94 protein-coding genes, 4 tRNA genes and 3 rRNA genes (2 of these 101 running past the window's edge) are annotated in these 115,343 nt (G+C 43.9%); 72 read left to right on the plus strand and 29 right to left on the minus strand.

Annotated features, from left to right (window positions below; translation table 11 throughout):
• From secY to rplQ, 7 genes are all read left to right on the plus strand, one after another.
• On the plus strand, positions 1-937 hold the 3' portion of the coding sequence (gene secY / locus ACMFL8_RS03240; protein ID WP_173240232.1) for a preprotein translocase subunit SecY. The gene continues 395 nt to the left of window position 1, outside the view; 937 of the gene's 1,332 nt are visible here — the last part of the coding sequence; its start codon lies off the left edge, out of view; the stop codon is at positions 935-937.
• Between the two features lie 31 nt (positions 938-968).
• Complete coding sequence (gene rpmJ, locus ACMFL8_RS03245) at positions 969-1,085, plus strand: 50S ribosomal protein L36 (protein ID WP_010196721.1); 117 nt, start codon at positions 969-971, stop codon at positions 1,083-1,085.
• A gap of 252 nt (positions 1,086-1,337) precedes the next feature.
• Positions 1,338-1,694 carry a 30S ribosomal protein S13 gene (gene rpsM, locus ACMFL8_RS03250; protein WP_010196723.1) on the plus strand — a complete coding sequence of 119 codons (357 nt, stop codon included), beginning with the start codon at positions 1,338-1,340 and terminating at the stop codon, positions 1,692-1,694.
• Between the two features lie 20 nt (positions 1,695-1,714).
• Positions 1,715-2,104: a 30S ribosomal protein S11 gene (gene rpsK, locus ACMFL8_RS03255; RefSeq protein ID WP_010196728.1), complete on the plus strand. Its 390-nt coding sequence runs from the start codon at positions 1,715-1,717 to the stop codon at positions 2,102-2,104.
• Positions 2,105-2,152: 48 nt separating this feature from the next.
• Positions 2,153-2,794: a 30S ribosomal protein S4 gene (gene rpsD / locus ACMFL8_RS03260; protein ID WP_010196731.1), complete on the plus strand. Its 642-nt coding sequence runs from the start codon at positions 2,153-2,155 to the stop codon at positions 2,792-2,794.
• Positions 2,795-2,875: 81 nt separating this feature from the next.
• Positions 2,876-3,883, plus strand: coding sequence for a DNA-directed RNA polymerase subunit alpha (locus tag ACMFL8_RS03265; RefSeq protein WP_021813386.1), 1,008 nt, complete (start codon positions 2,876-2,878; stop codon positions 3,881-3,883).
• A 19-nt stretch (positions 3,884-3,902) separates the two neighbouring features.
• Entirely contained in the window at positions 3,903-4,262 is a 360-nt protein-coding gene (rplQ, locus tag ACMFL8_RS03270) for a 50S ribosomal protein L17 (protein WP_010196736.1), read from the plus strand.
• A 74-nt stretch (positions 4,263-4,336) separates the two neighbouring features.
• On the opposite strand, the gene ACMFL8_RS03275 is transcribed toward rplQ, so the two are convergent.
• Both ACMFL8_RS03275 and ACMFL8_RS03280 read right to left on the minus strand, forming a co-directional pair.
• Positions 4,337-4,957: an L-threonylcarbamoyladenylate synthase gene (locus tag ACMFL8_RS03275; RefSeq protein ID WP_010196739.1), complete on the minus strand. Its 621-nt coding sequence runs from the start codon at positions 4,955-4,957 to the stop codon at positions 4,337-4,339.
• 292 nt (positions 4,958-5,249) lie between these two features.
• On the minus strand, positions 5,250-5,882 hold the full coding sequence (locus tag ACMFL8_RS03280) for an elongation factor P hydroxylase (RefSeq protein WP_413190064.1): 633 nt from the start codon (positions 5,880-5,882) through the stop codon (positions 5,250-5,252).
• Between the two features lie 296 nt (positions 5,883-6,178).
• Here ACMFL8_RS03280 and ACMFL8_RS03285 point away from each other — a divergent pair, with 296 nt between their 5' ends.
• The 6 genes from ACMFL8_RS03285 to lysM all read left to right on the plus strand — a co-directional run bounded on the left by ACMFL8_RS03285 (position 6,179) and on the right by lysM (position 10,716).
• Positions 6,179-6,772, plus strand: a complete 594-nt coding sequence (locus ACMFL8_RS03285) for a YceD family protein (protein ID WP_413190065.1) — start codon at positions 6,179-6,181, stop codon at positions 6,770-6,772.
• 319 nt (positions 6,773-7,091) lie between these two features.
• The gene (gene rpmF / locus ACMFL8_RS03290; protein ID WP_010196743.1) at positions 7,092-7,274 is read left to right on the plus strand and encodes a 50S ribosomal protein L32; all 183 of its coding nucleotides are present in this window, start codon (positions 7,092-7,094) and stop codon (positions 7,272-7,274) included.
• Between the two features lie 428 nt (positions 7,275-7,702).
• Positions 7,703-8,671 (plus strand): ACP S-malonyltransferase, encoded by a 969-nt coding sequence (fabD, locus tag ACMFL8_RS03295; RefSeq protein ID WP_413190066.1) that lies wholly within the window; start codon positions 7,703-7,705, stop codon positions 8,669-8,671.
• Positions 8,668-9,396 carry a 3-oxoacyl-ACP reductase FabG gene (fabG, locus tag ACMFL8_RS03300; RefSeq protein ID WP_010196745.1) on the plus strand — a complete coding sequence of 243 codons (729 nt, stop codon included), beginning with the start codon at positions 8,668-8,670 and terminating at the stop codon, positions 9,394-9,396. Before fabD ends, fabG begins: the two co-directional genes overlap by 4 nt.
• A 272-nt stretch (positions 9,397-9,668) precedes the next feature.
• Entirely contained in the window at positions 9,669-9,905 is a 237-nt protein-coding gene (gene acpP / locus ACMFL8_RS03305; RefSeq protein ID WP_025652201.1) for an acyl carrier protein, read from the plus strand.
• A gap of 301 nt (positions 9,906-10,206) precedes the next feature.
• On the plus strand, positions 10,207-10,716 hold the full coding sequence (gene lysM / locus ACMFL8_RS03310) for a peptidoglycan-binding protein LysM (protein ID WP_010196747.1): 510 nt from the start codon (positions 10,207-10,209) through the stop codon (positions 10,714-10,716).
• Between the two features lie 102 nt (positions 10,717-10,818).
• On the opposite strand, the gene queG is transcribed toward lysM, so the two are convergent.
• The gene (queG, locus tag ACMFL8_RS03315) at positions 10,819-12,057 is read right to left on the minus strand and encodes a tRNA epoxyqueuosine(34) reductase QueG (protein WP_413190067.1); all 1,239 of its coding nucleotides are present in this window, start codon (positions 12,055-12,057) and stop codon (positions 10,819-10,821) included.
• A 191-nt stretch (positions 12,058-12,248) separates the two neighbouring features.
• Between queG and ACMFL8_RS03320 the strand changes: the two genes are divergently transcribed.
• Positions 12,249-14,051, plus strand: a complete 1,803-nt coding sequence (locus ACMFL8_RS03320; RefSeq protein WP_413190068.1) for an NAD(P)H-hydrate dehydratase — start codon at positions 12,249-12,251, stop codon at positions 14,049-14,051.
• A gap of 29 nt (positions 14,052-14,080) precedes the next feature.
• On the opposite strand, the gene ACMFL8_RS03325 is transcribed toward ACMFL8_RS03320, so the two are convergent.
• Positions 14,081-14,584, minus strand: coding sequence for a DUF4124 domain-containing protein (locus tag ACMFL8_RS03325; protein WP_210541396.1), 504 nt, complete (start codon positions 14,582-14,584; stop codon positions 14,081-14,083).
• 858 nt (positions 14,585-15,442) lie between these two features.
• On the opposite strand from ACMFL8_RS03325, the gene ACMFL8_RS03330 reads away from it, so the two are divergent.
• The 9 genes from ACMFL8_RS03330 to ACMFL8_RS03370 all read left to right on the plus strand — a co-directional run bounded on the left by ACMFL8_RS03330 (position 15,443) and on the right by ACMFL8_RS03370 (position 24,840).
• A complete protein-coding gene (locus ACMFL8_RS03330; protein WP_189586296.1) occupies positions 15,443-17,275 on the plus strand; it encodes an acetolactate synthase 3 large subunit in 1,833 nt (610 codons plus the stop codon).
• Positions 17,275-17,772, plus strand: a complete 498-nt coding sequence (ilvN, locus tag ACMFL8_RS03335) for an acetolactate synthase small subunit (RefSeq protein ID WP_010196775.1) — start codon at positions 17,275-17,277, stop codon at positions 17,770-17,772. Before ACMFL8_RS03330 ends, ilvN begins: the two co-directional genes overlap by 1 nt.
• A gap of 168 nt (positions 17,773-17,940) precedes the next feature.
• The gene (gene ilvC / locus ACMFL8_RS03340; RefSeq protein WP_010196778.1) at positions 17,941-18,957 is read left to right on the plus strand and encodes a ketol-acid reductoisomerase; all 1,017 of its coding nucleotides are present in this window, start codon (positions 17,941-17,943) and stop codon (positions 18,955-18,957) included.
• A gap of 235 nt (positions 18,958-19,192) precedes the next feature.
• Positions 19,193-19,618 (plus strand): hypothetical protein, encoded by a 426-nt coding sequence (locus ACMFL8_RS03345; RefSeq protein WP_189586300.1) that lies wholly within the window; start codon positions 19,193-19,195, stop codon positions 19,616-19,618.
• Between the two features lie 355 nt (positions 19,619-19,973).
• Entirely contained in the window at positions 19,974-20,186 is a 213-nt protein-coding gene (locus ACMFL8_RS03350; protein ID WP_010196799.1) for a cold-shock protein, read from the plus strand.
• A 263-nt stretch (positions 20,187-20,449) separates the two neighbouring features.
• Entirely contained in the window at positions 20,450-21,010 is a 561-nt protein-coding gene (locus tag ACMFL8_RS03355; RefSeq protein ID WP_413190069.1) for a DUF421 domain-containing protein, read from the plus strand.
• A 451-nt stretch (positions 21,011-21,461) separates the two neighbouring features.
• Entirely contained in the window at positions 21,462-22,211 is a 750-nt protein-coding gene (locus ACMFL8_RS03360; protein WP_010196801.1) for an electron transfer flavoprotein subunit beta/FixA family protein, read from the plus strand.
• Positions 22,212-22,343: 132 nt separating this feature from the next.
• Positions 22,344-23,276 (plus strand): electron transfer flavoprotein subunit alpha/FixB family protein, encoded by a 933-nt coding sequence (locus tag ACMFL8_RS03365; protein ID WP_413190070.1) that lies wholly within the window; start codon positions 22,344-22,346, stop codon positions 23,274-23,276.
• Between the two features lie 373 nt (positions 23,277-23,649).
• Positions 23,650-24,840 carry a cupin-like domain-containing protein gene (locus ACMFL8_RS03370; protein ID WP_413190071.1) on the plus strand — a complete coding sequence of 397 codons (1,191 nt, stop codon included), beginning with the start codon at positions 23,650-23,652 and terminating at the stop codon, positions 24,838-24,840.
• Positions 24,841-24,955: 115 nt separating this feature from the next.
• On the opposite strand, the gene ACMFL8_RS03375 is transcribed toward ACMFL8_RS03370, so the two are convergent.
• Both ACMFL8_RS03375 and ACMFL8_RS03380 read right to left on the minus strand, forming a co-directional pair.
• On the minus strand, positions 24,956-25,750 hold the full coding sequence (locus tag ACMFL8_RS03375) for a TrmH family RNA methyltransferase (protein ID WP_240216611.1): 795 nt from the start codon (positions 25,748-25,750) through the stop codon (positions 24,956-24,958).
• Positions 25,751-25,852: 102 nt separating this feature from the next.
• Positions 25,853-26,836, minus strand: a complete 984-nt coding sequence (locus ACMFL8_RS03380; protein WP_413190072.1) for a class 1 fructose-bisphosphatase — start codon at positions 26,834-26,836, stop codon at positions 25,853-25,855.
• Positions 26,837-27,225: 389 nt separating this feature from the next.
• Between ACMFL8_RS03380 and ACMFL8_RS03385 the strand changes: the two genes are divergently transcribed.
• From ACMFL8_RS03385 to ACMFL8_RS03395, 3 genes are read left to right on the plus strand one after another with little or no spacing between them, the layout of a single operon-like run.
• Positions 27,226-28,299 carry an aspartate carbamoyltransferase catalytic subunit gene (locus ACMFL8_RS03385; protein WP_413190073.1) on the plus strand — a complete coding sequence of 358 codons (1,074 nt, stop codon included), beginning with the start codon at positions 27,226-27,228 and terminating at the stop codon, positions 28,297-28,299.
• 54 nt (positions 28,300-28,353) lie between these two features.
• A complete protein-coding gene (locus tag ACMFL8_RS03390; RefSeq protein ID WP_413190074.1) occupies positions 28,354-29,565 on the plus strand; it encodes a dihydroorotase in 1,212 nt (403 codons plus the stop codon).
• Positions 29,558-30,106, plus strand: a complete 549-nt coding sequence (locus ACMFL8_RS03395; RefSeq protein ID WP_413190075.1) for a DUF2127 domain-containing protein — start codon at positions 29,558-29,560, stop codon at positions 30,104-30,106. Before ACMFL8_RS03390 ends, ACMFL8_RS03395 begins: the two co-directional genes overlap by 8 nt.
• Positions 30,107-30,554: 448 nt before the next feature.
• On the opposite strand, the gene ACMFL8_RS03400 is transcribed toward ACMFL8_RS03395, so the two are convergent.
• The 3 genes from ACMFL8_RS03400 to ACMFL8_RS03410 form a co-directional block, all read right to left on the minus strand.
• Positions 30,555-31,823 carry a cation:proton antiporter gene (locus ACMFL8_RS03400; protein ID WP_413190076.1) on the minus strand — a complete coding sequence of 423 codons (1,269 nt, stop codon included), beginning with the start codon at positions 31,821-31,823 and terminating at the stop codon, positions 30,555-30,557.
• A gap of 116 nt (positions 31,824-31,939) precedes the next feature.
• The gene (locus ACMFL8_RS03405; protein WP_413190077.1) at positions 31,940-33,556 is read right to left on the minus strand and encodes a DUF2254 domain-containing protein; all 1,617 of its coding nucleotides are present in this window, start codon (positions 33,554-33,556) and stop codon (positions 31,940-31,942) included.
• 161 nt (positions 33,557-33,717) lie between these two features.
• On the minus strand, positions 33,718-35,271 hold the full coding sequence (locus tag ACMFL8_RS03410) for a YihY/virulence factor BrkB family protein (RefSeq protein ID WP_413190078.1): 1,554 nt from the start codon (positions 35,269-35,271) through the stop codon (positions 33,718-33,720).
• Between the two features lie 321 nt (positions 35,272-35,592).
• Here ACMFL8_RS03410 and wrbA point away from each other — a divergent pair, with 321 nt between their 5' ends.
• Together wrbA and ACMFL8_RS03420 are read left to right on the plus strand one after the other, a co-directional pair.
• On the plus strand, positions 35,593-36,210 hold the full coding sequence (gene wrbA / locus ACMFL8_RS03415; RefSeq protein ID WP_201593442.1) for an NAD(P)H:quinone oxidoreductase: 618 nt from the start codon (positions 35,593-35,595) through the stop codon (positions 36,208-36,210).
• A gap of 40 nt (positions 36,211-36,250) precedes the next feature.
• Positions 36,251-36,724, plus strand: a complete 474-nt coding sequence (locus ACMFL8_RS03420) for a hypothetical protein (RefSeq protein WP_413190079.1) — start codon at positions 36,251-36,253, stop codon at positions 36,722-36,724.
• A gap of 90 nt (positions 36,725-36,814) precedes the next feature.
• On the opposite strand, the gene ACMFL8_RS03425 is transcribed toward ACMFL8_RS03420, so the two are convergent.
• Entirely contained in the window at positions 36,815-37,585 is a 771-nt protein-coding gene (locus ACMFL8_RS03425; RefSeq protein ID WP_201593444.1) for a DUF3108 domain-containing protein, read from the minus strand.
• A gap of 827 nt (positions 37,586-38,412) precedes the next feature.
• Between ACMFL8_RS03425 and ACMFL8_RS03430 the strand changes: the two genes are divergently transcribed.
• The 3 genes from ACMFL8_RS03430 to ACMFL8_RS03440 all read left to right on the plus strand — a co-directional run bounded on the left by ACMFL8_RS03430 (position 38,413) and on the right by ACMFL8_RS03440 (position 41,208).
• Positions 38,413-38,706: a co-chaperone GroES gene (locus tag ACMFL8_RS03430; protein ID WP_025652227.1), complete on the plus strand. Its 294-nt coding sequence runs from the start codon at positions 38,413-38,415 to the stop codon at positions 38,704-38,706.
• A 96-nt stretch (positions 38,707-38,802) separates the two neighbouring features.
• A complete protein-coding gene (groL, locus tag ACMFL8_RS03435) occupies positions 38,803-40,452 on the plus strand; it encodes a chaperonin GroEL (RefSeq protein WP_189586337.1) in 1,650 nt (549 codons plus the stop codon).
• Positions 40,453-40,830: 378 nt separating this feature from the next.
• The gene (locus tag ACMFL8_RS03440; RefSeq protein ID WP_413190080.1) at positions 40,831-41,208 is read left to right on the plus strand and encodes a hypothetical protein; all 378 of its coding nucleotides are present in this window, start codon (positions 40,831-40,833) and stop codon (positions 41,206-41,208) included.
• A gap of 152 nt (positions 41,209-41,360) precedes the next feature.
• On the opposite strand, the gene yaaA is transcribed toward ACMFL8_RS03440, so the two are convergent.
• The gene (gene yaaA / locus ACMFL8_RS03445; protein WP_413190081.1) at positions 41,361-42,161 is read right to left on the minus strand and encodes a peroxide stress protein YaaA; all 801 of its coding nucleotides are present in this window, start codon (positions 42,159-42,161) and stop codon (positions 41,361-41,363) included.
• A gap of 480 nt (positions 42,162-42,641) precedes the next feature.
• On the opposite strand from yaaA, the gene ACMFL8_RS03450 reads away from it, so the two are divergent.
• The 6 genes from ACMFL8_RS03450 to ACMFL8_RS03475 all read left to right on the plus strand — a co-directional run bounded on the left by ACMFL8_RS03450 (position 42,642) and on the right by ACMFL8_RS03475 (position 47,324).
• Positions 42,642-43,808 carry an NAD(P) transhydrogenase subunit alpha gene (locus ACMFL8_RS03450; protein WP_413190082.1) on the plus strand — a complete coding sequence of 389 codons (1,167 nt, stop codon included), beginning with the start codon at positions 42,642-42,644 and terminating at the stop codon, positions 43,806-43,808.
• A 143-nt stretch (positions 43,809-43,951) separates the two neighbouring features.
• Complete coding sequence (locus ACMFL8_RS03455) at positions 43,952-44,299, plus strand: proton-translocating transhydrogenase family protein (RefSeq protein ID WP_201574529.1); 348 nt, start codon at positions 43,952-43,954, stop codon at positions 44,297-44,299.
• Positions 44,296-45,693, plus strand: a complete 1,398-nt coding sequence (locus ACMFL8_RS03460; RefSeq protein ID WP_010196858.1) for an NAD(P)(+) transhydrogenase (Re/Si-specific) subunit beta — start codon at positions 44,296-44,298, stop codon at positions 45,691-45,693. The genes ACMFL8_RS03455 and ACMFL8_RS03460 overlap by 4 nt, the downstream gene beginning before the upstream one ends.
• Positions 45,694-45,852: 159 nt before the next feature.
• Entirely contained in the window at positions 45,853-46,416 is a 564-nt protein-coding gene (locus ACMFL8_RS03465; RefSeq protein ID WP_413190083.1) for an acyl-CoA thioesterase, read from the plus strand.
• A 94-nt stretch (positions 46,417-46,510) separates the two neighbouring features.
• Positions 46,511-46,720: a Fe-S cluster assembly protein IscX gene (gene iscX, locus ACMFL8_RS03470; RefSeq protein ID WP_010196865.1), complete on the plus strand. Its 210-nt coding sequence runs from the start codon at positions 46,511-46,513 to the stop codon at positions 46,718-46,720.
• 121 nt (positions 46,721-46,841) lie between these two features.
• A complete protein-coding gene (locus ACMFL8_RS03475) occupies positions 46,842-47,324 on the plus strand; it encodes a GyrI-like domain-containing protein (RefSeq protein ID WP_413190084.1) in 483 nt (160 codons plus the stop codon).
• A 190-nt stretch (positions 47,325-47,514) separates the two neighbouring features.
• On the opposite strand, the gene dapE is transcribed toward ACMFL8_RS03475, so the two are convergent.
• Complete coding sequence (dapE, locus tag ACMFL8_RS03480; protein ID WP_413190085.1) at positions 47,515-48,732, minus strand: succinyl-diaminopimelate desuccinylase; 1,218 nt, start codon at positions 48,730-48,732, stop codon at positions 47,515-47,517.
• Between the two features lie 109 nt (positions 48,733-48,841).
• Positions 48,842-49,597, minus strand: coding sequence for a 2OG-Fe(II) oxygenase (locus ACMFL8_RS03485; RefSeq protein ID WP_413190086.1), 756 nt, complete (start codon positions 49,595-49,597; stop codon positions 48,842-48,844).
• A 140-nt stretch (positions 49,598-49,737) separates the two neighbouring features.
• On the opposite strand from ACMFL8_RS03485, the gene ACMFL8_RS03490 reads away from it, so the two are divergent.
• From ACMFL8_RS03490 to ACMFL8_RS03545, 12 genes are all read left to right on the plus strand, one after another.
• On the plus strand, positions 49,738-50,613 hold the full coding sequence (locus tag ACMFL8_RS03490; protein ID WP_010196880.1) for a 23S rRNA (adenine(2030)-N(6))-methyltransferase RlmJ: 876 nt from the start codon (positions 49,738-49,740) through the stop codon (positions 50,611-50,613).
• 74 nt (positions 50,614-50,687) lie between these two features.
• On the plus strand, positions 50,688-51,590 hold the full coding sequence (gene pssA, locus ACMFL8_RS03495) for a CDP-diacylglycerol--serine O-phosphatidyltransferase (RefSeq protein ID WP_227676214.1): 903 nt from the start codon (positions 50,688-50,690) through the stop codon (positions 51,588-51,590).
• Between the two features lie 625 nt (positions 51,591-52,215).
• Complete coding sequence (locus ACMFL8_RS03500) at positions 52,216-56,571, plus strand: ESPR-type extended signal peptide-containing protein (RefSeq protein ID WP_413190087.1); 4,356 nt, start codon at positions 52,216-52,218, stop codon at positions 56,569-56,571.
• A 797-nt stretch (positions 56,572-57,368) separates the two neighbouring features.
• Positions 57,369-58,907 (plus strand): 16S ribosomal RNA (locus ACMFL8_RS03505).
• Between the two features lie 92 nt (positions 58,908-58,999).
• Positions 59,000-59,076 (plus strand) — tRNA-Ile (locus ACMFL8_RS03510).
• Positions 59,077-59,086: 10 nt separating this feature from the next.
• Positions 59,087-59,162: transfer RNA gene (locus tag ACMFL8_RS03515), tRNA-Ala, on the plus strand.
• Positions 59,163-59,519: 357 nt separating this feature from the next.
• A 23S ribosomal RNA gene (locus ACMFL8_RS03520) occupies positions 59,520-62,381 on the plus strand.
• Positions 62,382-62,569: 188 nt separating this feature from the next.
• Positions 62,570-62,684 (plus strand): 5S ribosomal RNA (rrf, locus tag ACMFL8_RS03525).
• Together the 16S, 23S and 5S rRNA genes with 2 tRNA genes alongside form the textbook arrangement of a ribosomal RNA operon.
• Before the next feature lie 171 nt (positions 62,685-62,855).
• Positions 62,856-64,031, plus strand: a complete 1,176-nt coding sequence (locus ACMFL8_RS03530) for a Shedu immune nuclease family protein (protein WP_413190088.1) — start codon at positions 62,856-62,858, stop codon at positions 64,029-64,031.
• 77 nt (positions 64,032-64,108) lie between these two features.
• The gene (locus ACMFL8_RS03535) at positions 64,109-64,522 is read left to right on the plus strand and encodes an OsmC family protein (RefSeq protein WP_413190089.1); all 414 of its coding nucleotides are present in this window, start codon (positions 64,109-64,111) and stop codon (positions 64,520-64,522) included.
• A 13-nt stretch (positions 64,523-64,535) separates the two neighbouring features.
• Positions 64,536-65,000 carry a flavodoxin family protein gene (locus ACMFL8_RS03540; protein ID WP_210541359.1) on the plus strand — a complete coding sequence of 155 codons (465 nt, stop codon included), beginning with the start codon at positions 64,536-64,538 and terminating at the stop codon, positions 64,998-65,000.
• Between the two features lie 101 nt (positions 65,001-65,101).
• A complete protein-coding gene (locus ACMFL8_RS03545; RefSeq protein WP_413190090.1) occupies positions 65,102-65,776 on the plus strand; it encodes a DUF938 domain-containing protein in 675 nt (224 codons plus the stop codon).
• 124 nt (positions 65,777-65,900) lie between these two features.
• On the opposite strand, the gene ACMFL8_RS03550 is transcribed toward ACMFL8_RS03545, so the two are convergent.
• Complete coding sequence (locus ACMFL8_RS03550) at positions 65,901-66,692, minus strand: dienelactone hydrolase family protein (protein WP_413190091.1); 792 nt, start codon at positions 66,690-66,692, stop codon at positions 65,901-65,903.
• Positions 66,693-67,250: 558 nt separating this feature from the next.
• Here ACMFL8_RS03550 and ACMFL8_RS03555 point away from each other — a divergent pair.
• Both ACMFL8_RS03555 and ACMFL8_RS03560 read left to right on the plus strand, forming a co-directional pair.
• On the plus strand, positions 67,251-69,338 hold the full coding sequence (locus ACMFL8_RS03555; RefSeq protein WP_413190092.1) for a catalase: 2,088 nt from the start codon (positions 67,251-67,253) through the stop codon (positions 69,336-69,338).
• 303 nt (positions 69,339-69,641) lie between these two features.
• Positions 69,642-70,427 (plus strand): MBL fold metallo-hydrolase, encoded by a 786-nt coding sequence (locus ACMFL8_RS03560; RefSeq protein WP_413190093.1) that lies wholly within the window; start codon positions 69,642-69,644, stop codon positions 70,425-70,427.
• Positions 70,428-70,511: 84 nt separating this feature from the next.
• Here ACMFL8_RS03560 and ACMFL8_RS03565 read toward each other — a convergent pair.
• From ACMFL8_RS03565 to leuS, 7 genes are all read right to left on the minus strand, one after another.
• A tRNA-Lys gene (locus ACMFL8_RS03565) sits at positions 70,512-70,587 on the minus strand.
• Positions 70,588-70,747: 160 nt separating this feature from the next.
• A tRNA-Lys gene (locus ACMFL8_RS03570) sits at positions 70,748-70,823 on the minus strand.
• A 184-nt stretch (positions 70,824-71,007) separates the two neighbouring features.
• Positions 71,008-72,957, minus strand: coding sequence for a MacB family efflux pump subunit (locus tag ACMFL8_RS03575; protein WP_413191363.1), 1,950 nt, complete (start codon positions 72,955-72,957; stop codon positions 71,008-71,010).
• A gap of 224 nt (positions 72,958-73,181) precedes the next feature.
• On the minus strand, positions 73,182-74,510 hold the full coding sequence (locus ACMFL8_RS03580; RefSeq protein ID WP_413190094.1) for an efflux RND transporter periplasmic adaptor subunit: 1,329 nt from the start codon (positions 74,508-74,510) through the stop codon (positions 73,182-73,184).
• 259 nt (positions 74,511-74,769) lie between these two features.
• Positions 74,770-75,849 (minus strand): DNA polymerase III subunit delta, encoded by a 1,080-nt coding sequence (gene holA, locus ACMFL8_RS03585; RefSeq protein ID WP_413190095.1) that lies wholly within the window; start codon positions 75,847-75,849, stop codon positions 74,770-74,772.
• A gap of 58 nt (positions 75,850-75,907) precedes the next feature.
• Positions 75,908-76,570, minus strand: coding sequence for a hypothetical protein (locus ACMFL8_RS03590; RefSeq protein ID WP_413190096.1), 663 nt, complete (start codon positions 76,568-76,570; stop codon positions 75,908-75,910).
• A 122-nt stretch (positions 76,571-76,692) separates the two neighbouring features.
• Positions 76,693-79,398, minus strand: coding sequence for a leucine--tRNA ligase (gene leuS, locus ACMFL8_RS03595; protein ID WP_413190097.1), 2,706 nt, complete (start codon positions 79,396-79,398; stop codon positions 76,693-76,695).
• Between the two features lie 211 nt (positions 79,399-79,609).
• Here leuS and ACMFL8_RS03600 point away from each other — a divergent pair, with 211 nt between their 5' ends.
• On the plus strand, positions 79,610-79,987 hold the full coding sequence (locus tag ACMFL8_RS03600; protein WP_413190098.1) for an arsenate reductase: 378 nt from the start codon (positions 79,610-79,612) through the stop codon (positions 79,985-79,987).
• 85 nt (positions 79,988-80,072) lie between these two features.
• A complete protein-coding gene (locus ACMFL8_RS03605) occupies positions 80,073-80,432 on the plus strand; it encodes a hypothetical protein (protein ID WP_413190099.1) in 360 nt (119 codons plus the stop codon).
• A gap of 167 nt (positions 80,433-80,599) precedes the next feature.
• Here the strand turns inward: ACMFL8_RS03605 and argB are convergent, their stop codons facing one another.
• The 5 genes from argB to ACMFL8_RS03630 all read right to left on the minus strand — a co-directional run bounded on the left by argB (position 80,600) and on the right by ACMFL8_RS03630 (position 88,044).
• Positions 80,600-81,511 carry an acetylglutamate kinase gene (argB, locus tag ACMFL8_RS03610; RefSeq protein ID WP_010198880.1) on the minus strand — a complete coding sequence of 304 codons (912 nt, stop codon included), beginning with the start codon at positions 81,509-81,511 and terminating at the stop codon, positions 80,600-80,602.
• 382 nt (positions 81,512-81,893) lie between these two features.
• On the minus strand, positions 81,894-83,768 hold the full coding sequence (locus ACMFL8_RS03615) for a phosphomannomutase (protein WP_413190100.1): 1,875 nt from the start codon (positions 83,766-83,768) through the stop codon (positions 81,894-81,896).
• Positions 83,769-83,855: 87 nt separating this feature from the next.
• Positions 83,856-84,320, minus strand: a complete 465-nt coding sequence (gene dut, locus ACMFL8_RS03620; RefSeq protein WP_413190101.1) for a dUTP diphosphatase — start codon at positions 84,318-84,320, stop codon at positions 83,856-83,858.
• Between the two features lie 145 nt (positions 84,321-84,465).
• A complete protein-coding gene (gene mgtE, locus ACMFL8_RS03625) occupies positions 84,466-85,869 on the minus strand; it encodes a magnesium transporter (protein ID WP_228293244.1) in 1,404 nt (467 codons plus the stop codon).
• Between the two features lie 141 nt (positions 85,870-86,010).
• Positions 86,011-88,044 carry a UvrD-helicase domain-containing protein gene (locus ACMFL8_RS03630; protein WP_194620361.1) on the minus strand — a complete coding sequence of 678 codons (2,034 nt, stop codon included), beginning with the start codon at positions 88,042-88,044 and terminating at the stop codon, positions 86,011-86,013.
• 800 nt (positions 88,045-88,844) lie between these two features.
• On the opposite strand from ACMFL8_RS03630, the gene ndhC reads away from it, so the two are divergent.
• The 14 genes from ndhC (at position 88,845) to ACMFL8_RS03700 (ending at position 106,205) form a co-directional block, all read left to right on the plus strand.
• Complete coding sequence (gene ndhC, locus ACMFL8_RS03635) at positions 88,845-89,468, plus strand: NADH-quinone oxidoreductase subunit A (protein WP_010198891.1); 624 nt, start codon at positions 88,845-88,847, stop codon at positions 89,466-89,468.
• Between the two features lie 175 nt (positions 89,469-89,643).
• Positions 89,644-90,312, plus strand: a complete 669-nt coding sequence (locus ACMFL8_RS03640) for a NuoB/complex I 20 kDa subunit family protein (protein WP_010198893.1) — start codon at positions 89,644-89,646, stop codon at positions 90,310-90,312.
• An 88-nt stretch (positions 90,313-90,400) separates the two neighbouring features.
• Positions 90,401-92,176 carry an NADH-quinone oxidoreductase subunit C/D gene (gene nuoC, locus ACMFL8_RS03645; protein ID WP_189586443.1) on the plus strand — a complete coding sequence of 592 codons (1,776 nt, stop codon included), beginning with the start codon at positions 90,401-90,403 and terminating at the stop codon, positions 92,174-92,176.
• Between the two features lie 200 nt (positions 92,177-92,376).
• Positions 92,377-92,886 (plus strand): NADH-quinone oxidoreductase subunit NuoE, encoded by a 510-nt coding sequence (gene nuoE / locus ACMFL8_RS03650; RefSeq protein WP_240216825.1) that lies wholly within the window; start codon positions 92,377-92,379, stop codon positions 92,884-92,886.
• Positions 92,883-94,307 carry an NADH-quinone oxidoreductase subunit NuoF gene (gene nuoF / locus ACMFL8_RS03655; protein WP_201593098.1) on the plus strand — a complete coding sequence of 475 codons (1,425 nt, stop codon included), beginning with the start codon at positions 92,883-92,885 and terminating at the stop codon, positions 94,305-94,307. Before nuoE ends, nuoF begins: the two co-directional genes overlap by 4 nt.
• Positions 94,308-94,317: 10 nt before the next feature.
• Entirely contained in the window at positions 94,318-97,431 is a 3,114-nt protein-coding gene (gene nuoG / locus ACMFL8_RS03660) for an NADH-quinone oxidoreductase subunit NuoG (protein ID WP_413190102.1), read from the plus strand.
• Positions 97,432-97,483: 52 nt separating this feature from the next.
• A complete protein-coding gene (gene nuoH, locus ACMFL8_RS03665; RefSeq protein ID WP_352310327.1) occupies positions 97,484-98,476 on the plus strand; it encodes an NADH-quinone oxidoreductase subunit NuoH in 993 nt (330 codons plus the stop codon).
• 55 nt (positions 98,477-98,531) lie between these two features.
• Entirely contained in the window at positions 98,532-99,080 is a 549-nt protein-coding gene (gene nuoI, locus ACMFL8_RS03670) for an NADH-quinone oxidoreductase subunit NuoI (protein WP_189586455.1), read from the plus strand.
• Positions 99,077-99,808, plus strand: a complete 732-nt coding sequence (gene nuoJ / locus ACMFL8_RS03675) for an NADH-quinone oxidoreductase subunit J (RefSeq protein WP_413190103.1) — start codon at positions 99,077-99,079, stop codon at positions 99,806-99,808. The genes nuoI and nuoJ overlap by 4 nt, the downstream gene beginning before the upstream one ends.
• Positions 99,809-99,906: 98 nt before the next feature.
• Complete coding sequence (gene nuoK / locus ACMFL8_RS03680) at positions 99,907-100,215, plus strand: NADH-quinone oxidoreductase subunit NuoK (RefSeq protein ID WP_025653102.1); 309 nt, start codon at positions 99,907-99,909, stop codon at positions 100,213-100,215.
• Between the two features lie 4 nt (positions 100,216-100,219).
• The gene (nuoL, locus tag ACMFL8_RS03685; RefSeq protein WP_413190104.1) at positions 100,220-102,094 is read left to right on the plus strand and encodes an NADH-quinone oxidoreductase subunit L; all 1,875 of its coding nucleotides are present in this window, start codon (positions 100,220-100,222) and stop codon (positions 102,092-102,094) included.
• Position 102,095: 1 nt separating this feature from the next.
• Positions 102,096-103,724, plus strand: a complete 1,629-nt coding sequence (gene nuoM, locus ACMFL8_RS03690; RefSeq protein ID WP_201593095.1) for an NADH-quinone oxidoreductase subunit M — start codon at positions 102,096-102,098, stop codon at positions 103,722-103,724.
• A 3-nt stretch (positions 103,725-103,727) separates the two neighbouring features.
• A complete protein-coding gene (locus ACMFL8_RS03695) occupies positions 103,728-105,206 on the plus strand; it encodes an NADH-quinone oxidoreductase subunit N (RefSeq protein WP_010198916.1) in 1,479 nt (492 codons plus the stop codon).
• A gap of 168 nt (positions 105,207-105,374) precedes the next feature.
• Positions 105,375-106,205, plus strand: coding sequence for a ferredoxin--NADP reductase (locus ACMFL8_RS03700; RefSeq protein WP_413190105.1), 831 nt, complete (start codon positions 105,375-105,377; stop codon positions 106,203-106,205).
• Positions 106,206-106,461: 256 nt separating this feature from the next.
• Here ACMFL8_RS03700 and ACMFL8_RS03705 read toward each other — a convergent pair whose 3' ends face one another.
• Positions 106,462-107,241: a hypothetical protein gene (locus tag ACMFL8_RS03705; protein ID WP_413190106.1), complete on the minus strand. Its 780-nt coding sequence runs from the start codon at positions 107,239-107,241 to the stop codon at positions 106,462-106,464.
• Between the two features lie 587 nt (positions 107,242-107,828).
• Here ACMFL8_RS03705 and ACMFL8_RS03710 point away from each other — a divergent pair.
• Together ACMFL8_RS03710 and ACMFL8_RS03715 are read left to right on the plus strand one after the other, a co-directional pair.
• Positions 107,829-108,716, plus strand: coding sequence for an energy transducer TonB (locus ACMFL8_RS03710; protein WP_010198926.1), 888 nt, complete (start codon positions 107,829-107,831; stop codon positions 108,714-108,716).
• A 77-nt stretch (positions 108,717-108,793) separates the two neighbouring features.
• On the plus strand, positions 108,794-109,669 hold the full coding sequence (locus ACMFL8_RS03715) for a mechanosensitive ion channel family protein (RefSeq protein WP_010198929.1): 876 nt from the start codon (positions 108,794-108,796) through the stop codon (positions 109,667-109,669).
• Positions 109,670-109,703: 34 nt separating this feature from the next.
• Here ACMFL8_RS03715 and ybeY read toward each other — a convergent pair whose 3' ends face one another.
• Complete coding sequence (gene ybeY / locus ACMFL8_RS03720; protein ID WP_413190107.1) at positions 109,704-110,300, minus strand: rRNA maturation RNase YbeY; 597 nt, start codon at positions 110,298-110,300, stop codon at positions 109,704-109,706.
• 166 nt (positions 110,301-110,466) lie between these two features.
• Positions 110,467-111,555, minus strand: a complete 1,089-nt coding sequence (locus ACMFL8_RS03725; protein ID WP_352310328.1) for a PhoH family protein — start codon at positions 111,553-111,555, stop codon at positions 110,467-110,469.
• A 604-nt stretch (positions 111,556-112,159) separates the two neighbouring features.
• Here ACMFL8_RS03725 and ACMFL8_RS03730 point away from each other — a divergent pair.
• The 3 genes from ACMFL8_RS03730 to ACMFL8_RS03740 all read left to right on the plus strand — a co-directional run.
• Positions 112,160-113,470, plus strand: a complete 1,311-nt coding sequence (locus ACMFL8_RS03730; protein ID WP_413190108.1) for an FAD-dependent monooxygenase — start codon at positions 112,160-112,162, stop codon at positions 113,468-113,470.
• Between the two features lie 73 nt (positions 113,471-113,543).
• Positions 113,544-114,812, plus strand: a complete 1,269-nt coding sequence (locus tag ACMFL8_RS03735) for an FAD-dependent monooxygenase (protein WP_413190109.1) — start codon at positions 113,544-113,546, stop codon at positions 114,810-114,812.
• A 70-nt stretch (positions 114,813-114,882) separates the two neighbouring features.
• Positions 114,883-115,343, plus strand: the start of a protein-coding gene (locus ACMFL8_RS03740) for a hypothetical protein (RefSeq protein ID WP_413190110.1). The gene runs 730 nt beyond the window's last position; 461 of the gene's 1,191 nt are visible here — the first part of the coding sequence; the start codon lies at positions 114,883-114,885; its stop codon lies beyond the right edge, outside the window.

Genomic DNA, 115,343 nt, shown 5'->3' on the forward strand with positions numbered 1-115,343 from the left:
GTCATTAGGAATGTGTGCTGGCTTAATCAGCCAAAATCTTACTTTATCCTCTGGTTTGACTTTTTATATTCCAGCCGTTACTTCATTAGTAGCGGGCGCGATGTTCTTAATGTGGCTTGGTGAGCAGATTACAGAACGCGGCGTTGGTAATGGTATCTCAATGCTTATTTTTGCGAGCATTGTGGCTGGTACGCCAGGTATGATTTCGCAGTCTATCGAACAGGTCAATCAAGGTCAGATGAACTTGATTGTACTGTTCATTTTTGTACTATTAGGCATCGCGGTTACTGCAGGTATTGTTTATATTGAACGTGCTCAGCGCCGTGTCCCTGTCAACTATGCACAAAAACAGCAACAAGGTCGCAAGATATACGCTCAACAGCAATCACATTTGCCGTTGAAGCTGAACATGGCAGGAGTTATCCCAGCTATTTTTGCCAGTTCTTTGTTACTGTTCCCTGCAAGTTTAGGGCAGTGGGTTGGTCAATCAACTGATCCTACTTTTGTACAAAAAATATTGCAAAATATGGCATTGGTGTTGTCCCCAGGGCAACCGCTATATTTAGTACTATTTGGCGCGATGATTATTTTCTTCTGTTATTTTTATACGGCATTGGTATTTAGCCCGCGTGAAGTAGCAGAAAACCTTAAGCGTAGTGGTGCGTATATCCCTGGTATTCGCCCTGGACAACAAACTCAGCGTTACCTCGATCATGTATTAAACCGACTGACCTTTATTGGCGCGATGTATATGACGGTTATTTGTTTAATGCCGATGGTCGTCCAGTCATCGTTTGGTGTGCCGTTTCAACTTGGTGGTACATCTTTACTGATTATGGTGGTTGTGGTAATGGACTTCATCTCGCAGATTCAAGCGCATTTGATGACCCATCAATATCATGATCAGACGTTAATTCAATCGCCCACTCAACCTTAAATGAGCGGTACGATATTTCAAGGAGTATGCTATGAAAGTTCAAGCATCAGTTAAGAAGATTTGTGGTAGCTGTAAAGTTGTGCGTCGTAAAGGCCGTGTACATATCATCTGTACAGCAGAACCGCGCCACAAGCAACGTCAAGGTTAATATTTAGTATCATAAAGTTTTAAACTTTTGTTACTATCTAAATTAATACTTGAAAAATAACGGCGGATGGGATATCATCCGCCACTTGCCGTGTTTATGCAGAATATTTTGTAATGCTGTCAGTGTTTAGGCTTTTAACTAAACCAAAACAGCGACAGTGACTATAATATATTTAGTATTAACAGCAACAATTCTGAAGAATAATGCCTTATTGATAAATAACGCTTATTTTTCTTTAATGGAGAGAAATCAATGGCTCGTATTGCCGGCGTAAACATTCCGGATAATAAGCATGCTGTTATTTCACTAACTTACATCTTTGGTGTAGGTCGTACCACTGCTCAGAAAATATTAGAAGCAGTTGGCATTGCCCCTACTACTAAAGTTAGTCAGTTAGATGATACACAGTTAGATGCTATCCGTGCACAAATTGCAAATTACATGACTGAAGGTGATCTTCGTCGTGAAGTTTCAATGAATATCAAGCGTTTAGTTGATCTTGGTTGTTACCGTGGCATACGCCATCGTCGTAACCTACCAGTTAGAGGTCAGAACACCAAGAACAACGCTCGTACTCGTAAGGGTCCGACACGCCCTCTCAAAAGATAATTAACTTAGGAAGCTAAAAGATGGCAAAAGACACTCGCAGTCGCAAAAAGGTGGCTCGTCGTTCAGTATCGGAGGGCATAGCCCATATCCATGCGTCTTTTAATAACACCATTGTTACGATTACCGATCGTCAGGGTAATGCATTGGCTTGGGCCACTTCAGGTGGACAAGGCTTCCGTGGTTCACGTAAATCTACACCATTTGCAGCTCAGGTTGCAGCTGAAGTCGCTGGTAAAGCGGCTCAAGAATATGGTGTTAAGAATATCGACGTTTTGGTCAAAGGACCAGGACCGGGTCGTGAGTCTGCGGTAAGAGCACTAGGTGCATTGGGTTATAAAGTTAACAGCATCTCTGATGTAACCCCAATCCCACACAATGGTTGCCGTGCGCCGAAAAAGCGCCGCGTCTAATATTAAAGACGAAGCTTTTTATCCCAAAAGCTTATAGGAGACATAACAATGGCCCGCTATATTGGACCAAAACTCAAATTATCACGTCGTGAAGGTACAGACTTAGGCCTTAAGTCTGGTGTTAAACCATACGATGTTAAAACGAAAAAAGCTGGTCGTCCACCAGGTCAACACGGTGTAAGCCGTAACAAGACCTCAGAATATGCTCTACAGCTGCGTGAAAAGCAGAAAGTTAAGCGTATTTATGGTGTACTAGAGCGTCAATTCGCTAACTACTATAAAGAAGCTGCTCGTAAGCGCGGTGCTACTGGTGAAAACCTACTAGCCATGCTTGAGAGCCGTCTAGACAACGTTGTATATCGCATGGGCTTTGGCTCAACTCGCGCAGAAGCACGTCAGCTAGTCAGTCATCGTACTGTTATGGTAAAAAAAGCTGGCCGTGATGAGTTTGTTCGTGTGAACATTCCATCAATTCAGCTTCAAGATGGTGATGTCATCGCTATCCAAGAGAAGTCTCGCGAACAACTACGTATTAAAAACGCTATCGAATTAGCGACACAACGTGGTATTCCAGAATGGCTAGATGTTGATCACAGCAAACTACAAGGCACGTTTAAACAAGCGCCTGATCGTATTGATCTACCTGCTGAAATCAACGAAAGCTTGATCGTTGAGCTATACTCTAAGTAAATGACGTACTGCTCGATGTCATGAAAATGGCATTGAGCAATTAACGTTAATTAAACCAGTTTAATAAATCGAGGTGACATCATGATGCTAAATGCAACTGAGTTTCTAACGCCGAATGCCATTAACGTGGATACGGTTAACGAAACGATTGCGAAAGTCACGCTCGAACCGTTAGAACGCGGCTTTGGGCATACCCTAGGTAATGCCTTACGTCGTATCTTGTTATCTTCATTACCTGGTGCTGCAGTCATTGAAGCTGAGATTGATGGCGTTGACCATGAATACTCTACGCTTGAAGGGCTACAAGAAGATGTACTTGACTTGCTTTTGAACTTAAAAGGCTTGGCAATTACGCTTCATGACCAAAATGAAGTATTTTTGACCTTGGATAAACAAGGTCCAGGCACTATTACTGCTGCAGATATCGCGTTACCACACAATGTTGACATCATCAATCCAGAATTGGTATTGGGTACATTGAGTGATCGTGGTCATCTTAAGATGCGTTTGCGCGTAGTAATGGGTCGTGGATATGAGCCAGCAAACCAGCGCCGTGAAGATGGTGATACTAAGGCAATTGGACGCTTAAAGCTTGATGCAAGTTTTAGTCCTGTGCTTCGTGTTGCCTATCAGGTTGAGAACGCTCGTGTAGAGCAGCGTACTGATCTTGATCGTCTTATCATTGAGCTTGAAACTAATGGCACTATAGATCCAGAAGAAGCAATTCGTAAAGCAGCCACTATTTTACAACAACAGATTTCTATCTTTGTTGACCTAGAAGCTGAAGAAGCGCCTGAGCCTGTGAAAGAGAAAGAAGAGGTTGATCCGGTGCTATTACGCCCTGTGGACGATCTTGAACTAACGGTTCGCTCAGCCAACTGCTTGAAAGCTGAAAACATTTACTATATCGGTGATTTGGTACAACGTTCAGAGACTGAACTTCTAAAAACCCCAAATCTTGGTAAGAAATCATTAACGGAAATCAAAGACGTTTTAGCGTCTAAAGATTTAGAGCTCGGTATGCGCCTAGATAACTGGCCACCAGCTGATTTACGTGTTGATGATCGCTTTTCTTATCGTAGCCGTTAAACTTTAAGGATTTTTGACTATGCGCCATCGTAAGAGTGGAGTCAAGCTGGGTCGTACCGGCAGTCATCGTAAGGCAATGTTTCAGAACATGACTAACTCATTATTTGAGCATGAACTGATCAAAACAACTTTACCAAAAGCTAAAGAACTACGTCGCGTTGCCGAGCCATTGATCACTATGGCTAAAGAAGACAGCGTTGCTAACCGTCGTTTAGCATTCAGCCGTATGCGTAGCAAAGCTATGGTAGGCAAATTATTTGGCACGTTAGGTCCTCGTTATCAAACGCGTCCAGGTGGTTATTTGCGTATCGTAAAATGCGGTCATCGTGATGGTGACAATGCGCCAATGGCATATGTAGAATTAGTTGATCGTGACTAATTTTGTACTGAATATATGATTCATAAAAAAGCTCCAATCGATTGGAGCTTTTTTTTATGCGTTTAAATAAGTAGTTATAATAACAAAGAACTAACGTCAGCAGCACCTTGTCTGATGATTTCAGGCTGGCTACTGGTCATATCAACGATAGTGGTTAGCTTAGTGGTTTTTATACCTGCGTTGATGAGACCGTCTATTTGGTTGCTTAACAGATCTTCTATTTCAAATGGATCATCAAGTATATCATCGCGATTTGGTAATATTAATGAGCTGGTTAAGATAGGCTCGTCCATGGCTGCCAAGAGTGCTTGGGCGATAGGATTACTTGGCACACGAATACCAATGGTTTTTTTCTTCGCATGTGCCAGTTTCTTTGGTACGTCTTTTGTGGCATTAAGAATAAAGGTAATAGGAGCTGGCGTATGAGCCTTAAGCTGCTTAAATTGCACATTATCTACTGCTGCATAATTAGCAATTTCACTTAAATCTCGGCACAATAGCGTAAATTGATGCTTATCATCAAGCTCACGGATTTGTTTTAATTTTTCGAGGGCGTCTTTTGCGCCTAAACGACAACCAAAAGCATAGCTAGTATCAGTAGGATAAATGATTAACTGATCCTTACGTAATAGATCAGCGGCTTGCTCAATAAGACGTGGCTGCGGATTTTCGGGATGTATATAGAGCACTTGCATAATAGTTCCTTGTCTTATAATTATAGGTTATATACTTTTGAGATGGTGGATGAGTTGTTATCAAATAAATAACGCTAGAAAGAAATAACGCTAGAAAGAAATAACGCTAGAAAGAAATAAGAGTAATAATGAGTTAATCTTTTGCTAGCTTCGCTTTATCTTAGCTGCACCACAAAATCTACTTATCTATCAGTATAGCTTAAAGCAAATATAAGTTTATTGGCAAGGCGTTACGGTTGGTAGGAAATCGTTAACAGTTTACAAGCATCGCTATCATTAACCTTATAGAGATTTATCGTGGCTCGCTGTTAGTTAATTTATCGTTACAAACACTTAATAATACCCGTAGCAAAGTCTTGGCATCACGTGGCAGCGTTACTGGCTTGGTAATATAGGTTTCAACTTGTAAATAAACGTCATGAGCAAAAGTGCTACCACTGGTATCGAAGTCGGCAAACAGATTGTCCTGTGAGACTCGAAAGTGATATCCACAGGCAAGAGTAAATAAACACTCAAGCGCCTGCGGTTTAATCTCTACGCGCTCAAATGCTTGCTGCTGAGAGGCTGAACGCCCATCTGGTGCATACCAGTAGCCAAAGTCGGGTAAGCCTCTACGTTCTTTACCAGCGACACACCAATGGCTTAATTCATGCAGCGCACTGGCAAAAAATCCGTTGGCAAACTCGATTCGTGCTGGCTGATTGTTCTGAGCAGGGAAATATTCTGGTTCACCATCACCAGATGCTAATATCACTTGATGCTTGGCAAACACGGTATTAAATAAACAAATAAGCCAATCGGTTGCTGCTTTTTCAGTATCTGCTATAGAAGCACTTTCCTTAGACAGTTTTTGCCATTGATCTGCTAAATCTTTTAGGTTTGTATTTATTTTAGAATTGAGTGCGCAAGTCTCTAGAGTGCTCATAGGGCATTCTATAGCTGTATCTTCTAAGTCAGTGAGATGTTGAAGCAAAAGAGCCTTATCAATAGAAGACCACAATGCAGAAAAATCAGGGTTGGCGGTAGGCGATATCATAGATAGAAGATTGACCGAATAAAAAATAAGAGACTGTTGGTACTCTATACATGAAATGAGTAAATAAAAATGTGAGGCAACCCAAAGGTCAAAAAATCTTAACATACTAGCGCTAGCGCTACTCAGCGCTTTCCGCTAGTATGGCAGGCAATATTATACACCGTTTTTGATGAATGAGGCCGCGTATGTCAAGCACTCCAGTAAGCAAGCCTTCAGCGGCTCAAGCTGATAATATGCAGAATCCTATATCGAGTAATATGCCCGAACACCTTTCCTTAAATAAATGGGAAGATACTGGCTTTGAGTGGGCAGGAGAGATAGAACCTACCTCTTTTGAGCGTCTTTCCGCTATACTGACGACCGAGCATGAACAAGAAAAAATCCAGCTCACTGCCAATCTTTATCGTCGTAATAATGTCTTACATCTGTCATTTGAATTGGCGGGTGATGTATGGCTAACTTGCCAGCGATGCTTGCAACCCGTAGCCACTGACTTAACTGATGATTATGATATTGCACTACTCGATGACGAGAGCCAAGTGCGCCTAGTCAATGAAGAGCAGGACTATTTATTGCTTGATGAAGTCATTACTGAGCAGTCGCCAGAGCGCTTATTGCCTTTGAAAAAATTGGTTGAAGATGAAATATTGCTTAAAACACCGATGGCACCGAAGCATGATGACTGTGAAATGACGGTTGAGCAATTTGGTGAGATACCTGAAGAAGAAGAAAATGAAAATCCTTTTGCCGCTTTAGCATCGTTGAAAGGCAAGTTATAAAAGAAAACATGCTGTATTCAATTGATTTAGAATGCCTTTTATCGGCTTTGTGCAGAAGAGTCGTACGCAGGGCTTTATTAATCGATGAAACATGCGTATAATGTCCCGTTTATTGCATTCTAGCAACAGGTTACTTGCAGATAAAAACTGACTAGGCAAATTGACTATAGATTTTAGACGTAGTTAGCATTTTAATGCACGTGGCAATCTATTTAACTAATGATGCGTAAGACTTAGGTTGTTGTGATTATATAGCCTCTGTCAGTATCGACTAAAGCTGAATTTTAAGCTTATCCCTTTTAAGTATAGGAGCTATATCATGGCTGTTCAAAAAAGTCGTAAAAGCCGTTCTCGTCGTGACATGCGCCGTTCACACCATCGTATGGAAGTGGCTGAGCTAAGCGTAGATGCTACCACTGGTGAAAAACATCGTCGTCATCACATGACTAAAGATGGTTTTTATCGTGGTCGTCAGTTGTTCAAGGTCAGTCAAGACGCTTAATTGACTATTTAATCAGTGATGCAACAATACGATGGTGCTGATGGCACTTTACGGCTTTTTGTACCGCTATTATTAGGCAATAAGTTTTGAGCTAAAGAAAGCCAAGTTATTTCGCTACCATATATTATGTGGTGGGATAACTTGGCTTTTTGCTATGAATTTTTTATGACGTAGCTCCCTATCATTGGTTTTTATCACGTAATTTTTTATCAAATGCTGTGCCTAAAAAACTGTCAAAAGCTAAATATTATCTTACCTTAACGCCTCATTTTTTCATCAGCTATGATAATAGTATCTGTCAGTGTATAGTTTACTTATAATCAGCTGTCTGAGTGATCAGTTAAAAATATAACTCTAGACCGCCCCTAATTTTACAATACTCCCGATTATCTTTAGGGATGTTTTCAATTACATAAGGAATATTGGTTATGGCCTCTGTACCCGATATGATAAAAAAACAGCCAACCCGCACTGCGGTGCTTTTCCCTGGTCAAGGCTCACAAATTGTCGGTATGACCAGCGAGCTCGCTGAAGCTTATCCAGAGATTCGTGATACTTTTGCTGAAGCAAGCGAAGCACTAAGTGAAGACTTATGGGCAATTTGTCAGGATGAAGAAAAGCTCAATCAAACGCAATATACTCAGCCAGCCTTATTGACGGCTAGTATCGCCATTTGGCGTATTCTACAACCAAAATTCAAAAAAGCGCCGTGCTATCTAGCGGGTCATTCTCTAGGTGAGTACAGCGCCCTTTGTGCCGCTGGAGTGATATCGCTTGCTGATGCGGTGAGATTGGTACATACGCGCGGTCAGTTGATGCAGGAAGCGGTAGTAGGTATCGATACAGCGATGGCAGCAGTGCTAGGGCTCGAAGATCATCGTGTGGAAAACTTGTGCGAGCAGGCAACCGAGCATGTTGATGGCGCGATTGTCGGAGCGGCAAATTTCAATAGTCCAGGACAAGTTGTGGTCTCAGGAAATGCGGCAGGCGTCACAGCTGTCATCGATAAAGTAAAAAATACTGGCAAAAAAGCCATCCCACTAAAGGTGAGCGTGCCATCACATTGTGCGCTTATGGCGCCAGCAAGTAGTGCTTTAGCGGAAGCCTTAGCAGCTATTAAGTTTGATCAAGCAACCATTCCGGTTATTCAAAACCGTCATGCGCGTGTTGAGAGTAGTGCGGCAGGTATTAAGCAAGCATTAACCGAGCAGCTAAGTGAGCCAGTACTATGGTCAAAGACCATGCAAGAGCTGGCTGATAAGCAAATTAATATTTTAATCGAGTGTGGCAGTGGCAATGTATTGAGCAATTTGGCCAAGCGTCAAGCGCAACCAATTGCCAGCTATCCTACTGACAAGCCCACCCGTCTTGATAAATTAATGGAGGTATTATCATGAGCCGTACGATTACCCTAGTGACTGGTGCCAGTCGCGGTATTGGCAAGGCAGTCGCCAAACGTTTTGCAAAGGAAGGACATTTCGTGATTGGGACAGCCACCACAGAAAAGGGTGCTGAACTTGTTGATGGTTATCTACATGATAGTGGTGGTATTGGCCGTGTATTAGACGTACGCGATACGGCACAAATCGATAAGCTATTTGAAGAGATTGAAAGCGTCTATGGCGCGGTGCAAGTGCTGGTCAATAATGCTGGTATTACCCAAGACGGTCTATTGATGCGCATGAAAGATGAAGATTGGGAGAACGTGGTTGATACCAATTTGACATCGGTTTATCGCATGAGCAAACGTGCGGTACGCGGTATGATGAAGGCGCGTCGTGGTCGTATCATTAATATTACCTCTGTCGTTGCTCAAATGGGCAATGCTGGTCAGTCTAATTACGCGGCGACTAAAGCGGGCGTAGAAGGTTTTAGCCGTACACTTGCACGTGAAATCGGCTCACGCCAAGTCACGATCAACTGTGTGGCACCCGGTTTAATTGAGACGGATATGACGGATGAGCTTGACGAGCGCCTACTAAATTCGATGCTAGATGCCGTGCCTATTAGTCGTCTTGGGCAGCCAGAAGACATCGCAGCTGCCGTACATTTCTTAGCCAGTGACGAAGCCAGCTACATCACAGGTGCTGTTATTCCTGTCAACGGCGGCATGTATATGTAGGTGACGCACAAGTGTTACATACTTATAATAAAAAACTGTGTGAACGAGTGTAAACTATAATAAAGGGTGCTATAATGACGAATACTTTTACGTCAAAGCCCTGTATGATAGCAGGGCTTTACTAGACATTAGACAGAACGTATAACGTGTCATAGAGTACTCAGACGGCAATGCTGATCTGGCAAATTCCATTTTATATACTAGGCGATAACGTTTAACTATCGCGCTATCGCAGTTTATTAAAAATAATAGATGATAAAGGAGTAATCTACATGAGTAATGATACCGAGCTAAGAGTAAAGGCGGCAGTAGCTGAGCAATTAGGTATGAACGTTGAAGACATCAACAATGATGCTTCATTTATGGAAGATTTAGGCGCTGATTCATTGGATCTAGTCGAATTGGTTATGTCATTCGAAAGCGATTTTGGCATCACTATTCCTGATGAAGATTCAGCTGAATTGACAACGGTTCAAAAAGCAATCGACTACGTACAAGCCCAGCTATAACTCGCTATTTGCTTAGCAAGTCTTACAATGCCGCTTATCTATACAGCATAGATAAGCGGTTTTTTTATGTTCGTTATTTATTCTAAGAGTCTATCCCAGTCATTTATGCTCATCTAGTGATTCATTTCATTAACATAAGCTACGCCAAATCAACATTACTCAACATACTATTACTATTCATCATATATGTCTTTGCCTATACTAATAATGGTAAACAAGAAATAATAGTAATTACTAGATATAATTACCATTAAAAGAATAACGATTAATAATAAATAATAGTATTTCAAGGAGCAGTTATATGGGTATGTTTAGTTTCGCAAAAGACATTGGTGATAAGATTTTTAATCGTGACGACGAAAAGCATGATGCTAAATCAGAAACCAAAGCAGATGCTAGTACGCCTGTCGCCAGCGGTGAGCCTTCAGCACAATCGGTTGCCAACATTTTGCTACGTCGCATCCAGCAGCAGAACCTCAATATCAGTAACCTAAAAATCAAATATAACGGTTCGACGGATACCGCTGAAATCAGTGGTAACGCCAAAACACAGGCTGACCGTGAAAAAGCCATTATCGCTATTGGTAATGTCCAAAACGTCGCTAAAGTCATTGATAACATTGACATCGAAGAAGACGCGCCTGAATCTACGATGTATACCGTAAAATCTGGTGACAGCCTATCTAAGATTGCTAAAGATGTTTATGGTTCATCTGGTGATTATACAAAAATCTTTGAAGCCAACAAGCCTATGCTGTCTGATCCAGACAAAATTTATCCTGGTCAAGTATTGCGCATTCCAAAGCCGTAATTTCTAATCCATAACTTCTAAGCTTAATTAGCATTAGAATGTCTAATAGAATAAAAAATGCCTCTTTAGTAAGAGGCATTTTTGTGTCTAAAAGGCATAGGTTTACCGATTATTGATATTTAATTTCTCAGTTTGTTCCGTAAGCGCCCAATTAATATGTTCGTCCAGCATGTCGTTATGCAAGCCTAACTTAGATCGTAGATGAGTGACGATTTCTATACTGGGATTAGCGTTGCCAAGTCCAATGGCGATATTGCGTAAAAAGTTAACATAGCCTGTGCGCCTGAGCGGACTGCCTTCAGTTTTTTTCATAAACTCTGCTTCTTGCCATTGCCACAGCTCAAGCAAACTGCTGTTGTCAAGCTGATGCCGTGGCGTGAAATCTTCTACGATTGTAAGGTTGGCGTAGCGATTCCACGGACAAATAAGTTGACAGTCATCACAACCGAAGACGCGATTGCCAATTGCGCGACGATATTTGGTATCAATGATGCCATCATGCTCAATCGTTAAATAAGAAATACAGGCAGAAGCATTGAGCTCGTAGGGCGCGACAATCGCTTGGGTTGGGCAGATATCAATACAGGCGCTGCAACTGCCGCAGTGCTCTTTTACTGGTTCATCATCCGGTAACTCAAGACTCATAAACAACTCACCCAGCACAAAGAATGAGCCCGCTTGTTTGTTTAGCAATAGCGTATGCTTGCCCGTCCAGCCAAGTCCTGCTGCATCTGCAATAGGACGCTCAAAGATAGGGGCAGAGTCACTAAAAGGTCTAAAAATAAATTCTGCCTCAGCTCCAATATCTAGATGCTGCCATTCAGCAAGCATCGCTTCTATCTTTAAGGCTAATTGTTTTAAGCGGCTGCGCATCGTCTTATGATAATCGCGGCCTCTGGCATAACGCGCAATGATACCCTGATTGGGATGATTATCATCAGTGACCGCACGCGGGGTAGGTGTCTGAGTGAGGTAGTCCATACGCACGCTGATGATGGTTTTTGCTCCTTCTACCAGTTGGGCAGGATGCGCACGTAGGTGGTGATTGTTATGCATAAACTGCAATTGGCCTTCATAGCCTTTATCCAGCCACCGTTGCAATTGTTCAATTTGTTGGGTAAATAAAGGATGATGCACGGATAAGAAACCACAGTCGGCAAACCCTAAATACTGTGCTTGGGCTTTAATCCATTGCTTTACCTCTGTGGTGGTAGCAAACGTTGGGCTATTACTCACAGTAATCTTTTTTTCGGGCGCAGGGTTAGGCTCAGGAGACGTTTTCTGAGCTGATATCTGCTGAGTTGAAAAGTTAGATAAGTTTACTTTAGAAGGATTATTCATGTGTGATAGCAGGTAATAGAGTGAATACCGATATGATAAGCCAGTGAGCTAAGAGCGCAAGTACAAAAGCAAATAATCTCACATTTCATATTGATACATAAGTCAAAGTGAGCTTTTGCTAAGCTTAGACAAGCGAGTAACCAGCAAGTTTCAATGTGATAAAAAACCAATAAAAATAATCGAGGAACGGTATGCAAACTCAATCCAATGTATTTTCATCAGACACAACGAAACCGATAGCCCTATATAGCAGCGAGCAAGTCTACGCTATGGAGCAAGCATGGTTTGCAGAAGGTCATGGTAGCTTTGGATTAATGAAGCAAGCTGCTTGGCAAATGGCGCAGCATATAGAACAGCTCTATGAACAAAAGTATCTGAAAGCTCGTGCCTCAGCTGATCATAAAGTCTATCGACGTAATACTTGTCAGCAACGAGCGAGTATCTGGGTAGGAAAAGGGAACAACGGCGGTGATGGTTGGCTTATAGCTTACTATTTGCAGCAGGCTGGCTGGGAGGTAAAAGTAATCACAGTTGGCTATGCTGCCGAGGATCTAGAGACAGACAATCAAGTGAAAATTGCTAACAAAGTAGACAAACACGACGTTCTATCTGATGCTAGGCAAGCGCAACAAATAGCGCTCTCTGCTAAGGTGAATTATCAACGCTTTGAGGATAGTAGTGCCAATCAAAGTGAGATAAAAGAAGCGGACTGGCAAGCTGATATTTATATCGATGCATTATTTGGTATCGGACTGGACCGTGCACCTGAAGGGGTTTATGAGCAGGCTATCAATGCCTTTAACAAGGTAGTGCAATCAAATAATGCTTTGGCAATTGCCGTTGATATCCCGAGTGGCTTAGTGGCTTCTACTGGTCAAGTATTTGAGCGCATCGCCATACAAGCTGACGTGACGTTGTGCTTGATTGCCCGTAAATTCGGCTTACATACCAAAGATGGCATGGACTATAGAGGGAGCGTGATCGATATACCGTTAATACCGACTCAGTCAAATAACTCAGCCGCCACTCTAGTGACTGTAGCGCACGCTTTAAATGCTCGTCGACAGAACAGTTATAAAGGCAGCTATGGTCACGTCTTGGTCATTGGTGGTAATCGAATTGATGGCTCGCAAGGTATGGGCGGGGCAGCCATACTATCTGCCAGTAGTGTCATGGCGACAGGTGCGGGCAAAATTACCGTGGCTTGTCACGATGCCTTTCATGGCGCTTTACTAACGTCATTACCCGATGCGATGACGATTGATTTGCATGATAAAGAAGGGGTGAAAGCATTAATTAAAGAAGCTAACGTTGTTACCATTGGCATGGGATTGGGGCGTGACAAAAAGGCGCAAGCATTATTCATCAGTTATGTTCAGGCTGCTATAACAGAGAAGAAGCCACTGGTCATTGATGCAGATGGTCTTTATCATCTGGCATCATTGCAGATGGAGAGTCGTGAGCATCCCCATAAACACGAACTCATCGCTCAGCTGCGACAACACAGTATGGAGCATCAGGTTTGTTTGACGCCGCACAGTGGTGAAGCGGCTAGATTGCTCGATAAGAAAATTAGTATTGTAGAGGATGATCGATTAGCAGCTATAAAACAATGTGCTAAAACTTATGGCGGTGATTGGGTGCTAAAAGGCGCTGGTTCATTGGTACTGGAGCAAAGGATATTAGAACAGAAGGGTTCGCAAGCGCATATTTATGTTTGCGGCGTAGGTAATGCTGGCATGGCCACCGCTGGCATGGGCGATGTATTGTCTGGGGTGATTGCTGGGCTGTTGGCACAAAAAGATCTAGAAGACGAAGCGCGCTGCTTACACCAAGCGGTTCTGCTGCATGCGTTAGCAGGAGACGCCTTGGTGAATGATACTGACCATTACCAACATAATAGCTCGCTACTGATTGGACAGCGCGGGCTACAAGCGCAAGACATGCCAGCAGCCGTTCGTCATGTCATGCAATTGATTACCAATAAAAATTAAGTAGGGTAGTGTGCCGTATTAAATAAAAACTAGGTCGTAGAGCCATTACAATACTGAGTGATGGCTTGTTGCACGCGCTCACGCTTAAGCTCGATTTCGCGACCATCTAAGTATTCACGTTTGCCATCACTATCCATCTCATAGATGCGCCCGCCAACGTTTAGATTGGTTAGGTTATTACGCAGTGATTGACAGCGCTGCGCATTAGCCTGCGCTTCTTGGTCCTTGATACGTGCTTCTAGCTGGGCAACGCGCTGTTCTTCTGCACTTTGAGTAGGTATGTTTTGGTTTGCCTCTGTTTTACCCGCTAGCTGACCTGCGTTATTCTGCCTACCATCGCTACGAAATTCGATCACTTCAATATTTCTGCCTTCTTGCGGCGCATGCTGGCTGTACTTCACTTCACCGTGCGTACCAATCGATTTATACACTTGGATAGCATGACTGGCATTCATTGACAGCATTATCATACATGCAGTACTGATGCTGATGAGCAGCTTGGCAGGGGTATGTATGGTAGACATGTATGCCATAGTAGCGGTCCTCTTAAGGGGGTAAAAAATGAAGGTAGATATTTATTTGAAGGCAGTATTTACATTGATAAATAACAATATGAATACAGTAGCGTTTGATTTTAGCAAATAATGCTTATGAATGTACATTATTTAATAACTAATAGTTAGGGGTGGGTTTTAGAAGTTTTTCTTGACAATAGGACTCAAACCATTGAATATAATAGCAGTTGATTGGTCAGTGAGCGGCTTTTATGATATTGCCGTGGCACTTGAGAATGAGAACTACGGGTTACTTATCGGTAGCTTACGTCGTTTTATTTTCTTTGTGATAATGATATGGCAAAAATGATGATCATAGCGATTATTGTTAATGACTGTATATGTTGTCTCCGGACTTATCTGTCTACAATGACTAAGATAAACTTATTATTTGAAATACGCTAAGTGTGGATTTTTGCGGTTGTATTGCTTGCATTAAATGCAAAACAATATTTGGTTATGATGTTTTTTATTAGCCTATTATAAGATCAGATGATCTTAGGACGTAGTATTGGCTATTAGAATTATTTTATGACTTTAGCTATAGCAGCGCCTCTTTTATAAACACTATCGCTCATAAGTAATAAGCCTCTTTTATAGATGCATTCGTATCTTGTCATGGTATATCGATAAACTCCTGTCACAAAACTGACCCCAAATACATTGCTGTGTTTGAGTATTATCTTGCGTTGTACGACGCGATTGCTTAAATATAGTGGGCAGACATTCTTGATATGGACAAGGATTGGCAATCATTTTTATAAGATTTAAAATAACGCCCAAACGTGGTTGTTTTCTTTTATAAAATAATGCAAATTCTCGCCGCAAAAAAAGGTGATGACAGTGACGCAAACCACGCAAAGTCCGAATATGACGGGACATACCCAAACAGGTAATGCCGCCAAAAATTTTGAAGAAAAGCAACAACGTCTTGCTGAAGGTAGCAAGCAGCCTGTGATGCTATCTGGTGCTGAGATGCTGGTGCAATCGTTGACGGATGAGGGTGTCAAATATATTTTTGGCTATCCAGGCGGCGCAGTGCTGCACATTTATGACGCGTTGTTTCAGCAAGAAAACATCGAACATATTTTAGTGCGTCATGAGCAAGCAGCTGGCCATATGGCAGATGCTTATTCGCGAGTAACTGGTAACACAGGTGTCGTGCTGGCCACGTCAGGTCCTGGTGCTACCAATACAGTAACTGCGATTGCCACCGCCTTCATGGACTCAGTTCCGATGGTCGTGATTTCAGGTCAGGTACCGAGCAGCCTAATCGGTGAAGATGCGTTCCAAGAAACCGATATGATCGGGGTCTCTCGTCCTATCGTGAAGCATAGCTTTCAAGTACGCCATGCTAGCGAAATTCCAATGATTGTCAAAAAAGCCTTTTTTATTGCGCAGTCTGGTCGTCCAGGTCCTGTGGTTATTGACGTACCAAAAGATATGACCGCGCCTAGCGAAAAATATGCCTACGAATACCCAGAAGAGGTGTTTATACGCTCGTATCAGCCTTCAGTGAAAGGGCATGGCGGCCAAATTAAAAAAGCGGTTGAGACCTTATTATCAGCGCAGCGTCCTGTTATCTATGCCGGTGGTGGCGTGATTTGGAGTAAAGCCCATAAAGAGCTGACCGAACTGGCACATCGTCTAAACTTGCCAGTGACCAATACGCTAATGGGTTTGGGAACATTCCCTGGTTCTGATCGTCAGTTCTTGGGTATGCTCGGTATGCACGGTACTTATGAAGCCAACATGAGCATGCATCATGCAGATGTTATTTTGGCGGTTGGTGCGCGTTTTGATGACCGTGTCACTAATAATGTCAAAAAATTCTGCCCGAATGCGACTATTATTCATATCGATATCGATCCAGCTTCTATCTCCAAGACTATTCTTGCCCACATTCCTATCGTTGGTGACGTAAAATCGGTTCTTACGGATATGTTGGAGATTATCGGTGAAGATAAAGAATTGGAGCAGCATGCCCTACTAGATTGGTGGTCACAGATTAATGAATGGCGTAAGCGTCATGGTCTGCGTTATGACACCAGTACCGAAAACGGCATCAAGCCACAAAGTGTCGTACAAGCACTAGACAGAGTGACCAACAGCAACGCCATTATTACCAGTGACGTCGGTCAGCATCAGATGTTTGCCGCGCTTTACTATACTTATCTAGAGCCGGGTCAGTGGCTCAATTCGGGTGGTTTAGGTACGATGGGCGTTGGCTTACCGTATGCAATGGCAGCCAAGCTTGCTAATCCAGATCGTGATGTGGTCTGTATTACTGGCGAAGGCTCTATTCAGATGAATATTCAAGAGCTATCGACATGCCTGCAATATAATCTACCGGTCAAAATTTTGAACCTAAATAACGCTCAGTTAGGTATGGTAAAACAGTGGCAAGACATGCTGTATGAAGGTCGTCATGCGTCATCCTATATGAATTCATTACCAGACTTTGTCAAGCTAGCTGAAAGTTATGGTCATGTCGGTATTAAGATTACTGATCCTGCCACCATGGAAGCACAAATTGCAGAAGCCATGGCAATGAAAGACAAGCTGGTATTTATTGACGTTTATGTCGATCGTAATGAGCATGTGTATCCAATGCAAATCGCTGGACAGACGATGCGTGATATGTGGTTAACCAAAGGGGAGCGTACCTAATGCAACAACAACATCTGATTTCGGTATTGATGGAAAACGAAGCGGGTTCGTTGTCGCGGTTAGTCGGCTTGTTCTCACAACGTGGTTATAATATCGAAACCTTAAACGTCGCCCCAACGGAAGATCCGAGTATTTCGCGTCTGACAGTGACGACGATTACTTCCCCTGAAAGAATTGAGCAGATCACCAAGCAATTGCATAAATTGATTGAAGTGGTTAAAGTGCTTAATCTATCAGACACCGTTCACGTTGAGCGCGAGTTAATGCTAGTCAAAGTTCGCGCAACGGGTAGCGTGCGTGAAGAGATCAAACGCAGCGCAGATATTTTCCGTGCACAAATTGTTGACGTCAATGCCAACCTCTATACGATTCAGATCGTTGGTGATACGGCTAAGCTCGATGGTTTTATCGATACTATCGGTCGAGAACGTGTCTTAGAAGTGGTACGTTCGGGTGTGATTGGTATTGCACGTGGAGAAAAAACACTGAGTATTTAATACGCTTAGTGGCTGAGCAACTGAATAGTTAATCAAAATAATTTTAGTTAGAATCTATCTATTTACCATTAACATAACGCTTATGTTAGTGACCATTTTACGATAATGGCTACTGCATAAGCGTTTATTATCCATGGCACGCCATGATTGAGGAAAAGGACTCTATTTATGAACGTTTATTATGATAAAGATTGCGATCTATCGATTATCCAAGGCAAAAAAGTTGCGATTATTGGTTACGGTTCACAAGGCCATGCACACGCACTTAACCTACAAGATTCAGATGTCGATGTGACTGTTGGTCTACGCGCAAACTCAAGCTCATGGAAAAAAGCGGAAAACGCTGGTCTAAAGGTTGCTGAAGTTGCTGATGCAGTTAAAGCTGCTGACGTGGTTATGATTTTGACCCCTGATGAGTTCCAAAAAGAGCTTTATAACAACGAGATTGAGCCTAACATCAAAGAAGGGGCTACGTTAGCTTTCGCTCATGGTTTCGCGATTCATTATAACCAAGTTGTTCCTCGCAGCGATCTTAATGTCATCATGGTTGCTCCAAAAGCACCTGGTCACACAGTTCGTAACGAATTCACCAAAGGTGGCGGTATTCCAGATTTGATCGCTATCTATCAAGACGCCTCAGGTCAAGCCAAGCAATTAGCTTTGTCTTACGCAGCTGGTGTTGGTGGTGGTCGTTCAGGCATCATCGAAACCACGTTCAAAGACGAAACTGAAACCGATTTATTTGGCGAGCAGGCCGTGCTTTGTGGCGGTGCTGTTGAGCTAGTAAAAATGGGTTTTGAAACGCTAACAGAAGCAGGCTATGCCCCAGAAATGGCTTACTTTGAGTGTTTGCATGAGCTTAAGCTTATCGTTGACCTCATGTATGAAGGCGGTATCGCTGATATGAACTACTCAATCAGTAATAACGCTGAATATGGCGAATATGTGACTGGTCCTGAAGTCATCAATGAGCAATCACGTGAAGCCATGCGTAATGCGCTAAAACGCATCCAATCTGGCGAATACGCAAAAATGTTCATCAGTGAAGGCGCTACTAACTATCCATCAATGACGGCTCGTCGTCGTAACAACGCTGAGCATCAAATCGAAGTGACTGGTGCTAAACTGCGCGGCATGATGCCTTGGATTGGCGGCAACAAAATCATCGATAAAGACAAAAACTAAGTCAATATTTTATGATAATAAGGCTTAAGAAGTCTTAAAGAAACCCGTGTTATCGAGTGATAGCACGGGTTTTTTATTGCTATCAATACAAAGATATTTTTGAAAATGTCTCAATAGTAACGGTTGAAAACTAGCAATAGCACCCAATATAAGCAAGCGTCGTCGGTTCAGTTAGATGACTATGTCGGTGGTTGTTTCTCTTTTTATTTTTTCCATAGATTACAGGTTGTATGTTGTGCAAATATCTTTTCCAGACTGGCTAACGCCGCAATTCGTGTATATTACTCTTAGTGCTGTTGTGGCTGTTTTGATTTGGATCGAAGGTGAGATGCTCAAAGGCACCGATGGCAAGCTGCCACAATCTAAGTTTTTTCAAATCAGCTCGCTGCTAGACACTTCATGGTTTTTTATCTCTGTGGTGATGTTATACGTGATCGATCTAACGCCGTTAGCGGTTGCAGTACCTGCGGCATACGGGATTTATACGGTGTTTGGTTGGGTTTACGGCACCAAATTGTTAAAGCGTAAAGGTATCCCAGATTCACCTAAAGATTTGGTCATACCAGCTAAGTATATTGCTTATAGCCAATCGTTTTCTTTAATATTTTTTGCCCTTTGCTTACTGGTGTTGACCTCACCATGGCTACCTATAGCACAGTAAATGTATGCAAAAAGTGATAGGATCTAATTTTTATTATTGAATATATATAACAAGAATATTAAAATTGACAGTAATAAACAGGGTCTAGAAGAGATAACGAGCCATCAAAATATGATGCCAAAGGGTTATCAAAGGCTTCTTATATTGTTTACAAAACTCTGTAATTTAATATGTTGCAGTCAAAAAAAACTGTTATAATCAAGCTGTACTCAATGGATTTGAGGCAAAAACCATAAGTTATCTCTTTGATATATTATGAGTTTGAGCCGTCGCATTCAGCAAAGAATCTAGGGTATATATCAATTAATCGGTGATGACACACGTCTCGCCAACAGTTAAAGAGTCAGGAAAATTTATGTCAGATAAAGTTGAAGGCACTGTAAAGTGGTTTAATGAAGCTAAAGGTTTTGGTTTTATCGCTCAAGACAATGGCGGACAAGACGTATTCGCTCACTACAGCGCTATCCAAGGTGGCGGTTTCAAAACCCTAGCTGAAGGCCAAAAAGTATCTTTCATCTTAGGTGATGGCAAAAAAGGCCCACAAGCTGAGCAAATCGAAGCCATCTAATTTTAATGGCTGTTGAGTATCACTGTTGACAGTATTCTCAGCAATGTTAATTTTAACAAGATGTATAGATTTCTTTGTTTGTTAAAACAATAAAAATACTGTTTAGACTTTAAAGAAAGGCAACCTCTCATCAGGTTGCTTTTTTTGTGCCATTTATTTCACATTGAAAATCACTGTCGTTAAATACTAGCGGTTTGAACGGTCGATGATTCCAGATAATGTAACGTATTTACGTAATAAAAATGTAGGAAAGAGGGTGTTTTATGAAGTGGCAGACATGGTTTTCAATTGAATGGCAGCAAGTATTAGGTATTTCATTATCAGCGCTTGGGTTTTATTTAGGACTCATGTTATTTACGCGATTGATGGGGCTACGAAGTTTTTCTAAGCTCTCGAGCCACGATTTTGCCATGACAGTTGGTATTGGTAGCATACTGGCCTCAACAGTGTTGTCCGATAGCCCGTCTTTGTTACAAGGCTTATTCGCCGTTGCTGTGCTATTTATGATTCAAGGGGTTATCTCAGTTATCAGACGTAAAGTCAAACCCTTGAAATCCTTGATTGATAATCAGGCCATCATATTAATGGCGCATGGTGAATATTTTTTGGATAACCTAAAAGAAGCGAATTTGAGTACCAGTGATGTGCAAGAAGTACTACGCAAAAATGGGCTCAAATCCAAGAGCGAAGTTTTTGCAGTTATTATGGAAACCACAGGGGACATGAGTGTCATTAAAAATGATAACACCACTCCCGATTGGTCATTGTTTGATGATATTCGTGATAGTGATTTGTTGATTAAGCCTGAGAAAAGCACTTTATAAAGTGTTTTAAGCGCATAAAAAGCATTGAGGTGATAAATAATAACAAAACGTTAAGTAAGTAAGGCGATGATAATGCTATAAAGGGCAAAAGGTTAAGCCGCTTATTAGAATGAAACCGTAAATAATAGGTCTATAAACTATTTTTTTAAGAATAGTGACAAATTTATGACGCATTATTCACGGCACTGCCTTGACCTTAAGGCGCTGCTCGCGCAAGATAGATAGGTCTGATAATAACGGTTGGCTTAGCTTTAACAGATTTGATGAGTAGGGAATAGTAGACCGATACCCTTTGGTATTGTTTTGGCATTTCTGACTATTAATTTGCTGTTGAGGCAGTAACGACCTTAAGTAGCACTTTGAACGACGATTTGAACGACAGTTTAAAAGATGAACCTTTGGTTCTTAACTGACAATTTTTTAATTCATAACATTAATAAACGAGGAACGTATGAAAGCATTAGTAGCGGTCAAGCGTGTCATTGATTATAACGTAAAAGTTCGTGTAAAAGCTGATAACTCTGGCGTGGATCTATCTAACACTAAGATGTCAATCAACCCTTTTGATGAAATTGCAGTAGAAGAAGCCGTTCGTCTAAAAGAAGCGGGTGTGATTGATGAAATCATTGTGGCGTCTATTGGTCCAAAAGAGTCACAAGAGCAAATCCGTGCAGCGCTAGCATTGGGTGCTGATCGTGGTGTTTTAGTATTGACTGACGCCAAGCCTTATCCACTGCAAATCGCTAAGATTCTTAAAAGCATTGCTGAGTCTGAATCTACAGATATTATCCTATTGGGTAAGCAAGCGATTGATGACGACAACAACCAAACTGGTCAGATGCTAGCCGCATTGATGGGCATTGGTCAGGGTACGTTTGCCTCAGAAGTGAAAGTTGAAGGCGATAAAGTTAATGTCACGCGTGAAATCGATGGTGGTTTACAAACGCTTGCACTTGACTTGCCAGCGGTGATTACGACTGATTTGCGCTTGAATGAGCCACGTTATGCCAAGCTGCCTAATATCATGAAAGCGAAGAAAAAGCCGCTTGATGAAAAAACGCCAGCTGATTTTGGTGTTGATATGGCTTCTAAGCAAGAGATTATTAAAGTTGTGCCACCTGCTGAACGTAAAGCTGGTATTACAGTGAAGTCAGTTGATGAATTGGTCGATAAGCTAAGAAACGAAGCAAAAGTAATCTAGTACTTTGTTATAGCGTATTCTGCGTAAAATTATCATGACGTTGCTCGTGTATTTTAAAGCTAAGCGTACGAATAATTTTATGAACAGATGACCACATGAATAGATGATACGAACAAATAAAGGATAAAAACAATGGCAATTTTGGTATATGCAGAACATGACAATGCCAGTCTAAAAAAGGCAACTTTAAACACTATCGCTGCTGCTAAACAAATGGGTAGTGATATCCATGTATTGGTCGCCGGTAGTGGAGCGCAAGCAGTGGCTGATGAAGCAGCAAAAGCTGAAGGCGTGGCTAAAGTACTATTGGCTGACAATGCAGCTTATGAGCATCAATTGGCTGGTAACATAGCGCTATTGGTTGCTGATATTGCTGGCGATTACAGCCATATCATTGCACCTGCTACAACGACTGGCAAAAATTTCATGCCACGTGTTGCGGCATTACTTGATGTGAGCATGTTGTCAGAAATCTCTGCTGTCGTAGATGCGCAAACTTTTGAGCGTCCTATCTATGCAGGTAACGCAACAGCGACTGTTAAAACATCAGAAGATAAAGTGGTATTGACTGTACGTACGACCGCATTTGATCCAGTCGCGAGCGAAGGTGGTTCAGGCACAGTTGAAGCAATCGATAACGTACAAGAAACAGGTAAATCAAGCTTTGTTAACGAAGAGATGGCGAAATCTGACCGTCCTGAATTGACTTCAGCTGGTATTGTTGTTTCTGGTGGCCGTGCATTGGCCAATGGTGAAAACTTCACTAAGTACATCGAGCCATTAGCCGACAAATTAGGCGCAGCGGTTGGTGCATCACGTGCTGCTGTTGATGCAGGCTATGTACCAAACGATATGCAGGTCGGTCAAACGGGTAAAATCGTTGCACCAGACTTATATATCGCTGCTGGTATCTCAGGCGCGATTCAGCATCTAGCTGGTATGAAAGATTCTAAAGTCATCGTTGCTATCAACAATGACCCAGAAGCGCCTATCGCTAGCGTTGCGGATTACTTCTTAGAAGCTGATTTGTTTGAAGCATTGCCTGAGCTAACCAGCAAGGTGTAAGCTTGAACGATTAAGCGTCTGATATCGCTTAATCTATGATAAATCGTAAAGCCTCCGATTCAATGAATCGGAGGCTTTTTTATGGGATATTTTAGATGCTGATATTTTCTATGCCACTTTTTATATCGCTGTAATTTAGCTTATTTTTATTACTATTTTCAAAATGGTAATACGCCTTAGAATTTATCTAGATTTTATAAGACCTATCAAAATGAGTGCACACGCTAGTCAAATCGATAAATGTCAGCTACTATACTGATAATATCATTTGATTTGTATTTTTTTAGATTGATCTGACTATAGATGACTAATGATAGACCAATTAATTAGTACGTTAAGGGATTAGGAGATACTAATGGAGGCAGGATTAAACATGTCAAAACGCTTACCTCAGGAATGGAATGATTGGGTAGCAACGAATATGATGCGCGGCGTTCGAACAGAGACAATCGTTCAAACGCTAAAGGATAATCGCTTTTCAGATGCTCAAATAAAAGTCGCACTGAGTGATGATTTTAAGGTAGCAGCAAACGACAGTAAACAACCGATTCGTAGGCTACCAAATAACTGGAAAGAATGGGTCGCTACCAATTTGCTTGAAGGCACGAGTAAAAACAGTATTGCGAACGTATTGACGCAGCAAGGGTTTAGTCATGCGGAGATATTACTAGAAATAGAGACGGCTTCTAAAAGTCCTTACCTACAAGCAGGCGTTAAAGCCGCTAAGCTCCTAAAAAAACGAGAATGGCTGCTTAGCACCTGCGATGACTTGGCCAAGTTAGATCCTGGTTATAACAAGCAAATTGATGTGATCGATACGCCACCGTTTGAGGTGTTTATTAAAGATTACTATAGTAAACATAAGCCTGTGGTACTGAAAAAAGGCATTGATCATTGGCCAGCATTAAAAAAATGGAGCCCACAGTATTTTGCAGATACGTTGGGAGATGCAGAAATTCAGGTGCAGTTCAACCGCGAGAATGATGCGCTTTTTGAACGTCATTCTGATAAGTATCGTAAATCAATGCCGATGTCTGAATTTGTCAGTATGATAGAAAATGACGGTGAAAGTAACAACTATTATATGACTGCTAATAACACGCAACAAAACGTTGAAACCATTAAACCGGCACTTGATGACATCGGTGATTTTGGTAAAGGTTATCGACAGCTTTTAGACAATGATGCGGCCTTTAGTACGTATTTTTGGATGGGACCCAAAGGAACATTTACACCGCTACACCACGATTTGACCAATAATATGCTGGTTCAAGTATATGGTGCTAAGAAAGTAACATTGATTCCAGCATGGCAAGTACCTTGGTTATACAATGATTTGCACGTATACAGTGAAGTAAATTTTCCTACTTTCGATCTGAAGAACCATCCTTTGATGCGGCATGTGACCCCAGTTGAAATCACTATTGAAGCTGGCGATGCGTTATTCATTCCTATCGGGTGGTGGCATTGTGTGAATGGACTGGAAAAATCTATTAGTATTAGTTTTACTAACTTTAATGCACCGAACAACTATTCTGCAAGCTTTATGGAAGCACAAAACTGATGTGTATGTAGAGTTGAGTGAATCAGATCTAAATAAAAAAAAGACTGAATAAATATATTTATTCAGTCTTTTTTTTATCAATCTTTTATCTGTACTACATAAATGACACTGCGCTTTAGGAATAGCTTCTTTGACGTAGCGTTTCATATAAGCATAATGAGCCTGCAATAGCGACATTGAGGCTTTCTTGACCATTGGGCTGTGGTAGAGCGATAGGGGTGGCGCACTGCATCAGTTCATCGCAAACGCCTTGACCTTCATGTCCCATAATCCAAGCGATTGGTTCTTTTAAGTCATGTTGATAAATAATTGTATCGGTATGTGAACTGGTCGCTAAAAGTGGTACTTGGACATAATCTAAGATGTCTTGCACACTTAGACCTTCATAGATAGTTAGGGCAAACTGCGCACCCATACCTGCTCTTAGCGTCTTAGGAGACCATGCTTGCGCTGTGGCATCGGTACAGAGTATGTTTTTGATACCAACTGCTGCTGCGGTGCGTAGTAGGGTACCAACATTACCACTGTCTTGGACATCATTCAGAATCAGGCAGTCATCATTAATTATCGCTAAGCTAGGCGTCGGTATATTAATAAGCGCCATGATATCGATACCCGTACCCAAGCTACGAATACTCTCATATAGCGAGTCTGATAGCGTTAGAATAGGCGTATAGGTTGGCAGACGAGTTAAAACCTGCTGCACCTCAGAATGGTTATGGGCGGATTCTGCTAGCAATATTTGGGTAAACGGGTAGTCGCTACGTAGAGCTGCATCGATGAGATGAATCCCTTCGATGACAGTCTGACCTTGTTTTTTGCGCTGTCGAGCTTGCGCCAATAGGGCCTTGACCAGCTTGACCGTCGTATTTTTATCTGAGGTAATCAGCTCGGTGGGATTTGCTACCATAATGGATCGCTTAGAAAAAAAGATAGAGAATTTGGACACTCATTATAAATCAACATCAGTGATGGACATTATAATGAGTGTTGCTGGACTGGTTTGGCTGACTTATTGACCAGCATGCTTCACATGTAAGTCTTTAATATAATTGACTTCATTCTTGCTACCGAGCACCACTGGGACGCGCTGATGAATATCCGTCGGTTCGATATCTAGGATACGATTGACAGCATCAGTAGCACCGCCACCAGCACGCTCGATTAATAAGCTCATTGGGTTGGCCTCATACATCAAGCGCAATTTTCCTGCTTTGTGAGCGTATTTGGTATCAAACGGATAAGTGAAGAGACCACCGCGGCATAAGATACGGTGCACATCACCAACCATGGCAGCAACCCAGCGGGTGTTGAAATCGCGACCACGCACACCAGCTTCGCCAGCAATCAGTTCATCGATATACTGTTGCATGGGTGCGCGCCAGTAGCGATAGTTTGAGCTATTGATAGCATACTCGCTTGTATCAGCATCGATTTGGACATGGTCTTCAATGAGTACATAATCATTGGTGTCTGGATCTAAGCTAAACATGACAACGTTATCTGCTATGGTCAATGCTAGGACGGTAGAAGTGCCGTATAACAAATAGCCAGCTGCTAGCTGCTTATTACCCGCTTGCAAATAATCGCTATTTTCACTTGTCTGACCTTGACGCTCATACGGTAAAATAGAGAAAATAGTGCCCACTGCCATATTGATGTCGATATTTGATGAGCCATCAAGGGGGTCGAACAATACCAAAAGACTGCCATCAGCATTGGCGGCGGTAGCATCATCAAGCTCTTCTGAGGCAACACCTGCGCAATGGGTATTTTTTGCCAACGCATCAAGCAATAAATCATTTGCCAGTACGTCTAGCTTTTTTTGCTCTTCGCCTTGGACGTTTTGATTGCCGGCTTCACCCAAGATATCTGCCAACGCTCCTTTTCTAAGCAACTGCGAAATAGTTTTGCCAACGTCTGTGACCGTCATAATGACGTCATTCAGTGCAGGGCTGGTCGCATTGGCGTTTAAATAGTGTGCTAAGGTCGTCATGAGGCTTCCTAATAAATGGCCTAGAAATTTGAAAAAAGATAAGCGCTAAAGCAGTTTGCAGGTAGCATTAACCACTCTTGGAACAGGTAAATATTTAAATAGGTGGTACGGCGTCTTTGTCCCACACACAAAATCAGCTACACTATCTCTGTTATTATTCATTGATAGTTTTAGAAAACTGGTTTTTTATTGTGGTGGGTATAGGTCTATGACTATTATCTAATAGCGCTGCCGAACTTGTTTTACATCGCTTATACTATTAGGGTAAATTGTAGCAAATAAGCGCCTAAATGTCCCTGTATCTGTGCGTATCCGCTATAAATGAACAAACAAAGATGAATAATCCGTTATTATTGACTCATATAAACCAACGATAAAGACTTGTCATTATGTCAAATTCTATTGATAGTAGCGCAACACACACGATCTCACCGACAGATTATGCCAAATTTGACCCCGATACTATTCATCAAAAACTAAATACCTCGTTGAGTCGTCCACAGCTTAATACAGATGGCGGCATCCGGCATTTTTTGGGCGTAGAAGGGTTAAATAAAGCCCAATTGCAGGCGATTATTGCCAAAGCTGAGACATTTTTTGATGATAGTGGACAATTAATTAATCGTCCTGAGCTGGAAGGCTACACGGTGATGAACCTGTTTTTTGAGCCCTCAACGCGCACGCGCACGACCTTTGAAGTGGCAGAAAAACGCCTAGGTGCTAATGTGCTCAATATCGATATTGAACGCTCTAGCACCAAAAAAGGCGAAAGCCTGCGAGATACCTTGTGGAACCTACAAGCCATGACGGCGGATATTTTTGTCGTACGCCATTCTGCTTCAGGCGCTGCCCACTTTATGGCGACCGAAGTCACACCAGACATTGCTATCATCAATGGCGGTGATGGCTGGCATGCCCATCCGACTCAAGGCATGCTGGATATGCTCACCATTCACCGTGAAGCGCCGCGTCCTTTTGAAGAATTATCGGTGGCAATCGTTGGAGATATAAAGCATTCACGCGTCGCGCGCTCGGACATCAGCGCCTTGCAAACGCTAGGCGTTACAGATATCCGCGTCTGCGCACCACGTACATTATTGCCCAAAGGTATTGAGCGTTTTGGTGTACAAGTTTATGAAAATATGGATGAGTGCGTGACAGACTGCGATGTGATTATGGGCTTGAGAATTCAAAACGAGCGTATTGGCTCGCCATTACTGGCGTCATCAAATGAATACTATAAGCACTATGGCATCACTCCAGAGCGGGTCGCACTTGCTAAACCTGATGCGTTGGTGATGCACCCAGGACCTATGAATCGTGGGGTGGAGATTGCCTCTAGCGTTGCCGATGGGGCACAATCTGTGATTTTAAAGCAGGTGAATAACGGTATTGCTATTCGTATGGCGGTATTGTCGCTTGCGATGGAAGGTCAACGCGCTCATCAAGCAGCTAGTAAGTAATCGCTGCCGCGCTGTTTTATTCTCACTTATTTTATTGATACGGTAATAACGCTCATGTCTACTATGCTCAATACTGATGCACCGCTCATTGACCATCTCCCTGATACTTTTAAAGCATCACTTTCAGATACTGCGAGAACTAAGCTGGCTAGCCTTGAGGCTGGACGCGAGATGTGGTTGCTGCCACCGTTGGTTGATTTATGTGCCCGTCTACGTGAACCAGGCCAACAACAACACGGTACGCTAAAGTCAGAAGGTTGCGCTGCTCGAGCCAATGGTTTTTTGCATGTAGTGACGCCACCCGATACCAATCCTATCTTAGAAAACGGCTCGCTGTTAAAAGGTTTGCGTGAGCGCGCGCTTGAAGATGGCGGTATTTATTTGCATATCCTGGGTGCACTAACGGCAGGTTTGGAAGGTGAGCGTCCGTCTAATATCGCAGGACTCAAAAAAGGGGGCTGTATTGCTGTGTCTAATGCGCGTAGACCTTTTGCCAATGACTTGGTACTGCTGCGTACTTTAGAATATGCTGCAACCTTTGGGATGAAGGTGTTCTTTTATCCTAACGAGTCCAGTCTGTCAGGAGATGGGGTGGCACATGAGGGTTATATTGCCTCATATCACGGACTAAAAGGTATTCCATGGATTGCAGAGACTGTGGCCTTGTCTACTCAGCTATTGATGGTCGAAGAGACGGGTATCTCCGCTCATTTTAGTCAATTGTCATGTAAGTCTTCCATTGAGCTAATGCGCTGGGCGAAGGATAAAGGTTTGCCGGTTACTTGTGATGTCGCCATGCATCAGTTGTATTTAACCGATGACAATTTAGAGGGTTTTAATGCCCAAGCTTACGTGTTACCGCCACTGCGCAGTAATACAGATCAGCAAGCCATCCGTCGTGGATTAAAAGATGGCACCATTGATGCGATTTGTAGTCATCATGAGCCATTGAACAGTACTGCCAAAAAAGCGCCCTTTGCCGATTGTACACCCGGTATTTCAAACTTCGATACCTTTATGGCGCTGGCATGTCAACTGGTCAATGATGACGTATTAACGCTAGAGCAGTTGGTCGATAAAATCTGTCTGAATCCTGCAAAAATCGCTGGCATTAGCACGCAATATGAACACATTGGCGGTGCCGTATTGGTCGATCCAAATATCGAGTGGCAAGTCACTGCGCAATCGATGCTGTCAAATGGTAAAAACACGCCGTTCTTTAATCAGAAATTGCAAGGGCGCGTCGTGGAGACGTTCTTTGGCTAATTTTCCCCAACGGGACGAGGATTTACAGACATCTTCGAGGGCTAATCGCCATGACTGGTCAAGTCATGATGATAAGTTGCGCGGTGAATCTAGTGAGTCGATTAAAGCGGTGGCCGTCTATGAAGTGGCTAAAGGGGTCAGCGCGCTACTCGGGGCAGTCGCGTTATGGTTATGGCATACTGACCTTGAGCGTTGGCTCGCCACTGCCACAGAAACTTGGCAGCAGAACTTTGGTCATTTGCTTGCACCGCAAATCGACAGCACTGTGCGGATTGCCCAGCAGGCAAGTAAAAATTGGCCTTTATTTCTATTATTTATATTTGTCTATGCAGCAATACGTTTCATTGAAGCTTATGGCTTGTGGCAAGATAAGACATGGGCCTATTGGTTCAGCGTCATCGGCTACGGAATATTTATTCCTATAGAACTGTATTATTTGATCGCCCGTCCCTTTGACTGGTTTAAGCTGGCTATTTTTATTTTAAACATTATCATCGTTATTGTGGTGTATCGTAATATGAAGCAAAAAGGTCTAATATAAAGCTTTATAGTCAGAGCACTTTTAAACTGCTACGGTGTTGCCCGTCCTAGATGTACTCAGTGTACTATAGTCAATCCACTATAAAAGCGTTACAGCGTTAACCTCGCTTGAGGTATTAAATATACATCTACACTCGGTTGCCTTGTACCACTTTAGAATTGAACCGACTATATCTGCGGTCGGTCGCCTTGTAGTGATTCTAAAATTCCTTGACTATAGATACTGATTAAAAAACCCAGCATAAAGTTAATGGCTTTATACTGGGTTTTTATTATCTGCAAGCTTTTATAATTGATATTTTTATCGTTTACATAGTCAGTGAAAAGTAATATCAATAAATCACGCACTGCTGACATCAATTTTTCTTGTTTGCTGTGCCTGTGCAGACAGAGGCTACAAAAAATTAATATCAGCAGTATCGTAGCGTTTTAGAGTTCTTTGACTATAGCTAAACGGTTTTCTCATCCGTACGAATGCTCTTGGCGACTTTGCCGACGCTCAAGCCTTGCACCAAGATGGAGAAAATGACGACGGCATAAGTGAGTGCCAATAAGATATCGCGCTCTGTGCCCATAGGCAATTGCAGTACTAGGGCAACCGAGATACCACCGCGCAATCCGCCCCATGTCAGTACTTTCCATGCACCAGCTGGCAAGTTAAGTTGACGACTAAAGGTCTTAGTAGTCATGCCAACCACGATCAGCCTTGCTAATAGAGCGATGATAATGGTCAGACCACCTGCGATAAATAAGTTACCCGAATAGGCGATTATCACAACTTCAAGACCAATCAAAACAAACAAAATAGCGTTGAGAATCTCGTCTATTAACTCCCAAAACAAATCAATATAGTGGCGAGTCTTATCACTCATTGCCAGCTCGCGACCGCGGTTGCCGACCATTAATCCCATCATTACCATGGCCAGTGGCCCTGATAAATGCCAATGACTGGCCAGCGCGTAGCCACCTATGACACCTGCTAAGGTTAATAGCACCTCTTCTTGATAACTATCAATGCTCTTTAGTAAATAATACAAAATCGCACCGAGCACTAAGCCAAAGACAACACCGCCACCAGCCTCGACAGCCAAGGTATGTGCCACATAATTAGCGGTCGGAATATCACCGCTAGACAAAATCCCAAGCAGCAAGACAAAAATAACGACGCCGATGCCATCGTTGAATAAGGACTCGCCAGCGATGACCGTTTCGATGCTCTTTGGCGCACCAGCTGATGCAAGGATGCCCATGACCGCAATCGGATCAGTCGGTGATATTAAAGCACCAAACAATAAGCACCACAGAAAGGGTAGGCCAAAGTCAAATAGGGGCAGCATAAAATACAGGGCAGTGGCAATGAGTAACGATGACACTATGGTGCCGATACCTGCAAGAATACCAATGGGTAATTTATAACGTTTTAAATCACTAATATTGACGTGCAACGCTGCTGCAAATAACAGCATAGAAAGCATGCCATCGAGCAGTACTTCAGTAAAATCAAGCTGCTCTAATAAGCTGACTTCATAATCAATGAGCTGGTCAAAGCCTAAAAAGCCCAAAAAAATAGCGGCTATAGATAAGAGAATGGAGATGACCATGACACCAATGGTGGTGGGTAAACCAATAAAGCGATGATTAACATAGGTCAATAAAGCGGTAATAGATAAAAAAATCGCGCTGATTTCAAGGATGGTCAGACTGGTGGTAGATGCCATGAAAGAAGTCTCAGGGTGAATGTAAAGATATCTCTAAGCTAAAAGCTTATGAGTGTTGCGTAAATAGAGTGTTCGTTCTTATCTGCTGGCATTCGATGTGCCAATAACTCAGATCATTAGCTTGATTCTGTCTGTAGCGCTTTATCAATTTGGGCAGCAAACTCACCAACATATGCAAAATATTGATGGGCAGCGTCGTCGTCAAGGATAAATTGCTTTGCCTGTTGGCACATGGCTTTTAGATCATCGATTAATTCGATATAGCTCAGATTTTCCTCGCCTGCGCGCGCGACCAATTTCAGCTCGTGCAGCAGGGTTTGCTGTTGTGCTGTATTTACTCGAGCGTAGTTCAGATCGACCATTGCCTGACAGAGGGCTTTTAGCACCATCAAATCGGCAGTCGCGTAACGGCGTATCTCACCAAGTGAAGTATCAATAAAGTCTGATATTCTTGGTGTATGAGTGACGACAGCTAGCATTGTAAATCGTTGCTCACTGCCAGTATCAGCGTCGTCGTTTTGCGTTGGTGGCGTATAAAAGTGATAAGGACTTGGTGGTTGACGACGCATGATAATACTCAAGCAAGTGGTCAGTGACTGTACACAATTGACCGCCGTTTTGGGATCATTGATACCAGGAGACAGGGCACGCACGGCTATCTCGGTCATTTGTCCTAGACTATAAGCGATATCATTAGAGTGTGTGACGCGCTGCTCAATACGTATGCAGGTGGCAAAGCGCTGCCAAAACATGCCATCGGGTGTACGCGGAATAACAGCCAAGTGTGCTGTCTTCGTCCTTTTTAGGTTGTTTGGATGATCAGCTGGGCGTTGATAAAAATAGCCAATAACGTTTTTGTCAGTGGCAAAATCGCCCAAATTGGCATGGAGTTGCACCACGCCACCGTAGTCTTGTGTCAATGTGATCAACGATTCTAGATAAATTTGTTGTAAGTAACCACAGCTTGGCGAATAGATAGTCGTCTTCGGCCAAGCGTAAAACTGCTCAACGTCATTGTCTTCAACATCACGCTGATGTGTGATATCACACTGGTCACTATACCAATGATAAATACTTTTAATCGCATCGTTGCTGGCATTTTGAATGACATGCGATGCTTGAATGGCATGTACCATATGTTGGACAAAATATACCAATAACAAGGCACAGATAATCGCCATGATAATGGCAAAGGTTACTGCTAATTGCGGCACACCAAACGCAACGTCATACTTATGAATCGACTTTAAGACCAATAAACTATAACTAAAGGTACCGATAAACGCACCAAGGACAAATTGGTTTGGCGTATCTGTCAAAAAATTACGTAACAATCGCGGCCCAAATTGCGAGGAGGCCATCGATAGTACGGCAATAGTTATCGAAAACGTGGTGCCTGCGACGCCAAGTACCGCCCCTGCAATCGCGGTCATAATTGCGCGTGCCGCATCATCATCGCCCGTAAAGGCAAAACTTAGCTCCCTGACGGTTTCACGGTCAAAGTGCTCATCAATCGTGACTAAGATAGGCGCGAGTATTATACCCACGAGTACACAAGCAGTCGGGATAAACCAATAAGAGCCAATCAAATGCTCCCAAAGGTTTCTAAAGCGATCAGGCAAGTCGGTTAGCGTCTTTAGCGACCATAACTGTGCGAGATTTTTTAATCCGTTTTGTCCTGTATTGACAGCGCGGGTAAAGAGGCTGTTTTTAGCATGGTCATTGGCTGCCATAGGTATTGAGGTATCCAAAATAATAGTTATTTGACAGTTATATGGCTTGGTTGGTTAAAATTCATCATCAGTTCAATATAAGAAATTACGGCAAGCATGACATCCAACCGGAGTGGGTTCCCTCGCTAACCGTACTCTTACCGCTCAATTACTGATGTTACTCATATTGCTTTTGGATTGTCTGCTTCAGTAATGATAGTGTTTTTACCTTCGCGTCTACCAGCATCGGTTTTTACTGGTTGTTCGCCAGTGTCTTTAGGAATAACAATTTCATGGTCATGATTGTCGCAGTCTACATCGCTGTCTTTATCATACGCCACAGGGTCAAAATGCGGGACATCATTATGAACATCTGAAGTATCTTTGGCTAATTGCTGAGTTGGGGTAGTCATCGTTTTTCTAAACAGTTTGTCCCTCTTATGCGGATGAGAGCTTGCTTCGTCATTTGCTGATTTTTTGCGAGGCTCGCTGTTTGTGAAGATAGTGCCCAATGGTAAGTTTAGCTGTGCTTTGGCAAACGCCTCAGTATTCTCAAATCGAGTAACCAATAAGCTTAGCCAAGGTTTCTGATCTTCTTGATTCATCTCGTCCAGCTCATCCTTGATAGGTAACGGATAAGGCAATGTACGATAAAAGTCCCATAACGTCATGTTGCGCAAGTCTTTTTTGAGCACATAGTCATCGTCTTCGGTCATGGTAATGAGATTGCTATCTTGCAGATAGTTAATATAGGTATACCACTTTGGTAACTCTTTGCGGCCCAGCACATTACGTAGTGCTTGCTCGCTAACCGCTTCACCCTCTAAGTGATGGGTATACACGAGATTTAGCATGTCTAACAAGCTAAGCAGCGGATGGCGTGGGTAGACTTCCTTAGTTTCAAAAATCGTCAAGGTATAACTAATCTCAACCCCTAATAAAATTAAATTCCAAGACAAATATATCCATAATAAAAAGATAGGTAGCGCGGCAAAAGCACCATAAATCGCCTCGTAACTGGTAAAGTTTGCCATCACAGTACCAAAAAGATGCTTCATCAACTCAAAGACGATGGCAACAAAGATACCAGCAATCGCAGCGTTTTTTGCTGGCACGCGAGCTTTTGGGATAAACCAATACATCCCGATAAAACCAGCGATGGTGATGCCAATTGAAACGGCTTGTACCCAAAAAGACCAATCAATGCCATAACCCGCAATTTGACGGTTTAAAAAACTCAGGCTTTGGACGGTACTCGATGCGATAAATGCCGTACCCAAAACCAGCGGTCCTAGGGTAACGATGGTCCAATAGCGCAGCATGCTTTTGATGCCACCTGAACGATTTTCTACGCGCCAGATTTGGTTAAAAGCGCGCTCAATGGTCGTCAAAGTCATGATGGTCGTAAAAAACAACACCATCGCACCAATGATGGTGAGGTTTGATGATTTTTCCGCAAAGCTATTGATATACTCGCTGACCTGCATGCTTGATTGTGGCAGCAAGTTGCTATAAATCACCTCATAAATCTGTGCTCTGACCGAAGCCAATGCTGGTACTGAGGATAAAATCATTAGTAGCACCGTTAATATCGGTACAATAGATAGCATGGTCGTATAGGTAAGTGACGCCGCTTTTTGTTGGCAGTTGTCTTCAAAAAAATGCCGAATCAAAAATCGTAAGAACTGAAACCAGCGTTGGTGTAAAAATGGGATTTTTTTTAATAAGTTTTCCATGTCGACCATTTAGCAGCGATAAGAGTGACAATAGTGTAACAAAAATGTACTATCCGCATCTGCCAAATAATTGTGTCAAAATGCACAGCGGCAACCGTTAACGGGTTTGGCTCGCTACAATGTCAAGCAGCGTTTGTTTGCATGTCAGTCAATGACTGGGGCATAATGTGCACATATATTCTGGTGTTTAATCCTGCACGATACATGGGCATAGAAGTGGCTGCGCAAAAACTGACAGCCTAATGGCAGCGTAAAACGCTGGTACACTGCGAATACTGCTAAAGACAATAACGTCGATGATTTTATGAGGAAGTTTTGCTAATGAGTCAGACCACCCCTTATGTTTTGGTGCTTTATTATTCGAGTTATGGTACGACTAAGACATTAGCATATGCGATTGCACAAGGGATTGAGGATGCTGGCATGACCGCACGTATCCGTACTGTGCCTACCGTTGCACCCGAAACCACGGCAAGCAAGCCTGCGATACCGGACGACGGTGATTTGTATTGCACGATGGATGATCTCAAAGATTGCAGCGGTCTGGCGCTGGGTAGTCCGACGCACTTTGGCAATATGGCCGCGCCCATGAAATACTTTTGGGACAATACGGTCACCCTTTGGCTGGCAGGCAATCTACAAAACAAACCAGCTTCGGTATTTACAGCGACCGGCTCGATGCACGGTGGTCAAGAGACGACACTGCTGACCATGATGTTACCGTTGATGCATCATGGTATGATGATCGTGGGTATACCGTATGCAGAACCCGCCCTCAATCGTACCAATCGTGGTGGTACGCCTTATGGTGTGAGTCATGTTAGCGGCGCGTTGCATGATCAACCGGTATCTGCTGATGAGCGTGAATTGGCAATTGCGCAAGGTCGTAGACTTGCCATTACGGCGACGGCTTTAGCACAGGCTAACTTTGGTCGCTAAGCCGCACTGATATATTGCTTATAAGGAAAAGATACTTCTAATGGCTATTAACCGTTCTGATAACGAGGCTAATGCCCCAATAGAGAATGCTGCTGATGCTGGCAAACCTACTGCACCGATGCGTCAACGCTTGCTGCTCACGTGGTTGGTTTGGATGGCATACCGGTTACTGGCCTTGCCGATTATGATTAGTGTTTTTAATCCGACTAGCCCTGATATCATTGGTGGCATTGCTTGGCAAACGCTGTGGTTGATTCCGGCTTTTATCTTGACACCAGTAATATTACGCGGCCGCTCTCCCTATATGTTATTGATTGGCAGTATGCTGACCTTAGTATACTTAGGGGCTAGTGGGGTCGTGCTGTTTACTCGTTTTTATGGCAGCAGCGTGATTGAAATTCTGGTCTATTTGCTTGATTTTGTCTTACTATTTGCAATCAATGTTTGGTTGTTTATTTTACTAAAGCGTCTGCCATCGATGAATAATGTCGTTAAGCAGCCTCGTTCTCGCTAGTCGTTCATTCTTGATTTACCAGCATAAAAAAGCGGCGCTCTACATTAGAGCGCCGCTTTTTTTCGTCTTTTTACTGGTGTGATAAAAGCCTTAATTGACTTTGGTTAATTCTAAGTCCATCTTTTTGCCATCGTTAATCTGACTTACTTTTACCGGTAAATAATCTAAGCTTGGCGCTAACCAAAAACTGGTAGAGCGGCTATTGTCATCATGGATACGATCGACACGCACGGTATCAAAGGTACCAGCTGGCACAGTGATTTTGGTATTGCCAGATTTTTTAAAGGGTGTTTTCTCAATTTTATCTTTCTTCGCCATATAGTAATTACCTGAGAATTTACCGTTCAGTAAATCTTGGCGAATTTGCACCTCAAGGCTCAAATCATCAAAGGCTTGCTGCGCCATACTCATGGTTGAGGTTTTACCTCTATAGTTACTGGTGACCTTTTTGCTACTTGGGTTAAAGTCTAATTTATGTGTACGTCCAATACCTAGGAGCTTATAGGTGGTACTGGCCTGAGTTGGGATCACATTGTTACCATTGATGGTAAACGTACTATTTTGTGCCGCACTTGCGACGCCAGCCACCCGTGCATTGACATTGTACTTCCATGTATTGCCCGATTTGTTGAGCGTACGGGTAGCCGTGCCTTTATATTTGTCTTCAACGGTAAAGCTATAATTGGCGTTCGATGGTTGAATGGTTTTTGCGCTGGCAAGGGTAGGTGCGGTCATACTTAAAGCTCCGATAGCAGCAATACTAGCGCCCGAGGTCAAGGCAGTTAAGAGTTTGGACTTGCTACGTGTGGTGTTGTTAGAATCGGCTATTGATGACTTTTTATTTTTTGATAAAAAACTCATGGATGTTCCTTAGTTAATATGATGCTGATATAGCAGCTTTTATCGATAGTTCTTATTATGTTGATAGCTTATATTTCTAGCCCCTATAATGGTCATACTCTGTTACATTTTCAAGAGCAACAGCAGACTGGCACGTGTAGTGCTTGTAGCAAATGTTGCTATAAAGCTTAATACAACGGTTAGAGGTAACTTGCTGTAAAGTCAGAAATAAGAGACAAATAAAACATAGGTTTTATATTAAGTACCGCGATTTAGCAGCCTTTTATCCAGCCAACATTCCTCAATATATTCACTTCTCATTTTTCCAAAGTTAGTACATGGTATTTGCCAAATACTATTAAATGATAGAAAACACTGAATACCGAATTATCATTAGGGTCTGTTGAACATTGAAATGTGGAACTGGCAGTGGCTATTTTTTAGACAATACGCAGTGAAATTTTTGACGCCTAGTCATTCTAGGGTAGACAATTTCGCCATGTATTGGCAAAAAATAGCCCTGCCCTGAAAGGCTGAAGCTAAAACCACCCCAAATGTTGTTGTAAACCTAGCTAAGGTCTCGATATTATCGTTGGTTTACGCCTAGTTTGGGATGATTTTAGCGATCAGCAGTCCTAATATTTGAATGTTCAACAGACCCTAGAATAATCTTGTAAATTTTTGGCGTTTACACTTGAAGCTAGCCCATCTTGCCCCCACTTTTTGATACAAGCTCAAAGCTTATCTTTAGAATGCTGCTTTTAAGCGGTAATGCTTATAGATATTGGTATTGAGACCATTAATTCAAATAAACCCTTATTGTAAATAACTAAATTATTGGAGACATATTGATGAATATTCGTCCTTTACATGATCGTATTGTTGTCCGCCGCATAGAAGAAGAAACAAAAACGGCTGGTGGTATCTTGCTTCCTGGTTCTGCTCAAGAAAAGCCTTCACAAGGTGAAGTGCTAGCAACTGGTAACGGTCAGATTCGTGACAACGGTGAAACTCGCGCGTTAGATGTAAAAGCTGGCGACAAAGTTTTGTTCGGTCAATATGCTGGTCAAACTGTCAAGGTTGACGGCGAAGAACTACTTATCATGAAAGAATCTGACGTATTGGGTGTGCTAGAAGGCTAGTCCTTTTGAGTATTAATTTATACTCAGCGCATTTTTGACAATATCATTGAAACATTTAATTGCATTCTCATACTTATAATAGTGGAGTAATTTAACATGGCAAAAGACGTAAAATTCGGCATAGATGCCCGTAAACAAATGATGGACGGCGTAAACGTTCTAGCAAACGCAGTACGAGTCACACTAGGCCCTAAAGGTCGTAACGTGGTAATCGATAAGTCGTTTGGCGCACCTACTATCACTAAAGATGGTGTTTCAGTTGCTAAAGAAATCGAGCTTGAAAACAAATTCGAAAACATGGGCGCTCAATTGGTCCGTGAAGTCGCTAGCCGTACCAACGATGTTGCTGGTGATGGTACGACTACTGCAACGGTATTGGCTCAGTCAATCTTGCAAGAAGGCATGAAATCAGTTGCCGCTGGCATGAACCCAATGGATCTAAAACGCGGTATTGATAAAGCGGTACGTGCGGCTGTTGAGCAAATCCATTTGCTATCTACTCCAGCTGACGATTCAAAAGCGATTGCCCAAGTTGGTTCTATCTCTGCCAACTCAGACACCAAAATTGGTGAATTGATTGCGCAAGCGATGGAAAAAGTCGGTAAGCAAGGCGTTATCACTGTTGAAGAAGGTTCAAGCTTTGAAGATACCTTAGAAGTTGTCGAAGGTATGCAGTTTGACCGTGGTTATATCAGCCCGTACTTTGCGAACAAGCAAGACAGCTTAACTGCTGAGTTTGAAAACCCATATATCTTGCTAGTCGACAAAAAAATCAGCAACATCCGTGAGATTGTGCCATTACTTGAGCAAGTCATGCAGCAGAGCAAGCCATTGCTAATCATCGCTGAAGACGTAGAAAATGAAGCATTGGCAACTCTAGTTGTGAACAACATGCGTGGCGGCTTAAAAACTTGTGCCGTTAAAGCACCAGGTTTTGGCGATCGTCGTAAAGCGATGCTAGAAGATATCGCAACGCTAACTGGCGGTACGGTTATCTCTGAAGAGATTGGTCTGAGCCTTGAGACTGCGACTCTAGAGCAACTTGGTACCGCTAAGAAAGTCACTGTCGGTAAAGAAAACACCGTTATCGTCGATGGCGCTGGTAACAAAGCAGATATCGAAAACCGTGTTGAGTCTATTAAACGTCAAGTTGAAGAATCAACGTCTGACTATGACAAAGAAAAGCTTCAAGAGCGTATGGCTAAACTGGCTGGCGGCGTTGCCGTTATCAAAGTTGGCGCTGCGACTGAAACTGAAATGAAAGAGAAGAAAGATCGCGTTGATGATGCGTTACATGCCACTCGTGCAGCGGTTGAAGAAGGCGTTGTCCCTGGTGGCGGTGTTGCTCTAGTTCGTGCAATGAATGCATTGTCTGAGCTACGTGGTGATAATGACGACCAAAATGCTGGTATCAATATCTTACGTCGCGCGATGGAAGCACCATTACGTCAAATCGTGACCAACTCTGGCGAAGAAGCCTCAGTGGTAGTCAACGAAGTGAAGAGCGGTAGCGGTAACTACGGTTACAACGCAGCTTCTGGCGAATATGGCGATATGCTAGAGATGGGTATCCTTGATCCAGCTAAAGTAGCTCGTTCAGCGCTAGAGAACGCAGCATCTGTTGCCGGTCTAATGCTAACCACTGAAGTTATGATTACTGATTTGCCACAAGGCGATGACGGTATGGCTGGCATGGGTGCTGGCGGTGGAATGGGCGGTATGGGTGGAATGGGCGGCATGATGTAATTTTACTTCTGCTGCAAAGCGATTTTTCTTCGTCAGATGCGCTTAATATACAAAATGTACAATAGGTACTATTTTCGCTAGTCTTCCTCGACAAATCGCTTTTCGCTAGAAATATTACCAACGTCACAAAGTCTGTTTAATCATAAAAGCCCTGTTATCGAAAGATAGCAGGGCTTTTTTTGCGTTTAATATAAGAGTTAGCGTCACACAGAAAAACCCCAGCGAGCTGAGCTTACTGGGGTTTTTGATATCAAATGTGATTAATATTTCTAATATCAATTTAAATTTTCAATTAACTGATTATTAAGATATAGTTGTTATAGCGAATATATTCGCTATGAGTCACAAGCAACCAATCAAACCAGAAGGAATTAACAGATGAAAATACTATCGATTGTGATGGCAGTATCAGCGTTAGCTCTATTTTCTGTTCCTAGTTCAGCTGAATATAAATTTCAGAATAGTATGCAAACGTCTCAAAAAGCGATGAGCATGTCTCGGGTTGAACGGCCACAAGTGATGCAGCTGTCGTTTAATAACAAAGAACGCAATACCAATGAAAAGGAGATTTACGAAAAGGTTATGAAAAATGCCAAAGCGAGCGGCTTTGAGATCAAAGAAATAGAGGCGATGAAAATAGCACATATCGTCAATGGCGCTTTAGATAATGAGCCGCCAGAAGCAGCGTCTATTAATATTAAAGTGACTATTCATCTAAAAAGACCAATTAAGATAGAGGTTGAGATTTCTCTATAATTTATTCGTTCTCTCATCAACAATTTTAAAAGCCATACTTTATGAGTCACTTACTCTATATACATAAAATAAGACCCTAATAGACTTTATATTTATTAGGGTCTTACAATTAGAGATTAATCACAGGCAGAGGTTGATTGAAGGTATTACTGCTACTGATTCGCCTCATCCCGTCTAAACGTCCACGTCTTATCATCAGAAGCATCTTCACAATAGTAGTATCCAGCCAAATCAAATTGCTTTAGCTGTTCAGCATTGGTCAGCTTATTATCTGCCGCATATTTCACCATTAGTCCACGCGCTTTTTTGGCATAGAAGCTAATGACTTTATATTGGCCATTCTTTTCATCTTCAAATCGCGGCGTGATAATTTCTGCATTCAACGCCTTTTTCTTCACAGACTTAAAGTACTCATTAGAGGCTAGGTTAATCAATACTTTGTCATCGCTATCGGCCATACGTGTGTTGATAGTGTCAGTCACGTCTTCGCCCCAAAACTCATAGAGGTTAACACCGCGCTCATTTTTCAGCTTGGTGCCCATCTCTAAGCGATACGGCTGAATTAAATCCAATGGTTTTAGTACGCCATAAAGACCGGACAAGATACCCAAATGTTCATTGACGTAAATGGCGGTGTCTTTGTCCATGTGATACATATCAAGACCTGTATAAACATCTCCATCAAACAAATAACCTGCAGGTTTAGCATTACTGTCCGTAAAGTGAGTATTAGCACTCCAAGACCAGTCCTGATTACGCTGTGCATTCAGCTGTGCCAAATCATCAGAGATGCTCATCAGCTCTTGCAAATCAATCGGCTCTTTCGACTTCAGGATTTTCATCAGTGCTTGTGAGTGCTCAATCAGCTCAGGCTGACTATAGTAGTTGCCTAAATTGACTGGCATAGCATCTTTTTCATTCAAAGATTTGGCAGGGGAGAGTACAAAATACATCGTTATTCCTTATTATAGTGAATCAATGACCGACCTATTGAGGTGTCAAGCTTTCTCATTATACGATATACACAGGTTTAACTTGACTTACTCGTCGCGGTTTTGTATTTTTTAACAGTATACTGGTAGTTTATAATTATGTCACAGGTCGTTACTGGTTCTCTTAGGCTACGTACCATAAGGGCTGACAAGTTAGTTGAAAAATAAAAATTTTTAATATAACAATAAAAGTTATACAGATGGTGTAAATGCCTAACTTTTTATTTTACTTGTGGGTCATCATTAGTCAATGAAAGTTAGCCGATGATATCTCTATAATAAAAAGGCATGATGGCAAACCAGCTATCATTTATTAAATTGATAATCTTTGGTCGTTAATGTTAAACCAGTAGTGACCAAAGGTTTTTTTGTCCCCTGTGCTTTTTCAATGTGCGTTGAGGGTATTAAAAGTAGTCATTAAGACGTAAGTAAGGAGACGGTATGAAAATCGGTGTAATCAGTGCAGATATCGCGAGCGAAAGTCGCGTAGCGATAACCCCAGACGCAGTCAAAAAATTGCGTAAGCTTGGGTTTGAAGTCGTCATACAGTCAGGTGCAGGTCAAGCAGCATATTATGCTGATGAGATGTATCAAGCTGCCGGTGCCGAGATTGCCAGTAGTAGCGCCGAGGTCATTACACAGTCTCGAATTATTACCACGGTCAATGACTTATCTGCTGCGGCGATAGAACATTTGACCACGGGTCAAATCGTCGTTGGTATGCTCGATCCGTATCGTAATACACAGCTAGATGCTTATGCTGCCAAAGGCGCTACTGCTTTTGCGATGGAGTTATTGCCGCGCACATTGTCACGCGCACAGAATATGGATGTCTTGTCATCACAAGCCAACCTTGCCGGCTATAAAGCGGTATTACTGGCAGCCAATGAATACTCGCGTCCTTTTCCAATGTTCATGACCTCAGCGGGTACAGTTAAGCCTGCCAAAGTGGTCATCTTAGGGGTTGGGGTTGCAGGTTTGCAGGCCATTGCGACGGCAAAGCGTTTAGGCGCAGTGGTAGAAGCCAGTGATCTACGTCCTGCTGCTAAAGAGCAAGTTGAATCCCTAGGCGGTAAATGGCTTGATGTACCGATGAGTGAAGAAGAAGCGCAAAAAGCCAAAGCGACAGGCGGCTATGCGTGGACACCATCAGCACAATATATCAAAGACCAAGCCGCTGTGGTAGACAAAGCGTTAAGCAATGCCGATATCGTGATTACGACAGCGCAGATTCCTGGTCGTAATGCTCCGCGCTTGGTACATGGAGCAACACTTGTCAAGATGAAGGCAGGCTCAGTGCTGATCGATATGGCTGCTGGAACGGGCGGCAACGTAGAAGGCAGTGTGCCTAACGAAACCATCACTACGGACAATGGCGTGCGTATCGTTGGTGCCGCCAATATTCCATCGATGCTAGCGGCGCAGTCTTCAGATTTGTATGCCAATAACTTGGTTAACTTTATCACGACCTTAATTGCGCCTGCTGGCGATGACGCTTCAGCAAGTGACACATCAGCTAACTTGGTACTTAACTTAGACATGGAAGACGAGATTCAGGGCGCACTGGCGGTGACACATGACAGTCAGGTACGACTGGCCAAACGCTAGTTTGACTGGCTAAGTTTTGACAGCCTGTCATCACAACATTGTCACTACTAACGTTGTCACCATACATTTGCCAGTAACGAATAAATTTTTAGGAGGATAAGATGATTGCCACTATTTTAGCTGCCGCGCCAGCCGGTGCCGCCATGAGTAGTACACCATTTGTAGCGATTTTCACTGTATTTGTGCTCGCTATTTTTGTTGGATACTACGTCGTTTGGGGCGTCACGCCTGCATTGCACACGCCACTGATGGCTGTGACCAATGCTTTATCAAGTATTGTCATTGTTGGTGCGATGCTACAGACCGTCACGATTGATGGCTCTATATTTACACCAACCAGCTTGCTGGGTGCCTTTGCGGTATTTCTAGCCAGTGTCAACATCTTTGGTGGTTTTGCCGTGACTGAGCGTATGCTTGCGATGTTTAAACCCAAAGTGAAAAAAGCACCCGCTCTTGAAACTGGGACGACTGAAAATGGAGGCAACGCATGAATGATTTTTCAACAATGATTGCGGCAAATGCAGATTGGTTTTACCTAGTCGGCGCTATTCTTTTCGTTTTAACCCTACGTGGTTTATCTAGTCCAAAAACGGCTATTCGCGGCAACCGCTTTGGTATGGCGGCGATGGCGATTGCTGTTGTGACCACTTTCTTCTTAGCAGAAGGCCCTGTTCTTTGGTTGATTATTGGTGCCATGGTATTGGGTGCGGTCGTCGGTATGTGGAAGGCAAAAACGGTCGCGATGACCCAAATGCCAGAAACTGTTGCCTTGATGCATTCTTTCGTCGGTTTGGCAGCAGTTGCGATTGCCTTGGCAACCGTATTGCATACTGAGCAGCAGCATGGCGCGGTTGCTCGTGTCGAATTGTTCATCGGTTGCTTTATTGGTGCGATTACTTTTTCAGCGTCAGTATTTGCTTTCGGTAAATTGGCGGCGAAGAGCTGGGCCAAAACATTGGTCGGAGGATGGGTCAAACCTGTCCAAGCGCTACTGTTCATTGCGATGATCGGGTTTGGTGGCATGTATTTCGTCACTGATTCATTACCTGCCTTTTATGCAATGGCAGTGATTGCGGTCATCTTTGGTTGGATGTGGATTGCACCAATCGGTGGCGGCGATATGCCAGTGGTTGTATCACTATTGAACTCATTCTCAGGTTGGGCAGCAGCGGGTATTGGTTTTACCCTCGGCAACTCAATGCTTATTATCGCAGGTTCGCTGGTCGGCTCATCAGGTGCGATTCTGTCTTATATCATGTGTAAAGCCATGAACCGCTCATTACTCAACGTATTGTTCGGTGGTATGGGCACGTCAGCTGTGGCAGCAGGCGGAGACGATGGCGCGCCAAAGAACTACAAGGCTGGTTCAGCAGAAGATGCTGGCTTCTTGATGGCTAATGCCAGCAACGTTGTGATCGTACCGGGTTATGGTATGGCGCAAGGTCGCGCGCAGAATGCAGTAAAAGAGCTGTATGAGCTGTTAAAAGAAGAAGGCGTTAATGTTCGTTTTGCCATTCATCCAGTTGCTGGTCGTATGCCTGGACACATGAACGTCCTATTGGCTGAAGCGGATGTGCCTTACGATGACATTCTTGAGATGGATGAGATTAACTCAGACTTCGCTAGTACGGATGTGGTCTTGGTCATCGGTGCCAACGATGTGGTCAACCCATCTGCAAAAGATGATCCGACTTCTCCAATCTTTGGTATGCCAATCTTAGAAGTCAGTAAAGCGCAAACAGTGATGGTTATCAAGCGTTCGATGAGTACGGGTTATGCAGGACTTGATAATAGCTTGTTCTACATGGACAAAACCATGATGATTTTTGGCGATGCGAAAAAGATGGTAGAAGAGATGGTACGTAGTATCAATGGCGCTCATTAATCTTTAGAGTAAGCGGTTAAATATTTACTTCTAAATATAAGCTTTTAAATAAAAAAGTCACTGAGGTGGCTTTTTTTGCGTTAAGGTACGCCTCGCTTATATTCAATCATTGTTTACATCAAATAAGTTTATACAAAATAAGAGTTAAGAAGGTTATTTATGAATATGTTGATACGTTTTTTTATTATGGTTAGTTTGCTAAAACAACAACTTAAGCAGCAATCAGTGAGTGAGACGCTCAGTATAGAGACATTGACTGCACCGACAGTTCGCCATTATCGAATCTTGCCACATGATATGGGTTTTCGCGACCATCTACCTAACTACCGTTACCTATCTTTTATTGAGCTAAACATTACGCGATGGGTAATGAAGCACTGTCATCAAAAAGGCATTAAGCCCCTAAACTGGGTCATCGCCATGCAAGAGATGATTTATCTTAAGCAAATTAAGTTTTTGGACAAAATGACGCTCAGTAGTGCAGTCGCAGGATGGGATCACAAATATGTATATTTTGAGCATCGCTTCTTTGTAAAAAACCAGCTAATGGGCGTCGGCATGACTAAGTTTGTTTTTACAGACGATAATGGTATGCGCACACCAAAGGTATTGGATATGACAGGCGAGCAGATGACGAATACGATTACCACGTGGAATGAACACCAAGTAGCAGTTAAATCTACCAAATCTGCTGAGCCAGCTGAAGCAACAGAGACAGCTTAACGAACTTGCCTATAATCATAAGACGAATTTTGGTAGGATGGGGGCTATTAAAGCGATAACATTTTTTCTTAAAATTAAAAAAGAAGGTACCATTATGATCCCACAAAAACTAAAATGGACAGACAGCTTGGATATCGCTATCGAGCTTTATGAAAAATTCCCAGAGACCGATCCACAGTACATTCGCTTTACTGACTTGCATCGCTGGGTGACTGAGCTTGAAGGCTTTGATGATGATCCACAAAAATCTAATGAAGGCATCTTAGAAGCCATTCAGATGAACTGGATTGATGAAGCGGATTAGAGTAACTTTGCTACTAACTATAAGCTACTAACTATAAGCTACGTACTCTATAAGCAACTATCTATAAGCTACGTACTACTTCAAATAAAAAATCGACTAAATATACAGGACAGGCGCTATCATGACTTCACAAATTAAAGAGCTATCCGAAGCGATAGTTTGCAAAGGCATCAGTGCTCGTACCACTAATAACGCTGAAATCAGCCATGACACTGCTAAATTGGGTCGTTTATGGCAAAAATTCTACCAAAGTCATGTGAAGCAACTTTCTGAAGGTGAAGACATTTATGGTGTTTTTCATAACTATGAGAGCGATGATTTAGTAGGCGCTTTTGATGTCGTGGCAAGTTGGAAGGTAGACAGCGAGCAAGAGCAGCAAAGCGCTGGTAATCTAGTAACGGTCAGCATTCCTGCAGGGAAATACTTGGTATTCTCTGAACAAGGTCGAATGCCTAATACAGTGATGAACGCTTGGGAGAATGCTTGGACTTACTTTAACGATCCAAGCTGTGAGCATACTAGAACTTATCAGGTCGATTTTGAGCAGTATATCGGTGGTAATCTAGAGTTTGGGCAAATAGATCTTTATATTGGTATTGAATAAAGCTATTCGTGTTATAAGCCGCCAAAAGACAGTTTTTATCTAAAATTGGCTGCAAAAAACATGAAAGTGCATTGATAAAAGCTATCAGTTAGTAATTAACTTAAGTTATTGAATTAATGCCTATCAAAATCATAAATAAAAAAGCGCCAATCTAAATCAGATGGCGCTTTTTTACTTTAAATAACTACAATTAGTCCAGTAGTAAATTTTCTAAAATCCCCTCATAAATCTGCGCAAGCTTTCCTAAATCATCAACTTCGACTTTTTCATCAACTTGGTGAATCGTGGCATTACGCACGCCAAGCTCAACCACTTGTGCACCCGTTGGCGCAATGAAGCGTCCATCTGATGTGCCGCCAGACGTAGATAACGTAGTATCAACATCGGTCACTGCTTTAATCGCACGCTGGCAAGCAGACACTAGCTTACCTTCTGGGGTCAAAAATGGCTGACCTGACAATTTCCAATGGATATCATAACTGGCCTTATTCTCTAAAATCTGGCTATCCGTAAAATACTTATCAAAAATGGCGTGCGTTTTCGCCTTTAACTCATCTTCGGTCGTTTCCGTTGAAAAGCGGAAGTTGAACACGACTTTAAGTGTCTCAGGAATGACGTTAGTCGCGCCTGTGCCACTATTTATATTAGAAATTTGTAGAGACGTCGCAGGGAAGTAGTCATTGCCGTTATCCCAAGTGGCGTTTGTCAGTTCTGCTAATGCTGACATAGCGGCATGGATAGGGTTGGACGCGAGATGCGGATAAGCGACATGACCTTGCTTACCAGTGACAGTTAGCACCGCACCCAATGAGCCACGACGACCATTTTTGATAATATCGCCCAACGTATCGGTGCTTGATGGCTCGCCAACCAAGCAATAGGTAATTTTTTCTTGACGTGCTTCTAAGGTTTCAATGACTTTGACTGTGCCGTTAATTGATGGGCCTTCTTCATCTGAGGTGATTAAGAAAGCAATAGAGCCGTTATGCTTAGGATGATTAGCAACGAAACGCTCGGCTGCGACAGTAAAGGCGGCAATACCTGTTTTCATGTCAGCAGCACCGCGAGCCCATAGATAACCGTCAGCGATAGTTGGTGTAAATGGTGGATAAGTCCAATTGTTTTCATCGCCCGTTGGCACGACATCCGTATGCCCAGCGAAACAAATAACTGGATCGGTTGTACCACGGCGCGCCCATAAGTTTTTGACTTCAGCATGCTCGCCAGTCTTATCTCTATCGCCAAAATACATAAACTCGCAGTCAAACCCCGCTTGCGCTAATCGTTCTGACAACATATCTTGGCAGCCATCATCATCTGGGGTGACGGAAGGTCGTTCCAATAACGCAATACTTAAATCTAGAGTTTCTTGCTGATGGGTAGGGTTTTCTTTATTGGAGTCAGACATGAATAAACCTTTTTTATTATAAATTAAGATGATAAATATTTGATATTAAACGCTAAGATAGAGCCAGTCGCTGCTTCGTATTTTCTAAGGGCTTTACATTCTAAGGGCTTTACATATTGTCTTCAACGAACGGTACCAAGCCATCACGGCGCATCCAAGTCGCAATAGAGTAGCGTTGACGATGAGCGATTTGTACTTGATGCTGTAGATCGCTAGCAAATATGATCAATCTGTTGGCGACAGGCATGACGTTATGATGAATGCCATGTGTATCGACGATTTCTAGTGCGCCGCCGTCAGTTGATGCCCATTCATCATTGAGATAAAACACTGCCGAAATAACACGTTCGTCACGACCAGCCGGATTGTCACTGTGCCATTGATAGCCAAAACCAACTGGATAGCAAGCATAATGCGCTTCACTATGACGAATACCAGCAAACAAACTGCGATTGAACAAAGCGGCAAGTGTATTGATACTTTGCAAATAATAATAACCAGCAAAGAAATTTTCCGTGATCCAGCGGATTTTATCACCACGAATATCACTGAGGCGAATGCCAGCAGTCAGCTCTGCATCACGATAGTCAATAAAACCACTTTCCGCTTGTAGCGCCAATAATGCAGTACTGTCAAAGACATCATCAATGATTAGCCAGCCATCCTCTACAAACTTATCAAACTGCGTATCTGTTAGCTTGTTTTCCCAATTAACGTCAAAGTCAGATGTTTGAAGGACGTGTTGAGTTGGCGGCTCATGGCTATAGTCTTCACTTGGGACAAACAGCATGGGCGGATTATCCTGACCGATTGGCTGATCGACAACCAATTGTGTCACCTCAAGATTGCTAGTAATCTTCGTCATTTCGTCTCGCCGTTATCAATAAACACTCAATTAGCTGACAATACACAGCCAATCGATGCCTTTTTACCAAAACCATCGTTATCTTTTACTCTGCCTATGCTACCATAGATGCAATTTTTCTTATTTAAACTTTTGAACTTATGAACTATAAACACGCCTACCACGCTGGTAACTTTGCTGATGTGGTCAAACACATTTTATTGGTACAATTACTCAACCAGCTGGGGCAAAAAAACAAACCTTTTTATGTGCTTGATGCTTATGGCGGTCGTGGATTGTATTCACTTGCTAGTGAAGAGGCGCGCAAGACAGGAGAAGCTAAAGGTGGTATCCAATCTTTAGTAAAGGCCGATGTCGAAAAAGCACCGCCTGCTGTCAAAGACTATATAGAAGGTATCAAGCAAGCCCGTTTCACTTATGACAAAAAAGTCTATCCGGGTTCGCCTTGGTGGATTGCGCATCATATCGAAAAAAATCCAGATGCAGGCGTGCGCGGCGAAGCGTTTGAAGCCAAAGCCAGTGAGTACGATGCGCTTAACTATCAGCTACATAAATTGCCAATCGGCATTCATCATCGTGATGCGTTTGAAGGTATTCGTGCCGTTATTCCACCACAAGAACGTCGTGGTCTCATATTTTTGGACCCTCCTTACGAGCAAGAACACAAAGACTTTACTCGCCTGATCGACCTATTGGTGCACTCTTATAATAAGTGGCCACAAGGCACATATGCATTATGGTTCCCGATCAAAAACATTGAAGCGGTAGAGCTGTTCTATAAAAAGCTAAAACGTACTGAAATGAGACGTCAGTTGGTTTGTGAGCTGAATATTTATCCTAACGATATCGCCGTGGGTCTTAACGGCACAGGAATGCTGATTATCAATCCGCCATGGCAGTTCGATAACCATGCGCGTGAAATTCTACGTTTCTTGCAGCCAGTACTAAAAGTTGCCAACGCCCCAGATTTAACGCCTGATAGTGCGACCAATGTGCGCTGGCTCGTCGGCGAATAATAGCGCCAGTAAATAAGGGTGTCAGTAAATAACGGGGTCAATGAATAGCAATGTCGGCCAATGAGGATATCAAGATGACAAACGTGCAACCACCTACCGGCCAACCAAACAATGCGCCTCAAAACGATGGTTTGCTGCAAGATAATGCAGCCACCCAGCCACCTTTTGTTGATGAGCATGAGTTTAATATCCGCTTAGCGGATAATGACAGCTACGATGGCTTGACCTTTGAGGTGATTGAGGCAGAAGTTGCTGAAGGGAAACGTGTGGTCAGTCGCGGTGTGTATTTAGCGCCCAATTTGATCACTACGTTGTCATTACTGTCAGGCTTTTACTCGATTTTGGCGAGTACGCAAGGTGAATTTTACAAAGCCTCTTTAGCCATCTTTTTATCTGCCATTCTTGATGGGGCAGATGGTCGCGTCGCCCGCATGCTCAATGCCCAAAGCCCGTTTGGGGAGCAGTATGATTCTTTAGCCGATATGCTAGCCTTTGGCGTTGCACCTGCCATCTTGATTTATAGTTTTGCGCTACAGCCCTTGGGTCGTATTGGTCTTGGCTGTGCCTTTGTATTCACGGCTTGTGGTGCTTTCCGCTTGGCACGGTTCAATGTGCAGGTTGGTACTGTCGACAAAAAATACTTTGTTGGTTTAGCAAGTCCACTTGCGGCTATATTGGTCACCTCAGCTGTGATGGTAGCGATAGACCATAATCAGTGGATAGGACAGTACGATACACTTGTCATGTTCTTGTTCGCGGCTTGGGTCGTTATTTGCGGTTTACTGATGGTCAGTAATGTTAAATACTACAGCTTTAAGGAATTTGACAAAAAGAAAGTACCGTTTGTGGTTCTTATCATTGGTGTGCTGGTCATGAGTATTGTGCTTTATGACATCCCTGTTGGTATTTTAGCGATCGGTATTATTTATGCTTTATCAGGTATCGTGACTACGATAAAAGCAAATTTTAAACACTAAATTTGATGTCTTCCATATCTTATTTTAGACTGCTATTAATTATTTTCAAACTTTAATCATTTAAGTTAGTTAATGCTAAAACAACTCTAAGTATATCTTGTAAGAGCCGCTTATTTATTAATAAGCGGCTTTTTTGTGTCTTATAAAAAATCATTATTCTCTTTATAACTTGTATATCGTCATACATAGGTCATTGAAGTTATCTATATTCAACAGATAACTTCAATAAATAAAAACTCTGTACGCATACATGTCATAGCCAGTATTTTTTTCTAGCATCACGATATATTCTTTAAAGGATATATTTATATGTTACACATTAAAAACAATGACTTTACAATCAGCATATAATATTCCAATATGTGTCCATAACGTTTCTTTTTATATCCAAACAGAATATAAATATTTCTAGAGATGAGAGGTTCACCTCTTAAAGTTTTAAAAAGAATGTCTCAACCTTCTATTGGACATGCCGTTCATGGAATGCCCCAATCAATAGCTTCTTTGTTTAACTGTTTATCAACACTAACGTCTATGCCTAATAGTGCTAGCCCAACGATCAGTCTATTTGTATAGTCATCATACAGTTGCTTCGATAGTGGCTTTACATATACAGGATACTCTAATGCTAAACCATGTCTACCGCGTTATCTTTAACCGCTCAACAGGCTGCTACATGGCAGTGAGTGAACTTGCCAAATCTGGTGGCAAATCAAACCGTTCAACTCAAGTGGGTACGGTGCCAACCAGTACGACAGGCGCGATATTACGTCACCCTGCCATCGCGGTGGCGATAGGAAGTGCATTGGGGTTGATATCGATAAGTAGTCAGGCAGATGTATGTTTTCTCGATGGTGTTAATCAAACGGGTGGCAGTACTGGCAATGGTAATCAAGCTATAGCTTGTGGTTTTGGCAATGTAGCATCAGGTAGTGACAGCTCAGCAGTAGGTAGTTCTAACGAAGCATCAGGTAGTGACAGCTCAGCAATAGGTTACGACAATACAGCCTCAAAAAATTCCAGCTCAGCAATGGGTAGTCGTAACACAGCCTCAGGAAGTTTCAGTTCAGCAGTAGGTCATAGTAACACAGCCTCAGGTGGTAATAGCTCAGCACTAGGTAGTCTGAACGTAGCTTCTAAGCTGCGTAGTTCAGCGCTAGGTACTTATAATAACGCTTCGGGAGAACGTAGCTCAGCAGTGGGGTATGGTAATACTGCATTAAGTAGTGATAGTTCAGCAGTAGGTTCTAATAATAGATCAAACGGAATAGAAAGCTCAGCAGTAGGTAGTAGTAACACAGCCTCAGGTCGTTCGAGCTCAGCAGTAGGCAGTGATAATGAAGCCTCAGGTAGTGACAGCTCAGCATTAGGTTTCAACAACACAGCCTCAGGTTTTGCAAGCTCAGCAGTAGGTCGTAGTAACACAGCCTCAGGAGTTTACAGCTTAGCAATGGGTTTTGAAAATGAAGCCTCAGCAAATTTCAGCTCAGCAGTTGGTCATAACAACACAGCCTCAGGAGTTTACAGCTCAGCAGTTGGTTTTGAAAATGAAGCCGGGGATTTTAGCTCAGCAGTGGGTTTTGTCAACGAAGCCTCAGGACGTTTTAGCTCAGCAATAGGTAGTTTCAACACAGCCTCAGGTTTTAATAGCTCAGCGGTGGGTAGTTCTAACACAGTATCAGAGGCAGGCGCTGCTGCTATTGGTAGTGGTAGCGAAGATACGCGAGTTGCAGTAGCAAATGCAGTGGTGCAAGCTGAGTTTACTGCTGCGACAACCCCTATACAAACAGACTTTAATGGTCGACGTTTTAAAGACGATGGTAATGGTGGTCGAATTTTTGAGTTTGCAGATGCTGATTACGAAGACTTAGGCATAGGCGCAACCGCAAGTGGCATCCGCGCAACCGCTATCGGTAATACCTCAGTCGCAAGCGCTCGTGATAGCCTAGCCATAGGTACAGGGTCAACGGCTGATATTCGTAATAGCATTGCTCTAGGTGCACAGAGTACTACAACAGTAGATGCAGGCGTACAGGGGTTTGGTGCGGACACCAGAACCACGCCAGTATGGCAGTCTACTTTAGCGGCAGTCAGTGTCGGTGATACTAGCGATGCTGATCCTGCCAACTGGCAGACGCGCCAAATTACAGGCGTGGCAGCAGGTACGACAGATACCGATGCAGTCAATGTGGCTCAGCTGAAGCAAGTCGCAGAGTCAAGCGGTGATACCACGCGTTATGTGAGTATTAACTCAACTGAGACAGGCGCAGGCTCTAATCGCGACAATGATGGCGCGACGGGTACTGATGCTGTTGCTATCGGTGTTCGTAGTCAAGCATCAGGTAATGAAAGCTCAGCAGTGGGCTATTTTAATGAAGCATCAGGAGATTTCAGCTCAGCAGTTGGTTATAGCAATGAAGCCTCAAGAGGTTTCAGCTCAGCAGTTGGTAATGATAATACAGCCTCAGGTTTTTCAAGCTCAGCAGTAGGTTATTCGAATGAAGCATCAGGAAGTTCCAGCTCAGCGATTGGAAGCTCTAATAAAGCCTCCAAGAACTCCAGCTCAGCAGTCGGTTATTTTAATGAAGCCTCAGGAGGTTTCAGCTCAGCGATGGGTAGTAATAACACAGCCTCAGGTGGCTTTAGCTCAGCATTAGGCTATATCAATAACGCTTCAGGTATCCTTAGCTCAGCGGTTGGTGTTTCAAACACAGCCTCAGGTAATAATAGCTCAGCAGTAGGACTTAATAATGTAGCCTCAGGTGATGATGGCTCAGCAGTTGGTCGTGGCAACACAGCCTCAGGTAATGAAAGCTCAGCGCTAGGGAATCGTAATACAGCCTCAGGTTTTAATAGCTCAGCGTTAGGTAGCCGTAACACAGCCTCAGAATCAGGCGCGACTGCCGTTGGTAGTGGTAGCCTTTTTACACAGGTGCCAGTAGTAGGTGCAGTAGTACAAGCTGAGTTTACTGCTGCGACAACCACTATACAAACATACTTTAATGGTCGACGCTTTAAAGATGATGGTAATGGTGGTCAGATATTTGAGTTCGCAGCAGCAGACTATGAAGCTCTCGGCATAGGCGCCACCGCGAGCGGCATTCGCGCGACAGCTATCGGTAACTCATCAGTTGCAAGCGGTCGTGACAGCCTAGCGATGGGTACAGGGTCGACGGCTGACATTCGCAACAGTATCGCTTTAGGCAGCCAAAGCGTCACCACAGTCGATGCAGGCGTAGCAGGATTTGGTGCTGACACTAGAACCACGCCAGTATGGCAATCAACATTAGCCGCAGTGAGTGTCGGAGATACCTCTGATGCTGATAGCGCTAATTGGCAGACGCGCCAAATTACAGGCGTGGCAGCAGGTACGACAGATACCGATGCAGTCAATGTGGCTCAGTTGAAGCGTACAGAGACCAACTACAGCACAGCGTTGGGAGGTGGTGCGTCTTTTGGTGCTAATGGCGCTTTTCAAGCACCAACTTATCGTATCAATAAGACTGACTACAGTGATGTCGGTTCAGCATTTACCGCAGTGGATGGCAGGTTGACAGATTTGCAAGGACAAATAACCAACATCGCATTAACCCCTGGACCTAAAGGGGACAAAGGCGATAAAGGTGAAACTGGCCCTCAAGGTCTAGCAGGGTCTGACGGCATCAATGGAACAAACGGTATTGACGGTCAGAATGGTACTAATGGCGTAGACGGCATTAATGGTCAAGATGGTGCTGATGGAGCTCAAGGTCCAGCAGGTCAAAACGGAACAGATGGTTTAAATGGCACTAATGGTGTTGATGGGATCAACGGTCAGAATGGTACTAATGGCGTAGACGGCGTTAATGGTCAAGATGGTGCTGATGGCACTAACGGTAAAGACGGTGTTGATGGTGCTCAAGGACTTACAGGTCAGGATGGTATCGACGGCGCTAAAGGAGACAAAGGTGATTCAGGTATTAGCGAAGAAGCTAAAATTGAATTAGAAAGTAAAATCGAAGACAGCCAAGCTCGATTCTTTAGCGTTAATGGCTCTAGTGACAGTGAAGATGCAGGTAATTATAACGGTAATGGCGCTACTGCTGACGGTGCGATAGCGATCGGGGTTAACGCTCAATCTAAAGGTAAGGACAGCATCGCCATAGGCACTAATAATACAGTGACTGGCGATCAATCTACCAGCGTGGGTAATGGCAACATCATTTCAGGTGATCGCTCAGGTGCATTTGGAGATCCTAATATTGTTGGTGGTAACGCCAATTATGCAGTTGGTAACGACAACATCATTGGTGATACTACCAGTAACTCAGTAGTACTAGGTAGCAACGCAACAGTGGGTGCTACAGCGGTAACAGTTGATACCAATAGTTCACCAACTTTTGCGAACGAGACTAATGCCTCAAACTCCGTTGCTATCGGTGAGTCGGTGAACGTCCAAGCAGCCAATGCAGTGGCTATCGGTGCTAATAGCAGTGTGACTAATGATAACTCTGTCGCGTTAGGCGCAGGATCACAGACCAGTGCTGATAACACCGTATCGGTGGGTAGCGCGACTAACCAGCGCCGAATTACCAATGTTGCTGCTGGTGTTGACTCCCATGACGCAGTCAATCTGGCACAGAGCCAAGCGGGCGATAGTCAAACTTTAGATACTGCTAATGACTATACCAATCAGCGTTTTGCAACAATCGATCAGAACTTAAACTCATTTAGGGGCGATGTGGATTCACGCTTCAAAGAGCAAGATCAGCGTATCGATAAAGTCGGAGCGATGAGCGCTGCTATTCAAAACATGGGTACTAGTGTGAGTGGAATGAATCAGCGCAATCGCATAGGTCTAGGTATGGGCTTTCAAGGAGGCGAGCAAGCAGTAGCTATCGGTTATCAGCGTGTAGTTTCTGATAACACGTCATTGACCTTTAGTGGTGCCTTTAGTGACGATGAATCATCTGCAGGGGTAGGTGTAGGTTTTGGCTGGTAAATAAACGACTAAATCAATACCTCTCTAATCTACATATTAAGAAAAGCCAGTTCTGAACTGGCTTTTCTTAATTCCTATAAGGCTTATATCGTCCTACTAGCCATTTGATAGCAATGTTTTGTACATACAATACTCTCAGTGCGCTGGTTCAAATGTTTAAAATAATAGTCTAAAATATATAAACTGATTCTATCTAGCTAAGATAAGTCTATCAAACCCCTTGACCCAGTCTTAAAACCCCGTATAATGCGCCCTAGTCGAAAGGGAAGGCTGTTTAGAATGAGTGATGAGACATTTACTTCAAACTAAATAGAAATTATCTCTTGACACGAGATTTAAAGCGTCTATAATACGCCCTCATCAAGACGAGCTGGAAGTAACTAGTGTGTAGATTACACATTAATAACCCAGTTAACCTGATGAAACAAATTATAAAAAAGCTTGACAATCCCAATCATTATGATAAGATAGTCGGCTCGCTAGATAGCTTAACCCGCAAGGGTTTGAGACTAAACAGCAAGAGAGATACCCAATATATCAGTTACTGGACGACAGTGATTGAGCACTATTTAAAAGCATAACTAAAGAACAACTTGTGTGGATTTTTGCTGATTCAGAATGCTAAAAAATAAAGTTGGTTTTAGCTCCTTTTCGGAGTTCATTCTAACTATAAAAATTATCATTTAAGATAGCAGAAAAACTCAAAGTTAATTCATTACGAACATAATTTTTAGCGATTTTGCCAGATTAGATGAGCCAAGTTTAGAAGTCTCTTTAAAGGACTTCATAGCAAGATTAAACTGAAGAGTTTGATCATGGCTCAGATTGAACGCTGGCGGCAGGCTTAACACATGCAAGTCGAGCGGAAACGATGATAGCTTGCTATCAGGCGTCGAGCGGCGGACGGGTGAGTAATACTTAGGAATCTACCTAGTAGTGGGGGATAGCACGGGGAAACTCGTATTAATACCGCATACGACCTACGGGAGAAAGGGGGCAGTTTACTGCTCTCGCTATTAGATGAGCCTAAGTCGGATTAGCTAGATGGTGGGGTAAAGGCCTACCATGGCGACGATCTGTAGCTGGTCTGAGAGGATGATCAGCCACACCGGGACTGAGACACGGCCCGGACTCCTACGGGAGGCAGCAGTGGGGAATATTGGACAATGGGGGAAACCCTGATCCAGCCATGCCGCGTGTGTGAAGAAGGCCTTTTGGTTGTAAAGCACTTTAAGCAGTGAAGAAGACTCCGTGGTTAATACCCACGGACGATGACATTAGCTGCAGAATAAGCACCGGCTAACTCTGTGCCAGCAGCCGCGGTAATACAGAGGGTGCAAGCGTTAATCGGAATTACTGGGCGTAAAGGGAGCGTAGGTGGCTCGATAAGTCAGATGTGAAATCCCCGGGCTCAACCTGGGAACTGCATCTGATACTGTTGAGCTAGAGTATGTGAGAGGAAGGTAGAATTCCAGGTGTAGCGGTGAAATGCGTAGAGATCTGGAGGAATACCGATGGCGAAGGCAGCCTTCTGGCATAATACTGACACTGAGGCTCGAAAGCGTGGGTAGCAAACAGGATTAGATACCCTGGTAGTCCACGCCGTAAACGATGTCTACTAGTCGTTGGGTCCCTTGAGGACTTAGTGACGCAGCTAACGCAATAAGTAGACCGCCTGGGGAGTACGGCCGCAAGGTTAAAACTCAAATGAATTGACGGGGGCCCGCACAAGCGGTGGAGCATGTGGTTTAATTCGATGCAACGCGAAGAACCTTACCTGGTCTTGACATATCTAGAATCCTGCAGAGATGCGGGAGTGCCTTCGGGAATTAGAATACAGGTGCTGCATGGCTGTCGTCAGCTCGTGTCGTGAGATGTTGGGTTAAGTCCCGCAACGAGCGCAACCCTTGTCCTTAGTTACCAGCGGGTTAAGCCGGGAACTCTAAGGATACTGCCAGTGACAAACTGGAGGAAGGCGGGGACGACGTCAAGTCATCATGGCCCTTACGACCAGGGCTACACACGTGCTACAATGGTAGGTACAGAGGGCAGCTACACAGCGATGTGATGCGAATCTCAAAAAGCCTATCGTAGTCCAGATTGGAGTCTGCAACTCGACTCCATGAAGTAGGAATCGCTAGTAATCGCGGATCAGAATGCCGCGGTGAATACGTTCCCGGGCCTTGTACACACCGCCCGTCACACCATGGGAGTTGATTGCACCAGAAGTGGATAGCTTAACCTTCGGGGAGGCGTTCACCACGGTGTGGTTGATGACTGGGGTGAAGTCGTAACAAGGTAGCCGTAGGGGAACCTGCGGCTGGATCACCTCCTTATAGATGGCATTCGGTCAGCAAGAATTCACAACAAGTTGTTCTTTAGTTTAGCTAGTATTTATTATTAGCGCTTTGCCTTTACAGGCAGACACAGGCCTGTAGCTCAGCTGGTTAGAGCACCGTGTTGATAACGCGGGGGTCGGCAGTTCAAGTCTGCCCAGGCCTACCATTTATTTTACGGGGCCATAGCTCAGTTGGTAGAGCGCCTGCCTTGCACGCAGGAGGTCAACGGTTCGACTCCGTTTGGCTCCACCATAATAAATACGATAGTAAATATATTAAACAAGCATAAACAGAAACAAATAATTCAGATATTACATCATACGATTATTTCTTTCTGTTTTATACAGAACTTATGACTCGACGAGAGCGTAAGAACTATTTAAAAACATAGATATGAGTCTGGGTTAGGAACACGTGTTCACGCGTTGTTCCTAACCTTAATAACTCACTACTTAACGACATCAGTTGTTATCCCAGTAGTGAGTTATTAAAAAAGTAAAGAGAACTGAATCAAGCGTATAAAATTAGGTGATATCGTTATCATAATTAGACTTTATGACACTTTGAAGTTAAAACTTATTTATAAGTTAAGACTACTTGGGGTTGTATGGTCAAGTAATGAAGCGCACATGGTGGATGCCTTGGCAGTCAGAGGCGATGAAAGACGTGACAGCCTGCGATAAGCTTCGGGGAGGCGGCAATATCCTGTGATCCGGAGATTTCTGAATGGGGAAACCCACTTACCATAAGGTAGGTATCTCGTACTTGTACGAGAAGCGAACGAGGGGAAGTGAAACATCTCAGTACCCTTAGGAATAGACATCAAATGAGATTCCCCAAGTAGCGGCGAGCGAACGGGGAGAAGCCGATTAGTGCTAATGTAGAAGAACAGCGTGGGAAAGCTGACCGTAGTAGGTGATAGTCCTGTATTCGAAACATTAGCGTTAACATATTAAGTAGAGCGGGGCACGAGAAATCCTGTTTGAAGATGGGGGGACCATCCTCCAAGGCTAAATACTCCTGACTGACCGATAGTGAACCAGTACCGTGAGGGAAAGGCGAAAAGAACCCCTGTGAGGGGAGTGAAATAGAACCTGAAACCGTGTGCGTACAAGCAGTGGGAGCCTTAATTTATTAGGGTGACCGCGTACCTTTTGTATAATGGGTCAGCGACTTATGTTCTGTAGCAAGGTTAACCGTTTAGGGGAGCCGTAGGGAAACCGAGTCTTAATAGGGCGTTTAGTTGCAGGGCATAGACCCGAAACCGAGTGATCTATCCATGAGCAGGTTGAAAGTTGAGTAACATCAACCGGAGGACCGAACCCACTGTCGTTGAAAAGCCAGGGGATGACTTGTGGATAGGGGTGAAAGGCTAATCAAACTCGGTGATAGCTGGTTCTCCCCGAAAGCTATTTAGGTAGCGCCTCGGACGAACACCATTGGGGGTAGAGCACTGTTTCGGCTAGGGGGTCATACCGACTTACCAAACCGATGCAAACTCCGAATACCGATGAGTGATATCCGGGAGACACACAGTGGGTGCTAACGTCCATTGTGGAGAGGGAAACAACCCAGACCGCCAGCTAAGGCCCCAAATTCCTAGTTAAGTGGGAAACGAGGTGGGAAGGCATAGACAGCTAGGAGGTTGGCTTAGAAGCAGCCATCCTTTAAAGAAAGCGTAATAGCTCACTAGTCGAGTCGGCCCGCGCGGAAGATGTAACGGGGCTCAAACTAGGAGCCGAAGCTGCGGATTTGAATTTGTTTTCAAGTGGTAGGGGAGCGTTGTGTAAGCCTGTGAAGGTGTGTCGTAAGGCATGCTGGAGGTATCACAAGAGCGAATGCTGACGTGAGTAACGATAATGCGAGTGAAAAGCTCGCACGCCGGAAGATCAAGGGTTCCAGTCCAACGTTAATCGGGGCTGGGTGAGTCGACCCCTAAGGCGAGGCCGAAAGGCGTAGTCGATGGGAAATCAGTTAATATTCTGATACTTGTTTATAATGCGATGGAGGGACGGAGAAGGTTATGTCAGCCTGGCGTTGGTTGTCCAGGTGAAAGGATGTAGGCTTGTGGCTTAGGTAAATCCGGGCTACTACATGGCTGAGATCTGATAGCAAGCTGTACTTGTACAGCGAAGTGGCAAATACCATGCTTCCAGGAAAAGCTTCTAAGCAATAGTTATAAACGAATCGTACCCTAAACCGACACAGGTGATCAGGTAGAGAATACCAAGGCGCTTGAGAGAACTCTGCTGAAGGAACTAGGCAAAATGGTACCGTAACTTCGGGAGAAGGTACGCTGTTGATGGTGATAGGACTTGCTCCTTGAGCTGTTGACAGTCGCAGATACCAGGCTGCTGCAACTGTTTATTAAAAACACAGCACTCTGCAAACACGAAAGTGGACGTATAGGGTGTGATGCCTGCCCGGTGCTGGAAGGTTAATTGATGGGGTTAGCGTAAGCGAAGCTCTTGATCGAAGCCCCAGTAAACGGCGGCCGTAACTATAACGGTCCTAAGGTAGCGAAATTCCTTGTCGGGTAAGTTCCGACCTGCACGAATGGCATAATGATGGCAGCGCTGTCTCCAGCAGAGACTCAGTGAAATCGAAATCGCAGTGAAGATGCTGTGTACCCGCGGCTAGACGGAAAGACCCCGTGAACCTTTACTACAGCTTTACATTGAACTTTGACCTGACTTGTGCAGGATAGGTGGGAGGCTTTGAAGCAGACACGCTAGTGTTTGTGGAGCCAATCTTGAAATACCACCCTGGTCATGTTGGGGTTCTAACTCAGGTATAACAATACCGAGGACAATGTATGGTGGGTAGTTTGACTGGGGCGGTCTCCTCCTAAAGAGTAACGGAGGAGTACGAAGGTGCGCTCAGACCGGTCGGAAATCGGTCGTAGAGTATAAAGGCAAAAGCGCGCTTAACTGCGAGACCCACAAGTCGAGCAGGTACGAAAGTAGGTCTTAGTGATCCGGTGGTTCTGTATGGAAGGGCCATCGCTCAACGGATAAAAGGTACTCTGGGGATAACAGGCTGATACCGCCCAAGAGTTCATATCGACGGCGGTGTTTGGCACCTCGATGTCGGCTCATCTCATCCTAGGGCTGAAGCAGGTCCTAAGGGTATGGCTGTTCGCCATTTAAAGAGGTACGCGAGCTGGGTTTAGAACGTCGTGAGACAGTTCGGTCCCTATCTACCGTGGGCGTTGGAAATTTGAGAGGATCTGCTCCTAGTACGAGAGGACCAGAGTGGACGAACCTCTGGTGTTCGGGTTGTCACGCCAGTGGCATTGCCCGGTAGCTACGTTCGGATGGGATAACCGCTGAAAGCATCTAAGCGGGAAGCCCACCTCAAGATTAGATTTCCCTAAAGAGCCGTTGAAGACTACGACGTTGATAGGCAGGGTGTGGAAGCACAGCGATGTGTGTAGCTAACCTGTACTAATTGCTCGTTTGGCTTGACCATACAACACCCAAGTGGTTTGTATCAAAGCTCTAATTAATCTATCTTGTATAGCCTAGGCTATAGAATAAAAGAAAGAATATTTCGATATCACCTTTAACCTTGATTCAGTTAGGTTACAAGTTGGTCGACCAATAGATAATATCTTGACGTCAATAATAACAACATCAGACTCATATCTAACCCCCTTTGCTGACGACAATAGCGCGATGGTCCCACCTGATCCCTTCCCGAACTCAGAAGTGAAACATCGTAGCGCCAATGGTAGTGTGGATTCGTCCATGTGAGAGTAGGTCATCGTCAGCTCTCTATTCCTCAAAACCCCCTTTGCGAAAGCAGAGGGGGTTTTGTTTTGTCTGCGGTTTGGAAAAAAAGTTAATTTTGCTTTTGGATTTTAATAAAGTGCATAAAATAGGTTTTCTTGTTACATTGGATTTCTAGCTTTTAATAATATTAAATATTTAGAGTGTATTCAAAATGGATGACTATAAAAACCCTCAAGCTGGAAAAACATATATAAGCCCAAAACTAGATGCCTTTCGAGATTCTACTAAAAAAGTACGTATTGCTTCAAAACTAATTGAATCGCCAGATGCTTACACTTTCGTGAAGGTTAAAGATGAAGTCGTACTTCGCCACAAAGAGAATGCAAAGTCGTATATAACAGCGAAGTTTATTGAAGATTCAAGAGATGTTTTTGTACTAAATATACAGAAGTATACTGTTGGAACGGACAATCCGCATAGTCTAAGCTTTTCGTTTGTGAATGAAGAAATTGGCAAGCTTCTTGAGTTTATACATAATATACAATCAGTTAATTTAGACCGCTCATCACCAATGAACATCAAAGATGAAGAGTTGAAAAAAATTATATTATCAGATAGTCAAGCTAAGAAGATAATTCAAGAAAATCATGAATTGCTTACTGAGGTACTTCGTTCGGAAGTCACAAAAGAAGATATTATTTCAGTAGGATTTCGAAAGAAGCAACTTGAGTGGTATGAAAAATTATTAAATGACTCAAAATGGTTTGAAGAAATTAAAGACAGAAAAAAAACAACCAATGAAGGACTTTGGCAGTATTACTTCGAGAAAAATCCTTGGATATTCGGTTATGGCCTTGGCTATATTTTCATAGAAGGATTAGACGACAAAAAACTAGAACAGGTAGTGCAAGGTCACAACGTAAATAGTCATGGTAAGCGTGTTGATGCTCTTATGAAGACCAAAGGTATTATATCAAACCTTTGCTTTGTAGAGATAAAAACGCATACAACTCAATTGCTTGACTCTAAGCCATATAGAACTGGTTGTTGGGCACCTTCAAAAGAGTTGGCTGGTGCAATCGCTCAAGTACAAGGAACGGTAGCTTCTGCTGTCGATAGTCTCACTAACAAGGTTAGTGTAAACGATAAGTTAGGTAATCCAAAAGGTGAAGATATATATAATTATCAGCCGAAAGCTTATCTCGTGATTGGAAATATGGGAGAGTTCTTGACTGAGAATGGAATAAATAAAGATAAACTTAGATCATTCGAGCTTTTTAGAAAAAATATATCAAGCCCAGAAATAATTACTTTTGATGAGTTATATGAACGTGCTAGATTCATTGTGCTTCATAATCAAAATCAGCAGGGTGCTGCAAGCGAATAACCTGTTTTTTTAATTCTGATGTAAGTGAATTTTTTTCGTATGAACTTATCGCTACAATAACCATCAAAGAGAACCCTATGACAACTTCAAAAGTAACTTATCAAGGTGATCTACGTACCACCGCGATTCACTTGCAATCAAATAATGAGATTATCACTGATGCGCCAATTGATAATCACGGCAAAGGTGAAGCGTTTTCGCCGACTGATTTATTAGCGACTAGCTTAGCCAGTTGCATGTTGACGATTATTGGTATTAAAGCCCGCGATATGGACATTGATATTGCAGGTACTACAGCTGACGTAACTAAAGTAATGGCAGCAGATCCAAGACGGGTTAGTGAAGTGCATGTTGCTATTACTTTTAATCAAGAGTTAGATGATAAAACGCAAAAGATATTTTATAACACTGCCCTGACTTGTCCAGTAGCTAAGAGTATTCATCCTGATATTACTCAGAACATCACTTTTAGATGTGCAAAACCGCTTTGATAAGGTGATTACTATGGCTGTTAAAACGCTACTTATCGTCGCTCACGCGCCATCGCCCAATACTCAGAAATTGGCGCAGGCCGCTTTCGATGGTGCCAATCATCCTGATATAGATATCAACGTCATTTTGAAATCACCACAGGATACACAGCCTGAAGACGTGTTGGCAGCTGACGCGCTACTACTAGGTACGACTGAAAATCTAGCATATATGGCAGGGCTGACCAAAGACTTTTTTGATCGTTGCTATTATCCAGTGCTAGAAGAAAAGCAAGGTATGCCCTTTGCGTTGTATATACGAGCAGGCCATGATGGTACGGGTACTAAGCTTGCGATGAAAACGATTACGACGGGACTGCGTTGGTCATGGATCCAAGAGGCGCTGATACTACAAGGTGATTGGCAAGATAGCTTTGTTGAGCAAGTAGAAGAGCTTGCTATGACGCTAGCAGCTGGGGTAGAGGCGGGTATTTACTAGTAGTGAGATGTTCGGCGATGACTGAGTTAATATTTGATGATGCTCATTAATCTATCGAAATCAATGCTAAGAAAATAATAGACGGTCTGGAGAGAGTAGTGATGCATGACGCTAATCTAAATAGTGACAATCTGAATAATAAAGTGGATATTTCTGCATTGCCGTTTTCTCAAGCGTGTGAGAATAATAAAAAGCCCATCCTGGAAGTACTCGAAAGCAAGCTACAAGGATTTAATCATGTACTAGAGATTGGCTCTGGAACGGGTCAGCATAGCGTGTATTTTGCACCAAACTTACCTTATCTCAAATGGCAAACCAGCGATGTTATTAGTAATCATCGGCACATTCATGCTTGGCACAGTGCCTATCCTGCGCCCAAGTTATCTCTGCCATTGGCGTTTGATTTGGCGCAAGATTCGGTACCTGTTAGTAGTCATTTAGATAACAATGATATAGCCAAACCTTATGATGTGATATTTACGGCAAATACTTTGCATATTATTAGTTGGGCTTTGGTTAAACGGTTATTTGCATTGGCTGGTGATGCGCTACCTGTTGATGGTAAGCTGATTGTATATGGCCCTTTCAATGAGCATGGTAACTATACCAGTGAGGGGAATCAGCGATTTGATGCGATGTTGAGAGCAGGCAACCCTGACAGCGGCATTCGCGATAAAGAAGACGTTGTTAGTCTAGCAAATGCTCATCATCTACAACTTTCGAAAACATATGCGATGCCTGCCAATAATCAGTTATTGGTATTTCATAAGCGCTAAGTTTGAAAGCGTTAGCAAGAATTAAATAAATAAAAAGACACCTCAATGGATCGTTATCAGATCTTGATTGAGGTGTCTTTTTTTGTCTACTTATTTGGTTACTGATATTTTTTATGCTGCTAGATTACTTATATTCTTCTGCTAAAAAATCCAAGTAACGTTTCCAAGAGCGCTGATCGGCACGTGCATCATATCTATCGCTGCCAAATACGCTAAAGGCATGTGGTGCGCCGCTATAGGTGACCATCTCATGCGGTATCTTGGCTGCTTCTAATGTCTTACCCAAAGTCGCAAAGCTCTCTAGCGAGACAGATTGGTCAGCTGAGCCGTGGAATACTAGGATTTCTCCAGTCGTATTATCATAACTTTGACCGGTTGGAATATCAAAAGCACCGTGGAAGGGCACAAATGCTTTTTGCTCAAAGCCTGAGCGTGCTAACTCTAACGCGACTGTACCGCCAAAACAATAACCCATAGTCGTGCCTTTGCGCACATCATTGCCTTGTAGTTGTCCTGCCGTTAATGCCCCTGCTAATATTCGACGCATTTTATTACGATCATCATATAGCTCGCCAGTTAGGCGTTTGTTTTCTTCTATAGAAGTTGGACGAATGCCTTGTCCAAACATATCGGCTGCCAATACGTTGTAGCCTTCAGCCGCTAACATATCGGCACGTTTGCGCTCATAGTCAGTTAGACCATCCCAATCATGAATCAATAAGATAAAAGGTGCATTTGGTTTATCTGCCTTGGCGTAATAGCCTTCGTATGCTTTATCATCGACCGTATAGGTAACGTTTTTGGTTGTGATAGCAGCAGCTGTCTGACTGAACGTTAATGCCGTTAGACCCATTGACGCGCCTACTAGCAAGGAGTGATAAGGTTTTTTAGTCGGGGAGCTTAGAGTTGGTAACATAATGGATTGCCTTATAGTTATATAAAATAGTCGCATCGTCAAATCCATATAAACCCGCTACATCGTCATCCTCGCTAACCATAATAATGTATAGCTTGCGCTCGGTTTTCTTGTATCGAAATTATTTGAATCCAACGATATAAAAAAGATAAATATAAGGCTAAAACCATGCCAATTTATTTATCAATAGTCTCTGATACTTCATAAAAAGCATACCTTAAAGAATAACTACATTACAAGATTCTATTGTTAACGTTGATGCTCTTTTAACGCCTTCTAAAATACTGGTTCATAGCGACTGTAAACCTTAACCAAACATCAACAAGGTTTACTATATACGCAACTATATTTGACTTAATTTTTGGGTAGTATAAGTCCTAAGCCTATTATTCCTTTATGAATTTTAGTGCTTTATAAATTTAGCGCTAGGCAATGCTGAAGACACAGACAAATAATTGACAGATGAAGTCATCATTATCTCAAAGGATATCAAACCTGTGTAGGCACTCTTTTAGTGGTTTAAAAAGAGCATTCTCAATCTATTAGCTAGGACTTTTTATGAATAATAATATCGATCATACTGACCCCGCCAAAGACATGAATACTGAACGTGGCAACGGTGGCGAAACCCATCAACGCGCAGGTAATGACACCAAAGTATTGACCACGCAACAAGGTGTGGCTATCGCTGACAACCAAAACTCTCTAAAAGCAGGCTCACGTGGGCCGACGCTGTTAGAGGATTTTGTGCTACGTGAAAAAATCAATCATTTTGACCATGAGCGCATCCCTGAGCGTATCGTCCATGCTCGTGGTAGCGCGGCACACGGTTATTTTGAGCTGACAGAGTCATTAGAAGAATATACGACTGCCAAAGTGTTGACCGAAACAGGCAAGCAAACGCCATTGTTTACGCGTTTCTCAACGGTAGCGGGTAATAAAGGCTCAAAAGATACGCCACGTGATGTGCGCGGTTTTGCTGTGAAAATATATACAGAAGAAGGTAACTGGGATATCGTTGGTAACAACATGCCAATCTTCTTTATCCAAGATGCAATGAAGTTTCCAGATTTGATCCATGCGGTAAAACCAGAACCAGATCGCGGTTTCCCGCAAGCAGCTTCTGCTCATGATACGTTTTGGGATTTTGTCTCGTTAAGTCCTGAAACCATGCACAATCTAATTTGGCTGATGAGTGATCGTGGTCTACCACGTAGCCTACGCATGATGGAAGGCTTTGGTATTCACAGCTATCGCTTAATCAATAAAGACGGTAAGAGCACCTTTGTACGTTTTCATTGGAAACCAGTATTAGGCGTACAGTCAACCACATGGGATGAGGCAATAAAAATATCAGGTGCTGATCCTGACTATCATCGCCGCGACTTGTTTGAGTCAATCAACAATGGTGACTATCCTGAGTGGGAGTTTGGCGTACAGTTATTTACTGAAGAAGAAGCCAACGAATTTCCATTTGACCATTTAGATGCGACCAAACTGATTCCTGAAGAATTGGTGCCAGTGAAAGTCGTGGGTAAGATGGTATTGAACCGCTATCCAGATAATTTCTTTGCAGAAACTGAGCAAGTAGCATTCTGCCCATCGCATCTGCCACCTGGTGTTGATTTTAGTAATGACCCATTATTGCAAGGTCGTCTGTTCAGTTATTTAGACACGCAGCTATCACGTCTAGGATCACCGAACTTTGCCCAGATTCCTATTAATGCACCAAAATGTCCGTTTGCTAACAATCAGCAAGATGGTCATATGCAGATGCAAGTGCCTAAGACGCGTGTACTCTATGAGCCACAAAGTCTAGATCCAACTCGTCCTCGTGAAAGCGCTAAACGTGGTTTCAACTCATTCCATGAGCAGCTAGATGATGGTGTAAAAGGTCGCGTACGTGATGAGAGCTTCGCTGATCATTACAGCCAGCCACGTATGTTCTACCGTAGTCAGACGGCTATTGAGCAAGCGCATATTGCTTCTGCTTATGCATTTGAGCTGGGCAAAGTAGATACGGCACATGTACGTACTCGTATGCTGAGTCATTTGATTCATATCGATGAAGATTTGGCCAACCGTGTAGCAACGGCGCTGGGTATGGAACTGCCAGAACCTGCTGACGCGGCTGCACCTGTACAGGATATGGCGACTTCTAAAGCACTACAAACCATTGGTCTGACGCCTGACAGTCTAAAAGGTCGTATGATCGGTATCTTGGTCGCAGAAGGCTCTAATAGTAGCGAAATTAAAAAGTTCGAAGATGCTGCTAAAGCGCAAGGCGCTAGCGTCAAAATCGTCGCCCCTAATAAAGAAGTTGTGTTGGATGATGGTACACGTATCCAAGCTGATGAGCGCCTCGCTGGTGGTCCGTCAGTGATGTTTGATGCCGTGGTTAGTATCATTATGCCAGAGCAGGCTAAGAAGCTAGCAAAAGACAGTGCAGCGCTAGATTGGTTCAATGATGCTTATGCTCATTGCAAAGCCATTGCTTATTGCGGTGCGACCGATGAATTTATCTTAAGCAAGCTGCCAATTGAAAAAGATGAATTTGTGACGCCATTGGCTGAATTAGATACCTTTATTACCAATGCCAAGTCTCGTCTATGGGAACGTGAGCCAAAGGTTCGTGACCTTGCATAATCAATAGGTAGGTAATCTCGACTACGATTTATTTTAAATACTAAATGTTTTCTTAAACCCAGCCTAAGTGCTGGGTTTTTGCTTTTTGATAGTAAAGTGAGAGTGACCATGGATAAAACTATGCATGCAGTTGTTAACCGTTATTAGTTGCATTGTCTCTGTGTACTGCATTGCTTTTGTATATAGTCACGAGCGTTCACTCAAAGTCGTTTTTTTTGGACTGACGGACGTTATACTAAAGATTGTCTATAAAATTGAATAAAAGCCTCACAATAATAACGATGAATGAGGTAGGGAATAACAATGAGTTTATGTGAAATCGTACGTTTAGAAGGCTATATCCAGAGTACCTACCTTGCGGTATATCCGGATAAAATCATGCTGCTAGATGGTGGCTGCCGTACTGATGTGACGATGGTGCTTGATTATATTAAAACGACGCTAAAGCGACCGATCACTGATCTAAAAGTAGTGGTGGTCACACACATGCATCCTGATCATGCAGGCGGGGCAAATAAATTTCGACAAGAGACTGGCTGTCTTATTGTCTCAGCGGACAAGAAAGATCAGTGGTATAGCGGTATTGGTGGGCGAGCGATGCACTTCGTAGACATAAACCTAGGGTATTATGTGGCCAGACGTCAAGGGCGACCATTTAAAAACTTGTATTATTCTGCAAGCTTGAAACCAGATATAACGGTAAAAGATGGTGAGCTTGTGCCAAAGTTTGATGAATGGCAAGTTTTAGAAACGCCGGGACATACGGATCGTGATTTGTCTTTATTTCACCTGCCTAGCCGCCAAGTATACACAGCTGATTTGATCATCAAGCTACGCCATAAATTCGTTGCACCCTTTCCTGTCTATGACCCTAAAACATACATCCAGTCTTTATACAAGATAAGAGATTTGAAACCCTCAATGGTGATGATGGCGCATGGCCGAGAGCTGGCTATGGACACAGCAGATTTTGATCATTTTATTACCCAAGCGCCTAAGCATCCACGTACGATTAAGGATACGATCAAGCATAAATTGCTATGGAGAAAAGGAGGTAACTTTAGACTCTTTAAGCGTAGGCGTGATTGATAGCTATCAATGCTCATAAATCTACACTCATAAAAAGACAGTCGAAAAAAAGCCCAGTCACAAAATGACTGGGCTTTCTAAATATGGTGGGCTGTCCGCGACTCGAACGCGGGACCAATTGATTAAAAGTCAACTGCTCTACCAACTGAGCTAACAACCCTGAAGAGTGTATAAAAAGCATTTGCTTTTTAACTCTGCAAAAGAAAATCCTATGTAACGAACTTTCTAAAAACTAAACATCTTAACGATGTCTTTTAAACTTATCTTTATTGGTCTACTACCGGATAGGGCAGAACGATTAATAAAGATCAAACTAAATATGGTGGGCTGTCCGCGACTCGAACGCGGGACCAATTGATTAAAAGTCAACTGCTCTACCAACTGAGCTAACAACCCTAACGTTTAAAGTGTTTGTATCCCTAAACGTGAGAGCACATTATATATATTATTAAGACAATTACAACCCCGTATTAGGAAAAAAGTGTAAATCTCTCGTAAAACTGCGTATTTCTTTGATTTTTTATCGTTACTTCGATATTTCGTACTGAATATTTGGCCAAAACGCTCAGGTGTCTAGGTATTAATCTCGAGACAGTGCCTCTACAGGATCCAATTTGGCTGCATTGCGCGCGGGCAAGAAACCGAAAATAACACCAATCAGCGTCGAGCAGACAAAAGCGGCAATGATAGAGGTCGGTGAGTAAATGACTTTAAAGTTATCACCGCCAACACGATTGATCAGCTCACCAATAGCAAATGCTAAGCCAATGCCTAGCAAACCACCTAAAATACAAACCAAGATAGCTTCAATCAAAAACTGCTGCATGATGTCGTTTTGACGTGCCCCTACAGCCATACGTACACCAATCTCATTGGTGCGCTCGGTGACAGACACCAGCATGATGTTCATGACCCCAATACCACCAACTATCAGTGAAATGACAGCAACAGATGATATCAATAGCGTCAAAGCACCAGTTGTCGATTCGATCGTTTGACGAATAGAGTCTGAGTTGCGAATCTGAAAATCCTCTTCGCCATGACGGTTTTGTATCAAGTCGGAAATCGCAGACTCAGCCACACTTGAAGAGATATCGTCACTTATGAGAGCCACAAACCTATCGATATTCGTACTGCCTCTAATCCGTGACATAACGGTAGTGTAGGGCATATATATGGTTGGCGTGGTTAAATCTGCACCAAAACCGCCATCATTCTCTTCCAGCACACCAATGACTCTACCAGGTACACTACCGATGAGTATCACCTCGCCAATAGGGTTATCAAGGTTTGGGAAAAAGGTTTGCTTGGCATTATCATCAATAATGACATCTTGGCTGCGTAAGTTGATGCTCTGTTCATCAAATCCTTGACCCAATGCCAATGTCTCACCAGTGACTTCTAAGTAGTCTTGACCGACTCCATTGACGGTAGACTCTTCTTGTACGCTGCGATAACGAACGCTAGAGTTGGCGTTCACCTGAGGGCTAACGCTGATAATATAAGGCTGATTGCCCACCGCTTGTGCATCTTCAGGTGTCAGGTTGTCATCGTTGTAACGTCGTCTAGGGTCGCCTCTAGGATAGCCGTCGCTGACGGTAATGGTGTTGGTACCTAGTGAGCTGATATTAGCCAAAATCTGCTGCTGAGAGCCTTGACCTAAGCCTACGATAGACACGACAGCGGCAATACCAATAATGATACCTAACATGGTCAGCAAGGTACGCATTTTATGCGCGCGCATGGCAAGCAAAGACATTTTAAACGCTTCAAGTAGCCGATCAACAAAGCTACCAAATGCGCTTTTACGATGCCCACCGAGGATAGAGGCAGGCTTTTTGTCTGTGTGCTTGTAATGCTCAGTTTGATAGTCGGCAATGATATAGCCGTCTTTTAACTCAACAATACGTTCAGCTTGCGCCGCCAAGTTGGGATCATGAGTCACCATAATAATGGTATGACCTTGTGCTTTGAGGTCATGCAAGATCTTCATGACATCTTCACCGGACTTACTATCGAGCGCGCCAGTCGGCTCATCTGCCAAGATGACATCACCACCATTCATGAGCGCACGAGCGACTGAGACTCTTTGTTGTTGTCCGCCTGACAGCTGATTTGGCCGACTATTGACCTTATCTCCAAGTCCTAAATCAGTTAAGAGCTTTTCGGCACGGTCAATTCGAGTTTCTGTATCCATGCCAGCATATACGGCAGGAACTGCTACATTGTCTTTGGCGCTAATGTCACCAAGCAGATGATAACGCTGGAAAATAAAACCAAAGTGTTCACGGCGTAGTTCAGCGAGCTCGTCAGCATCAAGCTTGCGTGCTGACTTACCATATATTTTATAGTCGCCAGCCGTCGCCTGATCGAGACAGCCCAAGATATTCATCAAAGTCGACTTGCCAGAGCCAGACTGCCCAATGATTGCCACCATTTCGCCTTGATTGATAGTCAAATCGATATCATGCAACACCCGAATCGTTTGCTCACCAGCTGCGAACTCACGAATGATGCCAGATAATTGCATGATGGGCTGGCCAGATGCCGATGAAGTACTAGGCTCTGGATTTGCTGCTGTAGTGGCAGAGCTATCGGCAGGCATGGATTGCTCTAAGTCTTGAGCCGTATCATCTTTAGGCAACGGTTTAGAAGCTGGAGGTATAGTCATAGCAGTGTCTTCAATCAAGTGTGGTGAGCGTCGTTATGAAAGGGCTGCCGCGCTCAAGCCCCCAATCGTCATATATAAAAAAGTTACATTCTTGGCGGACCGCCAGATTTACGACTGCTTCCTGAGTTTTCACCACTGTCTTCACTGATGATGACTTCTTCACCTTCTTTTAGACCACTTAATATTTGTGCGCTTACTCGGTTGTCGATACCGACTGTTACGGCTCGTTCTTCTACGCTGCCGTCATCTTTTAGCACGCGTACAAACTTGTTTGCTTTGGCTTGTCCAGCCGTTTTGTTTTTAGCAGGACTTTCTTGTATGACAGCTGATGGTACCAATAAAGCATTTTTAGCTTGGTCGATAACAATATAGATCTGAGCGGTCATATCTATGCGAAAACGCCGATCAGTATTAGGCACTTCGATGTAGCCGACATAGTAGATAGCAGCATCTGTTGAGCTGGTATCACTAATCGTTTCGGGAGCAGGTTCAATGGCTTTTAATATGGCATCAAATTTTTGATCAGGATTGCCGATGACATTGAAATAAACCGGCATGTTTGCTTTGACATTAATGACATCAGCTTCAGAGATTTGGGCGTTGATTCTGACGGTAGACAAATCTGCCAAGGTCACGATAGTCGGTGCTGTTTGATTGGCATTGACAGTCGTGCCTTGCTCAGTGGTCACCGATACGACCGTACCTGATATTGGCGCGCGAATCGTCGTATAGCTAAGATCTTCTTTAGCCGTACTAACGTTGGTCTGAGATTTTCGTAACGCGGCTCGTTGACTATTGACGTTGGCTGCGGCAGTGGCAATGGCCGCTCTCGCCGTATCGATAGCTGCTCGAGCATTCGCAACAGCAGCATTCGCGGTTTCCACGTTTGTCGCCTGAGTATCATATTCTTGCTGTGATATAGCATCAATAGCAACAAGACCCTGCAAACGTGAAAAGTCTGATTGCGCTTGTCTCAATTCTGATTGACGACTGGTAAGATCGGCTTGTGCGCTTTTTAGACCTGCTTGACGGCTTAGTACCTCAGCTTCGGCGCTTTCGATAGCAGCGACACTTTGCTCAAGGGTAGCTTGCTCGTTGCTTAGATTATTATTCTGAGTGACTTGATCAATTTGTGCGATTAAATCGCCTTGTTGTACTTGATCACCTACTTCAACATACAAACGAGTGACTTCGCCAGACACCTGTGCACCAACGTCGACCGTATTAAGCGCTTTAACCTTACCCGAGGCCATGACGTTGTTTTCAATATCGCCCATTTCAACGGTTGCCGTTAGGTAATTCGGAATCTCTTCTTTAGGTTTAAAGGTGTTATAAGCTAAGGCGATGAGTATCAGAACTACTAAGGCGATGATGCCCCATTTGATAGCAGGTTTTCTTTTCATTTTGGGCATAGGGCAATCCAATCACAGTAATAGCAAGTGTAGGTATAGTAGAGGCTTCATGTAAAAAATGAAATGGGAATTAGTTTACGAAAGGTTAAGGTGTTTTGGATAGGAAAAATATGGACGCATCATAGCCAGCAATGGATGCTTATATAATGTTGTATCGACGGTGTTTTTAAAGGTGCATAGAGCTGATGATGAAGAGTGGGATTGCAGAATGGACGATAGTGACTGTAAAACTGTAAAATCTAGTTGAAATATAATAAAATTATCGCATGGTAAACAAGCGCTTACCTGCTAATTCAAGCGCGGCCTGCAATAACAACTCCCACGCTGGCTGACGAACAAGCCCCTTAATCGCTTGATCACAACGATACAGCAGCGCAGGCCATTCAGCCGTTTGCGCTTTTGCTTGGCGGCGGCATGCTTGTTGATAGAGACCTTGCTTGCTACGCCAAATACCCAGTGCTTGCGGATCTTGGCCGTCCATTAATTGTATGATTTGGCGCATGTCTTTGCTGATTGCCCACAGTACCAAGGTCGTCGGCTCATCAGTGGCTTTCAGCTGAAAAATGATTTTTGCCACTTGTGCGCTATTGCCTGTCAGCATCGCATCGGACAGATCAAAGACACTGAATTGGGCGTCGCTGACCAAGGCGGCTTGAAGATCCTTGATATCTAATGCTACGTTTGGCGCGGTCGTTGTAGACTGATTACTGCCTTCGTGAGTTGCGTCATGACTACTAGCATCCAACTGCGGCGCAAATAGGTAAGACAGCCGCCATAAGGTTTGATAAGCACTTAACAGGTGATGCTCGGTGTGCGACATGAGCAGTTGCCATGCTTCTTGTGACAGTCTGAGTCCAAACTGCTGGGCTTGAATCTGCAACAGCTGCTGACGTTGCTGTTCATTGTATAAATTGCAATCAATGACGTGACCGTATTGAGAAAATGGCGCAAACCACTTGCTGCTTTGCGCTCTTTTGTCTTGTTTGGGCGTTAGCCATAATAAGCTATGACTGTGCGCCCCTGTTTGTGCCTCAACGGCAAAGCGCTCAAGCTCAGCGATAACCGATTTGTCTGGTTTATGATTGCCGGTCACGATCAGCGCGCTAGCATCATCAAATAAAGATTGGCTGCCAAGCTCTGACAGTACTTCTTGCCAGCTCTTAACTGATATCAGTTCTATACGTTTAATCGCGTAATTTTGTGCACGCCAATGCGGACGCAAGGCGTCAATCAGCCACTGACTCAATAAGGGCTCATCTCCATGTGCCAGCCACAAACCTGCTACCGCCACGGATGACTGTAGTAGTTTGGGATAGGCTTGTATAAAAGTATCTTGCATAGACTAATGAGGACACAGGTTTATGAGGATGGATGTGCAGAATGCCGTACGCTAAATATTAAGGGTTTGGTGCGTTTGGTACGATAACTGCCGTAGATGCTGACCCTGTTTGTGATGGTGTATTGGCGCTGGCAGGGGCGACTCTAGGCAGAGCAATGGCGACATACTGATCAGTGATACGGCGTGCCAAGCTGTCATAGAGCCAGTCACGAACTTGGTCGCCTTGCTGGTCATCGGTACTGACAGATGCTTCATTATACTGGTAGCTGCGCTCAACTTGGATGGGGTTGGTCAGCGTCACAACTTTGCCATTTTGTAAGGCTTGATAGCTGACATCTGCTGATATTACCAAGCGAATTTCTGTTAAAACGCCGACCAATTCATAACGCTTAAAGCGTATATTATTGACGCTAATCGCGGCAATGGGTTCCGCTGTAGCGTTTTTATTGTTATTGGCGACATCAGCCGAGGTCATATTATCAGTCACCTCGACACCCAAGGCCTCTAGGCGTCGTGTCAATGGTAACTTTAGTGGGAAGGAGGTACGATTGTCTTCGATAATGACTGCTGTTTTAGCAACATTAAATAGCATCGGCGTGTCATAACCTCGTAGCTGGAAGCCACAGCCGCTCAGCGCTGCTGTCGATCCAAGCACAGCAAACAGTGGCAAGCTTGTGAGTAATGCCGTCGCTAGCTTCTGTCCACTAGACCTTTTTGCCATACTGCATTGCCCACTTGGCTTACTTAATTTTGTTTGAGATGACTGCACAGCTCGATGCTTATACGACATAATCGCTATCCTTATGTTAATAAAAAGGCTTAAAACACTAAGTTTAAAAAGGTCTAGCCTGCAACCACGATATTGACCAGTTTATTCGGTACGACGATTTCTTTTTTGATTTCACCGGTCAAGAATTTTGCCACACTATCCATCGAGCGTGCTTGCGCTTTTAGCTGTTCAGGGTCGCTGTTCGGCGCGACATCCATCTTACCGCGCATTTTACCATTGACCTGTACCACCATCGTGATCATATCCTGTACTAGCGCACTTTCATCCACGGTTGGGTAGTTTAGGGTTAATGTATCGAGCCCTAGCTGCTCAAGTAAATGCTCGCCCGCATGCGGCGCATAGACCGACAGCATAATAAGCAAATCAATCAGCGCTTCGTGCTGGACTTGTAGATCCTGTCCACTATCGGCTTTAAAGCTCGAAAGTTCGTTGGCAAGTTCCATGAGGCTTGATACGGGCGTGTTTAGCGCCAGACGATCGCCCAAATCACTATCAATCTTGGCAATAGTCTCATGGGTCTTACGGCGTAAGTTTTTCGCTTCTTTACTTAAGTCTTTAGTGTTTATAGCTAATCCATGAAATGAATCAATTTCTAAGTTAGCATCAGCTAGTGTTTGGATATGCTCAGTAGCAATGCGCCATACTTTTTTAACGAAATTATAAGGACCTTTTAGCGCGTCATCTGACCATTCTAGCGTTTGATCGGCAGGCGCAGTAAATAGGGTATAAAGGCGAACCGTGTCAGCGCCATACTTATCAATGGTGATTTGTGGGTCAACACCATTGTTCTTTGACTTAGACATTTTTTCAATTTTGCCAATAGTCACTGGCTGACCATCTAACTTTAAAATGGCTTTAATCGGTTGACCACGCTCGTTGTAGTCAATATCAATATCTTCTGCAAAATAATAGGTCGTGCTGCCATCAGCATTAACACGGTAAAAAGTACCGGCAAGCACCATGCCTTGAGTCATAAGGTTGGCAAATGGCTCATCGCCTGACACCAGTGACTCATCGCGCATGAGCTTATGGAAGAAACGTGCATATAGTAAATGCATGACCGCGTGCTCTACACCGCCAACATATTGATCGACCGGCAGCCATTTGTTGGCAGCGGACTTGTTGACCATGTTTTGTGCATCATTTGGACTGGCAAAACGCGCATAGTACCAGCTCGACTCCACAAAGGTATCAAAGGTGTCGGTTTCGCGCTCAGCAGGATTGCCACATTTAGGGCAAGTGGTATTGACAAACTCTGGGATGTTTTTGAGTGGGTTACCGCGACCATCAGGAACAACATCCGTAGGCAATACTACTGGCAAATCTTGCTCTTCGACTGGTACGGTGCCGCAATGTTCACAGTTGACCATTGGAATAGGGCAACCCCAATAGCGCTGGCGAGAGACGCCCCAATCGCGGAGACGATATTGGATCTTTTTCTTCGCAAGTTCCCGTGGCTCAAGTTTGGCTAACATCGCTTCAAACGCTTGCTCAAAGTTCAAGCCGTCAAATTCACCTGAATTGACCAAAATGTTGCGCTCAGTATAGGCAAGATTTGGCTCAGAACCATCTGTTTTGGCTTCGGCGATAACAGACTCAGTATGACCATCAGGAGACTGGATAACTTGTTTGATAGGCAAGTCGTATTTAACGGCAAATTCATAATCGCGTTCGTCATGCGCCGGTACAGCCATGACTGCGCCAGAGCCGTAGCTCATCAGCACATAGTTGGCAACCCAAACAGGCACTTCTTCGCCAGTCAATGGATGCGTCACGGTGAGACCAGTGTCCATACCGATTTTTTCTGCTTTGGCTAGGTCTGCTTCCGCGACTGAGCCTTTTTTGCAAAGCGCACAAAACGCAGCAATCGTTTCATCATGCTCAGCTGCATACTGCGCCAATGGATGCTCAGCGGCAACCGCTACATAAGTGACGCCCATCAAAGTGTCGGGGCGGGTAGTAAAGACGTCTAAGCTATTGGCTTGGCCGGCAAGCTCATAAGGGAAGTGTACTTCCATACCCGCACTACGACCAATCCAGTTGCGCTGCATGGTCAGTACTTCAGATGGCCAGTGACCTTCTAATTGATCCAAATCATCAAGCAATTCGTCGGCATAATCGGTGATATTAAAGTAGTACATCGGGATATCGCGTTTTTCGACCGCTGCACCACTACGCCAGCCTTTACCGTCGATAACTTGCTCGTTGGCTAAAACTGTATTATCAATCGGATCCCAATTGACCGTCGCCAGCTTCTTATAGACCAAGCCTTTTTTGTATAACTGTAAAAACAACCACTGCTCCCACTGATAATACTCAGGGCTACAAGTGGCAAATTCACGCGACCAGTCAATAGACAAGCCAAGCAATTTTAGCTGCGCGCGCATGCTATCAATATTAGCGAACGTCCATTTGGCAGGCGGCGTCTGATTGGCAATCGCGGCATTTTCAGCGGGCAGGCCAAAACCGTCCCAGCCCATTGGCTGCATGACTTCATAGCCCTTGAGGCGATAGTAACGGCTCAGCACATCTGAGATGGTATAGTTACGCACGTGACCCATGTGCAGCTTGCCGCTTGGGTAAGGGAACATCGACAGCATATAGCGACTTGGCTTATCGCTAGGCTCGTTGCCCACTTCATAACGCTTATCCGTTGCCCATTTGGCTTGTTGCGCCGCTTCAATTAGCTGCGGCTGATAGTAGGTGCTGTCATTGGTATGATTAGTATTAGAAGGTTCTGCTGTCACGGCGTTGCTCATAGTCGGCTCGAAATTGATTAATACGAATAAATTGGGTGAAATTTCACAATGCCATAGCATAGCGTAATTTGGCAAAAATTGCGACGATATGATGGTGCGCTTGCTCGATATGTTTGATGTTTTAAAAACTAACGATGGCTAAGTTTCCGCTCTCATGCTCGGTAGTGTTAGGTATAATAAAGACAATAATGATAATTGACTTGGAGCTTATATGACCATCACCATTTACGGTATCAAATCTTGTAGCACGATGAAAAAAGCTTTTACTAAGCTTGATGAGCTGAATGTAGGTTATGATTTTCATGACTATAAAAAACAAGGCATCGATAGAGAGAGCGTCCAGCGTTGGGTAGATGAGTTGGGCATCGATAAAGTGCTCAACAAGCGCGGCACCACATGGCGCAAACTAACCGATGAGCAAAAGCAAGCTGCTGATGATAATGTAAATAATGCTATTGATTTACTTGTCGAAAATACCAGTATGATTAAACGTCCAATTGTAGAAGGTCAGATCGACGATAAAAATCAAGCTCAGCAAATACTATTATGCGGCTTTGATGCCACTGAATTTGAGGCAAATTTTCAATAAAAAGCTATCACTTTGGTGAATTATAAACTATGCTACTTATTAGTAGAATTAAGTTTGTTCGTTTGTAATAATCAAGGATAAGATTATGAAAAATTTATTGTTAATGGCAGCGTTGGCGGTGAGCCCTTTAATGGTTACAAGTGTGCAAGCAGCTGACTCGTCTACCAAAATTACCTTTGCAGATAATAGCTATTGCGGCAGTTTTACCGGTAATATTAAAAATGGTAAAGTGTTTCGCTTGTGGCTCATGCCAGATCAAAATCTGGTCATTCGCAATGTGGGTGACGATCGTATCAATGTTGCTTATGTCACAGGGCCAAATGGTCGCCTCGATGGTGACCGTTACGAAGATAGCACTTCTTATTTTACCGAGCGTAAAGGCAATCACCATATGAAAGTATACGGGAATAGTAGTTATAGTTCCGTAGAGTTCTGCGCTTATTAGGGTCTGTTTAGCGATCAGCAGTCCTAATATTTGAATGTTCAACAGACCCTAAACTTATTTGACTATGATTTGATTTGATTTCATAGCATTCAATCAATAAAGCCCGAACTTAGCATTGTCTATGTTCGGGCTTCGTTTTTCATATATCTGATTTGGTTAGTTGCTTGTTAGATCACCGTAGAATCTATCTCACGACTAATCAGCGTGCCGACACCTTCGTTGGTGAAAATCTCTAACAGCGTCGCATGAGGCACACGACCATCAACGATAACCGCACTTTTTACGCCACTGCGCACCGCATTGAGCGCACATTGAATTTTCGGAATCATACCACCTGAGATAGTACCGTCTTCAATCAAGCTGTCCACTTTCTTTGGCGTTAGTCCGGTGACGACTTCACCGTCACGACCCAGTACCCCTTTGATATTGGTCAATAGCATGAGCTTTTCTGCTTGCAAAAATTCAGCAACTTTACCCGCGACCAAATCGGCATTGATATTATAGGTATTGCCTTCGCTGTCGACCCCAAGTGGGGCAATCACAGGAATGAAATCAGAAGCAATTAGCATATTAATCACGTCTTTATTAACGCTGACAACATCACCGACAAACCCTAAATCGACGGGCACAGCGATACCATCTGCACCAATTTTTTCCATCATTAGTTTTTTGGCTAAAATTAAATTGGCATCTTTACCCGTCAGACCAATCGCGCGGCCACCGTGTTTATTGATTAAGCTGACGATAGATTTATTGACGCTACCGCCCAATACCATCTCGACGATATCCATCGTACTTTTGTCAGTCACTCGCATACCATCGATACGGTTGGACTGGCGACCGAGCTCTTTTAGTAGATTGTCTACCTGTGGGCCACCGCCATGTACGACGACAGGGTGTATACCGACGGTTTTTAGCAAGACGATATCACGAGCAAATGAGCTCTCAAGCTCAGGGTCGGTCATGGCGTTGCCACCGTATTTGACCACAATGAGCTTATCCACAAAGCGCTGGATATAAGGCAGTGCTGTGGTTAATACTTCAGCGGTATTTTTGGCTTCATCCAAATTAAGCGTCATGATAAGCTCCTAAAATTTAGTTCTAAAAGAGATGGGTTTAAAAAGTTGGTTTATTACGGCTGACTATCGTTAGACAGGCTTATCTTAGGGCGTGTTGAACATTCACAAATAGGCACTGACAGAGACTATTTTTTGCCACTTCATGGTTAAAAATAGACGTTTAGAATGACTAAACTTACTGTTTTAACGTCGAACTGTCTAAAAAATAGTCTCTGTCAGTGCCATGGTCGAATGTTCAACACGCCCTAATTATTCTCAGATATGCTTGTCTTTATAATGATAAAAAACAATTTATACAAGGATTGGTAGCGAGATTTTATGTCAGCGGCTAGGCAATGATGATAATGAAACAAGGTAATTCAATCAAAGTCAGTTCAAAAAACTATTCAGAGAGAAGTGCTGCAATCTGCTCTGCCAAGTTTTTATCAAATGGGCGACACAGCGCGACGAAGCGGGCTTGTATGTCTTTCAAATCTGTAAGGCTGTCACCAGCAAAGCGCACGGTCAAATGATGACTGGTGTTTGATTGGCGTAATACACCAAAACCATGGGCGAAATCTAAGCGCACGCCATCAATACAGGTCAGCTGCGTGCCGCTCGGTAATAACTGCTTTGCTTGTGCTAACGTTGTGTGCTTGACGCTCGACGATACACAAGTGCATTGTGATGAGACATAAGCCGCAGTCAGTGCGCTGTCGAGGTCGTCAGAAGGCGCGGCAACCAAACACTGCAAATAACAACAAAATTCTGCCAATTGCTGCACGATTGGGCACTGCACAGGTGCTCTATTGGGTAAAGGTAAATAATGATCTGCTGTACTGACCAACATTGGTAATTGATGGGTAATATCAGTCAAGCGAATAGGGCGTGACTGTTCAATCGGCTCACCCCATAAACCAACAGCAGCCGATGATGTGTCACGATGCGTCGCTGTATAGGCCAACCAATGTAGTAGGCGCAAGCCCGCATACATCGCATCATCATGAGCAGTAAAATAACCATCGTTAAAAATAAAGTGCCCAGACAATTCGCCTGCGAATAAGATTTGACTGTCATCGGCCTGTAGCTGTTGACGCATTAAACTACTGCCAGTTTTACTCAGGATTGGAGTCGCTCCCAAATCGCTCAAAAGAATAGGCAGATGGTGTGAGCATTTAATATCGAACAGCACTTGCGGGGACGCGGTATGAGTTTGCCATGTCTCTGGACGCTCGCTAATGGCGACTGAGGCGAGCAAATACAGCAAATGATCGGGCATGACTATTTTGCCACTGTTGTCGACGATCATCAGTCTATCGCCATCACCGTCGAATGCTAGACCAATATCAGCAGTATTAACGATGACATTTTGTTGCAACTCTGCCAATCGATTCGGCTCAGTAGGGTCAGGGTTACCCATGGGAAAATTACCATCAGGGGTGTCATTGATGATGATGACGCGCTGGCAAAAAGTGGTAAATAAGGGTAGGGCAATCCTGCTAGTGGCCCCATGCATACAATCAATAACGATGGTGAGATCAAGCTTTTTAAAGGTTCGTTTGTTACTAGCTGATAGGTTTTGCTCAGGATAAATACTGACAAATACTTCGGCAATGGCATCAATATAAGGCGTTGCCACAGTGTCAGTCGGCAAGCCAATGACCGATAGCACTGAAGTTGCCTGTTTGTCATTACTTTGGCTAGCACTTGGAAGCTTAAGGCTGTCACTATTACTATCGATCTGATTGTGGTGTTGGTTGGTATCAAACGCTATCAAATCTTGATGAAGCATTTGAATATCTTTAGCACTAGGAGAAGTATTACCGACCAGCCATTTAATACCTAAGATGCCTTTTGCAGAATGACTGGCGGTGACCATGATGCCATGACCAGCGTATTGCTCGGTCCAAAATGCCATCATCGGGGTCGTAATCAACCCTAAGTTAATCACTTGGAGGCCTTGCTTTTGTAGGATCGATGCCAATGACTGAGCCATACTGTCACTACCGCAGCGTACATCATAGCCGATGATGACCGTGGTTTCTTTCGGCTTTTGATGCGGTTTAACGTTGCTGTTAGAAATATGGCTATTAGCAATGGGGCTACTAGAAATGGTGCTGTTAGAAATGGGTTTGCTACGTTGTTTCGCATTATGGTTTTTATAAAGTCGCACAAATGCGGCGCCCAAAGCCTGTATAAAATTCGGAGTAAAGTACTGCTCGTCGCCGCGAATATCGTAAGCACGAAATAAGGATTGCTGCGTCGCAAAAAACGGCATGACTTTACTCTCCTTATCGTCGTGGTTGATATTGTCGTGATACATGCAAAATGGCTAGCCAGTGACTATCTATACAGATTAATCGTCTTAGTGACGACCCGAATGTCCAAACCCGCCAGCACCGCGTACGCTTTCGTCACTGAATTCTGCCACCACTTCAAACTCAGGACGGGCGACAGGCACTACGATATATTGCGCCATACGTTCTGCTGGACTGAGTACAAAGTCGTCTCCACTACGATTCCAAATACTCACCATCAGCTCACCTTGATAGTCCGCATCAATCAATCCGACCAAGTTACCCAAGACGATACCGTGCTTATGCCCAAGCCCTGAGCGCGGCAAAATCATACCAGCATAGTTGGGGTCTTGAATATAAACAGCGAGACCAGTACCGATCAAATGCGTTGCGCCTGCTTTAATGGTCAAAGGCTCGTCAATGCAAGCACGTAAGTCGATACCTGCACTGCCATCGGTGGCGCGAGTAGGTAAAGAAAACGCTTTATCTTCAACGATTTTAGGATTTAACACTTTTACTTGTACAGCTTGCATAACGCACTCACTTAACGATTTGATGGTTTTTAAATTATGATTTTGAACAAAAGTTATTCAAGATTTCTATGTAACAAGATCTCTATGTAAATAGCAGTTCTATATGTTGACTGGGTAATTATTGATTCAGTCACTTAATATTCAATTAAAGTATCAGCACACTCGCCAAGCCCAAGAATGACATAAAGCCGACGATATCGGTTACTGTGGTCAAAATAACAGAAGCAGATAGCGCAGGGTCGATATTCATCCGCTTTAGCATCAGCGGTATACTAATACCTGAAACATTAGCGGCGGTCATGTTAATCGCAATCGCAAAGCCAATCACGGCGCTGATTTTGATATCATCAAACCATAATTGGGCAATAAATGCCATGATTATCGCCCAAATGATACCGTTTATCGCACCAACCCACAGTTCTTTGTTTAGGAGCCAGACACGGTTAGAACCACCAATTTGACCCATTGCCATACCACGGATGACAACCGTGAGTGTCTGTGAGCCAGCGATACCGCCCATACTGGCGACTACTGGCATGAGGATTGCCAGTGCCACGACTTGTGCCAATACTTCCTCAAACTGTCCAATCACCGCTGCCGCCAAAAGCGCGGTACACAAGTTGATGCCCAGCCAGACACTACGGCTTTTGGCACTGGTTAGGATAGGTGCAAACAACTCTTCATCTTGACTGACACCAGCGAGGTTTTTCATGGTGCTATCGACATCATCTTGGATAATTTCCATGATATCTTCGCCATTTAACTGACCGACCAATTCGCCATAACTGTTAATCACAGGCGCGAAACGAATGTCTTCTGAACGAAAAATCGCAGCGGCATCTTGAATGTCTAAACGATCATTGATCGTAATGGCTGTATCAATCAGCGCTGACACCAACGTGTTTTGCTCATGCTTAATCAAATCGACCAGACTCAGCAGTCCAAGTAATTGCTGGCTTTGATCGACGACCAGTAGCTCTTGGCTTTGGTCATCAAGCAAGTCGTCGTTTTCGCGTAGCCAATGCTGTACATCAGAAAGGTGGATGTCATCTCTTATCTGGATAATGTCAGGATCCATGTAACTACCCACTTCCCAGTCGGCATAAGTATCCAGTTTATTAACTTGGACACGAGTTTCTTCATCCAGCGTTGCCATGACTGAGGTACGCACGCTCTCAGTAACGGTGTCCAAAATTTCTGAGATGTCTTGGGCATCAAGGTCTTGGGTAAATAACGATATTTCTTGAGAAGAGATATTCTCCATCAACGGCTGGCGCGTATCGTACTCTAGTTCTGCAAGCACTTCACCTTTGATGTTTTCTGGTACTTGCTCCCAGATTAGTAGACGGTTTTGAGTGGGAAAAGACTCGAGTAGGTTGGCAATTTCATATTCCGACTGCTTCTCTAAAAACTCAGTAATCGCCTCATAAGCTTTATCAGCAACCAAACCCTGCAAGTACAGCAGTTTATATTCGGCGCTATATTCAGCCGGATTATAATCTCCTGATAGCATAGAGGGGCGTTCCTGATTGGGCGTCTGGGTAGGCATAAGGGTTCCAATGTTTTTAGAAGATAGAAATGATATCGTCAAAGTATCTGTAAATGATTACAGCGTTAACTTTGTTTAATGTGCTAATTGATGACACGCCCGAATATTACTTTGCAGCCATCAATAGTGCTAATGCTGCGGTTAGCGCTTACCCAGTAACGCTCGAATATTGGCCAAATATTCATCAGCAACCGCTTCTGGGTCTTTAGTCGCCTTTTTCTTTTTCGCTTTGGCAGGCCAATCAATATGATCCTCAGGCAGCTCATCCAAAAATCTTGATTCTGAGGTAACGCGCATTTGTCCGCCAGCACGGCGCTGGGTCGCGAGCGTCAGTGTCAGCTCACGGCGTGCACGGGTAATGCCTACGTACATCAGACGGCGCTCTTCTTCGACCGTCTCGCTCATGATAGAGTTGCGATGCGGCAGCATTTCTTCTTCAAGCCCCATGATGTAAACAAAATCAAATTCCAGACCTTTTGCGGCATGCAAGGTCATCAAGTTAACTTTATTAGTGTTCTCTTCTTCTTGCTGCTGCTCAAGCATATCGAGCAACACTAGCTTACGGATAATAGTATCAATCGTCCGATCTTCATCTTCTTCAGCACGATTGATTAACGACTGAATACTGGTATAAAGCATGTCGATATTATCGATACGGTTTTTTTCTTGTTGTGGCGTTTTGGCATCACTACGCACAAAATCAATATAACCGGTCTCATCAATCATCTGGCGCACGATTGGCACGGGGTCAGGATGTTGATCCAACTCGCGGGTATAATGCTCGATGAATTCACCAAACTCTTTTATCGTGCCATAAGCCTTCGATGGCAATACGTGAGCAAGACCAGCGTGCGTGCAAGAGGCCAATAATGAGATGCTATGCTCTTGCGAAAACAAACCAAGCTTTTCGAGGGTTGCAGGTCCCATACCGCGCTTAGGCGTATTGATAATACGCAAAAACGCGCTGTCGTCTTCGGGGTTCAAAATCAGACGCAGATAGCCCATGATGTCTTTGATTTCACTACGCGCAAAGAAAGACTGACCGCCGGACAACTTATAAGGCACTTGCAGTTGCCGCAATTGCGCTTCCAACATGCGCGCCTGAAAGTTACTGCGGTAGAGGACAGCGTACTGTTCCCACTCATTACCAAAGCGCAGTTTATGGGTGACGATCTCTTTCGCCACGCGCTCGGACTCGTCGTCATCATTACGACAGTTGATAATGCGGATTTTTTCGCCTTGACCTTTATCTGACCAGAGTTTCTTTTCGAATAAATGCTCGTTATTCATAATAACGGCGTTAGCAGAGGTCAAAATACGCGTGGTCGAACGATAGTTTTGCTCTAGCATGACGATTTTTAGTTTCGGAAAGTCTTCTTTGAGCAGCGCCATATTTTCAGGCTTAGCACCACGCCATGCATAGATAGATTGGTCATCGTCACCCACGACGGTAAAGCGCCCTTGCGGTCCGACCAGATATTTAATCATTTCATACTGCGCAGTATTGGTGTCTTGATACTCATCGACCAATAGATAGCGAATGCGATTTTGCCATTTATCACGCAGCTCTCTGTTTTCACGCAGTATTTTGGTCGGTAATACAATCAAATCATCGAAATCGACCGCATTATAAGCGCGCAAATTACGCTCATAAAGCGCATACAAGGTCGCAAAAATCATATCTTCTGGATCGTCTAAGGTTTCCATCGCCTTGTCAGGTTCAATCAGATCGTTTTTCCAATCAGAAATCATTTTAATGGCTTTACCAACCAGCTCGCGACTTTCAGCCCCGCTTAAGTTATCACGCATCATCAGCTCCATCAGCAAACGCTTACTATCGTCGCTGTCCATGATGGAGAAGTTGCCTTTTAGCGGCGTATGAATCAGCTCATAGCGCAAAAACTGCAAGCCAAACTGGTGAAAAGTTGACACGGTCAGTCCGCGCATTTTTTCACTTGGTAGCAGCTTGCTCACCCGCGCTTTCATCTCACGTGCCGCTTTATTGGTAAAGGTCACCGCCGTGATGCGCTCAGCTGGCATGTTGCATTCTTCGATCAGGTAGGCAATCTTACGCGTAATCACTGAGGTCTTACCGGATCCGGCACCTGCTAGTACGAGTAATGGACCAGATACGTAGAGCATCGCTTCTTGTTGTTTGGGATTAAGTTGACTCATAACGTGACCTGTAAGACAAAAGCAAAAAAGAGGGTAGAGCTGATAGTATCGTGGCTAAACGAACGCGGCGTGTATGATTAAAGTCGATATCGTGGCGATATTTTTAATCAAATTAATCAGGCAATTAAAGTAATAGGGTGTGCTGTTTATTGAAAATGTGCCATTAAAATTGGCTGGGCTATTATAAAGCAAAAACCATAACTTTGGGTAAGGAGTTGGCTGATGACAATGGCATGATAAAGCATGCAATATTTAGCAGCAACGCTACTGATGACGGTTGGCAATAAAAAGTAAGGATTTGGTGTTAATATAAGGTAACGTCTATATCATAATTTATAGATAAAAAAATATGTTTTTTTTGCTTATAAAGTGACCGTCCAATGCAGTTAAAAACTAGCTTTTGAACCATGATATGCGTATAGTACGTAAATAATTTATGCCAGTTGTCACGTCACTATTGACCACGTGTAATGAGCTATTAAATCAATTAAATAAAACATCAAATATGATATTGATTTAATACGTTGATCTTACGTTGTTAGAAGATGCGTTAGGCGACCAGCTTTCTCCGCGCGCGTATCGGGATTCTACAGTTGGGCACGTCTGACACCGTCGTCAATAAGCTTGATAATTGGTTATTACCAGCACAGTACCTATAATCATCATCGAATTACTGATAAAGAGTGACTCGATGACAGTTACTTTGTGTTTTCGTCTGCGTTACGCCTGTCGCAAAATTGCCTTAATGGGTATATCTGCGCTGCGCTTGACACTCGATTGGGTGAGGAGCACGTATTATCATGTCTGCTTTTAATTGGTCAGCAGTTGCGTTTATTTTAGCCGCTATTGGGCTAGTTGTTTTTATGCTGGTCGTTCCGCGCTTGCTTGGCGGTCGCTCTCAGGGCTCACAAAAAGAAGAAGTATTTGAAGCGGGTGTTGTCGGATCTGGCAACGCCCGTATTCGTTTGTCTGCCAAATTCTACTTGGTCGCCATCTTCTTCGTCATCTTTGACTTAGAGGCGTTGTACTTATACGCCTATGCGGTCTCCGTTCGTGAAACTGGCTGGGCTGGGTTTATTGCGGCGGCAACCTTCATCATTGATTTGTTAATCGGTCTGGTATACGCTTTAAGTTTAGGGGCGCTAAACTGGGCGCCTGCTGACAAACTGCGTAAAAAAGCACGTCTCTATGCTGCGCCTGCGCCCTTTAATTGGGCGGATATCACTAAGTTTGATGGTGTCGATGAGCTGATGGTCGACCCGACGGGTAAGATACCAGCGCAGTCTTCAGGACAGATTAACGTCTCTAACAATATTGAGACCAATCGCCGTCATTTACAGAACATCGATCATATTAATACCACGGGTAACGTTACTTCTGTGGACTTTGCGACGTCTGCACAGCCAGACAAAGCGGGGCGTTAATGCCAGCTGTTGATCTTAGCTTATAGCGTTCGTAAAAAAGATGAGCAGCCAGATATAAAAACGTTTGTTTATATTGATGATCGTTGATGATTAGCCACTTATTAATAACAGAAGTTATGGCGCTAGTGCTGGCAAGATGATTGCCCTGCTGAGCCTAATATAAAGGTTGTATGTTATGAAATACACATTAACAAAAGCCAACCCTGATGCAGATGTCTATCCTGCACAGACCAGTCAAACGGTCAACGATCCTATCGAAGACGAAGTCAATAAAAACGTCTTTATGGGTCGCCTAGAAGACCTCGTTCACTCGACTGCAAACTGGGGGCGCAAGCACTCACTGTGGCCATTTAACTTTGGTACCTCTTGCTGTTATGTCGAGTATGCCACTACTCTGACGGCGGTTCATGATTTGTCACGCTTTGGGGCAGAAGTTATTCGCGCCTCACCGCGTCAGGCAGATGTGATGATCGTCGCTGGTACTTGCTTTGTCAAAATGGCACCCGTTATTCAGCGTCTTTATGAGCAAATGCTTGAGCCAAAATGGGTTATCTCGATGGGCGCTTGTGCCAACTCAGGCGGCATGTATGATATCTATTCGGTCGTGCAAGGCGTGGATAAAATCATCCCTGTCGATGTCTATGTACCAGGTTGCCCGCCGCGTCCAGAAGCGCTGATTCAAGGCTTGATGCTACTACAAGAGTCTATTACCAAAGAGCGTCGTCCGCTGGGCATTCATGTCAATGAGCAGGGTATCTACAAGCCACAAATGACCCCTGAGCGTGACCGTAAGCAAGCCGACCGTATTGCGGTCAAAAACTTGCGTAGCCCAGACAGTATTTAGATTCACAGTAACAACCTCAACGTTTTATACGCTCATCACAGTGTAGTTATGATGAATCAGTTATGATTAATGAAGGAATACATCATTCATGGTCACGGTAGTCGAAAACATAGATCCTAAGATTAAGCCTGTTCCAGCCGTCATCAAAGAGCTGGAGCATAAATATGCCGGTAAGTTCGTGGTGCAGCACACTGTTGATGAGATTCCAACGGTTTGGGTAGCGCGTGCTGACTTGCTGGATATTCTCTTATTCCTACGTAAATTGCCTAAGCCTTACGTCATGCTATTTGACTTGTCAGCGATAGATGAGCGCTTGCGCCAACATCGCCAGGGCATGCCTGACAGTGACTTTACGGTCTTCTATCACTTAATGTCGTTTGAGCGTAACAGTGATGTCCGTATCAAGGTCGCGTTGAGCGAAGACGACGTCAATGTACCGAGCGCTACGCAGATTTGGCCAAATGCCAACTGGTACGAGCGTGAAGTTTGGGACATGTTCGGTATTGTCTTTACGGGACATCCGCATTTGACCCGTATTTTATTACCGAAATACTGGGAAGGTCACCCACTGCGCAAAGAATATCATGCGCGAGCGACCGAATTTACCCCATACTTCTTGAATACGGCTAAGCAGCAATACGAGCAAGAAAACCTGCGTTTTGTTCCAGAAGAGTGGGGCATGAAGCGTTCAGGTCGTGATGAAGACTTTATGTTCTTGAATATCGGTCCTAACCATCCCTCTGCTCACGGTGCCTTCCGTTTAGTACTACAGCTGGATGGTGAAGAAGTCGTTGATTGTATCCCTGATATCGGCTATCACCATCGCGGCGCAGAAAAGATGGCGGAGCGTCAAACGTGGCACTCATACATTCCTTATACCGACCGTATTGATTATCTCGGCGGTGTGATGAACGAGCTACCGTACATTATGTCGGTCGAAAAGCTGGCTGGGATTACGATTCCACCACGCGCTGAAACCATCCGCGTGATGATGAGTGAGTTTTTCCGTATTACCAATAACTTGCTATTCGTCGGTACTTTCATTCAGGATGCGGGTGGTATGACCCCTGTATTCTATATGTTTACCGATCGCCAAAAAGCCTATGACGTCATCGAAGCCGTGACTGGCTATCGTATGCATCCCGCTTGGTTCCGTATCGGCGGTACAGCTGCTGACCTGCCACGTGGTTGGCAGCGTCTGGTTCGTGAGTTCTTAGATTGGATGCCAAAACGCTTGGACGAATATGTCAAAGCGGCATTACAAAACAGTGTGCTCAAAGGCCGTACTCAAGGTGTTGCACAATATAATGCCAAGCAAGCATTGGCTTGGGGCGTCACTGGCGCTGGTCTACGTGCCACTGGTGTGGATTTTGATCTACGCAAAGCACGTCCCTATATGGGCTATGAAAACTACGACTTTGAGATACCAGTTGGCTACAACGGCGATGCTTATGACCGCTGTATGGTAAAAGTTGAAGAGATGCGCCAGTCGTTACGCATCATCCGTCAATGTATGGATAACATGCCACAAGGTCCATACAAGGCAGACCACCCATTAGCCGTGCCACCACCAAAAGACCGTACGCTAAACGATATTGAGACCTTGATTAATCACTTTATCTCCGTATCTTGGGGTCCTGTGATGCCAGCGGGTGAGTGTACGACGATTGTAGAAGCGACTAAAGGTCTGAATAGTTATTACATTACCTCAGATAAGGCGACGATGAGCTATCGCACCCGTATTCGTACACCGACATTTGCGCATTTGCAGCAGATGCCATCAGTCATTAATGGTTCGCTCGTCTCTGATGCCATTATGTATTTGGCATCGATTGATATTGTGATGGCGGATTGTGATCGCTAGTGCTTTAATCTAAACAGTGCTTTAATCTAAGAATAGTGCTTTGCTCAAAGAATTATAGTTTTGAAAAAAGATAAGTTAATCAATATATTACTGCCAAATGGCACACCAAAATGCTGTAATATTTCAGTGCAATGATAGTCAGTGTTTAGACCGTCAATGTAGTGTGATAAAGCGTGATGAGTGAGGAAAGATAGAAGATTATGAAAATTGTTTCCGACAAAATGCCAAAAGTAGATGTGGCAAGTATCCTCACTGCTGAGGAAATTGCTGCCATTCATGAGTTTATGCATCATTACCCACAGGCGCGTGCCGCCTCGCTAGATGCGCTGAAAATTGTGCAAAAGCGCAACGGCTGGGTCGATGATGCGCAAGTGAATGCTATCGCTAATATCTTAGATATTCCGATGTCAGATATGGACGGCGTTGCCACGTTTTTCAACCGTATCTATCGTCAGCCTGTCGGTCGCCACGTGATTCTTATTTGTGATTCAGTGGCTTGTTATTTGACCGGTTATGAGGCGTTATCGGCTGAAATCAGATCGCAACTAAACATTGAGTATGGTCAGACGACCACTGATGGTCGTTTTACGCTATTACCGATTTGCTGCTTAGGTAACTGTGATAAAGGGCCTGCGGTGCTGATAGACGAAGACACTTATGGCCCTGTCCAGCCCTCCGAGGTCGCGCAATTATTGGAGCTATACGCATGAGTTTAACGATTTCAGAGCAAATTGCTCGTCGCGGTCAAGGCCAAGCGCCAAGCCAGCTAAATGCACAGCGTGTTCCAATCTATGGTGATAAAGAGACAGCTACCAGCGAAACCAAGCCTTTGACTTGGCGTTTGGCGCATCATGATGCCGTGCTTGATTTATCTACTTATGAATCTCTAAAAGGCTTTACTGGTTTAAAAGAAGCGTTATCTAAGTCGCCTAAAGCAGTCGGTGATATGATTAAAGCTGCCAACGTCAGAGGTCGCGGTGGTGCGGGCTTTAACGCTGGTTTAAAGTGGACATTCATGTCGCCACCAGATGGTTTGCCGCGCTATCTCATCTGTAATGCTGATGAGATGGAGCCGGGTACGTTTAAAGACCGTCTATTAATGGAGCGTCTACCACTTCAGCTTATCGAAGGTATGCTTATCACTGCGCATGCTATCGGTGCAACTGACGGTTATATCTTTATCCGCGGTGAGTACATTTTAGCTGCTCAGCGCTTGGTTACTGCTATCGAAGAATGCTTGGCCAATAATCTAATGGGCGATAACATTCTTGGCTCAGATTTTAGCTTTAATCTGCATGTACATACTGGCGCTGGGCGCTATATATGTGGTGAAGAAACAGCATTGATTAACTGCTTAGAAGGTCGCCGTGCTAACCCACGTACCAAACCACCTTTTCCGCAAATCTCTGGTGCATGGGGCAGACCAACGGTTGTCAACAACGTTGAGACCTTGTGCAATATGCCTGCGATTCTAAATCATGGCGTCGAATGGTATCAGTCGTTGTCTGATGTTAAAGGCAAAAGTAAAACGCCAGGCACAAAACTGTTTGGTTGTTCAGGCTTGGTCAATGACCCCGGTTTGTGGGAGCTACCATTTGGTTATACCGCTCGTGAAATCATCGAAGATTTGGCGGGTGGTATGAAAGACGGCAAAAAGCTTAAAGCATGGTTGCCGGGCGGCGCATCGACCGACTTTTTGACCGCTGATCATCTAGATGTGGTTGTAGACTTTGACACCATTCAAGAAGCGGGTAGCCGTATGGGTACGGGGCTGATTATGGTCGTCGACGAAGCACAAGATATGGTGCCGCTACTACGCAATCTCGAGATTTTCTTTCAGCGCGAATCCTGCGGTTGGTGTACACCATGCCGTGATGGTCTACCGTGGGGCGTTAAACTGCTTACCGCTATCAATGATGGTGAAGGGCAAGTGGGCGATGTCGAAAAACTAGAAGGCCTTACGCGTGACTTATGGATTGGTAAAACATTCTGTGCGCATGCACCGGGCGCGATGGAACCACTGATGAGTGCGATTAAATATTTCCGTCCTGAATTTGATCAAAAAATCGCGCAGGCGGTTGGTGTCGATGTCATTGATGCGGCAGCCAATCAACAGCCAGAAGTGAAATAAGGAGAGCGGCATGGCAGTCATACATATTGATGGAACCACTGTCGAAGTAGATAGCGCAGATAACTTGCTACAAGCCTGCTTATCACTCGGCATTGATGTGCCGTATTTTTGTTATCATCCAGCCCTTGGCTCAGTAGGCTCGTGCCGTCAGTGCGCGGTCAAGCAATTCCAAAACAAAGAAGACATGGAAGCAGGTCGCGGTCGTCTCGTGATGTCATGTATGGTCGCTCCTGGCGATGACATGTACATCTCGGTCACTGATGACGAAGCCAAAGCATTCCGCAAGTCGATGGTTGAGCTACTGATGACCAACCATCCACATGATTGCCCAACTTGTGAAGAGGGCGGCCATTGTCATTTGCAAGACATGACCTATATGTCAGGTCATAGTCGTCGTCGTTATCGCTTTACCAAACGCACGCATCATAACCAAGAGCTTGGCCCATTCATCGCGCATGAGATGAACCGCTGTATCGCTTGCTATCGCTGTGTACGTTTTTATAAGGACTATGCGGGCGGTGAAGATTTGGGCGTTTATGGCTCAAATAACCGCGTCTATTTTGGCCGTGATAAAGATGGTCAGTTTGAAAGCGAGTTCTCAGGCAACTTAACCGAAGTATGCCCAACGGGTGTATTTACCGATAAAACGCATTCTGAACGCTATAACCGCAAATGGGATATGCAGTACGCACCAAGCATCTGTCATGGCTGCTCGGCTGGTTGTAATATCTCACCGGGCGAGCGATATGGTGAATTGCGCCGTATCGAAAACCGCTATAACGGTGAAGTAAACCGCTACTTCTTATGTGACCGTGGTCGCTTTGGTTATGGCTATGTCAATCGTGACGATCGCCCAACGCAAGCGCTTGAACGTATCAATGACAAGCATGTCAAAATCAATATTGACTACGCACTTGATGAAACCATCAAACGTATCAAAGATAAAAAAGTCATCGGGATTGGCTCACCGCGTGCCAGTCTAGAGACTAACTTTGCGCTAAAAAATCTCGTTGGTTTTGATAACTTCTCAACGGGTTTGAACCATCAGCAGCAAGCACTGGTCAATAAATGCATCGAAGTGCTCAGCACTGAAGGCATCTATAACCCAAGCATGACAGACATTGAAAGCCATGATGCGGTATTAGTATTGGGTGAAGATATCACGCAGACCTCATCACGTGTCGCGCTGTCAGTACGCCAAGCCGCAAAAAATGAAGGCCTCAAAATGGCAGCGGCATTGCAAACGCAACCTTGGCTTGCTGAACCTGTTAAGCGTATCGCGCAAGATGCGCTAAGCCCAGTTTATGTCATTGACGTGACGCAGACTAAGCTAGAAGACATCAGTAAAGTGAGCGTGGTCGCGACCCCTGAAGACATTACTAAACTTGGCTTTAAAGTCGCTGATGAGATTACCAACTTTGCTGATGATCTAGCAGAAATAGCAGATCCGCAAGCGGCTGAACAAGATGCCAATATTGATACCAGTACTGAGACTGACGGTATGCAAGCGTTAGCGAAGCAAATCGCTTATGACTTGATTCAAGCGGATAAGCCACTGGTTATCTCGGGTAGTAGTTTGTCATCTACCGCATTGATAGAAGCGGCTGCACAGATTACTCAGGCATTAACGAAAAAACGTGCGGCAATCAAAGCGACTGAACAGCATCAAGTTGAGACGCATAATGCCAAAGTAAAATCTCAATCGCAGTCTGCTAATGACCAGCCTGAAGAAGACCAAGAGCTATCAGCCAAACCAAATAAGCCTGAAACGGGTGTAAATACAGAAGTGCAGGACGATATAGAGCGTGAGCCTGCTGAAAAACTTGAGCTGAAAGAGATAAACAATAAGTATCAGGCACAAGCAGGTATTTACTTAACGGTTACCGATGCTAATAGCATGGGTGTTTGCATGCTTGGCGGTCAATCAGTAGAAGAGTTGTTAGCGACTGATTTCGATGTGGTTATCGTCGCTGAAAATCAGCTGACTGATGCCATCGATGCCAATAAACTGACGCAGTTATTATCTGATAAAACCGTCATTGCACTCGATCATCAGCTGCTTGATTGGCATAAAGATGTCGATATCGTATTGCCAGCGGCTAGTTTTGCAGAAGCAGACGGTACGTTGATATCTGCTGAAGGCCGTGCACAGCGCTTCTTCCAAGTCTATGATAACGAATATTATCATCCGATGAGCAGTATCAAAGAAGGCTGGCGCTGGTTGCATGCAGTGCATAGCAGCATCGAAGGTCGTGATGTCGATTGGACGCAGCTAGATGATGTCATCAATGCGTTGATTGCCACGCATCCTAAACTGGCTGGTATCAAAGGCGCTGCGCCTGATGCTGATTACCGTATGACGGGTCTTAAAATTGCCCGTCAGCCACGCCGCTATTCAGGTCGTACCGCTATGCGTGCCCCGATATCAGTCCATGAGCCGATGCAGCCAAAAGATTTAGACACTGGCTTAACCTTCTCAATGGAAGGCTATAGCGGCAAACAAACACCAAGCTCGATGATTCCTTTTGCCAATGCGGCAGGCTGGAACTCACCGCAAGCGTGGAACAAATACCAAGACAAAGTCGGCGGTCATCTGAAAAATGGCGATCCAGGTGTACGCTTATTTGATCAGCTAGCACGTTTAGAAACACGTCAATATGTTGCGCCAGAAGCGATGTCTGCGACGACGACTGATATGCAGCAAGGCCAAGCGAAGCTAGTGCCTATCTATAATATCTACGCCAGTTCAATGATGGCCTCACGTAGTCCAATCGTCGCTGAGCAACTACCTGTTGCCGCATGGCGTATCGGTATGGATGATGCTAATGACTGGAATATTGCTGCTGGTGATTACTTGGCGATTGAGATTGATAAGCAACAAATCACTTTGCCAGTACAAATAGTCGGTTATTTAGCGGAAGGTTGTATCGGTTACCCAGTCGGGCAAGTGAGCATCATTCACCCATCGATGCCAGCGTCGGTACGTAAAGTTGATGCGCCAGTGACCATGATGGGTAGTATGGCTGACGATAGTTCTTTGATAAATAATGATGCTGGAAACGGCATGAACGATAATAATGCCGCGCAAATGAATACAGCGCCGACCATCACACAGGAGGTGTAATATGCAAGTTACCCGTATTATCCCTGATGTGCCAAGCTTTTTGGCGAGTAGCATGAGCTTTGATGCTTGGTCTATTCTTTTTTTGGTCAGCCAATCGCTGGTCATCTTTTTAGTAGTGGTCATCGTTGCCGCTATGATGATTGTCTATGAGCGCCGCATGCTGGCCTTATGGCAAGACCGTTACGGTCCAAACCGAGTTGGGCCTTTTGGCTCATTGCAGCTGGTCGCAGATATGCTCAAAATCTTCTTTAAGGAAGATTGGACACCAAATTTCACCGATAAGTTTATGTTTACCTTGGCACCTGCGGTCGCAATGTTTACCGCATTGGCTTCATTTGCCATTATTCCTATCTCACCAACATTTGGTGTGGCTGATTGGGATATTGGTATTCTGTTCTTCTTTGCCATGGCCGGTATTGCTGTCTATGCAGTGATGTTCGGTGGTTGGGCATCTGCTAACAAGTTCTCGTTATTGGGTGGCTTACGTTCAGCGGCGCAAACCATCAGCTATGAAGTCTTCTTAGGTTTGTCGTTGATGGGCGTCGTCGCCTTGACCGGTTCTTTTAATTTACGTGAGATTGTCGAGTCACAAATTGACGGCTGGTATATCATTCCGCAGTTTTTTGGATTTTTGACCTTTGTGGTCGCTGGTGTGGCTGTTACGCATAGGCATCCATTTGATCAACCAGAAGCAGAGCAAGAGCTTGCCGAAGGCTATCATGTCGAATATTCTGGCATGAAGTTCGGGATGTTCTTTATTGGGGAATATGTCAACGTCGTATTGATTTCAGCATTGATGACTTGTCTGTTCTTTGGTGGTTGGCTTGCGCCTTTTAATTTAGATATTCCATTTATTCCACCAGCTTTTTGGTTCATGATTAAGACGCTGTTCTTTATGACCATGTTTATTTTGGCTCGAGGCTCACTCATGCGTCCGCGCTATGATCAGGTGATGAACTTTGGCTGGAAAGTCTGCCTGCCGGTAACGTTGATTAATTTATTGGTTACTGCCGCAGTCATTTTGATCTTTTCGCCAACGTTGTAATCATTACTAGCCATCATTGATGAACTAGGGTAAAGCTGATAAGGATAATAATCCCATGTTTACTAGCATAAAAAAGATCGTCATTGGCCTATTTACCATTGTCCGCAGCATGTGGATGGTCAATAGCCATGCGATTAGACCGCGTGACACCATTCTTTATCCTGAAGAGCCCGTACCTGTACCACCGCGCTTTCGTGGACGCATCATATTGTCTCGCGACCCTGATGGTGATGAGCGCTGCGTTGCTTGTAACTTATGCGCCGTGGCATGTCCGGTCGGCTGTATCTCATTACAGAAAGCGGAACGTGAAGACGGTCGCTGGTATCCGGAGTTTTTCCGAATTAACTTCTCGCGCTGTATCTTTTGCGGCTTATGTGAAGAAGCCTGTCCGACAACAGCGATTCAAATGACGCCCGATTTTGAGCTGGGTGAATATAAGCGCCAAGATTTGGTCTATGAAAAAGAGCATTTGCTCATTTCAGGACCGGGTAAGTATCCCGATTATAACTATTATCGTGTGACGGGTATGGCAGTCGCGGACAAACCAAAAGGCGCGGCACAAAACGAAGCTGCACCGATTGATCTAAGGAGCTTGCTGCCATGATGAATATTTTGAATAGTCCTGAATTGGCAGGATTTTATGCACTTGCTGCCGTGGCTATCTTTGCCAGTCTACGAGTAGTCACCCATGCCAATCCGGTACATGCAATTTTGTCGATGATTGTGTCTTTACTAGCAGTCGCTGGCATATTTTTCGTGCTTGGTGCGCCATTTGCTGGTGCGCTAGAGATTGTCGTATACGCTGGGGCAATTTTGGTGCTTTTCGTTTTTGTCATCATGATGCTCAACTTGGGCATGCGTAATGACGAGCGCGAAGAGCGTTGGCTCGATTCAGGCACTTGGGCGATACCGACAGGATTGACCATTATTATCGCGGTTGTGCTCTATGCGATGATTGGTCTCAATCACGACGAAGCTGCTGTTATTGGCGGGGTCAGTGTTTCCTCTAAAGCGGTAGGTACTGCATTATTTAGCAAATATATTATGTTGGTAGAAATCGCTGCTTTACTATTACTAGCGGCGCTAGTGGCTGCTTATCATGTGGGTAAAGAGTCATCTGATGATGAAATTGTCGGTAATGACAGTCAAGACTTTAAGCCCAGTGTGGGCAGTATCAAGCAATACGATAACGAAAGCACTCATACAGAATATGATGCGGTAAAAATGGCTAAACCCTACGAATATAAAGATGTCGATCCGCATGACTACGTTGGTAAGAAGGTAAGTATGCAAGTGGGTATGAAGAAAGTCACGCGCAAGGAGTCAGACTGATGGTACTAGCAGCAAGCGTGGCACAAGATGTGTCGAACGTGCCGTTTGCCCACGAGGTGGCAGGCTTAGTACAGCCGGTTGCTGAGGCGCAGAATGTACTGGGTATGATACCCATGAGCCATGGATTGATTTTGGCGGGTATTTTATTCGCCATTGGTCTGTGCGGTGTCATGGTACGGCGTAACTTTTTATTTATGCTAATGAGCCTTGAGATCATGATGAATGCGGCAGCATTAGCATTTGTGGTTGCAGGCAGTCGCTGGGTCGATCCAGATGGACAAATTATGTTTATCTTTATTTTGACGTTGGCCGCCGCTGAAGCCTCTATTGGTCTGGCAATATTATTGCGTTTTTATCATCAGCGTGGGCATCTCGATGTCGATAGCGCCAATGAGATGAAAGGATGATGTCATGAGTTTATTACCATTAACCTTTATATTCCCGCTCGTTGGCTTTTTAATTTTAGCCTTTATGCGCGACAAATTATCAGAGCAAGTGGCCGCGATGGTCGGTGTTGGCAGTATGCTGCTATCAGCACTATGCACATTGGTGGTCAGCTATACCTTTTTAACCAGCAATCCAGCAGGTACGGTCATTGAGATTCCGCTATGGACATGGTTCCAAGTGGGAGACTTTGCACCAAACTTTGGCTTGAGCTTTGACGGTTTGGCATTGACGATGACGGGTGTTATTACCGGCATTGGTTTTTTAATCCATCTGTTTGCCGCTTGGTATATGAAAGGCGACACTGGCTTTGCCCGTTTCTTTAGCTATATGAACTTGTTCGTCGCCAGCATGCTATTGCTGGTATTGGCGGACAATTTATTTTTGCTTTATCTCGGTTGGGAAGGCGTCGGTATCTGTTCTTACCTTTTGATTGGTTTTTATTATCATGATAGAGCCAATGGTCGCGCAGCGATGAAAGCCTTTACGGTCACGCGTGTTGGTGATGTGTTCTTAGCGTTTGGTTTGTTTTTATTGTTCCGTGAATTTGGTACGCTTAATATTCAAGACATTATTACGCGCGCGCCAGAAGTCTTTGACATCAATAATCCAACGATGATGCTAACCACCGTGATGTTGGTCGGCGGTGCAATGGGTAAGTCAGCACAGTTGCCATTACATACTTGGCTTGCTGATGCAATGGCAGGTCCGACACCGGTATCAGCGCTGATTCATGCGGCAACGATGGTAACGGCAGGTGTTTATCTGATTGCTCGTTTACATCCATTGTTTGAGCTGACGCCTGGTATCTTATTGTATTGGGTTGGCGGTGTAGGGGCATTGACGTTAGTCGTTGCTGGATTCTGTGCGTTAGCGCAAACTGATATTAAACGTATCCTTGCCTATTCAACCATGAGCCAAATTGGCTATATGTTCCTAGCGCTCGGCGTGGGTGCTTGGCAAGGTGCGATCTTCCATTTGATGACGCATGCTTTCTTTAAAGCCTTGTTATTCTTGTCATCAGGTGCGGTCATTCTTGCAGTACACCATGAGCAAAACATCTTTAAGATGGGCGGCTTACGTAAAAAGATACCATTGGTATTTTGGTGTTATATCGTTGGTGGCGGTGCACTTGCAGCGATACCTTGGGTCACCGTTGGTTTCTATTCTAAAGAAGCGATTCTTTGGGAGACCTATGCAACTGGTCACATGGTCTTATTTTATATGGGTGTATTCGGTGCTTTCTTAACGGCACTTTATACGTTCCGTATGATTTGGATCATATTCTTTGGCGAAGAAAAAACGCCTGCGCACAAGTTGTCAGGGATATCTTATTGGCTGCCGCTGACTGTATTGCTGGTGCTATCAACTGCGGTTGGCGCATTGATTACGCCACCATTGCAAGGGGTGCTGCCAGAGAGCGTTGGTCATTTATTAGAAGTTGCTGGTCAAGCGCATGCCAAGCACACCGCAGAGTATATCGCGATGGGTGCAATGGCGGCAGGTTTGATATTGGCGGCACTATTATATGTCGTGGATAAAGGTCGTCTACTCACCAGCTTTAAGCGCTCACGTATTGGTGGGGCGCTATATCACTGGTGCTATCACGGTCTAGGCTTTGACGCGCTATACGATATAATTTTTGTAAAACCCTTTTTGTTCATCGGCCGCTTATTTAAAGCCGATCCTGTTGATAAAACGTGGCTTTTATTACCTAAGCTGGCTTCAGCAGGTAATAAGATATTGTCTGCGACGCAAACAGGGTCACTTCGAGGCTACGCTACAAGCTTTGGCTTGGGTATTGCTGTATTGCTGGTGCTGGTAATGATGACGGTGGTATAAGATGATAGAGTTACAACAAACGTGGATGCTACCAGCATTGATTGCGATTCCGTTTATTGCAGGATTGCTATGTTGGTTGGTAGAGCGAGTTAATAAACGTCTGCCGCGCTGGATTGCTTTAATCGGTATGACGTTGACCTTTGTATTGTCACTGGTACTGTGGCAATACGGTGATTTTGGCGGTATGAGCAAGCAGGTGATTGCACCAGATGCGGCTGTGCCTTGGGTCGCTGAATTTAGTGTGCCGTGGATACCGACTTTTGGTATTAGCTTTCATTTAGCCTTAGATGGCTTGTCACTCATGATGGTGGCCTTAACCGGTCTACTGGGTATTGCAGCGGTTGCCTGTTCGTGGAATGAGATCCAACGTCGTGTTGGTTTCTTCCATCTGAACTTGCTATGGAGTTTGGGCGGCGTCATCGGTGTTTTCTTGGCCATTGATCTGTTTTTGTTCTTCTTCTTCTGGGAGATGATGCTGGTTCCTATCTACTTCTTGATCGCCATTTGGGGTCATGATGTGGTCGGTGGCAAGACCAAAGAATACGCGGCAACCAAGTTCTTTATCTATACTCAAGCGTCTGGGCTTATCATGCTCATTGGCATATTGGTATTGGTCATTATCAGCTACGCGCAAAAAGGCGTGGTCAGCTTTAATTACAATGATTTGCTCGGTACGTCGCTCGGCGGTTGGGAATACCCCATCATGCTATGCTTCTTTATTGGCTTTGCGGTCAAGCTGCCGATTGTTCCTTTTCACGGCTGGCTACCTGACGCGCATGCGCAGGCACCAACGGCTGGTTCGGTTGATTTGGCAGGGGTACTGATTAAGACAGCTGCTTATGGTTTGATTCGTTTTGTCTTACCGTTATTCCCAGCAGCATCACAAGATTTTGCGCCGATTGCGATGACTTTAGGTACGATTGGCATCTTCTATGGTGCTTGGTTGGCCTTTATGCAAACCGATATGAAGCGTTTGCTGGCTTATACCAGTATCTCGCACATGGGTTTTGTGGTCTTGGCAATCTATGCTGGCAGCTTACTCAGCTTGCAAGGTTTGATGATTCAGATGTTAGCGCACGGCTTAAGTTCGGCAGCATTGTTCATCATGGCAGGGCAGTTATACGAGCGTCTACATACTCGTGATTTAACCTTGATGGGCGGCATGTGGGGACAATTCCGCTACTATGCACCCATACTGATGTTCTTCTGTGCCGCCTTATTGGGTATACCAGGTACAGGGAACTTCATCGGTGAGTTCATGATTCTATTAGGTGCATTTGCCCAGTATCCCGTGTTTGTGGTATTAGCCACTTTCAGCTTGGTATTGGCAGGATTGTACTCGCTGATCTTAATCCATCGTGCATTATTTGGTACCAATAATATTGAAGCATTGGCCATGCGCGAGACCAAGTCACACGGTTTGCCGAACCGCAAATTAAAAGATTTAGGCAAACGTGAGCTGTCGTTATTACTGATGTTGGCCGCTGGTTTGGTCTGGCTTGGACTGTATCCACAGCCGTTCCTTGATACCTCAAGCCACGCTATGCAATGGATCAATAATGCCTATATATATAGTCAAGTAACACAAGTAGATGCATCACAGCTGCTTGATGCAATGGAGGCACGTTAAGTCATGAATGAATTTACGATGAATGATTTGATGGGACTGATGCCTTATGCACCGATCATTGCCGTCGTCATTACGGTATTGCTGGTAATGATCGCCATCACCATTAAACGCTCACATATTGTGACGGGTACTATTACGGTCGTCGGCCTAAACATTGCTCTGTTTACTTTAATTGGGCAAATGGCAGGCATAATCACCAGTGGCTCGGAGTTACCAATCGCTGAACAGCTTTTTGTGATTGATAACTTCGCGCAGTTCAATATGGTGGTAATACTGATCTGTGCGCTGGCTTGTTGTACTTTATCTTACGCCTATTTGGCTGATTTTAAAGACAATAAAGATGAGTTGTACTTGCTGATGCTGCTATCGACCACGGGCGCGCTGCTCATGGTGTGTGCTCAGCATATGGCATCGTTCTTTATGAGCTTAGAGCTGCTCTCAGTACCATTGTACGGTCTGCTGTCTTATACTTACATGCGCAACCGCTCGCTGGAGTCAGGGCTTAAGTATTTGGTACTGTCAGCGACGGCATCGGCCACCTTGCTGATGGGCATGGCCTTTATCTATGCACAAGTTGGCTCATTGGCTTTCAAGCCGATTAGCATCATGCTGGTCGATGTATTTGAGTCGCCATTATTAATACTTGGCGCGGCAATGATGATGTTCGGTATTGCCTTTAAACTGTCGGCAGCACCGTTTCATATGTGGACGCCCGATGTCTACGAAGGCGCACCTGCACCTATCGCGACTTTTTTAGCTTCAGTATCAAAAGTTGCTATGATGGCGCTTGCGGTACGATTCTTGATCGATACCTCTTTATTGGCGCTGCCGTCGGTGCAAATGCTATTGATGGTCATGGCGACCTTATCGATTTTGGCAGGTAATTTGTTGGCGGTTCGTCAAACCAGCCTCAAACGTCTATTGGGTTATTCTTCAATTGCGCATATGGGTTATGTGCTGATCGTGATCGTCAGTATTGGTTCAGCCGCAGATAGTATCTCTAGCATGTATATGGCGGTTTATGCCTTTACCTCTATCGGTGCCTTTGGTGTCGTGACCTTGATGTCGAGCCCTTATCGCTTGGCTGGTGAAGCGGATGAGCTGACCCACTATCAAGGACTGTTTTGGCGTCGTCCAGTGTTGACTGCTGTCATGACCATTATGATGTTGTCATTGGCTGGTATTCCACTAACGGCAGGCTTTATCACGAAGTTATTTGCTATATTAGCTGCTGTACAAGGAGCCAATTGGTTCTTAGCAGCGATGATTATTTTAGGTAGTGCGATTGGCTTATTCTATTACTTACGTGTCTTACTTACGCTGTTCAAACGTCCTAAGCAATTCATTGAGTTTGATGTTTCTGGGCAATGGGGTATTCGCACTGGTGGTATTATGGTGATTGCAGTGACTGCGATGATAGTCTTCTTTGGTATCTTGCCAAACACGCTGATTGAATGGGCAAGTCTGGCGCGTATATGGTAATACCATTATAAATATAAGATAAGTCGCCGTATTTGTATGGTGCTGCTTATCTGCTGTTACGGTTAGAAAACCCAGATGCGCCAGCTTTATGATAAGCTTGGCGCATCTTTTTTTATTGTTTAAATTCTTATAAAAATAAATTTAATAAAGTATAAGTGACGAATGATTATGAGTGACAATATCCAAACCGTAACTGTTCTGAGTAAGACCACTTGGACACCGAACCTGTTTAGCTTTACGGTCAGCCGTCCTGATAGCTTTAAATTTACGGCGGGTCAATTTGTACGTTTGGGTGTCAACCCGAGTCAATTACAGTATTATCAGCAGCAAGATGAGGCCTCTAGCGACGTATCTGATGCTGCATTGAATGAAGATATCTTTCGTGCTTATTCGATTATCTCCTCTCCCTTTGACGAGGTGTTAGAATTTTTCTCTATCGTCATTCCTGATGGTGCGTTTACTTCACAGCTGCAACATTTACAAGTGGGCGATGAGCTATTGCTCAATACCATGCCGTTTGGTTTTTTAACCTTAGCGCGTTATCAAAAACCATTGCCCAAAGATTTATGGCTGCTCGCAACAGGTACTGGCCTCGCACCGTTTTTATCCATGCTACAAGACTTGCAAACGTGGCAGGATTACGAGCACATTGTATTAGCCTATAGCGCGCGGTCGATAGAAGAGCTGGCTTATGTGGATAAGATAGAAAGTCTACAAGAAGACTTTGGCACGTTAGTAGATAATCCAGCCAAATTAATATTCATCCCTATCGTTACTCGTGAGCCAGTTGAGGGCACACTGGCAGAGCGTCTACCAAAACTGTTATTAGATGGCACGCTACAAGAGCGAGCAGGTATAGCGTTAGACACTGATAGCACGCATGTCATGCTGTGCGGCAATCCAGACATGGTAGAGGATACCAAAGAGACGCTAAAGTCATTAGGGTTAGTGATGAATCGTCGCGGTGAGGGCAATATTGCGGTCGAAAACTACTGGTAGTCGTATTATCTCTTTATGCTAATGAAAATTGGCTCGATAAGAACAAAAACGCTGACTCTTAAAAGACCATAGTCTCCAAGAGTCAGCGTTTTTTTGTGAGCTAAAAGTATAGTCAGTGAAAAGTAATATCGATACATTATGCACTGCTGATATCCATTTTTCTTGCTTGCTTACTGTGCCTGTGCAGACAGAGGCTACAAAAAATTGATATCAGCAATACCGTCGCGTTTTTAGGATATTTTGACTATAGTGGGTTCTAAACTTGACTCGGTTCGGTAGCATCATCAATCGGGTTGATTGGACCTTGCATAAGTTCAGGCTCATCATCGTCGCCAATGATGTCCTCGTTGCTGCTTGCTGCCAATAGATCGCGATAATTGATTTGCGTTTTCAAAATCATTTGCTCTTCTTCAATTTCGCCATAATTCACTTGTACCTTATGCAAAGCACTCATGATTTTTTTGTTCTTTTTTAGCCAGCGATTGATATCAAGATAAATAACTTCATCTTTTGCGCGCGCGATATTGATATAAGACAAAATAAAACCCAAAGGATCTTTTTTTAGGATGCGATGGTAGAACCAAATGAACAGCTTGACGCCTTGACGTTTGATAAATGACTCGCAGCGTAAGTTAAGCACATCGGTATAAGTTTGTTGCCCAAACACAAAGCGCTGTACATTACGATCAAGTTGTACATGAACCAAACTAAAATTACTGGCGATTTCTACATAGATACCGGCTACGTTGATGGTGCAGTACAAGCGAAACCAATCATCATGCATCTCAACACGCAGCTCTAAAATAGCTTTGACATTGTCGGTCACGAACTTTTGCAGAGCATCATTGACATAGCTTTGAGCGACTGGCAGAGACAGCTCATCTTCAAGTTTATCAGTCGTTCTGTCATATAGGTTCTTGATGGTTTGGGTTAGGCGATCCCAACCATCGCTGAATGACTCGTCAAAACGATAGCCGATACTATCGAAGAAGTCATCAAAACTGTCTGAATTATTCACGTTATCAAAATCACTCAAACTTATTATCCTTATAAATATAGGGCAGCAACATCAAAGGCGACGCAAAGAATCGTTTATGAAGTATGGATGGTCAATGATGGTTTTTTAGTTGTTAGGCATACTAATAGTAGTCAAAAACACGACGCCATGGAACTTGCTTGGTTACAGCATTTTTTACTAAGCTCGCCGAGTGCTAGGTACTGCCTTAGCAAACACAAATGAAAAAGTCATGCTTAATAGGGTAATACCTAATAGTTGATAATGTTGTCATTAGAAACAGTATATAACAAAACAGAAGCATGCAAAATGAACACATGCGTTTTGTCGGTATTCATTTGATAAGCATACTTAATATCAATGAACCAATCACATAATCTTGTGGGGTTATTTTTTCTATACGACTAGGGTGTGTTGATAACCTTAGTACCGCAAAATGATGCATAGGTGGCATAAGGTTGGTCAGCCACGGTTATGCTAGCGACATAATTATATGTCATGTTATGATAGCGCCAACATGTGCCACAGATAACGCGCCTTACTTTTATTCAGCATATTGTCTGCTGCCTTTATACTTATAAGCTTATATTCAGAAGCTGAGACCAATTGTGGCCTATATCAAAGACTCACAAAGCTACCACTTTTCAGCGCAAGCACCCAAGCGTGATATTAGTTTGCCTGTTGCTATTGCCATCGCGGTAGCCGTCCATGCGTTGATTATTTTTGGTATCAGCTTTTCTATGGGTAAAGATCCTGCAGCGATGATGCAAGACGTGGCTAAGGCGCTAGCCGATAATATGCAGCCAAATGAAGATGCCCATTTTATTGCCAATGCCTCTCAAGAGGGCGGTGGTACGGTACGTGAGCTTTTGAGGCAAGAGACCGATCAGAGCAGTCCATTGTCTGCTGAGCAAATGAGCGAAACCCAAGATGTGATCAGTTTGCAGCGTCAAGTTCGTCAGCAACGCTATCAAGAAAGCTATCTGCGTACCACGCTAAGCTGGCGGCAGGCTACGGTAGAGTCTGATAATGACAGTAAGCAAGTAAAAGATGATCTCATGGCACAAGAAGAGCGACTCCGTAAGCAAATTGCCACCCTAGAGGCGCAACTGTCTCAGCGTCAGCAGCTCTATGCAACCAAGTCGAAAGTAGTGACGGTCGATAGTAATTCAACGACGCGTGGTGCAGCCGCTGACTATATCAATACTTTTCGTGAACATGTCGAGCGCGTTGGTAATTTACAATATCCTGCTCAAGCACGTGCGCAAGGTATCACGGGTGAAGTTCGCCTCATGGTCATTATCAGTCATGATGGTAATATTAAAGCCATTCGCCTGCTTGAAAGCTCAGATTCTACGATATTGGACGAAGCTGCTAAGCAGTCAGTACGGCAAGCCGCGCCCTTTGGTAAGTTCACTAAAGACATGCATGATATAGTCGAGTTGCGTTTGATACGTACCTACCGTTATAGTGACAAAGTAGATGTGACTTATTAGGATAACAAGAATCAGTTCGAATCCCTAATAGTACATACCCAAATTCATAAAATACAGCGATAGAATAAAGAGTCATTATGGAATTTTTAGGTTTTACAATAGATGTGGCCACGCTAACAAGCACTGCAATAGAGTTAGTCATCAAAGTGGCTTTGGCAATACTCATATTTATCATCGGACGCTGGCTGGCCAAAAAGGCGGTCGCTTTCTCTAATCGTCTTATGATGCGTAGCCATCTAGACGAGACAGTCGCTGGCTTTTTGAGCCGTCTGTTGTATGGCGTGTTACTGGTCGTGATTACCTTGGCTGCGCTAAGCAAAGTTGGCGTGCAAACCACCTCGGTTGTCGCTATCTTGGGTGGTGCCGCCGTTGCCATTGGTCTGTCACTAAAGGATCAGCTGTCGAACTTTGCCGCTGGTATTATGATTGTGACTTTTCGCCCGTTTGTACGCGGTGACTATGTCCAGATCAGCAGTTATACCGGTACGGTGACTGAGATTAGCTTGGTTAATACCCATTTAACGACCATTAACAATCACGATATCATCATTCCTAATAGCGATATCACCACGTCAGCCGTTGTCAACTATACCGCGCTACCCAATCGCCGCGTCGATATTACGGTTGGTATTGGCTACGATGCCGATATAAAAACGGCCAAAGAGGTGATGCTAAGCCTCGCAAGAAACAATGCATTGGCGTTTACTGATCCTGAGCCTATCGTGCGAGTGACCAATTTGGGTGATAATTCAGTGGATTTAACCCTAAACGTTTGGACGACCAATGCTGACTGGTGGTCGATGCAATGCGAGCTACTAGAGCAGTTCAAACATGCGCTCGATGATGAAAAAATTGAGATTCCATTCCCGCAGCGCAGTGTCCATGTTAAAGGCTTAGATCATATGATTAATCAGATGGGGCAAGCGCAGAAACTGCCATTGGCTAAAGACTAGTCCATAACGCCCTAGTGAGTAAAGGCGCATATATTTAAATATAGGGATTTGGTAGGTTCAAGCCTGCCAAAATCTCAATCTCAAAGCTTTCCATCTCATCTTGCTCGGCTTGCCCAAGCTCATGATCAAACCCTAATAAGTGCAGTACACCATGTATCAATAGGTGACTAATATGCTGCGCGACGGTTTTGTCTTGCTCAGCGGCCTCACGTACCATGACCTCATGACAAATAATTAACTCACCCAGCGGTAGCGTTGGCATCAGCTCAATGATGGCAGCTGGCATATCGCTTGGGTAGGATAAAATGTTAGTCGCATAATCTTTGCCACGCGCTTCCAAATTCAATTCGCGTCCTTCTGTCTCATCCGTAATATATATATCGAGTGCTTTTGGCTTTTCTTGCCATTGCTCAGAGTCAATATCTGCAAAGTAGGGTAGAGTCATACCAGTGTTAATACGTTCATCGATATAATTCAGCGTTGCCATTATGACTGGTAACAGATTATCTGCACTATAAAAGCGATCAATCAAATTATCATCAATACTGTCAATCGCGCTGACATTGAGATCTGCGCTGGTCAGATTATTTGCACCTGTTTCAGTCATACTATTATCATTAGCTTGGTTCATTTTTCTATCCTTTAAGAAATAACACGCCCTAATAAAAAACCGAACTACTGTCTTTAGTAATCCGGTTTTCATTGTTTTGAAAGCTAATGTTTTGAAACGTAATGTTTTAAAGCTCAACGTTTTAAAGCTTAACGTTTCATTACGGCTACAATTTATCAGCCATAGCTTATAACTTAGCAGTCGCGTTGCTGATCGCTTGTCTACGTTCTTGCTCAGCTAAGCGTTCTTGTTTGCGCTTTTCTTCTAGGATCAACTGCTCAGTGTCAAACACTTCATAAGCTTCAACGATTTGTTGTACCAATTGATGGCGTACCACATCTTTTGAATCGAATTTAGTGATATGAATCTCTTCGATACCGCTTAAAATTTCGAGTGCTTGCGTCAGCCCTGACTTGGTACCGCGTGGCAAATCGACCTGAGTAATGTCACCAGTAATGACCGCACGTGAGCCAAAGCCTAAGCGTGTCAAAAACATTTTCATCTGCTCAGGTGTGGTGTTCTGTGCTTCATCCAAAATAACAAACGAATTGTTCAAAGTACGACCACGCATATAAGCAAGTGGCGCCACTTCAATGATTTGCTTTTCAATCATTTTGCCGACTTTTTCAAAGCCAAGCATCTCGTATAACGCATCGTATAACGGGCGTAAGTAGGGATCGATTTTTTGTGACAAGTCACCGGGTAAAAAGCCTAGCTTTTCGCCTGCTTCTACCGCAGGGCGCACCAATAAAATACGCTCTATCTCATTACGCTCTATCATATCGACCGCACAGGCAACAGCAAGATACGTCTTACCCGTACCCGCAGGCCCAATACCAAACGAGACATCAGAACTCAAAACGTTTTTCACATAACTTTGTTGATTGCCACCGCGCGGAATGATTTTACCTTTGCGCGTGCGCAAGCTGATTGGGGTAAACTCACTAGCGGTTTCTAAATTGTTCTCATTTTCTTCAGCAGTAGCTTGCTCATCTGCCTCGTTATCTTGATCGCGCGCGATGCTTGACTGAATAATGAGGTGCAGCTCTTCTGCGCTAATATCTTTTGAGTTTTGAGCTTCATCGACCATTTTATAAATGATACGTTCGCCACGCTCAACGCCAGTGATATCACCACTCAGGCAAAAGTCCCCTTGGCGTTGGCTGATTTTGATATCGAGGCGTTCTTGGATATATTTCATGTGGTTGTTGTATTCACCAAGCACGGTTTTGAGCTGTGCTGGGGTCAATGATTCGAACTTTATGCGGCGGCTCATGGAATCAGTCAATCGATTATCCTTATATTGGTAGCCCGATGCTATTGCTATTTATTGATAGAAGCATGGGTGTAATAGATAAAATAGTCAGTAATACTTTTAGAGAGTAGAGACAACAATGACGGTAAAATTATTATGTAATTTATCGATAATAACAAGTGAATGGCCTTCCTTTATTATGGTAGATAGATTTTAAAATTCAAGCCATAGATGGCATGGACAGCCTTGTTTTTGTATGGCGATTGCAACCGCTGTACCAAGATTTTGCAAGCACTGCCGTTTAAGCTGAGTAACTTTGTGCCTCAAGTAAGCTGGCGCTGTTATTTTAGATAGTCGATGCTTTTTGTACACGCTGTCTGTACCGTCAAGAGCACTGAATGACGGACAATTTGTGGTAATCTATCAGCCATATCATCGCTATTTACATCGCTGTCTAAATAGCAAACTTAATACTGAGCTTCAGCTCTTAATAGAACGATGGCGTTTGTATATAGAATCATATAACTTCTATAATAATAAAATTTTTGAGAGTTTATCAATAACTCGTTTTTGCTGATGACGGATAGCCAGCCAGCATACCAAACAGATCACAATAGGAATAATCATGATGCAAAATACGGATTCAAATTTATCGAATGCTAAAAACAAATTTGGCAATTCAAGGACTGTCACTGACCAGCACGTTCTTATCGTTGGCGGTGGGCACGTGGGTTTGTCTTTTGCGTTGCTACTAGCGCATCATGGTATCGCCAGTACTTTGCTCGAAAAGATGGGCTATCCAACCATTAGTCCAAATGATGACAGTAATCGAAGCCATTATTTAGACAGTCGTAATACGGCACTATCACGGCGTACGGTACAAATTTACCAAGAGATAGATCTATGGGATGAGCTGCAAAGTCATGCTTGTCGCATTGATGCAGTTCAAATCAGTGAGCAAGGGAGTTTTGGACGCGCGCAGCTGAATAAAGACGAAGAAAAAGTAGAGTCATTTGGTCAAGTCATGGAAAATGCTTGGCTGGGACGTAAGCTATTGCTTGCCGCTCAGCAAGAGCCGCTCATTGCCTTAATTGATCATGCGAATGTCACGGCAGTTGCGCAGAAAAACGACATGGTGACGTTGAGCTTTAGCTACTATGGTAAAGAGGAACATGAGCAGCAGTTGCAAGCCAGCGTCTTGGTCGCTTGTGATGGTCGCGACTCTACGGTGCGTCAGCTATTAGGTATCGGCACGACGACTTATGATTATCAGCAAACCGCTATCGTCGGCGTGGTAGAGACTGACAAACCACACGAGCATGTGGCGATTGAGCGTTTTAGCCCAGCAGGGCCACTGGCGGTATTGCCATTGACAGATCCAGATGGCGATGGCAATGATGAGTATCAAATAGGTTATAGACGTTCGGTCGTTTGGGTATGTCCAACAGGTGAAGAAACCAAGTATCTAGAGGATGACGCACACTTTTTACAGACCCTACAGCAAGCCTTTGGTGAGCGCGCTGGCACGTTTGTCACGGCTGGTCGTCGCGGTGCTTATCCATTAATGCGTGTATTAGCAGACAAACAAGTCGATGGTCGCTGTGTGGTTATGGGCAATGCGGCGCATACCTTACATCCTGTCGCTGGTCAGGGATTTAATCTCTGTATGCGTGATGCTCATGTGCTGGCGCAGATGATGAGTACGCAAGTGCTAAAAGGTGAAGATATCGGCGATATGCAACTGTTAAAACGCTATGAAAAGGCACGTCAAACCGATCAAAAACGCGTCATTCGCTTCTGTGATGCCGTGGTACATGGCTTTACGCATCCTAACCCCGCCATTAAGCTAGCACGGAATGTGGCTTTGGTTGCTTTTGATAAACTGCCAAATATTAAGCCACTAATCGCCAATTATGCGATGGGACTAAAGTCGTAGTTTGTCACATTACGTTATATCAATGGTCTATACCAATGTTCTATACGATGGCACTTAAATGTAGGAATAACTTATGAAAAATAATCATACGCTGATTATCGGTAGCGGTATTGTTGGGGCGACATTGGCGTTAAAACTGGCGCAAGCAAAAATGCCCGTGACGTTGATTGATGCACGTCCTGAACGTTATGAATCAGAGTGGCAAGACATATTGAAGCAACGCGACGCTCGCGTTTATGCACTGAGCGTGGCCAGTATTAACTTGCTCGACGATGTCGGCGCGTGGCAAAAAATTGCTGCCTCTGAGCGTAAAGCGGACTACTCACAAATGCAGGTATGGCAACTCAACGGCATGGGTGAGCTATTATTTGGCGACAGTGCTGATAATCATTCTAATACTACGCTACCGCAAATGCTTGGCAGCATGGTTGAGCCAGCCGTCATTGAACATGCGTTATGGCAGCGTTTATCTGAGGATGATGTCAGTGACTATCTAACCGTTATCGCCGGACATAAAGTTATCAATATGGATTGGCTGGGTGCACAACAAGGCTACCGTGTGACTTTAGACGATCATACTAATATCGATGCAACGCTGCTGGTCGGTGCTGATGGTCGCGGCTCATTTATGCGCCAGCAAGCAGCCATTGGGCTAGATACACTCGATTATAATCAAACTGCTATTTGCTGTGCCATTCACACCGAAAAACCGCATCAAGCAACCGCGCGTCAGGCGATGCTGCCCACAGGTACGCTGGCGTTATTGCCATTAGCAGATATTACTGATGAAGACAAAGCCAATCCACAGCACTGGCAGTCGATTGTATGGACGTTGCCGGGCAATCAAGCATTGGCATTGATAGAGGAAGATGACCGAGTTATCGCCGATAAACTGGCTGCTGCCTGTCATTATGAGTTAGGCGCTATCAGTCAGATTGAATCAATCGCTAGTTTTCCATTGACTGCGCAACAGGCGAAAAGCTACGTCGCGGACAATTTAGTCTTGATCGGTGATGCCGCACATGGCGTGCATCCGCTGGCGGGTCAAGGTCTTAATCTGGGCATGCTCGATGTGCAGACTTTAAGCGAGCAATTGTCACACGACTTTGCCCGTAGTGGTGGAACCAGTTGGGGCAGCAACCAAACGTTGCGTAGCTACGAGCGTTTGCGTCGTCCACATAATAGCCTGATGATGCATAGCTTTTCCGCGCTTAATTGGCTATTTGCAGGGTCGCTTGCACAGATGCGTCCTATTCAACAAATCCGCAGCGAAGGTATGTATCGAGTTGGCAAAATTAAGCCATTGATGAGACTGTTTGCTAAGCAGGCGAGTGGGGTTTAAGGTTTTGACTTAGAGATATTGAGCACTTACCCATTATCTATCTTAAATGACTTATCCAAAGGCAAACCCCATGCTTATCCCAAAATACTGGGCGCAATACAAACAGCGCTTTGAATCGCTAGAGACGTCTAGTAAATCCTCCAAGCAAGCCACTATTAAACGTTATGGTTGGTCAGATGTCAGTCAAGCAGAAGCGCTAAGCCATGCTAAATCTCGCGTGAGTGAGGCGCATAACTGCTGGCTGGCAGGTGAAGATATCTTACGTCGTGAGCGCAGGGAAGAATATAACGCAAGCAACGGTATTCCCATTCGTGAAGAGATTATTTCTGAGCATGATTTTCCAGAAAATGAATTATCCAATAATAGTGCAGCAGTGACGAAGCTTATCGTTACGCGTAATAGTTACGGCGCCCAAGTCGCTAACGTCGATAACATCGCAATCATTGATGTCGATAATAAAGATCTACTAGGTCATTTATATCCCGAACATTACAGCTCTAATGGTTTTATGCCTGCTATACCCACTTATCA

The sequence above is a fragment of the Psychrobacter sp. AT9 genome, from assembly GCF_047272965.1.
GTDB classification, from domain to species: domain Bacteria; phylum Pseudomonadota; class Gammaproteobacteria; order Pseudomonadales; family Moraxellaceae; genus Psychrobacter; species Psychrobacter glaciei.

Bases quoted from the DNA above. Each gene is read 5' to 3' on its own strand.
- rpmJ (WP_010196721.1), top strand. From the start codon at position 969: ATGAAAGTTCAAGCATCAGTTAAGAAGATTTGTGGTAGCTGTAAAGTT.
- rpsM (WP_010196723.1), top strand. From the start codon at position 1,338: ATGGCTCGTATTGCCGGCGTAAACATTCCGGATAATAAGCATGCTGTT.
- rpsK (WP_010196728.1), top strand. From the start codon at position 1,715: ATGGCAAAAGACACTCGCAGTCGCAAAAAGGTGGCTCGTCGTTCAGTA.
- rpsD (WP_010196731.1), top strand. From the start codon at position 2,153: ATGGCCCGCTATATTGGACCAAAACTCAAATTATCACGTCGTGAAGGT.
- ACMFL8_RS03265 (WP_021813386.1), top strand. From the start codon at position 2,876: ATGATGCTAAATGCAACTGAGTTTCTAACGCCGAATGCCATTAACGTG.
- rplQ (WP_010196736.1), top strand. From the start codon at position 3,903: ATGCGCCATCGTAAGAGTGGAGTCAAGCTGGGTCGTACCGGCAGTCAT.
- ACMFL8_RS03275 (WP_010196739.1), bottom strand. From the start codon at position 4,957: ATGCAAGTGCTCTATATACATCCCGAAAATCCGCAGCCACGTCTTATT.
- ACMFL8_RS03280 (WP_413190064.1), bottom strand. From the start codon at position 5,882: ATGAGCACTCTAGAGACTTGCGCACTCAATTCTAAAATAAATACAAAC.
- ACMFL8_RS03285 (WP_413190065.1), top strand. From the start codon at position 6,179: ATGTCAAGCACTCCAGTAAGCAAGCCTTCAGCGGCTCAAGCTGATAAT.
- rpmF (WP_010196743.1), top strand. From the start codon at position 7,092: ATGGCTGTTCAAAAAAGTCGTAAAAGCCGTTCTCGTCGTGACATGCGC.
- fabD (WP_413190066.1), top strand. From the start codon at position 7,703: ATGGCCTCTGTACCCGATATGATAAAAAAACAGCCAACCCGCACTGCG.
- fabG (WP_010196745.1), top strand. From the start codon at position 8,668: ATGAGCCGTACGATTACCCTAGTGACTGGTGCCAGTCGCGGTATTGGC.
- acpP (WP_025652201.1), top strand. From the start codon at position 9,669: ATGAGTAATGATACCGAGCTAAGAGTAAAGGCGGCAGTAGCTGAGCAA.
- lysM (WP_010196747.1), top strand. From the start codon at position 10,207: ATGGGTATGTTTAGTTTCGCAAAAGACATTGGTGATAAGATTTTTAAT.
- queG (WP_413190067.1), bottom strand. From the start codon at position 12,057: ATGAATAATCCTTCTAAAGTAAACTTATCTAACTTTTCAACTCAGCAG.
- ACMFL8_RS03320 (WP_413190068.1), top strand. From the start codon at position 12,249: ATGCAAACTCAATCCAATGTATTTTCATCAGACACAACGAAACCGATA.
- ACMFL8_RS03325 (WP_210541396.1), bottom strand. From the start codon at position 14,584: ATGGCATACATGTCTACCATACATACCCCTGCCAAGCTGCTCATCAGC.
- ACMFL8_RS03330 (WP_189586296.1), top strand. From the start codon at position 15,443: ATGACAGTGACGCAAACCACGCAAAGTCCGAATATGACGGGACATACC.
- ilvN (WP_010196775.1), top strand. From the start codon at position 17,275: ATGCAACAACAACATCTGATTTCGGTATTGATGGAAAACGAAGCGGGT.
- ilvC (WP_010196778.1), top strand. From the start codon at position 17,941: ATGAACGTTTATTATGATAAAGATTGCGATCTATCGATTATCCAAGGC.
- ACMFL8_RS03350 (WP_010196799.1), top strand. From the start codon at position 19,974: ATGTCAGATAAAGTTGAAGGCACTGTAAAGTGGTTTAATGAAGCTAAA.
- ACMFL8_RS03355 (WP_413190069.1), top strand. From the start codon at position 20,450: ATGAAGTGGCAGACATGGTTTTCAATTGAATGGCAGCAAGTATTAGGT.
- ACMFL8_RS03360 (WP_010196801.1), top strand. From the start codon at position 21,462: ATGAAAGCATTAGTAGCGGTCAAGCGTGTCATTGATTATAACGTAAAA.
- ACMFL8_RS03365 (WP_413190070.1), top strand. From the start codon at position 22,344: ATGGCAATTTTGGTATATGCAGAACATGACAATGCCAGTCTAAAAAAG.
- ACMFL8_RS03370 (WP_413190071.1), top strand. From the start codon at position 23,650: ATGTCAAAACGCTTACCTCAGGAATGGAATGATTGGGTAGCAACGAAT.
- ACMFL8_RS03375 (WP_240216611.1), bottom strand. From the start codon at position 25,750: ATGGTAGCAAATCCCACCGAGCTGATTACCTCAGATAAAAATACGACG.
- ACMFL8_RS03380 (WP_413190072.1), bottom strand. From the start codon at position 26,836: ATGACGACCTTAGCACACTATTTAAACGCCAATGCGACCAGCCCTGCA.
- ACMFL8_RS03385 (WP_413190073.1), top strand. From the start codon at position 27,226: ATGTCAAATTCTATTGATAGTAGCGCAACACACACGATCTCACCGACA.
- ACMFL8_RS03390 (WP_413190074.1), top strand. From the start codon at position 28,354: ATGTCTACTATGCTCAATACTGATGCACCGCTCATTGACCATCTCCCT.
- ACMFL8_RS03400 (WP_413190076.1), bottom strand. From the start codon at position 31,823: ATGGCATCTACCACCAGTCTGACCATCCTTGAAATCAGCGCGATTTTT.
- ACMFL8_RS03405 (WP_413190077.1), bottom strand. From the start codon at position 33,556: ATGGCAGCCAATGACCATGCTAAAAACAGCCTCTTTACCCGCGCTGTC.
- ACMFL8_RS03410 (WP_413190078.1), bottom strand. From the start codon at position 35,271: ATGGAAAACTTATTAAAAAAAATCCCATTTTTACACCAACGCTGGTTT.
- wrbA (WP_201593442.1), top strand. From the start codon at position 35,593: ATGAGTCAGACCACCCCTTATGTTTTGGTGCTTTATTATTCGAGTTAT.
- ACMFL8_RS03420 (WP_413190079.1), top strand. From the start codon at position 36,251: ATGGCTATTAACCGTTCTGATAACGAGGCTAATGCCCCAATAGAGAAT.
- ACMFL8_RS03425 (WP_201593444.1), bottom strand. From the start codon at position 37,585: ATGAGTTTTTTATCAAAAAATAAAAAGTCATCAATAGCCGATTCTAAC.
- groL (WP_189586337.1), top strand. From the start codon at position 38,803: ATGGCAAAAGACGTAAAATTCGGCATAGATGCCCGTAAACAAATGATG.
- ACMFL8_RS03440 (WP_413190080.1), top strand. From the start codon at position 40,831: ATGAAAATACTATCGATTGTGATGGCAGTATCAGCGTTAGCTCTATTT.
- yaaA (WP_413190081.1), bottom strand. From the start codon at position 42,161: ATGTATTTTGTACTCTCCCCTGCCAAATCTTTGAATGAAAAAGATGCT.
- ACMFL8_RS03450 (WP_413190082.1), top strand. From the start codon at position 42,642: ATGAAAATCGGTGTAATCAGTGCAGATATCGCGAGCGAAAGTCGCGTA.
- ACMFL8_RS03455 (WP_201574529.1), top strand. From the start codon at position 43,952: ATGAGTAGTACACCATTTGTAGCGATTTTCACTGTATTTGTGCTCGCT.
- ACMFL8_RS03460 (WP_010196858.1), top strand. From the start codon at position 44,296: ATGAATGATTTTTCAACAATGATTGCGGCAAATGCAGATTGGTTTTAC.
- ACMFL8_RS03465 (WP_413190083.1), top strand. From the start codon at position 45,853: ATGAATATGTTGATACGTTTTTTTATTATGGTTAGTTTGCTAAAACAA.
- iscX (WP_010196865.1), top strand. From the start codon at position 46,511: ATGATCCCACAAAAACTAAAATGGACAGACAGCTTGGATATCGCTATC.
- ACMFL8_RS03475 (WP_413190084.1), top strand. From the start codon at position 46,842: ATGACTTCACAAATTAAAGAGCTATCCGAAGCGATAGTTTGCAAAGGC.
- dapE (WP_413190085.1), bottom strand. From the start codon at position 48,732: ATGTCTGACTCCAATAAAGAAAACCCTACCCATCAGCAAGAAACTCTA.
- ACMFL8_RS03485 (WP_413190086.1), bottom strand. From the start codon at position 49,597: ATGACGAAGATTACTAGCAATCTTGAGGTGACACAATTGGTTGTCGAT.
- ACMFL8_RS03490 (WP_010196880.1), top strand. From the start codon at position 49,738: ATGAACTATAAACACGCCTACCACGCTGGTAACTTTGCTGATGTGGTC.
- pssA (WP_227676214.1), top strand. From the start codon at position 50,688: ATGACAAACGTGCAACCACCTACCGGCCAACCAAACAATGCGCCTCAA.
- ACMFL8_RS03500 (WP_413190087.1), top strand. From the start codon at position 52,216: ATGCTAAACCATGTCTACCGCGTTATCTTTAACCGCTCAACAGGCTGC.
- ACMFL8_RS03530 (WP_413190088.1), top strand. From the start codon at position 62,856: ATGGATGACTATAAAAACCCTCAAGCTGGAAAAACATATATAAGCCCA.
- ACMFL8_RS03535 (WP_413190089.1), top strand. From the start codon at position 64,109: ATGACAACTTCAAAAGTAACTTATCAAGGTGATCTACGTACCACCGCG.
- ACMFL8_RS03540 (WP_210541359.1), top strand. From the start codon at position 64,536: ATGGCTGTTAAAACGCTACTTATCGTCGCTCACGCGCCATCGCCCAAT.
- ACMFL8_RS03545 (WP_413190090.1), top strand. From the start codon at position 65,102: ATGCATGACGCTAATCTAAATAGTGACAATCTGAATAATAAAGTGGAT.
- ACMFL8_RS03550 (WP_413190091.1), bottom strand. From the start codon at position 66,692: ATGTTACCAACTCTAAGCTCCCCGACTAAAAAACCTTATCACTCCTTG.
- ACMFL8_RS03555 (WP_413190092.1), top strand. From the start codon at position 67,251: ATGAATAATAATATCGATCATACTGACCCCGCCAAAGACATGAATACT.
- ACMFL8_RS03560 (WP_413190093.1), top strand. From the start codon at position 69,642: ATGAGTTTATGTGAAATCGTACGTTTAGAAGGCTATATCCAGAGTACC.
- ACMFL8_RS03575 (WP_413191363.1), bottom strand. From the start codon at position 72,957: ATGCAATTATCTGGCATCATTCGTGAGTTCGCAGCTGGTGAGCAAACG.
- ACMFL8_RS03580 (WP_413190094.1), bottom strand. From the start codon at position 74,510: ATGCCCAAAATGAAAAGAAAACCTGCTATCAAATGGGGCATCATCGCC.
- holA (WP_413190095.1), bottom strand. From the start codon at position 75,849: ATGCAAGATACTTTTATACAAGCCTATCCCAAACTACTACAGTCATCC.
- ACMFL8_RS03590 (WP_413190096.1), bottom strand. From the start codon at position 76,570: ATGGCAAAAAGGTCTAGTGGACAGAAGCTAGCGACGGCATTACTCACA.
- leuS (WP_413190097.1), bottom strand. From the start codon at position 79,398: ATGAGCAACGCCGTGACAGCAGAACCTTCTAATACTAATCATACCAAT.
- ACMFL8_RS03600 (WP_413190098.1), top strand. From the start codon at position 79,610: ATGACCATCACCATTTACGGTATCAAATCTTGTAGCACGATGAAAAAA.
- ACMFL8_RS03605 (WP_413190099.1), top strand. From the start codon at position 80,073: ATGAAAAATTTATTGTTAATGGCAGCGTTGGCGGTGAGCCCTTTAATG.
- argB (WP_010198880.1), bottom strand. From the start codon at position 81,511: ATGACGCTTAATTTGGATGAAGCCAAAAATACCGCTGAAGTATTAACC.
- ACMFL8_RS03615 (WP_413190100.1), bottom strand. From the start codon at position 83,768: ATGCCGTTTTTTGCGACGCAGCAATCCTTATTTCGTGCTTACGATATT.
- dut (WP_413190101.1), bottom strand. From the start codon at position 84,320: ATGCAAGCTGTACAAGTAAAAGTGTTAAATCCTAAAATCGTTGAAGAT.
- mgtE (WP_228293244.1), bottom strand. From the start codon at position 85,869: ATGCCTACCCAGACGCCCAATCAGGAACGCCCCTCTATGCTATCAGGA.
- ACMFL8_RS03630 (WP_194620361.1), bottom strand. From the start codon at position 88,044: ATGAGTCAACTTAATCCCAAACAACAAGAAGCGATGCTCTACGTATCT.
- ndhC (WP_010198891.1), top strand. From the start codon at position 88,845: ATGTCTGCTTTTAATTGGTCAGCAGTTGCGTTTATTTTAGCCGCTATT.
- ACMFL8_RS03640 (WP_010198893.1), top strand. From the start codon at position 89,644: ATGAAATACACATTAACAAAAGCCAACCCTGATGCAGATGTCTATCCT.
- nuoC (WP_189586443.1), top strand. From the start codon at position 90,401: ATGGTCACGGTAGTCGAAAACATAGATCCTAAGATTAAGCCTGTTCCA.
- nuoE (WP_240216825.1), top strand. From the start codon at position 92,377: ATGAAAATTGTTTCCGACAAAATGCCAAAAGTAGATGTGGCAAGTATC.
- nuoF (WP_201593098.1), top strand. From the start codon at position 92,883: ATGAGTTTAACGATTTCAGAGCAAATTGCTCGTCGCGGTCAAGGCCAA.
- nuoG (WP_413190102.1), top strand. From the start codon at position 94,318: ATGGCAGTCATACATATTGATGGAACCACTGTCGAAGTAGATAGCGCA.
- nuoH (WP_352310327.1), top strand. From the start codon at position 97,484: ATGAGCTTTGATGCTTGGTCTATTCTTTTTTTGGTCAGCCAATCGCTG.
- nuoI (WP_189586455.1), top strand. From the start codon at position 98,532: ATGTTTACTAGCATAAAAAAGATCGTCATTGGCCTATTTACCATTGTC.
- nuoJ (WP_413190103.1), top strand. From the start codon at position 99,077: ATGATGAATATTTTGAATAGTCCTGAATTGGCAGGATTTTATGCACTT.
- nuoL (WP_413190104.1), top strand. From the start codon at position 100,220: ATGAGTTTATTACCATTAACCTTTATATTCCCGCTCGTTGGCTTTTTA.
- nuoM (WP_201593095.1), top strand. From the start codon at position 102,096: ATGATAGAGTTACAACAAACGTGGATGCTACCAGCATTGATTGCGATT.
- ACMFL8_RS03695 (WP_010198916.1), top strand. From the start codon at position 103,728: ATGAATGAATTTACGATGAATGATTTGATGGGACTGATGCCTTATGCA.
- ACMFL8_RS03700 (WP_413190105.1), top strand. From the start codon at position 105,375: ATGAGTGACAATATCCAAACCGTAACTGTTCTGAGTAAGACCACTTGG.
- ACMFL8_RS03715 (WP_010198929.1), top strand. From the start codon at position 108,794: ATGGAATTTTTAGGTTTTACAATAGATGTGGCCACGCTAACAAGCACT.
- ybeY (WP_413190107.1), bottom strand. From the start codon at position 110,300: ATGAACCAAGCTAATGATAATAGTATGACTGAAACAGGTGCAAATAAT.
- ACMFL8_RS03725 (WP_352310328.1), bottom strand. From the start codon at position 111,555: ATGAGCCGCCGCATAAAGTTCGAATCATTGACCCCAGCACAGCTCAAA.
- ACMFL8_RS03730 (WP_413190108.1), top strand. From the start codon at position 112,160: ATGATGCAAAATACGGATTCAAATTTATCGAATGCTAAAAACAAATTT.
- ACMFL8_RS03735 (WP_413190109.1), top strand. From the start codon at position 113,544: ATGAAAAATAATCATACGCTGATTATCGGTAGCGGTATTGTTGGGGCG.